The following is a 112,927-nucleotide window of genomic DNA, read 5'->3' on the forward strand; positions in this document are numbered from 1 at the left end:
CCCGGCACGCCGCCCGATGATCCGCACGGTGAACTCGCTCGGGGTCTCGTTGACGCCACGCCCGGCCCCGGCATCCGCGGCGGACTCCTCCAGTCCCACCCATGCCGCGACGATGCTGTCACCCGGAACGGGCCTCTCGTCGATCGTCTGCAGCGCCGCGGCGATGCCGCGTCGGATCGTCGCCTCGTCCGGCTCGACCTCGACGGGCGCGCCCGCGACGGCCACGGCGTCGATCTGCGCCGCGTCCCGCCGGGCGAGCGGACGATCGCGCCAGCGCTCCAGGAGGTACCTGATCAGCATCCGCAGACCGAAGTACACCAGCGTGAGCACGAACGCCGCGACGATGGCGGTGAGGATGATGCCGATGATCGCGAGCAGCGGGGAATCGTCGGGGGGTTCGAGCGGCGGCGCGGTCTCTCCGGGAGTCTGCGTCGGCAGCTCGTCGATCGGTACGGCCGGGAGCTCGAACGCCCAGTCGCCGAACTGCGGGAGTCCCTGCGCGGCAGCGGCGAGCATGATCGTCGCGAACAGCCCCGTGATCGCGATCAGCGGCAGCAGCAGCCGCCGGGGCCGCGTTCTCGCCGCACGCTCCCCCTCCGGGGCCGAGGTCTCGGAGCGCGACATGCCTCCACCATAGGGGCTGTCTTCCACGCGACCGCGTGAGCGACGCGGCGGGAGGACGACGCAGCGACGGTTCAGCCGAGGTCGGGGCGTCTTCCGGCGAACGGACCGAGACCGTCGCGGAGGGCGGCGATCTCGTCGATGCCCATGCCGACCGCCGACATGACCTGGTGCGGGACGTCGACGGCACGCTCGCGGAGTGCTGCCCCGGCGTCGGTCAGCGTGATCTCCAGGCGCCGCTCGTCCTCGCTGCTCCGCTGTCGAGCCACGAGCCCTTCGGCTTCCAGTCTCTTCACGAGGGGTGATGCCGTGGCCGGCTCCAGGGCGAGATCGACGGCGAGGTCGTTCAGCGTGCGGGGCGCGCGCTCCCAGAGGGCCAGCATCACGAGGTACTGCGGGTGGGTGAGGCCGAGCGGCTCGAGGATCGGGCGATAGAGCGCGACGACGTTGCGTGCCGCGGTCACCAGGGCGAAGCAGAGCTGGTTCTCCAGCTTGAGCAGGTCATCGGTTGCCGTCACACGGGAGACTATACATCTGCGCTAATAGTTAGTACACTAATGAACATGGCACAGGACTCCGACCGCCCACCCCTCCGCACCCGCATCCGCGAGGCAGGAGGCCTCTACGCCTGGGTGAACACGAACCTGATCCGCTTCGCCGGTCCGGCCTCGGTGGGTCCCTACGAGAAGACCCCGCCGCCCAGCGCCTCCGAACGTGCGGAGCGCGCCTGCCCGCTGTGCGGCGCCCCCATGACGCAGCACGAGATCGATCGTTCCGGACCGAAGACCCTGGTGCACTGCCCCTGACTCCGGCCCCTAGCGGTCGTCCTGCCCGGGGGCCTCAACAGCCGCCCCGGTCGACTCCCGCGCGACGTCGAGCCAGAACATGAGTTCGGCGTCGTCTTCGATGACCGCGGGCACGATATCCAGCCACCCCGAGCCCATCGTGCGGGACCCCATCACGGCGCGCGCCACCCCCGGGCGGGTCAGCAGCGCCGCGCCGCTCTCGTCGTCCACGCGCACCAGGAGGACGCCACCGGAGCGGGCTCCGAGGAGGATGCGACCGTCGTCGAGGAACGCGCGCGTGCCGAACATGCGTCGCTCTTCGATCTCGTCGTCGGCGCTCAGGAGCGCCCGGATCCGATCCGCGAGCTCGTTCCCTGCGGCATCCATCGGCGCCTCGCTTACGCGTGCCCTGCGCGTTCCATCGCGCGGAGCTCCTTCTTGAGGTCCTGCACCTCGTCACGCAGGCGCCCGGCGAGCTCGAACTTCAGCTCGCTCGCGGCGGCGAGCATCTGATCCGTCAGATCCTGGATCGTCGCCTCGAGCTGCTGCGCGCCCTCCGCGGCGATACCGGTGCGACGCAGGTTCGGGGTCGGCGACTTGCCCTTCCCCGATGCGCGACCACGACTCGACATCAGGTCCGCGGTGTCGGCGCCCTCTCGTGCCAGCACCTCGGTGATGTCCGCGATGCGCTTGCGCAGCGGCTGCGGGTCGATCCCGTGCTCCTTGTTGTACGCGACCTGCTTCTCCCGGCGACGGTCCGTCTCGTCGATCGCCTTCTTCATGGAGTCGGTCATGTTGTCGGCGTACATGTGCACTTCACCGGACACGTTTCGGGCTGCGCGACCGATCGTCTGGATGAGCGAGGTCCCCGAACGCAGGAACCCTTCCTTGTCCGCGTCGAGGATGGCGACCAGCGAGACCTCCGGAAGGTCGAGGCCCTCTCGGAGCAGGTTGATGCCGACGAGAACGTCGTAGACGCCGGCGCGCAGCTCGCTGAGGAGCTCGACCCGGCGCAGCGTGTCGACGTCGGAGTGCAGGTAGCGGACGCGGACCCCGTGCTCGCCGAGGAAGTCGGTGAGCTCCTCCGACATCTTCTTCGTCAGGGTGGTCACGAGGACGCGCTCGTCACGCTCGACGCGCAGGCGGATCTCCTCGAGCAGGTCGTCGATCTGTCCCTTCGACGGCTTGACCACGATGTGCGGGTCGACCAGGCCGGTCGGACGGATGATCTGCTCGACGATGCCGTCGGCGATCCCCATCTCGTACTTGCCGGGGGTCGCCGAGAGGTACACGGTCTGCCCGATCCGGTTCTTGAACTCGTCCCAGCGCAACGGACGGTTGTCCATCGCGCTCGGCAGGCGGAACCCGTGATCGACGAGCGTCCGCTTGCGCGACGCGTCGCCCTCGTACATCGCGCCGATCTGCGGCACCGTGACGTGCGATTCGTCGATCACGAGCAGGAAGTCGTCGGGGAAGAAGTCGAGCAGGGTGTGCGGCGGCTCGCCCGGCTCACGTCCGTCCATGTGGCGCGAGTAGTTCTCGATGCCGGAGCAGAAGCCCAGCTGCTGCAGCATCTCGAGGTCGAACGTCGTGCGCATGCGCAGACGCTGAGCCTCCAGGAGCTTGCCCTGCCGCTCGAACTCGGCGAGGCGCTCTTCGAGCTCGGCCTCGATCGTGCCGATGGAGCGCTGGATGACGTCGGTGCCGGCCACGTAGTGGGATGCCGGGAAGATCGGCACCGAGTCGAGCTTCTCGATGACCTCGCCCGTGAGCGGGTGGAGCGAGTACAGCGCCTCGATCTCGTCGCCGAAGAGCTCGATGCGGATGGCGTGCTCCTCGTAGACCGGGATGATCTCGATGGTGTCGCCGCGCACGCGGAAGTTCCCGCGGGAGAAGTCGACGTCGTTGCGGTTGTACTGCATGGCGATGAACTGGCGGATGAGGGCGTCGCGGTCGTACCGCTCCCCCACCTGCAGCGCGACCATCGCACGGAGGTACTCCTCCGGCGCGCCGAGTCCGTAGATGCACGACACGGTGGAGACCACCACCACGTCACGACGGCTCAGCAGCGAGTTGGTGGTGGAGTGCCGCAGCCGCTCGACCTCGGAGTTGATCGAGGAGTCCTTCTCGATGAAGGTGTCCGTCTGAGGGACGTAGGCCTCGGGCTGGTAGTAGTCGTAGTACGAGACGAAGTACTCGACGGCGTTGTTCGGCATCAGCTCGCGGAACTCGTTCGCCAGCTGGGCGGCCAGGGTCTTGTTGTGCGCGAGCACCAGCGTCGGGCGCTGCACCTGCTCGACGAGCCACGCCGTGGTCGCCGACTTGCCGGTACCGGTCGCACCGAGCAGCACGACGTCGGTCTCTCCCGCGTTGATCCGCGCCGCCAGCTCGGCGATGGCCTTCGGCTGGTCGCCGGCCGGCGCGTACTCGCTGATGACCTCGAAGGGGCGGACACTGCGCGTGGGTTGCATACCTCCAGCGTATGCCGCCCCTCCGACATCGAGGCCGTCAGGCGACGAGCACAGCCGTCTTGGACGAGGGCTCCGAGGCCCAGGTCGTCGAGCCGCCGTTGAGCACGGCCATGCTGGCCCTCGACTCGAGTTCCCCGGGCGCGGATCCGATCACATTGAAGGTCAGCGCGTCGCCGAAGCTCGCCGGCGTCCGGGTGAACGTGAACGTCGTCGCCGACGACCCGCTCGGGGGCGACGGCACCCATGCGTCCAGGCGCGTGCCGGGATCGAGTGTGACCGGCGTGCTGAACTGCACGACGACCACGAGCGACGCTCCGGCGGGCGGACTCACCCACGGCGTGGAACGGTAGCCGATCTGCGTGCTGAACGTGGCTTTCAGCCCGCCGGCCGCAGCCGCCAGCGCCGTGAACCCACCCTGCGCCTCGGCAGCCCAGTAGTAGTTCGCCTCACGGTTCGTGAGGTTGTTCCCGCTGGCCGCTGCCATCGGCAGGGCCACCGCCGCTGCGATCACGGGCACCGACCACGCAGCACTCGCGACGAGACTCCGACGAGAGATCCCCTGATTCTCCTGTTGCATTTTCCGCTCCCCAGCGCGCGGAAAAGCAATCCCCCAGCAGACCATCCCCTGGTGCGTCCCCACGCCCACGACCAGCCTATCAACGGTGCTCTCCGCCGACCCTGGGGCCGGCTGAGAGCCGCCCTCCCCGACGAGACGGCTCAGACCAGGCCGCTCCGCGCTCCGCGCAGCGCCGACACGGCGGCGAGGGCGGCCGCTGCGCACATCGCCAGGATCACGGCGACGAACCAGCTCCAGCTCGCCGCCCCGAACACGAGTCCGAGCGCCCACCCGAACAGGCTCGAGCCCGCATAGTAGGCGAAGTAGTACAGCGATGACGCCTGCGCCCTGCTGGCCGCACCGGCGGCGACCGGAGTCCATCCCGACGCCACCGCATGGGCCCCGAAGAAGCCGGCGGTGAAGAGAACGAGCCCCAGCAACACGATGGCGGCGAGGGGCACCAGCAGCAGGACCGCACCGATCGCCATCACGCCGATCGAGGCGAGGAGCACCGGGAAGCGGCCGACTCTGGAGGCGAGCGTCCCTGCCCCTGGTGAGGAGACCGTGCCGGCCAGGTACGCCAGGAAGAGCAGCGTCACCACCCACGCCGGCAGCGCGAACGGAGGTGCCGAGAGATGGAACCCCAGGTAGTTGTATACCGCGACGAACGCGCCCATCAGTAGGAAGCCCTGCGCATACAGAGCCCACTGCACCCGGGAGCGCAGAGGTCCGCGGAGCCGCTCGAGAATGCCGGGGCCGCGGTCGACCCGCAGACGTCCGGGGACGAATCCGCGTGCCCGGGGCGTGAGCGACAGGAAGAGGATCGCGGCCGCGAGGCAGACGACCGCGACGGACAGGATGCCGACGCGCCAGCCGCCGACCTCCCCGACGATGCCGGAGACGATGCGCCCGAGCAGGCCGCCGACGGTGGTCCCGGCGATGTAGCTTCCCGCCGCCGTGGCCGCGTACCGTGCCGCCACCTCCTCGCTGAGGTAGGCGAGAGCCACCGCCGGTACGGCTCCCAGCGCCACGCCCTCCGCGAAACGGAGCAGGAGCAGCACCGCCATCTCCCCGCTCAGCGGCGCCGCGAGTCCGAACAGTGTCGCGAGGAGCACCCCCGTCGCCATAGCGGGCACCCGGCCGATGCGGTCCGCGACGATCGACCACGGGATCACCGCGAGCGCCAGCCCGAGCGTTGCGGCCGAGACGCTCAGGGCCGCCGTTGCGGGTCCGACGGCGAGGTCGCTCGCGATCTGCGGCAGCACGGCCTGTGCGGAGTAGAGCTGTGCGAACGTGGCGATCCCGGCGAAGAACAGACCGACGATGAGGCGACGGTACTCGCGCGATCCCGGCGCGTGGCCGGAGAAGGTCACGGGCGGCGGATCCGCTCCCACAGCGCATCCGTCTGCTCGAGCGTGTGCTCCAGGGTGCCCGCGGTGTCGATCACGACGTCGGCGATCGCGAGCCGGCGTTCGTCGGAGACCTGCGCGTCGATCCGGCCCTGCGCGGCGGGGGCGTCCATGCCGCGCAGCTCGACCAGACGACGAAGCCGTTCCGCGGCCGGGGCGTGAGCGACCACGATCAGGTCCCAGGGGTCGTCGACGCGCGCCTCGACCAGGAGGGGCACGTCGTAGACGACCACGGCGGCCGGGTCCGCAGCAGTCGCCGCATCGAACCGTCGTTGCGACTCTTCCCGCACGGCGGGGTGGACGATCGCGTTCAGCTGTGCGAGGCGTTCGGGGTTTCCGAAGACCTCAGCACCCAGTGCCGGACGGTCGAGCGCTCCGTCGACGGCGATGACGGACGGACCGAAAGTCTCCGCGATCCGCTCCAGCACCGGCGATCCGGGAGCCTGCACGTCGCGCACGATCTGATCGGCATCCACGATGACGGCACCGTGCTCCGCGAGACGCCTGGCGATGGTCGACTTCCCGGAGGCGATGCCGCCGGTGAGCGCGATGAGAGGCATGTGGCCAGTCTATGGTCCGCCCGGCGACGACGCTCAGCGCGCGAGCAGCTGACGCCGCGAGCTGATCACACCCGTGTCGAAGCCCGCCAGATGCAGTCCACCGTGGAAGCGCGCATGCTCGATCTTGATGCACCGGTCCATCACGACCGACACTCCGGCGGCCTCGGCGGTCGCCGCCGCCTCCTCGTTCCACGACCCGAGCTGCAGCCACAGCGTCTGCGCGCCGACATCGATGGCCTCCTGCGCCACGCCGGGGAGGTCGTCGTGACGACGGAACACGTCGACGATGTCGGGCACGACCGGCAGGTCCTTCAGGGACGCGTACACGGGCTGTCCGAGGATCTCGGTCTCGCGCGGGTTCACCAGGTACACGTCGTAGGCCGTACTGGACAGCAGGTACGTGGCGACGAAGAACGACGCGCGCGCCGGGTTGTTCGAGGCCCCGACGATCGCGATCGACTTCGCGCGCCGGAGCAGCGCGAACCGCTCCTGCTGGGTCGGTCCCACCCGGGTCCGGCCGGGCACGGCGGGGGCGCTCCCCGGCAGCGCGCAGGCCGCGGCATCCGTCGGCGTGGGCAGGGCGCAGGCGTCACCGGTGTTCGTCGTCGCAGTCATCGGGTCGCTCCCGTCGCGGTCGTCAGTGCCTGGTCGAGGTCCCAGATGATGTCCTCGGCGTCCTCGAGCCCTACCGAGATGCGGATCAGGTCGGCACGCACACCGGCCGCGACCAGCTGTTCCGCGGTGAGCTGTCGGTGGGTGGTGGAGGCGGGGTGGATGACGAGCGTGCGGGCGTCGCCGATGTTCGCGAGGTGCGAGGCGAGCTGCAGGTTCTCGATGAGCGTCTCCCCCGCGGCCCGGCCGTCCTCCGCGGCGACGCCGAACGCGAAGACCGAGCCGGGTCCGAGCGGCAGGTACTTCGCCGCGCGCTCGTGGTGCGGGTGCCCCTCGAGTCCGGCCCAGGTGACATAGGCTACACGCGGATCCGACTCCAACCAGTCGGCGACGACACGCGCGTTCGCGAGGTGCGCGTCGATGCGCTGCGGGAGCGTCTCGATGCCCTGGAGCAGGTTGAACGCCGACTGCGGGCTGAGCGCCGGGCCGATGTCGCGCAGCTGCTCGGAGCGGAGCTTGGTGAGGAAGCCGTACTCGCCGAAGTTGTCCCACCACTTGATGCCGCCGTAGGACTCGACGGGCTCGGTCATCTGCGGGAACTTGCCGTTGCCCCAGTCGAAGGTCCCCTTCTCGATCACCACGCCGCCGAGGGTCGTGCCGTGTCCGCCGAGGAACTTGGTCACGGAGTGGATCACGATGTCCGCGCCGTGCTCCAGCGGGCGTGCGAGGTACGGGGTCGCGAGGGTCGCGTCCACGACGAGCGGGACTCCCGCATCGTGCGCGACGGCGGCGAGGCCCTCGATGTCGGCGATCTCCCCCGAGGGATTGCCGATCATCTCCACGTAGACCACCTTCGTCTCCGGACGGATCGCGGCCGCGAAGTCGGCCGGGTCCGTCGAGGCGACGAACGTCGTCTCGACCCCGAAGCGGCGCAGGGTGACGTCGAGCTGCGTGACCGTGCCGCCGTACAGCTGCGCGGCGGCGACGACGTGATCTCCGGCGCCGACGAGCGCGGCGAACGTGATGAACTCCGCGCTCATGCCCGAGGCGGTCGCGACGGCGCCGATGCCGCCCTCCAGGGAGGCCAGTCGCTCCTCCAGGGCGGCGACCGTCGGGTTGCCGATCCGGGAGTAGATGTTGCCGTACTTCTGGAGCGCGAAGAGGTTGCCCGCGTCCGCGGCATCGTCGAACACGAAGGACGTGGTCTGGTAGATCGGCACCGCCCTCGCGCCGGTCGCCGCGTCGGGAGTGCCTCCGGCGTGCAGAGCTCTGGTGCGGAATCCGAAGCGGTGTTCTTCCGTCATGCTGTCCTCAGTTCGGCGTCGGCGAGCACGTCGGCGATGTCGTCGACGGCCCAGGGGTTCTGCAGCGATGTGGTGTCGCCGAGCGGCTGCGGCTCGCGGCCGGCTCGGCGATCCTGCTCGGCCTCCCACAACTGTGCCAGGAGTCGGCGCATGATCTTGCCGGACCGCGTCTTCGGCAGGTCGGGGACGATCACGATGTGCTTCGGCTTGGCGACGGGCCCGATCGCCTGCGCCACCTGTGCCCGCAGCGCGGAAGGGGTCACCTCGGCGCGACCGGACGGTGTGACGAAGGCCACGACCGCCTGCCCAGTGACCGGATCGGAGACACCGGCCGAGCCGGCCTCCCCCACGGTCTCGTGGGCGACCAGGGCCGACTCGATCTCGATCGTCGACAGCCGGTGCCCCGACACGTTCACGACGTCGTCGAGGCGTCCCAGGATCCAGATGTACCCGTCGGCATCGCGGGTGGCCCCGTCGCCGGCGACGTAGAAGCCGCCGTGATCGCCTCGACGCGCGTGGGCGGACCAGTACGCGTCGCGGTAACGCGTCGGGTCGCCCCAGACCGTGCGCGCCATCCCCGGCCAGGGACGACGTACCACCAGCGTTCCCGATCGTCCCGGTGCGACCTCATCGCCGTGCTCGTCGACCACCGCGACATCGATGCCCGGCAGCGGGACCGACGCCGAACCCGGCTTGAGGCTCGTCACGCCGGGAAGGGGCGCGATCATCGCCGCTCCGGTCTCCGACTGCCACCAGGTGTCGATCACGGGCAGCTCGTCACGACCGAAGTTCCGCCGGAACCACACCCAGGCCTCGGGGTTGATCGCCTCGCCGACGGTGCCCAGCAGTCGCAGGGTGGAGAGGTCGTGGCCGGATGGCAGCTCGGCACCGAACCAGGTCATGAAGGTGCGGATCAACGTGGGCGCCGTGTAGTACACGGTCACTCCATAGCGCTCGATGATCTCGAGGTGTCTCTCGCGGTGTGGGGCGTCGGGTGTGCCCTCGTAGATGACCTGGGTCAGTCCGTTCGATAGCGGTCCGTAGATCTCGTAGGTGTGCGCGGTGACCCAGGCGAGATCGGCGGTGCACCAGTGCACGTCGTCGGGTTTCGCGTCGAAATGCGCCCAGTGCGCCCAGCTCGCCTGCGCCAGGTAGCCGCCGGACGTATGGACGAGGCCCTTCGGCTTCCCGGTCGTGCCGGAGGTGTAGATGAGGAAGAGCGGATGCTCGGCGTCGAAGGGCTCGGCCTCGTGCACGGGCGAGGCGGTGTCGACGACGTCATGCCACCAGACGTCACGGCCGTCGGTCCATGGCACATCCTGCCCGGTGCGCTGCAGCACGAGCACGTGCTCGAGGTCGGGAAGGTCTGCCGCGGCGACGTCGGCCGTGGATTTCACCTCGGTGGCGGTCCCCCGGCGATACTGGCCGTCACTCGTCACGAGCAGCTTCGCGCCCGTGTCCTCCAGGCGGAACCGCACGGCCTCGGCCGAGAAGCCACCGAAGACGAGGGAGTGCACGGCGCCGATCCGCGCGCAGGCGAGCGTGATGACGACCGTCTCGACGAGGACCGGGAGGTAGATCACGACGCGGTCCCCCGGTCGGATGCCCAGGGCGACGAGTGCGTTGGCGGCGCGGGAGACCCGCTCCTGCAGGTCTGTGTACGTCACCGAGAGCCGATCGCCCGGCTCACCTTCGAAGTGCAGCGCGACCTTGTCTCCGCGGCCTTCCGCGACATGGCGATCCACGCAGTTCACGGCGACGTTGAGCTTCCCGCCGAGGAACCAGCGCGCCGCGGGGACCGCATCTCCCAGCGGCGGATCCCATTCGTGGGCGGTGTGCCACGGCTCCGACCACACCAGTCGGCGCGCGGCCTCCTCCCAGAACGCGACCGGGTCCGCCGCGGCGCGTGCATACGCTTCCGCGGTGACGTTCGCGTCGCTGAACCCGGCGGCGGGCGCGTACACACGCGACTCCTGAAGCCGTGCCTCGGTCATGCTCACACCCACCGGCGCAGCAGGTACTTCTCGAGCAGCGCGAGGATGCCGCTGGTGATCGTGCCGAGCAGGGCGAGCAGCACGATGGAGAGGAGGATGCGGTCGATGCGGCCGGTACTCTGCGAGTCGGTCAGCAGGAAGCCGAGGCCCATGGAGGACGCGATCAGCTCCGCCGCGACGAGGAACAGCCAGGCCTGCGCGAGCGCGAGACGGAGTCCGGCCACGACCGAGGGCACGACGGCGGGAAGCTGCACCGTGCGGAACAGGGACCAGCCGCGCAGGCTGAACGATCGGCCGGCCTCGACGAGGTGCGGGTCGACGTGCCGGAGGGCCGACGCCACCGTCGTGTAGACGGGGAAGAACGCGCCGATCGCGATGAGCGTGACCTTCGACTCCTCGCCGATCTGCATCCAGAGGATGAGGAGCGGCACCCAGGCGAGCGACGGGACGGCCCGGACCGCCGCGAGCGTCGGGCTGAGAAGCACGTCGCCCCAGCGGGACAGCCCCACGATCCCGGCAGCCGCGAGCCCGATGACGGAGCCGATCGCGAAGCCGAGCAGCACGCGCTGGACGGAGATCGCGATGTGGGTCCAGAGCTGCCCGCTCTCGGCCAGTTCGACGCCGGCCTGATAGACGGACGCAGGTGTGGGGAGGCGATACGGCTCGACGAGGCCCGACGTCGTCACGAGCTGCCAGACGAGGAGGATGACGGCCGGCAGCAGGAGTCCGCCGAGGATCCGCACCGCAGGACGATCCCACACGTGACGGGTCACCGCCCCGGTGCTCCGAGACTTCCCCTGGGCGAAGTCGAGCGCGTCCCGCGAGTCCGCGGGGACGATCAGCCGGTCGGGAATCGTCACTCGCCGCCGACCGCCTTCTTCGCGAACGTGTCGTTGACGATGGAGGACAGCGCCTTGTCGACCGAGTCCTGCCCGCCCTGCACGTCGCCGGATTCGACGAGCACCGGGGCGATCTTCTCGAGCACGGCGACCTGGTCCGCGCCGGGGATGCCGCTGACGTCGAGGTTCGAGCGCTCCTGGATCACCGTGGTGGCGACCGCGGGGTCGATGCCGGCGACCTCGGCGAGCAGGGCCGCGGTCTCGTCGGGGTTCGCGAGTGCCCACTCCCGCGCCTGCTCGTAGGCGTCGACGACGGCCTGAGCGAGGTCGGGGTGGTTCGTCACGAAGTCCTCGGTGGCGTTGAGGAACCCGTACGTGTTGAAGTCCACGTTGCGGTAGATGAGCTTGTCGCCCGACTCGACCTCGGCTGCGGCCATGATCGGGTCGAGGCCGGCCCAGGCGTCGACCGAGCCGCCGTCGAGCGCGGCACGGCCGTCGGCGTGCTGCAGGTTCTGCACCTCCACGTCGGAGAGGGACAGGCCACCCTCCTCCAGCGCCTGGAGCAGGAAGAAGTAGGGGTCCGTGCCCTTGGTCGCCGCGATCGACGCACCCTTGAGGTCTTCGACCGACGTGATGTCGCTGTCCGGGCCGACGGCGATGGCCGCCCACTCGGGCTGCGAGAAGATGTCGATCACCTGGATGGGCGAGCCGTTCGCGCGGGCGAGCAGCGCCGCCGATCCCGCGGTCGATCCGACGTCGACCGAACCGGAGCGGAGGAGCTCGTTGGCCTTGTTGGAGCCGGCGGACTGCACCCACTCGACCGTGACGTCGTCACCGAGGATGTCCTCGAGGATGCCCTGGTCGCGGATCACGAGGCTCAGGGGGTTGTACGTCGCGAAGTCGATCGAGAGCGTGTCCGACGACCACTCGGTCGCGCCGGAGGTGGGCTTCGTGTCGGTCGCGCCGGCATTCTCCCCCGCGAGGCATCCGGTCGCGACGAGCATCATCGTCCCGGCGATCGCGATCGCGGGGATGATTCGGCGGGTGATGGTGCTCATCGGGTCTCCTCGGTGATGCTGTGGTGGGTGTCGACGCCGAGACCTTCGAGAAGATCGGCGCGCAGGTCGGCGAGACCGCGGTCGGCGCGGTCTCGGGGGCGGATGCCCGGCACGGAGATCGTGCGGGCGATCGAGGTCTCCGTACCCTCGGTAAGGGTGCGCAGCAGCAGGACCCGGTCGGCGAGGTACAGGGCCTCTTCGACGTCGTGCGTGACGAGCAGGACCGTGGTCGGCTCGGCCGCATGGATCTTCAGGAGCAGGTCGTGCATGCGCAAGCGTGTGAGCGCGTCGAGGGCGCCGAAGGGTTCGTCGAGGAGCAGCACGCCGGGGTTGCGGGCGAGCGCTCGGGCGAGGGACGCGCGCTGCGCCATGCCGCCGGACACCTCGCGCGGACGCTGGTCGGCGGCGTGATCCAGTCCGACCAGGTGCAGCAGCTCGCGCACGCGCTCCCGGCCCGCACGGCGAGGAGTGCCGCGCCGCAGGCCGAGCTCCACGTTCTGGGCGATCGTGCGCCACGGCAGCAGTCGTGGTTCCTGGAATGCGATCGCGGTGCGCTCGTCCACGTCGGCGACGCCGATGCCGTCGAGGCGGATGCCGCCGCGCGTAGGCACGTCGAGCCCGCCGATGAGGCGCAGCAGCGTCGACTTCCCGCATCCGGAGGGCCCGACGACCGCGACGATCTCGCCGGCCGCGATGTCGAGGTCGATCCCCCGGAGGACATCGCGCCTTCCATGCGGCAGCGGGAAGGAGCGGTCGATACCGTCGAGACGCACGGCCTGCGCGGTCCCCGCCGTCGTCGAGACGTCGGCGTTGCGCGACGCGGGCAGCAGGGCGGTCATTCCCTCATGCTGTCGGAGGGCATCGAATGTTACGAATGCGGTCGTAATGTTCCGTCACGCAACGGAATCCGCACTTCCGGACATGCGAAACGGGCCGCCACACCCGCCCGAAGGCGGGGTGACGACCCGTTTCAGAGTGCTGCTTAAGCGTTGCCGCCCGAGAGCTTCTCGCGCAGAGCCGCGAGTGCCTCGTCGTCCGCGAGGGTGCCGGCGCCGGCAGCCTCGCTGGTGAAGGACTGGCCGCCGAAGTCTTCGCCGGCCGCAGCCTCGGCCTCGGCCGCCTTGACGACCTGAGCCTTGTGCGCCTCCCAGCGAGCCTGGGCTGCAGCGTACTCCTGCTCCCATGCCTCGCGCTGGGCGTCGAAGCCTTCCTTCCACGCACCGGTCTCGGCGTCGAAGCCCTCCGGGTACTTGTACTCGCCGTTCTCGTCGTACTCGGCGAGCATGCCGTACAGGGCCGGGTCGAACTCGGTGCCGTTGGGGTCGACCGACTCGTTGGCCTGCTTCAGCGACAGCGAGATGCGACGACGCTCGAGGTCGATGTCGATGACCTTGACGAAGACCTCTTCGCCGACCGACACGACCTGCTCAGCCAGCTCAACGTGCTTGCTGGAGAGCTCGGAGATGTGGACGAGGCCCTCGATGCCGTCTGCGACGCGAACGAACGCACCGAACGGAACGAGCTTGGTGACCTTACCCGGCGTGACCTGACCGATCGCGTGGGTACGGGCGAAGACCTGCCACGGGTCCTCCTGCGTCGCCTTCAGCGACAGGGAGACGCGCTCGCGGTCGAGGTCGACCTCGAGGATCTCGACGGTGACCTCCTGGCCCACCTCGACGACCTCGGAGGCGTGCTCGATGTGCTTCCAGGACAGCTCGGAGACGTGCACGAGGCCGTCCACGCCGCCCAGGTCGACGAACGCACCGAAGTTGACGATCGACGACACGACACCCTTGCGGACCTGACCCTTGTGCAGGTTGTTCAGGAACGTGGTGCGCGACTCCGACTGCGTCTGCTCGAGCAGCGCGCGGCGGCTGAGGACGACGTTGTTGCGGTTCTTGTCGAGCTCGAGGATCTTGGCCTCGATCTCCTGGCCCAGGTACGGCGTGAGGTCGCGGACGCGACGCAGCTCGATGAGCGAAGCCGGGAGGAAGCCACGGAGTCCGATGTCGACGATGAGTCCACCCTTGACGACCTCGATGACCGTACCGGTGACGACGCCGTCGTTCTCCTTGATCTTCTCGACGTCTCCCCAGGCACGCTCGTACTGAGCACGCTTCTTGGAGAGGATCAGACGGCCTTCCTTGTCCTCCTTCTGGAGAACGAGGGCCTCGACCTGGTCGCCGACAGCGACGACCTCGTTGGGGTCGACGTCGTGCTTGATCGAGAGCTCGCGCGAGGGGATGACACCCTCGGTCTTGTAGCCGACATCGAGGAGGACCTCATCGCGGTCGATCTTGACGATCGTGCCCTCGATGATGTCGCCGTCGTTGAAGAACTTCAGGGTCTTCTCGACCGCGGCCAGGAAGTCCTCAGCAGATCCGATGTCGTTGATGGCGACCTGCTTGGTGGCCGGGGCGGTCGTTGCGGTAGTCATGTAGTGGGTTGTCCTTGTGAATGGAGACTCAGGCTGGGAGGCAAAGACCGCGCACGGCCGACTGCATGCTTCACAGCAGTTGGATTTTGGTTTTCTTGTCACGAGGGCACGCGAAGCACGCCACGAGTGACAATTCAGGCTATCAGAAGTTGGGATGCCGCAGGAAGAGCGCGTCCGTCCCTCACCTGTGGATAACTCCCGCGGGGCCTCGGGCATTCCGCCTACCGTGACCCGGGTGACTCCCGCTCCTCCCCGACTCTCGTCCACACGGGTCGTCTGCGCCGGCATGCTCGTCGTCGCAGCGATGCTGACCGCCTGCTCCCCGACGCCGACCCCCACGCCCACGCCGACTCCGCTGTTCGCCTCCGAAGCCGAAGCCTTCGCCGCAGCCGAGGCGACGTATAGCGCGTACAACGACGCGCTGAACCAAGTGGACTTCTCAGAAACGACGACGTTCGAAGCCGTCTTCGCGCTTCTCTCCGGCACCGCAGCGAGTTCGACGCGAGAGGCCTTTAGCCGCTTGCACGCCGAGAAGACGCGAGTGGTTGGCCAGACGCACTATTACTCATTTTCAGGCGCCACTGTCGACTGGATTGCCGGGCTGGTACATGCCAACGTTTGCGTGGACGTAAGCGACGTGGATGTTCTCGATGCGTCCGGCGCATCAATCGTGTCTGCCGACCGGCCGCCTCATCAGCCGATGACCATCACGTTCTCCAAGAACTCCGTCGCCACGCCGCTCACGATCTCCGATCTCGAAGGCACGGGTGAGTACGAGTGCGCGGGCTGATCTTGGTGGGGGTGTTCCTCGCCTTCCTACTACCCGCCCCTCCACTCTCACCCAGCGCCTGCAACGCTGCAGTTTCTGTGACTACGGGGTGCGTCACAAACAGCGGGAGCCAACTCTCGGTCACTGGGGAAAAAACTCAGACGTCTGACGGCGGTCCACCTTCCGCGCCTCCCGCCCAGGCTGAAGAGGAGGTATCCCTCTGCGATCCCGACGCCGTCCGCATCATGGGCTGCGGGATCGACGCGGTCAAGGTGACCACCGACGAGGGCCGGCCGATCACGATCACCGACGTCGCGCAGTTCGCGCCGGATCCGGTGCGGACGATCGCCGAGCCGGAAGACGTCGGCATCGCCGGCTTGCCCACCAACATCGTCGCCTCGGCATCTGCGCAGACGCGCACCGGGGAGCTCTTCGGCAAGCCGGTCACGGTGCGCTTCACCCCCGTCGGCGTCGACTTCGACTACGGCGACGGCGCGAAGAGCACGTCCACGAACGGCGGGCTGACCTGGGCGGCCCTCGATCAGGCTCCGTTCACGCCCACCTCCACGAGCCATACGTATCGCGACCGCGGCACCTACGACGCGCGCGCCTCCGTCCGGTATTCGGCCGAGGTCGACATCGGCGGCGGATGGTTCTCAGTGGCGGGTGAGCTCACGGTGAACGGCACGACGCAGCAGGTCCGCATCTTCGAGGCGCGCACCGCCCTCGTCGCACGCACCTGCGCCGAGCAGCCCCAGGCCCCGGGGTGCTGACCGCGGGGGCGAGCGCGCTCTACGCTGAGTCCATGACCCGCGCCGATCGCCTCATGCTGCTCGACACCGCCAGCCTCTACTTCCGCGCCTTCTACGGCGTCCCCGACAAGGTGACGGCCCCGGACGGTTCGCCGATCAACGCCGCGCGCGGTCTGCTCGACATCATCGCGAAGCTCGTCACCCTCTACGAGCCCACGCACGTGATCGCCTGCTGGGACGACGACTGGCGCCCGCAGTGGCGCGTCGATCTCATCCCGAGCTACAAGACCCACCGCGTGGTGGAGGTCGTGGCGAGCGGACCGGATGTCGAGGAGATCCCCGACCCGCTCGAGGCACAGATCCCCCTGATCCGCGAGACGCTCGCCGCGATCGGCATCCCCATCATCGGGGTGGCCGAGCACGAGGCGGACGACGTCATCGGAACCCTCGCCACGAACGCCACGATGCCGGTCGACATCGTCACCGGCGACCGGGACCTGTTCCAGCTCGTCGACGACGCGCGCGACGTCAGGGTCATCTACACGGCGAAGGGCATGAGCAACCTGGAGATCGTGACCGACGCCACCGTCGTCGCGAAGTACAGCGTCCTCCCCTCGCAGTATGCGGACTTCGCCACCATGCGCGGCGATGCATCCGACGGGCTGCCCGGCGTCGCCGGAGTCGGCGAGAAGACGGCGGCCACTCTCCTGCAGACGCACAGCGACCTGGACGGTATCCGCGCTGCGGCCGAAGCCGGCGAAGGGATGAGCGCCGGGGTCCGCGCGAAGCTGCTGGCGGCGACCGCCTATCTCGACGTCGCACCGACCGTCGTCGCGGTCGCCACCTCGCTTCCGATCAGCGCGCCCGATGTGCCCCTGCACGTGCTCGATCCCGCCGAGGCGGACGCGGCGACCGCCCTCGCCGAGAAGTGGAACCTCGGCGGTTCGATGGCCCGGGCGGTCGCGGCCGTCTCGAACGCCGCCCTGCCCGCGAGCTGACCGCATTCAGCGGCGGATCACTCTGCCCAGGCCAGCAGACGCGAGAGACCCCAGGTCGTCACGATGCGCGCTGCGGGGATCCCGGCCCGCTCGGCGCGCTCGGCGCCATGATCCAGCAGCGAGAGCTGTCCCGGCGCATGGGCGTCCGAGTCGATCGAGAACAGGCATCCGGCCTCGAGGGCGATGGCGATCAGCTCGTCCGGCGGGTCCTGCCGTTCCGGCCGCGAGTTGATCTCGACCGCGACGCCGTTCTCGGCACACGCCGCGAACACCGCGGCGGCGTCGAACTCCGACGGCGACCGGGTGCCGCGATCCCCCTGAACGAGACGCCCCGTGCAGTGTCCGAGGACGTTCACCCGCGGATGCGACACCGCGGCGATCATCCGGGCCGTCATCGGACGGGCATCCATGCGCAGCTGGGAATGCACGGACGCCACGACGATGTCGAGTTCACCGAGGAGGTCGTCCTCCTGGTCGAGTCGGCCGTCCTCCAGGATGTCGACCTCGATCCCCGCGAGGAGCGTGAAACCGTCACCGGACTCCGCGCGCACCAACGGGATCTGCTCGCGGAGCCGCTCGGCGGACAGCCCCCGCGCGACGCGGAGACGAGGAGAGTGGTCCGTGATCGCCTGGTACTCATGGCCCTGTGCCCGCGCGGCGGCGGCCATGACCGCGATCGGCGTCGTGCCGTCCGACCAGTCGGTGTGGGCATGCAGATCGCCGCGCAGCTTGGCTCGGAGTGCCGACACCCGCTCGGGTTCGACGTCGCCGCGCAACTCCACCAGGTAGTCGGGGACCTCCCCGGCCTGCGCCTGACGGATCACCGCGAACGTGGATTCGCCGATCCCCTTGGCCGCGCGCAGCCGCGTGGGATCGGCCCGGACGTCGTCCGGGAGATCCTGCAGCGTCGCTGCGGCCTGGCGGAACGCCTTCGCCCGATACCGCGACGCCCGCTCCCGCTCCAGGAGGGAGGCGATCTCCAGCAGGGCGTCGACGGGGTCCATGGTCACTCCTGCGGCGTCGACAGCTCGCGACTCACGCCGATCCACTGATCGAGCTTCGCCAGCGCACGGCCGTCGTCGACGGCTGCGGCGGCCTTGTCGTAGCCATCGCGCAGACGCTCGAGGATCGGCCGCTGCACCTGGCCGGCGTCCTGCGACAGCTCGAACGCGACGATGCCCGCTGCGGCGTTGAGCAGCACGATGTCCCGCACGGCGCCCGTCTCGCCCGCCAGCGTCCGCCGGAGCACGTCCGCGTTGTGCTGCGGCGAACCGCCGATGAGGTCCGCGAGGTCCGCGACCGGGATGCCGAGGTCGCGCGGGTCGAGGTCGTGCTCGTGGATGTCTCCGCGCGTGACCTCCCAGATCCGGCTGTGCCCGGTCGTGGTCAGCTCATCGAGTCCGTCATCGCCGCGGAAGACGAGGGCCGTCGCGCCGCGGGTCCGGAAGACGCCGGTGATCAGCGGGACGCGCTCGATCTGCGCCACGCCGACCGCGTTGGCCTCGGCGCGCGCAGGATTGCACAGCGGGCCGAGCATGTTGAAGACCGTGGGCACACCGAGCTCCGCGCGGACGGACCCCGCGTGCTTGAACCCGGGATGGAACGCGCCGGCCCAGGCGAACGTGATGCCGGTGCGATCGAGGATGGATGCGACGGCAGCGGGGTCGAGCGACAGCTCGAGGCCGAGCGCGCCGAGCACGTCGGACGAACCGGAGGCGGAGCTGGCCGCGCGGTTGCCGTGCTTGACGACCGGGACGCCTGTGGCGCCGATGATGATCGCCGCGGTGGTGGAGACGTTCACGGTTCCGACGCGATCGCCGCCGGTCCCGACGATGTCGAGCACGTCGGGCGAGACGGGCAGCGGCACGGCGGCCTCGAGGATCGCGTCGCGGAAGCCGACGATCTCATCGATCGTCTCGCCCTTGGCGCGGAGCGCGACGAGGAAGCCCGCGAGCTGAGCCTCGCTCACACTCCCCTGCATGATCTGACGCATCGCCCACGTGGACTCCCAGACGCTGAGGTCACGACGCTCCAGCAACGAGGTGAGCAGGTCGGACCAGGTCAGGGAATCAGCCATGTGTGCGATCCTATCGGCGCGGAGAAAACATGCAGATGCTTCCGAGCGCATGTGCACTCCACGCCCATCCCTTGTTTCCCGCGGATTCACCGGGTATTCGCAGTGTTTTCTTAGGGTCCCCTAAGTCATCGACGGGCGAATCGAAGGCCGTCGGTGCAAGAATCACGCCCGAGGATCGGCCATAATGGAGGGGTGACGACCTCAGCGACGTATGCCCCGGCGGCGAGAACGATTAAGCGGCCCAACCCGGTAGCTGTCGGCACCATTGTGTGGCTCGGCAGTGAGGTGATGTTCTTCGCGGGACTCTTCGCGATCTACTTCACCCTCCGCAGCACCTCCCCGGAGCTGTGGGCCGACCGGACCGAGCTGCTGAACGTCCCGTTCGCCGCAGTCAACACAGCCATCCTGGTGCTCTCCTCGTTCACGTGCCAGATGGGCGTGTTCGCGGCGGAAGACCTGCAGCCGTACAAGATCGGCAAGGGCCAGAAGAACGGCGCCGGACGCCGTCGCCTCTTCGGCTGGGGCATGGTGGAGTGGTTCTTCCTCACCTTCGCCCTCGGCGCGATCTTCGTCTCCGGCCAGGTCTGGGAGTACGCCCAGCTCGTCGCTGAAGGCATGCCGATCAACGCCGACTCGTACGCCTCCGCGTTCTACCTGACGACCGGCTTCCACGCCCTGCACGTCACCGGTGGCCTGGTCGCGTTCCTGCTCGTCATCGGCCGCGCGTACGCCGTCAAGAACTTCCGGCACAAAGAGGCGACCTCCTCGATCGTGGTGTCCTACTACTGGCACTTCGTCGACGTCGTCTGGATCGTGCTGTTCCTCGTTATCTACTTCCTGAAATAAGAGCGGAGCTGATCCCCGAGATGGCACGAGAGAAGAAGCGCCGTTCCAGCGGTCGTCGCAGCCCTTTGGCGGCGGCCGCGCTCATCGGAGCAGGCCTCATGATCACCGGCGCTGTGTACGCCGGTGCGTCCGCGGCGTTCGCTGCGACCGACACGCAGACCGCATCGACCCAGCTGACCGTCGAAGACGGCAAGAAGCTATTCCAGGCGAACTGCGCCACCTGCCACGGCCTCGACCTGCAGGGAACCGCCAACGGACCGAGCCTCTACGGCGTCGGCGAGCTGGCGACCGAGTTCCAGCTGTCGACCGGACGCATGCCCCTGCAGATGCAGGGACCGCAGGCGCCCCAGAAGGCACCGCAGTTCACCGAGGACCAGATCCTCGCGATCTCGTCCTTCGTGCAGTCGGAGGCCCCCGGCCCGACCTTCCCCGCTGACCGCATCCTCGACGGAGAGGGCGACGTCGCACACGGCGCCGAGCTCTTCCGTGTGAACTGCGCCATGTGCCACAACGTGGCCGCGGCCGGCGGTGCGCTCACCGAGGGCAAGTACGCCCCGGCCCTGACCGAGACCAGCGCGCTGCACATCTACGCGGCCATGGTCACCGGCCCGCAGAACATGCCGGTCTTCGGCGACATGAACCTGTCCGACGAGGACAAGCGCGACATCATCTCGGCTCTGCTCTTCCAGCAGCAGTCCGTGCAGATCGGCGGATTCTCGCTCGGTTCGCTCGGACCGGTCTCCGAGGGCCTGTTCGTCTGGATCTTCGGAATCGGCGCACTCGTCGCCGTCACCGTGTGGATCACGGCGAAGTCCAACTGACGCTTATTCATCGAAGAGGAACGTACGAGGAGCACCATGGCACACGACGACGACTCGCAGGCTCTTGACAGGGCCTACCAGCCCTCTCCGGGGCTGGGTGTCGCAGTCAGCGATCCCGTGCAGAACCCCGGCCTTCCGCCGCACCGCGAGCGGATGACCGACAAGGACCCGCGCGCTGAGAAGGCCGCTGTCCGCACCGTCTACACGCTGTTCTACCTCTCGCTCGCGGGAAGCATCTGGGCGGTCGCCGCCTACATGCTGTTCCCGATCGAGAGCGGCGCGCTCATCGACATCCGGCAGAACAACCTCTTCATCGGTCTCGGTATCGCTCTCGCGCTGCTGGCCCTCGGCATCGGTGCGATCCACTGGTCCAAGGCGCTCATGTCCGACAAGGAGTTCATCGAGCACCGCCACCCCACCCGTGGCAAGGACGCGACCCGCGAGGCGGCCATCCAGGCCTTCGCCGACGCGAACGAGGAGTCCGGTTTCGGCCGTCGCACGGTCATCCGCAACTCGTTGTTCGCCGCCATCGTCGCCTCGATCATCCCGGGCGTCGCGCTGTTCCGCGGTCTCGCCCCTCACTCCACGCCGGAGGACCCCACCGCGGGTGACCCGGTCGTGCTGCTCAAGCACACGATGTGGGAGAAGGGCGCCCGCCTGGTCCGCGACCCCGACGGCACGCCCATCCGTGCCGCGGACGTCACGATCGGCTCCGCGTTCCACGTGATCCCCGAAGAGCTCGCGACCCTCAGCCACCACGACGGCTACCTCGAGGAGAAGGCCAAGGCCATCGTGCTGATGATGCGCCTGCGCCCCGAGCAGCTGATCGAGGCCGAGGACCGCAAGGACTGGTCCTACGACGGCATCGTCGCGTACTCCAAGGTCTGCACGCACGTCGGTTGCCCCGTGGCACTGTACGAGCAGCAGACTCACCACCTGCTGTGCCCGTGCCACCAGTCGCAGTTCGACGTCACGGACCACGCAAAGGTCATCTTCGGCCCGGCGGCTCGTCCGCTGCCGCAGCTGCCCATCACCGTCGATGACGAGGGCTACCTGGTCGCACGCAGCGACTTCAAGGAACCCGTCGGCCCGAGCTTCTGGGAGCGCCATTGAGCACCGCAACGCTGTCCAAAGAGGACAAGGACACCAAGGCGCCGCTCGGCGGACGCTTCGTGGGTGCCGCGTCGAACTACATCGATGAGCGCACCAGCCTCTCCGGCTTCGTCAAGGAGCTCGGACGCAAGATCTTCCCCGACCACTGGTCGTTCATGCTCGGCGAGATCGCGCTGTGGAGCTTCGTCGTCGTGTTCCTCTCCGGAACCTTCCTGACGTTCTTCTTCCAGGCGTCCATGGTCGAGACGCACTACACCGGCGCCTACGCTCCGATGCGCGGCATCGAGATGTCCGCCGCGCTGGAGTCGTCGCTGCACATCTCGTTCGACCTGCGCGGTGGTCTCCTGGTCCGCCAGATCCACCACTGGGCCGCGCTCGTGTTCATCGCCGGCATCGGCGTGCACATGCTTCGCGTGTTCTTCACGGGTGCCTTCCGCAAGCCGCGCGAGCTGAACTGGGTGATCGGCTTCATCCTGTTCATCCTCGCGATGGCCGAGGGCTTCACGGGCTACTCGCTCCCCGACGACCTGCTCTCGGGTAACGGCCTCCGCATCATCGACGGCATGATCAAGGGTCTCCCGCTGATCGGCACCTGGACCTCGTTCCTCCTCTTCGGCGGCGAGTTCCCCGGTACCGACATCGTCGGACGCCTGTACACGCTGCACATCCTGCTCCTGCCGATGCTCGTCATCGCGCTGATCGTCGTGCACCTGATGCTCATGATCATCAACAAGCACACGCAGTTCGCCGGCCCCGGCCGCACGAACGACAACGTCGTGGGCTACCCGATGATGCCGGTGTACATGTCCAAGATGGGCGGCTACCTGTTCATCGTCTTCGGCACCATCGTGCTGATCGCGACGTTCTTCCAGATCAACCCGATCTGGAACTACGGCCCGTACGACCCCTCCCCTGTTTCCGCCGGTACCCAGCCCGACTGGTACATCGGATTCGCCGACGGTGCGCTGCGACTGGCTCCGTCGAACTGGGACATCGTGTTCCTGAACCACACCTGGTCGTTCGGAATCATCGCCCCGGTCCTGGTCCTCGGTCTGTTCATCGTCGCCGTCGCGATCTACCCCTTCATCGAGGCATGGGTCACGGGCGACAAGCGCGAGCACCACATCGCCCAGCGTCCGCGCAACGCGGCGACGCGTACCGCGATCGGTGTCGCCGGTGTCATCTTCTACGCAGTCCTGTGGGCCGCGGCCTCCTCCGACCTCATCGCGACGCACTTCATGCTCACGATGGAGGGCGTCATCCACACGCTCCAGGCTCTGCTCTTCCTGGGCCCGATCCTCGGCTACTTCGTCACGAAGCGCATCTGCATCGCGCTGCAGAAGAAGGACCGCGAGATCGTGCTGCACGGCTTCGAGTCCGGCCGCATCGTCCGCCTCCCCGGCGGCGAGTTCATCGAGGTGCACCAGCCGGTCGACAAGTACGACCGGTGGAAGCTCATCGACGTCGACGGCTACGAGCCCCTCGTGGTGCGTCCGAACGCCAAGGGTCGTATCCCGTGGACGGAGAACCTCCGTTCCTCGATCTCCCGCTGGTTCTTCGAAGACCGTCTCGCGCCGCTCACGCAGGCCGAGGTCGAGGCCGCCGATGCACACCAGCACCACGTCACGGCTCACAACGACGAGACCGAGGTCGCCGAGATCCAGGGTGCTCACGAGCGCGCCGGTTTCCCGGACGCCCCGCTCACGGTCGATGAGACCCACGTGGACGAGACGCCGAACACCCCGAGCACCGTGATCGCCACGGAGCCGGTGAAGAAGCCTCGTAACAAGAAGTCGGAGGATGGCGAGTAGTCGCCACTCCCCCTCTTGAAGAAGGCCTCGTCCCTGCGGACGGGGCCTTCTTCGTCACCCCTCAATGAAAGGATCGAACCATGTCTTCCGTCGTCCAGCTGATCCGTTCCGAAAGCCTCGCCGACACCCCCTACGCCTATGCTGCGACGGCGCCCGCCGGATCCCGGCTGATCTTCCTCGCAGGCGCCTGCCCCCTCAACGACGATGGCACCACGGCCGCGCCCGGTGACTACGCGGCCCAGGCAGCACGCTGCGTCGAGACGCTGAAGGGCGCCCTGGAGGTCTCCGGAGCGACTCTCACGGACGTGATCAGCACGCGCGTCCTCGTGGCCTCCTCCGCGCAGGCAGACCTCGTGACGGCGTGGGACGTCATCCATGCCGCGTTCGGCGATCACGATGTGCCGAGCACCCTCCTGGGCGTCACCGTCCTCGGATACGACGACCAGCTCGTCGAGATCGAGGCGATCGCCGCCGTCGCCGCGGAGTCATGACGGACATCGAGGTCCGCCCGGCGGGCCCCGCCGATGAGGCTGCGACCGAGCAGATCGAGATCGAAGCGGATGCCCTGCTCGTGGAACGCTTCGGAGCCGAGGACTGGCCTCCGCCCACTCCCCCGCACGAGCGCACGATCACGCCCGGATTCGTCCTCGTCGCAGCGACGCAGGACACGGAGACGCGGGACACGGAGACGCGAGACGCGGGCACAGAAGGCACGGAGGCGCGAGACGACGGAGCCGCTCCTCACCTGGTCGTCGGATTCGTGCACGTTCTGGAGCTCGACGGGCACGCCCACCTCGAGCAGCTCTCCGTCCTCCCGGCGTTCGGTCGACGGGGAATCGGCCGGCGACTCGTCGAAGCCGCACTCGCCGAAGCTCGGGAACGCGGGCACACGGAGATCACGCTCCGCACCTATGCCGAGGTTCCGTGGAACGCGCCGTTCTACGCCTCCTGCGGGTTCGTCGTGACGGAGCCGGACACCCCGCTGCACCAGGAACTCGTTCGCACCGAGGCGGCGCTCGGCCTCTTCGCCTACGGTCCGCGCGTGCAGATGACCGCCGCCCTCTGAGTCCGCATCCTGACCGCATTCGAACGCACGTCGACGGGAATCCGCTGCGTCGCCCTCGCGGCGTGACTCTAGGCTGAGTGGATGATCGACCGCATCGACTACTACCAGGCCAAGCTCGCCTACGAGACGGACGCCAGCGACGTGTATGCCGCGCGGAAGGCCGGCGAGAACGTCGTCGTCGTCGATGTCCGCTCCGAGGAGGCCTGGGCGCAGGGCCGCGTCGCCGGTGCCGTGCATATGCACTACAGCGAGATCGCCGCACGCGCGGCGGCCGAGGTCCCCACGGATGCCGACGTCGTCGTCTACTGCTGGAGCCCCGGATGCAACGCCGGCGCGAAGGGCGCGCTCGAGTTCGCGCGACTCGGCTATCGCGTCCGGGAGATGATCGGCGGTTTCGAGTACTGGGTGCGTGAGGGCTACCCCGTGGAGGACGCGGACGGTGTCCACCATCGTCCTGTGGATCCCCTCACCGGCATCGCTCGCGTCCGGACGCGGGCCTGAGCGTCCTCACTTCCTGAGCCTGCGCACACGAAGAAGGCCCCCGGACGGATCCGGGGGCCTTCTTCGTTGCGTGGACTCAGCGGGCGAAGTTGCCGCGGTAGTACTCGTACACCCAGCCGACGATCGCGACGACGAAGATCGCGAGACCGATCGGGAGCAGGAAGTGTCCGACGGCGAGACCGACGACGAAGATTCCGGCCGAGGCGGCGAGGACGATGGGCCACCAGGACCACGGGCTGAACTCGCCGAGCTCCGGGTCACCGTCATCGATGTCCGACGTCAGGATGTCTTCCGGAAGCTCGCCCTGCTGGGCCTTGTGCGTGCGATCGAGGTAGAACGCGATCATGGCCGCCATGAAGGCCGCGAAGAACAGCGCCACGGTTCCGACCCACTCGACCCGCATCGCGAACTCGGGGCTCGGCGTGGCCAGGATGTGCCAACCGGTGTAGATCACACCGACGAGGGCGAAGAACGCCGTCAGAATCCACCAGAGAATGACATTGTCGCGCATGACTTAGTGGGCCTCTCGCTCGCCGGGAGCCGTGGTCGCGAACTCGGCAGCCTCCGGGTGGTTCAGGTCGAACGCGGGACGCTCGCTGCGGATACGCGGGATCGACGTGAAGTTGTGTCGCGGCGGCGGGCAGGACGTCGCCCACTCCAGCGAGGCGCCGTAGCCCCACGGGTCGTTGACGGTGACCTTGGGAGCCTTGCGAGCCGTGATCCAGACGTTCAGGAAGAACGGCAGCATCGAGGCGCCGAGGATCATCGCACCGATCGTGGAGACCTGGTTCTGCCAGGTCCACCCGTCAGCCGCCGAGTAGTCCGCGTAACGACGGACCATGCCGTCGACCCCCAGCCAGTGCTGGATGAGGAACGTCATGTGGAAGCCGATGAACAGCATCCAGAAGTGCACATAGCCGAGACGCTCGTTCAGCATGCGACCCGTCCACTTCGGCCACCAGAAGTAGAAGCCGGCGAACATCGCGAACACGACGGTTCCGAACACCACGTAGTGGAAGTGGGCGACGACGAAGTACGAGTCGGACAGGGCGAAGTCCAGCGGCGGGGCCGCGAGGATGACACCGGTCAGACCACCGAACACGAAGGACACCAGGAAGCCGAGGGCGAAGACCATCGGCGTCTCGAACGTCACGGACCCTCGCCAGAGCGTGCCGATCCAGTTGAAGATCTTCACACCCGTCGGCACCGCGATGAGCATGGTCATCAGGGCGAAGAACGGCAGCAGCACCGAGCCGGTCACGTACATGTGGTGAGCCCACACTGCCACGGAGAGCGCCGCGATGGCGATCGTCGCGTAGACGAGGGTCTTGTACCCGAAGATCGGCTTGCGGCTGAACACCGGGAAGATCTCCGACACGATGCCGAAGAACGGCAGCGCGATGATGTAGACCTCGGGGTGACCGAAGAACCAGAACAGGTGCTGCCAGAGCAGGACGCCACCGTTGGCCGGGTCGTAGATGTGCGCACCGAGGATGCGGTCGGCAGCAGCGGCGAAGATAGCCGCGGCGAGCACGGGGAACGCCATCAGGATCAGCAGGCTCGTGATGAGCGTGTTCCAGGAGAAGATCGGCATGCGCCACATCGTCATACCCGGTGCACGCATCGTGATGATCGTGGTGATGAAGTTCACCGCACCGAGGATGGTTCCGAATCCGGAGATACCCAGACCCACCATCCAGAGGTTTCCACCCGCACCGGGCGAGAACGATGCCCCTGCCAGCGGCTGATAGGCGAACCACCCGAACGAGGCCGCACCCTGCGGGGTGAGGAAGCCGGCGACCGCGATGGTCGAACCGAACAGGAAGAGCCAGAAGGCGAAGGCGTTCAGACGCGGGAACGCGACGTCAGGCGCACCGATCTGCAGCGGAAGGATGGCGTTCGCGAAACCGGCGAACAGCGGCGTCGCGAACATCAGCAGCATGATCGTGCCGTGCATCGTGAACAGCTGGTTGTACTGCTCCTTCGTCGGGATGATCTGCATTCCCGGCGCGAAGAGCTCGGCACGGATGACGAGGGCCATCACACCGCCGAGGAGGAAGAACATCACCGACGCGATCAGGTACATGTACCCGATGGTCTTGTGGTCCGTGGAGGTGATCCACTTGACGACGATGTTGCCCTTCTGCTCGACACGCGAGGAGCTCATGAGAGCAGCCTGGCGGGCCGGAAGAGTGGTGGGACGCGACTTGGGAGTCTCGTCTGTACGGGGAGCTTCGGTGGTCGACATGACTTACTCCCCTCCTTCCTCGGTGTCGGTCTTCGGGGTCGTCCCCGGGAAGTTCGAGAGGCGGTCGTAGGCGTCGGTGATGTCGCCCGTGTTGCCCTTTTCCTCCAGGGACTCGAGGTACGAGTCGTAGTCGTCCTGAGAGACGACCTTGACGTTGAAGAGCATCATCGAGTGGTACTCACCGCAGAGCTCGGCGCACTTGCCGGCGTACTCGCCCTCACGGGTCGGGATGAACGACCAGGAGTTGTCCTTCCCGATGAACATGTCCTTCTTGTAGAGGAAGTCGATGATCCAGAACGAGTGGATGACGTCACGCGACTGCAGGTGGATCGTGACCTTCTGGTCGACGGGCAGCACCAGCGTCGGCAGCTGCGCCTGGTCGATGTTGCCGTCCTTGTCGGGCTGAGCCTGGATGCCCATCGTCCACACGGCGTCGGAGTTGTCCTCCTTGTCGCCGTCGTATTGGAAGTCCCACGCCCACTGCTTGGCGATCGCGGTGATCTCCACGTCGGGCTGGTCCCACTTGGCCTCGATCTCCGTCTGGTCACGGGCCGTGAAGAAGAACATGCCCAGCACGAGGATGAGCGGCACGATCGTGTAGAAGATCTCGATCGGCATGTTGTAGCGCATCTGCACCGGCAGGCCGGTCTGGCCCTTGCGGCGACGGTACGCGATCGCCGCCCAGGCCATGAGGCCCCAGGTGATGATGCCGACGGCGAGGAGCACGATCCAGGAGTTCACCCAGAGCGACGAGACGCGCTCGGTCTGATTGGTGGCTGCGGGGCCACCCTCCACGAAGCCCGGAAGAAAGCCGTTGAGCTCGGTGGGAGTACATCCCGCCAGGGCCAAGGCTGCCGCAACTCCCACAGGGAGGGCGGCCCAACGAAGGCTGCGTTTCGAGGGCACGATGCACCTTTCAGATCGCGAACAGAGCACACCCAAGTCTAGAGCAACCTCACACCTGATTCATGCCAACCACGCAGGTTGGGGAAGCGGAACGGCCGCCGTCACCTATGGTGACGACGGCCGTTCAGCGGAGCGACGATCAGTGGAAGCTGTCTCCACAGGCGCAGCTGCCCGCCGCATTGGGGTTGTCGATCGTGAACCCCTGCTCGGAGATCGTGTCCTTGAAGTCGATCGCCGCACCGTCGAGGTACGGGACGCTCATGTTGTCGATGATGACCTCGACGCCGTCGAAGTCGACGGTCTCGTCGCCCTCGAGATAGCGCTCGTCGAAGTAGAGCTGGTAGATCAGGCCAGAGCATCCGCCGGGCTGCACGGCGACGCGCAGACGGAGATCGTCGCGGCCTTCCTGCTCGAGGAGGTTCTTGACCTTCGTGGCCGCAGCGTCGGTCAGGGTGACGCCGTGTGCGCGGGTGGTCTCAGGGGAGAGTGTGGTGTCGCTCATGTCGCTCCTTGTGACGGGCCGCAGGTGCACGGCTTCTCGGTCGATTCTACCGCCGCAGATCCTGAGAGGCTCAGAGTTCCGCGGCATTCATGCGCGCGAGCAGCAGCGCCTCGGTCGCGACCGCATGGCGGAAGGTGTCGAGGTGCAGCGACTCGTTCGGGCTGTGGGCACGCGAGTGGGGGTCCTCGACGCCGGTGACCAGGATCTGCGCGTCGGGGAACTCCCGGACGAGGTCGGCGATGAAGGGGATCGAGCCGCCGACGCCGAGGTCGACGGGCGGAACGCCGTAGCCGTCGCGCATCGCGTCGCGCGTCAGGGATACCGCCCAGCCGCTGGCGTCGACGAGGAAGCCGTCGCCGAGATCGACATCCGTGAAGGTGAGCTCCGCGCCGAACGGCGCGTGCGCGCGGAGGTGGCTCTCCAGCGCCTCGTAGGCGTCCTGCCCGCTCTGGCCGGGTGCGACGCGGGCGCTGATGACCACGGTGACCTCCGGCAGGAGCGTGTTGGACGCGGCGGCCACGCTCGTGGCGTCGATACCGATGACGGTCACGGCGGGCTTGTTCCAGATCCGGCTCAGGATCGTGCCGTCACCGATCGGGGTCGTGCCGGGCAGGAGACCCGCCTCGTCGCGGAGAGTCGCCTCGGTGTAGTCCGGTGTCGCGGCATCACGAGCGGTCATGCCCTCGACCGCCACCGAGCCGTCGGCGTTCCAGAGCGTGGAGAGCAGGGTGACCGTGGCCATCATCGCGTCGGGCACGGCGCCGCCGTACATACCGGAATGGGATGCGTGGTCCAGCGTGCGCACGCGCATCGTGAAGCGCGCGTTGCCGCGAAGGGAGACCGTCAGCCCGGGCGTGACGGAGTCCCAGTTCCCGGAATCGGCGACGACGATCGCATCGGCCCTCAGTGCTTCCTTGTTGTCGGAGAGGAACTGCGCGAAGGAGCGCGAACCGTACTCCTCCTCCCCCTCGATGAACATCGCGATGCCGAGGTCGAGGTCGTCGCCGAGCACCTCGCTCACGGCGCGGATGGACGCGATGTGCGCCATGATGCCGGCCTTGTCGTCTGCAGCACCGCGTCCGTACAGACGCCCGTCGCGGACGGTCGGCTCGAAGGGCGGCGTCTCCCACAGCGCGTCGTCCCCCGGAGGCTGCACGTCGTGGTGGGCGTAGAGGAGGATGGTCGGCTTGCCGTTGCGGGCCGCGCGCGTCGCCAGGACGGCGGGCTGCCCGTGCTCGTCGGTTCCCGGGATCGCCGCCCGGAGCACACGGACCTCGTCGAAGACGCCGGTGGCCGAAGCCAAGGACGCGACGGCCTCGGCGCTGCGCTCCAGCTGGGTCTGATCGAACGCCGGCCAGGCCATGCCGGGGATGCGCACGAGGTGGCCGAGGTCGGACAGCGCAGAGGGGATGCCGGTGGCCACGGCGTCGAGGACAGCGGCGTCGGACTCGCTGGGAAGCACAGGAGAGGTCATGCGAGTAATCTTAAGGCGAACCCCCGTCAGCAAACCGAGGAACTCCGTGGCCATTACCCCTGCCTCCCCTTCGACGAACGACGACGCCCCCGAGACGCCTGCCGTCGGCAAGGGGCGCGCGACGCCGACCCGCGCGGAGCAGGAGGCGGCGCGTCGCCGCCCCCTGGTCGCCAACACCAAGGAGGCGAAGGCGGCTGCCAAGGCCGACCTCAACGAGCGCCGCGCCCGCGCGCAGGCCGGCATGGCCGCCGGCGAGGAGAAGTACCTCCCCGTCCGCGACAAGGGTCCGCAGCGCCGTTGGGTGCGCGACTACGTCGATGCCGGCTGGCACCCCGCCGAGTTCGTGATGGGGATGATGGTCCTGGTCATCCTCGCCTCGCTCGTGCCCGCCAGCCCGATCATCTCGTTCTACGCCTACATCGTGATGATGGCGTACCTGGTGATCGCGATCAGTGGCCTGGTCCTGCTCAGCATGCGGATCAAGCGCAAGGCCGCGGCGAAGTTCGGCAAGGAGCGCCTCGAGCGCGGCCTCGGCTGGTACGCCGCGATGCGCGCCCTGCAGATGCGGTTCATGCGCCTGCCGAAGCCGCAGGTCAAGCGCGGCCAGTACCCCGACTGACCAGTCCCCTGTTGATCTCGCGGCCCCAGAACGGTCCGCGGTACAGGAACGCCGTGTACCCCTGCACCAGCGTGGCGCCCGCATCCAGACGCTCCTGAACGTCTGCGGGAGTCTCGACACCGCCGACCGCGATCACGCAGAAGTCGGCGGGCACGGCCTCGCGAACGACGCGGAGCACCTCGAGCGACCGCTTCTTCAGCGGTGCGCCGGACAGACCACCCGCTCCCGCGGCCTCGACCGTCGCGTCATCGGTGAGCAGACCGTCTCGACTGATGGTCGTGTTGTGCGCGATGATCCCGGCGAGCCCTTCATCGACCGCCATCCGCGCGATGGCGGCGATCTCCTCATCGGGCAGGTCGGGTGCGATCTTGACGAGCAGCGGAGTGGCGCCGGAGGCCTCGCGGACCGCGCGCAGCAGTGGCGCGAGTGTCTCGACGGCCTGGAGCCCGCGCAGTCCCGGGGTGTTCGGAGACGACACGTTCACGGCCAGGTAGTCGGCCAGCGGGGCGAGCCTGGTCGCGGAGGCCACGTAGTCCGCGGTGGCGTTCTCGACCTCGACCACGCGGCTCTTTCCGATGTTGACGCCGATCACCGTGTCGGGCGCACCACGGCGCAGGCGGGCGAGACGACGCGCGGCCGCGTCCGCTCCCGCGTTGTTGAAGCCCATCCGGTTGATGACGGCGCGATCGGCGATCAGGCGGAACAGCCGGGGCTTGGGGTTCCCGTCCTGCGGGATCGCCGTGACGGTGCCGACCTCCACGTGGCCGAAGCCCAGGGCGGCGAGCCCGCGCACGCCGACCGCGTTCTTGTCGAAGCCCGCGGCGACGCCGAACGGCGAGGGGAACGTGAGCCCGAGTGCCTCGACACGCAGCGACGGATCGGGGCGGGTCAGGGTACGGGTCGCCCAGGAGAAGGGCGGCGCACCGAGCACGCGGATCACCGCCATGCCGGCGTGGTGGGCGAACTCGGGATCGAAGCGCGAGAGGACAGCGCGGAAGAGCAGCGGATACATCCCTGCCAGATTACCGGTCCGCGGACTCCTGCTTCGTGTGGTCCGCGCGCAGATCGGTGATCGCGGCCTCGAAGTCCTCCAGGGAGTCGAACGCCTGGTAGACGCTGGCGAATCGCAGGAACGCGACCTCATCGAGCTCACGGAGGGGCCCGAGGATCGCCAGACCGATCTCGTTCGTGTCGAGCTGCGAGACGCCGGTCTGACGGACCGCCTCCTCGACGCGCTGCGCGAGGATGGCGAGATCGGCCTCGGTCACGGGGCGTCCCTGGCAGGCCTTCCGCACGCCGGAGATGACCTTCTCACGACTGAACGGCTCCATCACGCCGGAGCGCTTGATGACGTTGAGGCTCGCGGTCTCGGTGGTGGTGAAGCGTCCGCCGCACTCGGGGCACTGGCGGCGCCGTCTGATCGAGAGCCCGTCGTCGCTGGTACGCGAATCGATGACACGAGAGTCGGGATGACGGCAGAAGGGGCAGTGCATCTGACCGATCCTACGCCGTGAACCGCGCCTCGATCGCCTCGCCGTGCGCCGGGAGCACCTCGGAGTCGGCGAGAGCGACGACGCCCGCGCGAACGGCGGACAACGCGGCCCGGTCGTAGGAGATCACCTGCTGAGGACGCAGGAACGTGTAGGCACCGAGACCGGGAGCGTAGCGCGCCTGACCGCCGGTGGGGAGGACGTGGTTGCTTCCGGCCATGTAGTCGCCGAGGCTCACCGGCGTCTGATCCCCGACGAAGACGGCTCCCGCGCTGGTGAACGCGGCGGCGGCCTCCTCGGCATCGACGAGGTGCAGCTCGAGGTGCTCGGGCGCATAGGCGTTGCTGAATGCGGTGGCCATGGCCCGGTCGTCGACCAGGACGATCGCGGACTGCGGACCGGCCAGCGCCGCTCCGACACGCTCGCTGTGGCGCGTGGCGGCGGCGATCCGCTCCACCTCGACGGCGACCTGCCCGGCGAGCTCCTCCGCATCGGTGACCAGGACCGCGGAGGCCTGCTCGTCGTGCTCGGCCTGGCTGACCAGGTCGGCCGCGATCAGACGCGGATCGGCGGCGGCGTCGGCCACGACGAGGATCTCGGTCGCGCCCGCTTCCGAGTCGGTCCCGACCACGCCGGCGACCGCGCGCTTCGCGGACGCGACGTAGTTGTTCCCGGGCCCCGAGACGACGTCGACCGGGTCGAGGCCGAGCGAGGGTACACCGTGCGCGAACGCTCCGATGGCTCCGGCGCCGCCCATCGCGTACACCTCGGTCACACCCAGCAGCGCGGCGGCCGCGAGGATGGTCGGGTGGATGCGTCCGCCCTGATCCGCCTGCGGCGGCGACGCCAACGCGATCTGCGTGACACCGGCGACCTGCGCCGGGACGACATTCATGATCACGCTGGACGGGTAGACGGCCTTGCCGCCGGGGATGTACACGCCCACGCGGTGCACGGGCTGCCAGCGCTGAGTGATCACCGCACCCTCGCCGATCCGGGTGACCCGGCTCTCGGGGACCTGGGCGGCCGAGGCGAGACGGACCCGCCGGATCGCCTCCTCGAGGGCATCGCGCACCTCGGGAGCCAGCTCCGCCAGCGCCTCGGTGATGTGCGCCTCGGGAACGCGCACCTCGTGCGCGGTCACCGCGTCGAACCTCTCGGCCTGCTCGCGGAGAGCGGCCTCGCCCCGCACACGCACGTCCTCGACGATGCGTGCAGCGGTGTCCAGCGCCTCGGCCCGCGCCTGTGCGGCTCGGGGGACGGCGGCGAGCATGTCGGCGGGCGAGAGCTCGCGCCCCCGCAGATCGATCGTGCGCATTTCAGCCCTTCGTGATGTCGGAGATGTCGTGGAGATAGCCGATCCGTCCGTCGTCATGTCGGACGACGTACGCACCCCCACGGTCCTCGATCACGAGAGCCCAGGCGTTCGGGCCGATGCGGAAGAGCGGTTCGCCGCGCTCGTCGTGGACGTCGCGCTCGGACGGCGCGAGGATCCAGAACGGCTGGGCAGCAGGAGCAGCCTCGCGCGGGTTCGTGGCGTCGAGATCGGCGTCCGTGACGCCCTCCAGCACCAGCGGGGCCGACTCTTCCGGGATGACGTCCGTCTCGTAGGTGGCCGCGGTCTCCAGCAGAGATTCGATGCTTCCGGTGTCCGAGACGATCTCCGGCTCCTGCCCCCGGGAGCGGCGCGAGTAGGTGGGCACGTACTCCTCGTCGGCGGTCGCCTGCTCGGTGCCGATGTCCCCACCCGACGCGTGCGCCGTGAGCGGCACCTGGTCGGCCAGGTCGAAGCGGGCGATCTCATCGGTGGCCTGCCGGCCGTCGGTCTCGATGTCGCCGACGACGAGCGGAAGGGCCGAGTCGTCCACGATGACGTCGGTCAGATCGGCTTCCGAGGCCGAAGACGTGTCGGGGGCCCCGGCGACCGGCACCGGTTCCGGGCGCGGACGCGCGATGACGGGACGCACCGGATTCGCGTTGCGGTGAGCGAGCGTGACCAGCCGACCGTGGAAGTCCTCCTTCAGCCCGGGCACGATCGGGGCGAACACCGTGAGCACGACCAGCGCGAGCGAGGTGATGACCATCGCGACGCCGTTCCACGGGAGCCCCCAGTGGCCGCTGGAGATCAGGGCGGAGACCGCGAGCCAGAGGTTACCCACCCAGATGACCGCGGAGACGGAGAACGCCACGGAGGCGAACTGGTCGATACCCAGCGACCCGACCCGGCGGATTCCGTCCGGAGAGAACCGGCGCAGCACGATCAGGAAGACGGCGACCGTCGGGATCGCGACGGGCAGGATCCACTGGATGCCGACGCCCCACAGCGAGAGCCCGCCACCGAGCGGGAAGAAGGACAGGACGAACGACACCAGCCACACGCCGACGATGAGAAGCTCACGCAGGGTGAATCCGAGGATTCCGAACTCCGGCGTCACCTCGTCGTCGTAGAGGACACCGTCGTCGTCGCTGAAGACCGTGTCCTCAGGGTCCGGTTCGGGAAGATCCGTGCTCATGGGTGGTCCTTTCGTCACAATGCTCGACGGGGGCGTTCGTCGTGCTGCCGACGGCTCACGATCCTACCTGCTCACCCCAGACAGGAGGGGCCGAGCAGTGACTTGAGGTCACCGAACAGGTCGGCCGAGACCTTCACGGGCATCGGGACCTCGAAGACCTTCGCCGTGCCGCCGCGGTGCACTCGGAGCAGCACCTCGGTGTCGCCGTTGTGTCGGCGCAGCACCTCGGCGAGCTCCATCATCACCCGCTCCGTGGCACGCTGCTCGGCGAGGACCAGCGCCAGCGGACCGGCGGCGTCGAAGGACCCCACATCGGGAGCGAACGCCGACTGCGCATGGAGGTTGAGCCCGTCGTCGCGGCGGGACACGCGACCGCGCACGGCGAGGATCGCGTCCTGCTGCAGGGTGTGCTGGAACTCGGTGTAGGTCTTGCCCATGAACATCACGGTGACCTCACCGTTGAAGTCCTCGACCGTGATCATGCCGTACGGGTTTCCGCTGGCTTTGGCGACACGGTGCTGGACGCTGGTGACGAGTCCCGCCACCGTGACCTGGTCGCCGTCCTGCAGATCCTCGGAGTTGTTGAGGTCGTGAATGGAGATCGACGCGTGCTTCGCGAGCGGAACCTCCAGACCGGCGAGCGGGTGGTCGGACACGTACAGACCGAGCATCTCGCGCTCGAACGCCAGCTTGTCCTTCTTGATCCACTCCGGACGTGCGGGCACCTTGGCCGGGGCGACCTCCTCCGTGCCGTCGTAGAGACTGTCGAAGTCGAACCCGATGGCCCCCTGGGCCTCGTTGCGCTTTCGATCGACGGCGGCCTCGACCGCGTCCTCATGCACCTCCATGAGCGCCCGGCGGGTGTCCCCCATCGAGTCGAAGGCGCCGGCCTTGATCAGCGACTCGACGGTGCGCTTGTTCGAGACGTGCAGCGGCACCTTGTCGAGGAAGTGGTGGAACGAGGTGAATCGCTCGTCCTTGCGGGCCTGCACGATGCCCTCGACGACGTTGCTGCCGACGTTGCGCACGGCGCCGAGGCCGAAGCGGATGTCGTCGCCGACGGCCGCGAAGAAGTTGATCGAGTCGGACACATCGGGCGGGAGCACCTTGATGCCCATGCGACGGCACTCGTTCAGGTACAGCGCCATCTTGTCCTTGGAGTCGCCGACGCTGGTGAGCAGCGCCGCCATGTACTCGGCGGGATAGTGCGCCTTGAGGTAGGCCGTCCAGTACGACACGAGTCCGTAAGCCGCGGAGTGGGCTTTGTTGAAGGCATAGTCCGAGAAGGGCAGCAGGATGTCCCACAGCGCCTTGATCGCGGCCTCGCCGAAGCCGCGCTCCTTCATGCCGCCCGCGAAGCCCTCGTACTGCTTGTCGAGCTCGGACTTCTTCTTCTTTCCCATCGCTCGACGCAGGATGTCGGCCTGTCCGAGGCTGAACCCGGCGACAGCCTGGGCGATCGCCATGACCTGCTCCTGGTAGATGATGAGCCCGTAGGACTCCTCCAGGATCTCGGCGAGCGGTGCCTCCAGCTCCGGGTGGATCGGCGTGATCTCCTGGATGCCGTTCTTCCGCAGCGCGTAGTTGGTGTGCGAGTTCGCGCCCATCGGGCCCGGTCGGTACAGCGCGATGAGTGCCGAGATGTCACCGAAGTTGTCCGGCTTCATCAGGCGCATAAGGGAGCGCAGCGGCGGGCTGTCGAGCTGGAACACGCCGAGGGTGTCGCCGCGCGCGAGCAGCTGATACACCCCGGGGTCATCCAGGCCGAGGTGCTCGAGGTCGAGCTCCTCGCCACGGTTCGTCCGGATGTTGTCGAGCGCATCCGAGATGATCGTGAGGTTGCGGAGCCCCAGGAAGTCCATCTTGATCAGGCCGAGCGACTCGCACGACGGGTAGTCGAACTGCGTGACGATCTGGCCGTCCTGCTCGCGCTTCATGATCGGGATGATGTCGAGCAGCGGGTCCGACGACATGATCACACCGGCGGCGTGCACGCCCCACTGGCGCTTCAGCCCTTCGAGTCCGAGTGCGCGGTCGAAGACCGTCTTCGCCTCGGGGTCGGTCTCGATCAGCGCGCGGAACTCGCTCGCCTCCTTGTACCGCGGGTGCGCCGAGTCGAACATGCCGTCCAGCGGCATGTCCTTGCCCATCACAGGCGGCGGCATCGCCTTCGTCAGCCGCTCCCCCATGCTGAACGGGAAGCCGAGCACGCGACCGGCATCCTTCAGCGCCTGCTTGGACTTGATGGTGCCGTAGGTGACGATCTGGGCGACGCGCTCCGAGCCGTACTTCTCCGTGACGTAGTCGATGACCTCGCCACGACGCCGATCATCGAAGTCGACGTCGAAGTCGGGCATCGAGACGCGGTCCGGGTTGAGGAAGCGCTCGAAGATGAGGCCGTGCTCGAGCGGGTCGAGGTCGGTGATCTTCATCGCGTACGCGACCATGGATCCGGCACCGGAGCCACGGCCGGGACCGACGCGGATGCCGTTGTCCTTCGCCCAGTTGATGAAGTCGGCGACGACGAGGAAGTAGCCGGGGAAGCCCATCTGCAGGATGATGCCGGTCTCGTACTCGGCCTGCTTGCGCACCTTGTCGGGGATGCCTCCCGGGTACCGGTAGTGCAGGCCGGTTTCGACCTCTTTGATGAGCCAGCTGTCCTCGGTCTCGCCGTCCGGCACGGGGAACCGGGGCATGTAGTTGGCCGAGGTGTCGAACTCGACCTCGCAGCGCTCGGCGATCAGCAGCGTGTTGTCGCATGCCTCGGGGTGATCGCGGAACAGCTGCCGCATCTCGGCGGCGGTCTTGATGTAGTAGCCGTCGCCGTCGAACTTGAACCGGTTCGGGTCGTCCATGGTGGAGCCCGACTGCACGCACAGCAGAGCCTCGTGAGCGTCGGCCTCATGCTGGTGCGTGTAGTGCGAGTCGTTGGTCGCGACGAGCGGGATGTTGAGGTCCTTCGCGAGCCGGAGCAGGTCGGTCATCACCCGTCGCTCGATGGAGAGACCGTGGTCCATGATCTCGGCGAAGTAGTTCTCCTTGCCGAAGATGTCCTGGAACTCCGCGGCCGCCGCCCGTGCCGCGTCGTACTGCCCCAGCCGCAGCCGCGTCTGCACCTCACCCGACGGGCACCCCGTCGTCGCGATGATGCCCTTGCCGTAGGTCTGGAGCAGCTCGCGGTCCATGCGGGGCTTGAAGTAGTAGCCCTCCATGCTCGACCGGGAGCTGATCCGGAAGAGGTTGTGCATGCCCTGGGTGCTCTGGCTCCACATGGTCATGTGGGTGTAGGCGCCCGAGCCGGAGACGTCGTCGCTCTTCTGGTCGGGCGAGCCCCACTGCACGCGCGTCTTGTCGCTGCGGTGCGTGCCCGGGGTCATGTACGCCTCGAGCCCGATGATGGGTTTGATGCCCGCGTTCCGCGCCGCGTTGTAGAACTCGAACGCCGCGAACGTGTTGCCGTGGTCGGTCACCGCGATGGCCGGCATGCCGTATTCGGCGGCCGCCTGGGTCATCGCATTGATCTTCGCCGCACCGTCCAGCATGGAGTACTCGCTGTGCACATGCAGGTGGACGAAGGAGTCGGATGCCATGCCTTCGAGTCTACGGCGGAGCCCCGACACCGGAGGTCGGCGCCGGGGCTCCGTCGACGACTCGCTACCCCTGGGGCGCGGAGTCCACGACCGACGTGTGCACCGTGGTGGTGGAGTCGGCCATGTCGCCTGCCGGTCCCCCGCTTCCGTACTTCTCCGAGATCGAGGAGACCAGGCCCTCCTCGGTGTCGATCACGATCGTCGTCGTGCGGTGACCCGGTACCACGTACTGCAGCGTCGCGCTGGAACCGTCATCCGCGAGCACCTCGAATCCGGGGATCAGCGCGATCGCGAGGAAGAACGCCGAGCGCAGGTCGGCCGGCATCAGGTTGATCGCCGACGGGTCGCTGAGACTCGCCACGAGCCACCGGTCGCCCTCCTCCCCCGTCATCCCCGACTGCGCGCGGAGCCAGTCGAGCAGGTCCCGCGGCTCCCGCGGCATCTCGGAGTAGTACGGACGGTATCGATCCGCCAGGTACGGCGTCGGCGGTTCGTCACCTCCCACGGCGAGGTACTCGCCCGCCGGGAGTGTCTCGATCGTGCCACGTTCACGAATCGCGGAGTCGGGCGAGGACGACCATTCCCGTGCCGCCTCCGCGCCACGGGACCCGAAGGAGTCCACGACCTCGGAGAAGCCCCAGTCGTAGAACCAGTCGCCGGCTCGGTCGGCCGGGACGTAGAGCACGCGCGTGTCGCGCTCCAGCACGGCGGCGTCGCCGCCGTCGCGCGAGGCGTTGAACGCGAACGTGTTCTCGTCATCGTCATCGGCCCAATCGGCCTTCCAGAAATGGAGGTGCTCGCCGACGGTCTCGATCCGCAGGTACTGCCCGGGGAGGAGTGTCGTGTCCTGCGCGTCGAACGTCACCGCGGACGCCCGCTCCAGCACCTCCGCCGCCGCGGCATCGGGCGCGGCGGGCGGCGCGAGCACCGAACCGGCCACGATCGCGGTCACCGCCGCCCCGGCGACGAGACCACCGATGCCGATCCCGGCCCAGGTCCGTCGTCGCGAAAGACGCGCTCGCTCCGGGCGCGCACTCCCCGCCATCTCCCTCGTCAGCACCCGCCGCGCCGCGAGCACGGTGTCGTCATCCACACGGGACTCGTCGATCCCGATCTCACGAACTTGTTCCATAAGCTGCATCGCTCTCCTCCTTCGCCATCCATGTCAGTCGGGCCGCTCCGTGCGAGCCGGGCGGTGCGAGCTTGCGACGAACGCGATTCAGCCGGGATCGAACGGTTCCGACCGGCACACCCAGCGCGGTGGCGATCTGCTCGTACGTGAGATCACCCCATGCATGCAGCAGCAGCGTGTCCCGATCTCTCGCCGCGAGGGCCGCGATCCGCGGAGCCAGAGCCCGTATGGCGGCGTCGGCGTCGAGTCGCGAATCGGAAGCGACCTGAGGAGCCTCTCCCGCGACCTCCTCCGCCGATGCCGAGGCCTCGAACGCCCGCCACTGTCGCGCTTCCGCGGCTCGATGGCTCTTCACCACCCTGGTCGCGATGCCGAGCAGCCAGGGCCGCGCCGACTCCGTCTCGAGGTCGAAGGACGCGCGCCGCCGGAAGGCGACGAGGAACGTCTCGCTCAGGACGTCGTCGACGGCGTCCGCGCCGACACGTCGCCGGATGTAGCCGCCGACGGGTCGGACGTGCCGCTCGAAGATCTCGGAGAAGACTCCGGGCTCGTCGAGCGACCGCTGGATGATCTCGCTGTCCGTGCTCACACTGAGTATTGAGTCGAATCGTGAAAACGGTTCACGCTTTCTTCGGCGCCGTCCGCGACGGGCTCAGATCGAGCCGCATCAGCACGCGCGGGAAGCCGTCGAGCACCGACCCGGTGTCGGCCGCCTTCACGAAACCGGCGCTCTCGAACAGCGACCGCGTGCCGACGTAGGCCATGGTCAGGTTCACCCTCTCCCCGCCGTTGTCGACCGGGTAGCCCTCGATCGCCGGGGCACCTCTCTCCCGCGCGTAGGCCACCGCTCCCTCGATCAGCGCGTGGGAGATGCCCTGCTTGCGGTGTCCGGGACGCACCCGGAAGCACCACAGCGACCACACATCGAGGTCGTCGACGGCGGGGATCAGCAGATTGCGCGCGAAACTCGTGTCGCTCCGCGGGTGCAGAGCCGCCCAGCCGACCGGTTCGTCGTCGAGATACGCGATGACGCCGGGCGGAGGATCCTGATGGCACAGCTCACGCACACGGTCGGCACGCTCCTGCCCCTTCAGCGCCACGTTCTCCTTGCTGCCGATGCGATAGCTCAGGCAGAAGCACACGTTCGACGTCGGCTTCTTCGGCCCGACGAGCGTCGCGACGTCGTCGAACACGGTCGCAGGACGAACCTCGATGGTCATGCGCCCAGTGTCGCGCACATGTCCGACATCGTGCGGGAGAAGCGCGAGCTACTCGCCGCGCAGCACGTCGAGGGCGTGACGGAAGTCCTCGGGATACGGGGACTCGAACTGCACCCAGTCCCCCGTGGTCGGGTGGGCGAACGCCAGCTGGTGCGCGTGCAGCCACTGCCGGGTGAGGCCGAGCCGGGCCGACATGGTCGGATCGGCTCCGTAGAGCGGGTCGCCGACGCAGGGATGCCGGTGCGCCGCCATGTGCACGCGGATCTGGTGCGTGCGGCCGGTCTCGAGATGGATCTCGAGCAGCGACGCCCCCGGGAATGCCTCGAGCGTCTCGTAGTGCGTGACCGACGGCTTTCCGTCCGGGACGACGGCGAACTTCCAGGAGTGGTTCGGGTGGCGCCCGATCGGCGCGTCGATCGTCCCCGCCAGGGGGTCGGGGTGCCCCTGCACGACCGCGTGGTAGATCTTCTCGACCGTACGGTCCTTGAAAGCCTGCTTCAACACCGTGTAGGCGTGTTCGGACTTCGCGACCACCATCAGCCCACTGGTGCCGACGTCGAGCCGATGCACGACGCCCTGACGCTCCGGGGCACCGCTGGTGGCGACGCGGAAACCCGCTGCGGCGAGGGCGCCGACGACCGTGGGGCCCTCCCAGCCGACCGAGGGATGTGCGGCGACGCCCGTCGGCTTGTCTACCACGACGATGTCGTCGTCGTCGTACACGATGCCGAGCTCCGGCACCGCGATCGGGACGATCTTCGGCGCCTCCTTCGGCTGCCATTCCACGTCGAGCCATCCACCGCCGCGCAGGCGGTCGGACTTGTCGAGCGTCACACCGTCCAGTCGCACCCCGCCGGCCGCGGCGACATCGGCCGCGAACGTGCGGGAGAAGCCCATGAGCTTCGCCAGGGCTGCGTCGACGCGGGTGCCGTCCAAGCCGTCAGGGACGGGGAGGGAACGCGACTCCACGGTCAGCGACCCTCCGATGCGGGGGCCGCATCCTCCGAAGGCGCGTCGTCATCGTGAGCGGCGTCAACGGAAGACACGTCTTCCGCGTCCACCTCATCCGCATCCGTCTCCGTCGCGACCACGGCCGCCTCCGCGGCAGCCTCGGCTTCTTCGTCGGTCTCGACGACGGCGTGGTCACGCTCGCGGGTGCCGTCGAAGCGCAGTCCGAAGACCACGAGCAGCGCGACCGAGATCATGCCGGTCACGATGAAGATGTCCGCGACGTTGAAGATCGCCGGCATCATCCACGGCATGGAGATCATGTCGACCACGTGACCGACCGGGAATCCGGGCTCGCGGAAGAGGCGATCGCTGAGGTTGCCCAGCACACCGCCGAGCAGCAGACCGAGCACCGCGGCCCAGAGGCGCGACTTGAGGCCGAACGCCTTCCAGATGATCACGCAGGCGACCACACCGAGGGCGATCGTGAAGATCCACGTCACCTCGGAGCCGAGCGAGAACGCCGCTCCGGGATTGCGGACGTAGTACAGCTGAAGGAACTCACCGAGGACCGGGACCGGCTTCTGCAACGGCAGATTCTCGATCGTGAGGTACTTCACAAACTGATCGGCGGCCAGCACGATCGCTGCGAGAATCGCAACGATCGCACCGGCCGCCGACCGACGAAGGGGACGGCGTCCTGACAAGAGGGCGCCTTACAGACCGATCGCGGAGACGGGCGTGGAGTCCGTGGACGCCGACTTCTCGTCGAGCTCGCGGAGCTGGCCCTCGATGTAGCCTCGCAGCTGCGTGCGGTAGTCGCGCTCGAAGTTGCGGAGTTCGGTGATACGGGCCTCGAGCGTGTTGCGCTCGCGCTCCAGACGGGCCGATTCCTCGCGCTGCTTGGCCTCGGCCTCGGTGCGGATGCGGGCGACCTCGGTCTCGGCCTCGGCGATGAGCGCGTTGCGCTTCGCCTCACCCTCGGCGACGTGCTCGTCGTGCAGACGCTGCGCGAGCTCGATGATGCCGGCGGTCGCGGTGGCGGAGCCGGTCGGCGCGGGCTCGGCGGGAACCTCGGCGACGGGCGCGGGAGCCTCCGGCGCGGGAGCGGCGACGGGCTCGGCGGCGGCGGGAGTCGCACCGGACTCGTACGCGGCCAGCTTGGCCTTCAGCTCGACGTTCTCCTCGAGAGCCTTGCGCCACTCGATGACGATCTCGTCGAGGAAGTCGTCCACCTCGTCCGGGTCGAAGCCGTCCTTGAAGCGGACGTGCTGGAACTGCTTGGTGACGACGTCATCCGGGGTAAGTGCCATGAGTGGCTCCTCTTTCGATGAGTTCGAATGCCAGTATCGATGTATGGCGTGGTCGTGATGTGGCGCGAACCCGGGGCGCGCACCTGGGTGCCAGCATAGCCCCCGCGCATTGGCGCCGCGATGTCACGACACCCAGAGTCAGCGAAGTCGGTGCTGCCGTCACCGCCGATTCCCGCGGAGTTCAGCGCACGAAGAGTCGCACGATGTTCATCAGGATCAGGACGACCAGCAGAGTCAGCGTGAACCCGAAGTCGAGGGACAGCGAACCGATCCGCAGCGGCGGGATGAGCCGCCGGAAGAACCGGATCGGCGGATCGGTGACGACGTAGACCGCCTCAGCGGCGACCAGACCGAAGCCCTTCGGACGCCACTCCCGATTGAACATCGGGATGTAGTCCAGGATGAGGCGCGCGAACAGCACGAAGATGTAGAGCAGCAGCACCAGGTGAACGATGCTGGCGATGACCGAGACCAGCTGCACGGGTTACGACTGGTCGAAGCCCGCAGACTCGGCGTCTGCGTGTGCGATGCCCCCGTGCCCCGAGACGGCGATGTTCTCCGGAGAGAGCAGGAACACCTTGGAGGTCACCCGCTCGATACGGCCGTAGAGGCCGAGGGAGAGTCCGCTCGCGAAGTCGATGAGACGGCGCGCGTCGGCGTCGCTCATCTGGGAGAGGTTGATGATGACCGGGATGCCCTCGCGGAAGCTCTCCGCGATCAGCTGCGCGTCGCGGTACTGCTTCGGGTGGACGGTGAGGATCTCGTTCACGGCTCCTGCAGACGGCTGGCGGACGGCGACGGGGCGGCGGAGAGGCGTGACGGGAGCCGGAGCCGGCTCCTCGCGCTCACGGTCGCGCTCGCGGTGGGCGCGGACCGGAGCCTGCGTCTCCTCCTCGTAGACCTCTTCCTCGTCGGCGAGGCCGAGATACACCATGGTCTTCTTCAGCGGGTTACCCATCGTGTCCTCCGGTTCGAACGTTTGGGGCTGGTCTTTTCACAGGTTAACCCCGGTCGGGCCGGGGTCCGGTGATTGCGGAGCCGATCCGCAGGTGTGTCGCGCCGGCGGCGATCGCCTCGACGAAGTCGCCGGTCATCCCGGCGGAGATCCACGAGGCCGACGGCTCGACGGCGCGGACGGCGTCGGCCACGGTCCTCAGACGCGCGAACGCGGCGGCGGGCTCCTCATCGAGTGGAGCCACCGCCATCACGCCCCGCAGCCGGAGCGACGGCAGCGTGAGCACGTGCTCCGCCAGTGCGGCGGCCTCGACGGGAGCGACTCCCCCGCGGCCGGGGTCGTCGGTGAGGTTGATCTGCACGAGGACGTCGAGGACGTCGTCACCGTCGGCTGCGCGGTGCAGCGCATCCGCGAAGCGGGAGCGGTCGACCGAGTGCACGACGTCGGCGCTGCGACGGATCGCGGCGGCCTTGTTCGTCTGCCCCTGCCCGATGAAGTGCCAGCGGAGGTCGAGGGCCGAGAGCTCCGACTCCTTCGCCGACAGCTCCTGCTGTCGGTTCTCGCCGACGTCCTGCACACCGAGCGCATGCAGATCGCGCACGAGGGACGCCGGGTGGAACTTCGTCACCACGATCCGGGTGATCTCCCCCGGGTCCCTCGCCACGGCACGAGCGGCGGCCGCGATGCGCTCATCGATCGCGGTCAACCGCTCGGCCAGGCCGGATGGCGCCTGGCCGTCGACCGTCGAGGTCACTTCAGGAATTCGGGGATGTCGATGTCGTCGTCCGCGAAGGCCGGCTCGATGCTGGTGGTCGGAACGCGCTGCTGCACGGGCTCGGCCTGCACCGACTCGGTCTTCGACTCCGTCTCGTCGGGCAGCGCGACCTCGGGAAGCGTCGCCGCCGACGGCCGCGACACGACCATGGGGTCCAGTCGCAGCGAGGGCTCTCCGCCATCGAAGCCTGCCGCGATCACGGTCACGCGCACCTCGTCGCCGAGGGTGTCGTCGATGACCGTACCGAAGATGATGTTGGCCTCGGGGTGCGCCGCCTCCTTGACGAGGTCGGCCGCGTCGTGGATCTCGAAGATGCCGAGGTTCGATCCACCCTGGATCGAGAGCAGCACACCGTGCGCACCCTCGATGGATGCTTCGAGGAGCGGCGACTCGACGGCCAGCTCCGCGGCCTTGATGGCACGGTCGGCGCCCCGGGCGGAGCCGATGCCCATGAGCGCGGAACCCGCGCCCTGCATGACCGACTTCACGTCGGCGAAGTCGAGGTTGATGAGACCCGGGGTCGTGATGAGGTCCGTGATGCCCTGGACACCGGCGAGGAGGACCTGGTCGGCGGTCGCGAAGGCCTCGATCATCGAGATGCCGCGGTCGCTGATCTCGAGGAGACGGTCGTTCGGCACCACGATGAGGGTGTCGACCTCTTCCTTCAGCTTGGCGACGCCCGCCTCGGCCTGGCTCTGGCGGCGACGACCCTCGAAGGAGAACGGCTTGGTGACGACGCCGATCGTGAGGGCGCCGATGGACTTGGCGATGCGGGCGACGACGGGAGCGCCACCGGTACCGGTTCCACCGCCCTCGCCGGCCGTCACGAAGACCATGTCGGCACCGGTCAGGGCCTGCTCGATCTCCTCGGCGTGGTCCTCCGCGGCGCGGCGACCCACCTCGGGGTCGGCACCGGCACCGAGGCCGCGCGTGAGCTCACGGCCCACGTCGAGCTTGACGTCGGCGTCGCTCATCAGCAGCGCCTGCGCGTCGGTGTTGACGGCGATGAACTCGACTCCGCGGAGACCGAGATCGATCATGCGGTTGACGGCGTTGACGCCGCCACCGCCGACGCCGACGACCTTGATCACGGCGAGGTAGTTCTGGTTCTGGCTCATGGCCGGCCTCCGATTATTCGAGCCTGGAAAAAGGATGAACCTTAAACCTCAACTAGAGGTGTAAAGTATTTCCCGGTATTGCGTTCTCTGTGATCGACGGTAAGCGCCGCCTGGCCTGGCGCGCGCCAGGACGCGGGCGTGTCGCGCCATTCCCCCGCGAAAGCGGTCAGCCGACGACGGCGACGTGCGGAGACGTGACGTCGATCGATGCCGCGTTCGGATTCTTCACCATCGCCGCGGACAGGACGATCGCCTTGAGCGCCGACTGCTCCGCGCTCCCCCACACCACGGTCATGCCGCTGCGGAGGGTCAGGGTCACGTCATCGGGCGTGGTCGCGCGCACACCCGTCAGCACCGTGCGGACCTCGGCCGGCAGCGAGCGGACCACGAGACCGGCTCCTCGGAACGCGGCCGAATCGACGCCGCCGGTGACCTCGATCACCGGCTGGCCCGCGGGCGGTTCCGCGGTGGTCGAGAGCGCGACGCCGGCGGCGTCCACGAGCGTGTAGCCGGCATCCGATCGGATCACGCCGACCGGGGTGCGCTCGACGATCCGCACCGTGAGATCGTGCGGCGGGCGCGCTTCCAGCGAGTACGTCTCGATGAGCGGGAACTTGAGCAGCGCGGCCTTCACCTCGCTGGTGTCGACGAGGGCGAGAGGGGTGCCCATCTGCGCGTCCAGCGCGGCCTCGATCGCGGAGGCGTCGAGGCTCGTCGCGCCGACCACGGTGATCTTCTGGACGGCGAACAGCGGACTGTACGCCGCGACCACGCTTCCGCCGATCAGCAGGACCACGGCCCCGATGGCGCTGAGCCAGACGATCCGGCGACGCCGGGAGCGCTGCGTGAAGCGACGGATCTCGGCGCGAAGAGCCTTGCGCCGGGCGCGCGCGGCACGCCACACGTCCATCGTGGACGTCGACTGCGGTTCCTCCCCGGCGTCCGCCACCGATCCATCGGGTGCGGCGCCACCCGGTGTCGGGTCATCCGGCGCCGGGAGGGTCTCCTCGGAACGGACGTCCCGTCGCCGCGGACGTGCGGGAGGCTCCGGCGCGGCGTCCTTCTCCCCCGGCCTGTCCGGGGTGGTCGGAAGCGGTGCGGGCCGGCGCATCGGCTACGCCTCGTCGGTCCGGCGCAGCGACTCCAGGACCTGCGGGATGATCTGGTACACGTTGCCGCAGCCGAGCGTGACGACGAAGTCGCCGTCGCGGGCGACCGAGGCCGTGTAGTCGGCGGCCTGCTGCCAGTCCGCGACGTAGTGCACGTGCGAGGGATCGCGGAACGCGCCGCTGACCAGCTCGCCCGTGACACCGGGGACCGGGTCTTCACGCGCACCGTAGACGTCGAGCATCACGGTGTGATCCGCGAACTCCTCGAGCACGTCGGCGAACTCCTGATACATGTGCTGCGTGCGGGAGTAGGTGTGCGGCTGCTGGATCGCGATGAGACGCCCCGATCCGGCGATGCTGCGCATGGCCTCGAGCGCCGCCCGCACCTCGGTCGGGTGGTGCGAGTAGTCGTCGTACACCGTGACACCGCGCTCGACACCGTGCTGCTCCAGGCGGCGGACGGTCCCAGCGAAACCCTCGACCGCGCGCACGGCGTCGACGAGCGAGTAGCCCAGCGCGCGCAGCACCGTGACGACACCCGCCGCGTTGATGGCGTTGTGCACACCGGGGACGGCGAGCTGCATCCGCGCGCTCTCGTCGCCGTGGGTGACGGTCGCGGCGACCGGGCCGGCGGCGACGATGTCGGTGACCCGCACGTCGGCATCGTCGGCCTGACCGAAGGTGAGCACGTGGGGGTGCGAGAGACCGGCACCGACGCGGAGGGCGCCCGCGTCGTCGCTCGAGATGACGACCGCCTCGGTCGCGGCGTCGGCGAAACGCACGAACGCGTCGTGGAAGGCCTCGTCCGAGCCGTAGTGGTCCAGGTGATCCGGGTCGACGTTGGTGATCAGCGCGACCGCCGTGTCGTAGAGGAGGAACGTGCCGTCGGACTCGTCCGCCTCGACCACGAACAGATCGCCGGAGCCCGTGGCGCTGGACGTGCCGAGCTGCTCGATCACGCCGCCGTTGACGAAGTGGGGGTCGGCTCCGAGCTCGCGCAGCGCGGTGACGATCATGCCCGTCGAGGTGGTCTTGCCATGGGCGCCGGCGACCGACACCAGACGACGGGAACCGATGAGCCAGTGCAGCGCCTGCGAGCGATGGATCACGTGGAGCCCCCGCGCCTTCGCCGTGACGAACTCGGGGTTCTCCGGCCAGATCGCTCCGGTGTGCACGACGGTGTCGGCATCACCGAGGTAGGCGGCGTCGTGGCCGACGTGCACCGTCGCCCCCGCCGCGGCCAGCGCGCGCAGGTTGTCGCTGTCGGCGCGGTCGCTGCCGGAGACGCGGATGCCGGCGTCGAGGAACATCTTCGCGAGTCCGCTCATCCCGGAGCCGCCGATGCCGATGAAGTGCGCGGAGGTGATCGTCTCGGGGATGGGGAGGGAGAGGTCGGGTCTGATCATGTCCGCTTCAGTCTACTTTTCGTTCGTCGGATCGACCGTGTCACGCCGCGCGCAGGGCGCGGTCGATCAGGGTGATCACGTTCTCGGTTCCGGTGCGGGTGCCGGCCGTCTCGGCGGCGGCGGCCATCCGCGCGATCCGCTCGCGATCTCCCAGCAGCGGAACGACGATGCGGCGCACGGCGTCGCCGTCGAAGGTCGCGTCGTCGAGGAGTTCCGCCGCGCCCGCCCTCACGGCCGACGCCGCGTTCAGCCGCTGTTCGCCGTTGCCGACCGAGTACGGCACGTAGAGGGCCGGGATGCCGAGCGCGCTGATCTCGCTCACCGTCGCCGAGCCGGAACGGGAGACGATCAGGTCGGCCAGGGCGAAGGCGAGATCCATGCGATCGATGTAGCGGTGCAGGGAGTAGCCCTCGACACCCGGGTCCGCGAGGTCGCTGCGCTCCCCCGTCACGTGCAGGAGCTGCCATCCGGCGTCGAGGATGTCGCGCCAGGAATCGGCGAGAGCCTCGTTGAGACGCTGCGCGCCGAGCGATCCGCCGAAGACGAGCAGCACGGGCCGCTCGGCATCCAGTCCGAAGTACTCCGCCGCTTCCGCCCGCGTCGCGACGCGATCGAGCGCGATGACCTCCTGGCGCAGGGGCATGCCGACGACCTCGCTGCCACGCAGCGGCGTGCCCTCGAAGGCCACGCCCACGGCGGCGGCTCGGCGGGCGCCGAGCACGTTGGCGAGACCCGGCTTGGCGTTGGCCTCGTGCACCACGAACGGGACCCCCTCGCGACGGGCTGCCACGTAGGCGGGTGCCGAGGCGTATCCCCCGAAGCCGACGACCACGTCGACCCCGTTCCGGCGGATGTGCTCGCGCACCTGGGCGATGGCCCGACGGAACTTCATCGGGAACGCGGCGGCCTGCCGGTTCGGCCGCCGCGGGAACGGGACCTTGTCGACGACGAGCAGCTCGTACCCGCGGGCGGGGACGAGACGCGACTCCAGTCCCTCGGCCGTGCCGAGCACGAGGACGGAGGCGTCGGCATCGCGTTCGCGGAGGGCATCCGCGACGGCGAGCAGGGGGTTCACATGACCGGCGGTGCCACCGCCGGCGAGGAGATACGAGGTCACCTGGCGACCCTACCCCGCTCGGCTGACTGCTTCTCGACGACCGGAATCGTGCGGGCGAAGGCGAGGAGGACACCGCACGCGATGAGCACGGCCAACAGCGCTGTGCCACCCTGCGACATGAACGGGAGGGGGACGCCCATCACCGGGAAGATGCCGATCACCACGCCGATGTTCATCACGGCCTGGCCGACGATCCACACCGTGATGCCGCCGGCGGCGACGCGGATGAAGGGATCCGGCGTCTTGCGGATGATGTGGAAGGCGCCGATCGTGAAGAACGTGAACAGGGCGAGCACGACGATGCAGCCGATCAGCCCCAGTTCCTCACCCACGATCGCGAAGATGAAGTCGTTGCCCGCCGCGGGCAGCCAGCCGTACTTCTCCTGCGAGTTGCCGAGGCCGAGGCCGAAGATGCCGCCGGATGCCATGCCCCAGATGCCGTGGATCGACTGGTAGCAGTCCGTGTCGTAGAGCGCCATGTTGTCGCAGGTCGCCGTGATGCGCCGCATCCGGTCCTGACTCGACAGCGCGTAGGCGAGCACGGCGACGATGCCGATCACGAGCGGGAGGATGAACAGCCGGAGCTTGACCCCGGAGAAGAACAGGCAGCCCAGCAGGATCAGGACCAGTACCATCGCCGTGCCGAGGTCATGCCCGGCGAGCACCGTGCCGATCGCCAGCGCGCCGACCGGGATCACGGGGATGAACACGTGGTGCCAGGTGCCGAGCATGGCCTGCTTGCGCAGCAGCACGGCGGCGATCCACAGGGCGAGCGCGAGCTTGAGGAACTCGGAGGGCTGCAGGGTGAATCCGGCGATCAGGATCCAGTTCCGGTTGCCGCCGTCGGCGATTCCCAGGGGTGTGAACACGAGCAGCTGGAGGGCGACGGCGCCGAAGAGGGCCGGCCACGCCATCTTCTTCAGGAACGCCACCGGCATGCGGCTGATCAGGAACATCAACGGGATGCCGACCAGCGCGAACATCCCCTGACGGAGCACTCCGCCCATCGGGTCCTGTCCGCTCGCGACGGCGGTCGCGCTCGTGGCGGACAGCACCATGACCAGACCGAAGAGGGTCAGCAGCAGAGCGGTCGAGGCGATGAGGAGGAACTCCATCGACACCGGTGTGAACCGGCGCCCGAGGGAGACCCGGGCCGCGAGACCGCCCGACTCAGACCGCGGAGGGCGGGATACCTGCGTCATCGGCGCTCCCCCGGTCGATCCAGTCCCGCACCGCCTCGGCGAAGCGGTGTCCTCGATCCGCGTAACTCGAGAACTGGTCGAAGGAAGCCGCCGCGGGGGCCAGCAGGACTGTGCCCTCGCCGTCGACGATCCCCGACGCGATCTCCACGACACGGTTCATGACCTGTCCAGTCTCGCCAGCATCCACCTCGAACACCGGTACCGCCGGCGCGTGTCGCCGGAATGCCGCGACGACGGCCGTGCGATCGATCCCGATCACGACGGCGGCCGTGGCCGTCGCGCCCACGTCGGCGACGAGATCGGCGATGTCGACGCCCTTGAGATCTCCACCGACGACCCAGACGGCGCCCGGGTAGGCGCGCAGCGAGGAGGCGGCGGCGTGCGGGTTCGTGGCCTTCGAGTCGTCGACCCAGGTGATGCCGGCGTGCCGGGCGATCACCTGGATGCGGTGCGCGTCCAGCTGGAAGGACTGCAGCGCGGAGTGGATGGCCTCCGGCTCGACGCCGAGCGAGCGAGCGAGGGCGCTCGCGGCGAGGATGTTCTGCACGATGTGCGGGGCGGCGAGCCCGGCGGCGTCCAGATCGGCGACCGTGGTCAGTTCGAGGGCGCTGCGGGCACGATCGTCGAGGAAGGCGCGGTCGACGAGCAGCCCCTCCACGATGCCGAGGTCGCTGGGCCCGGGGATGCCGAGGTCGAAGCCGATGGCGCGGGCGCCCTCGACGACCTCCGCTTCCTCGACCATCTGCCGCGTGGCCTCGTCGTCCTTGTTGTAGACGCAGGCGACACGCGTGTTCCGGTAGACCAGGGCCTTCGCGTCGCGGTACGCCTGCGCGCTGCCGTGCCACACGAGGTGATCGTCGGCGAGGTTGAGGCACACGGACGCGTAGGGGAACAGCTCGCCCTCCGGACGGGACTGGCCCAGGTACCAGAGCTGATGGCTGGAGAGCTCCACCACCAGGACGTCGAACCCTGCGGGATCGCGCACCGCGTCGAGCACGGGCACGCCGATGTTGCCGCACGGAGCCGCCCGCAGCCCACCCGCCACGAGCAGCGAGGCCGTGAGCTGGGTGGTGGTCGTCTTCCCGTTGGTCCCGGTGATGAGCACCCAGTCCGCCGGCGTGCCGTCGGACCGCAGGACCTTGTCGCGGACGCGCCAGGCGAGCTCGATGTCTCCCCAGATCGCGACCCCGTTCTCCTGCGCCCACCGGATGAGCGGGTGCGACGGGGAGAAGCCCGGGGAGGCGATGACGACCTCGGGGTCGAAGTCGACCAGCGCGGCGGGGACCTCGGAGAGACCCCCCAGCTCGAGGCGGGCACCGATCACCGGGAGCAGCCGCTCGTACTCCTCTTCGGCGGACTCGCTGAGCACGAGCACGTCGGCTCCGAGCTCGGTGAGCGTGTCCGCCACCGAGAAGCCGGTCATGGAGAGTCCGAGCACCGCGACCCGCAGGCCGCGCCAGTCGGCGTTCCAGCTGGTCAGCCCGGTGAGGCGGTCAGTCGACACGGGTGAGCCACTCGACGTAGAAGAGTCCGACGGCCGAGACGGCGAGCAGTCCGGCGATGATCCACATGCGCACCACGATCGTGACCTCGGACCACCCGCGCATCTCGAGGTGATGGTGGAACGGGCTCATCAGGAACAGACGCTTGCCGCGGGTGATCTTGAAGTACCCGCGCTGCAGGATGACCGAGCCGGACGAGAGCACGAACACACCGGCGATCACGAGGAGCAGGAGCTCGGTGCGGGTGAGGATCGCCATCGCGGTGATGACGCCGCCGATCGCCATGGAGCCGACGTCGCCCATGAAGACCTTCGCCTTCGGGGCGTTCCACCACAGGAAGCCGATGAGGCTCGCGGCGAACGAGGCCGCGATGATCGCCAGGTTGAACGGATCTCGCACCTCGTAGCATCCGCCCAGGGCGTCGGGATCACCGCCGATGCAGGGCTGCTTGAACTGCCAGAACGCGATCACGCTGTACGCGCCGACGACGATGACACCGGCGCCGGCGGCGAGTCCGTCGAGACCGTCCGTCAGGTTGACGCTGTTGGAGGTCGCGACGCCGATGATCGAGATCCACACCAGGTACAGGATCCAGCCGAGGATCGTGCCGAATGCGAACAGGTTGAGCCAGGTGATGTCGCGGAACAGCGAGATCGCCGGGCTCGCCGGGAACTGACCCCACTTGTTCGGGAAGTTGAGGGCGACGATGCCGAACGGGATGATGACCAGCAGCTGGCCGATCACCTTCCGCCATCCGGAGAGTCCGAGGCTGCGCTGGCTGCGGACCTTCATGTAGTCGTCGATGAAGCCCACGGCGCCGAAGCCGACCATCAGCCAGATCACGAGGATCGCCGAGAGCGCGGGGACCTCTCCGCTGACGAGGACGCCGGTGAAGTATCCGACGATGGAGCCGACGATGAAGATGACGCCGCCCATCGTGGGCGTCCCGCGCTTCGCCTCGTGGCTCGGGTTGTGGACGGACTCGGGGGTGCGGATGACCTGCCCCCAGCCCCACTTCCGGAAGAGTCGGAGGAAGACGGGAGTCAGGAACAGGGTGAAGGCGAGCGAGATCGCCGCCGACATGATGAGAGACCTCACGAGAACAATTCTCCCAGACGATCGCCGAGATGCCGGAGGCCCACGGAATTGGATGACTTCACGAGCACGCGGTCGCCGTCGCGGAGCTCGGTGCGCAGGTATTCGAATGCCGCGTCCTGGTCGGGCAGATGCACGGCCTCACTGTCCCAGGAGCCCTCGCCCACCGCGGAGAGGTAGAGCCGTCGCGCCTCCGGTCCGACCACGACGATGCGCTGGATGTTGAGGCGCACCGCGAGCAGCCCGATGCGATCGTGCTCCTCCCCCGCGCTCTCGCCGAGTTCGGTCATGGCGCCCAGCACCGCCACGGTCCGCTCGTCGGGGCCGGTGATCTGCGCGAGAGTGCGCAGCGCGGCCGCCATCGAGTCCGGGCTGGCGTTGTAGGCGTCGTTGATGATGCGCACGCGGTCGCTGCCCAGCGGCTGCATCCGCCAGCGCTCCGCGATCTCCACGGTCTCCAGACGGGCGACCGCGTCGGCGGGCGCGACGCCGAGGGCGAGTGCGGCGGCGATCGCTGCGAGGGCGTTGGACACGTGATGCGCGCCGAGGACGCGGAGGCGCAGGGGCAGCTGCTCGCCCGCGATCTCGATGATGCAGGAGGTGCCGGATGCCGAGACCTCGATGTCGCGTGCCCGCACGTCGGCGCTCGCGCTCTGGCCGAAGCCGACCACGCGGAGGCCGCGGGAGGTCGCGAGCTCCTGCATCCCGGCGACCCGGGGGTCGTCGAGGTTGAGGACCGCGGTGCCGGGGACCCGGGCCGCCGAGACGAGCTCGGCCTTCGCCTTCGCGGTCTCCTCGATGCCGCCGAATCCTCCGGCGTGAGCCATGCCGACCATCAGGACGACCGCGATGTCGGGCTCGACCAGGCCGGCGAGGTGCGCGATGCTCCCCGGGGCGGCCGCACCGAACTCGCTCACGAGGAAGCGCGTGCTCTCGGTGACCCGGAGCATGGTGACGGGCGCGCCGACTTCGTTGTTGAAGGACTTCACGGGGGCGACGGTCTCGCCCTCGTCCTCCAGGATGCGGGCGAGGAAGTTCTTGGTGGTGGTCTTGCCGTTCGACCCCGTGATGCCGACGATCCGGAGTCCGCCGCCGGCGCGGACGCGGGCGACCACCTCGCGGGCGAGCTCGCCGAGCGCCTTCACCGCATCCGGGACGACGATCTGGCTGACCGCGACGTCGACGACGTGCTCGACGATCGCGACTGCGGCTCCGGCCTCGACCGCGGCTCCCACGAAACGGTGGCCGTCGGTCTCGGCTCCGGGCTTCGCCACGAAGACGGATCCGGGCACCATCGTGCGGGAATCGGTGTCGACGATCCCGTCGACGACGGTCTCGGCCGAATCCTCTCCGGCCACACGCAGATCACCACCGACAGCGGCGGCGATCTCAGCGAGCGTCAGGGCGATCATGTCATCTCCATGCGCGGCTCTCGCCGACTATCCGAACTTGGGAAGGAGCGCGTCCATCGGGACAGTGGACGGCATCACGCGATAGGTCTTCATCACCTGCGTCATCGCCTTCTGGAAGGCGGATGCGGTGGCCGCGGACGATACAACCTTAGTCGGCTCGTCCAGGGTGACCACGACGACGTACTGGGGATCATCCACCGGCGCGAAGCCCACCATGCTGGTGAAGTACACCCCGGCCTTGTAGCCGCCTTTGCCGTCCGAGACCTGCGCGGTTCCGGTCTTGCTGGTCACGCGGTAGCCCGGGACCTTGATCCGTTCGGCGTTGCCGCCCTGCACCGCGACGTTCTCCAGCATCCGCGTCAGCTCGGCCGCGGTCTGCTCCTTGATGATCTGCTCGTGCTTCGGTGCGTCCGCCTTCACGACCGTGCCGTCGGCGGACGTGCACGACTCCACCAGCGAGAGGTCGATCTTCTCGCCGCCGTTCGCGATCGCCTGGTACGCGCCGGCGAGCTGTGCCGCGGTGACCGAGTAGTACTGGCCGAACGTCGTCGTGTACAGCGACTGGTTGTCCCACTCCTTCACCGGGTGGAGCAGACCGCCCACCTCGGAGGGGAAGTCGAGCGTCTTCTGCCCGACGCCGAAACGCTGCAGATAGTCGTAGCGGACCTCGGGACTCACCATGGTGCCGAACTTCGACAGCGCGACGTTCGAGGAGTCGATGAGGCCGCCGGCCAGGGTGTAGTTGTATGCCGGGTGGCTGAAGGCGTCGTTGATCACGGCGCCGTTCGGGAACGTCTCCCGGGACGCGGCGCTGACGGTGCTCAACGGCGTGATCCCCGCGCCCTCGATCGCGGCGGCCGCGGTGATGGCCTTGAAGGTGGACCCGGGCTCGAAGTCGTGGTGGAAGATCTGGCTGGCCCGGGTGTCGGGCGTCGACGCGTCCAGGTTGTTCGGATCCAGGGACGGCCATTCCGCCGCGGCCCGGATCTTCCCGGTCTTCGCCTCGACGACCGTGACGCTTCCGGCCTTGGCGCCCTGCTTCTGCGCCTCCTCGCCGATCATCTGCTGGAGGTACCACTGCAGGTCGCTGTTGATGGTCAGCTCGACCGAGCCTCCGTCGATGGCGGGGACGGTGCGTTCGCTGCCCGGGATCACCACACCGTTCGCACCGGTGCGGTACGACTCCTCGCCGTCCGTCGGTGCAAGACACTTCTCGCCGGTCTGCTCGATGCCCGCCTGGGCCGTGCCCGATCCGTCGAGGAAGCCGAGCAGGTTGCCGGCGACGGCGCCGTTCGGGTAGACCCGCGTCTCCCGGGGCTCGAAGTGGAGGTAGGCGAGGTTGTTCTCGCGCTTCAGGTCGCGAAGCTCGATGTACTGCTCCGTGGTCAGGGATCGCTTGAGCGGCGCGTACTGGCTCTGCGCGTCCTTCGCGAGCGCTTCGGACACCAGCGCGCGGACCTCGTCCCCGGTCTGACCGGTGACGGCCGCGATCTCGTCCGCCGCCTGCGCCCAGGGCAGTTTGGGATCCTTGTCCTCGAGCTGCGTGATGACCTTCGGGCTGAGCTGGGCGTCGTAGACCAGGACGCTGGTGGCGAGGACCGTGCCCCCGGCATCGACGATCGATCCGCGCTGCCCGGCGATCTTCTCGCCGGCGCCGATCTTCGTGAGCGACTGCGAGACGTGCTCGTCCGCGCTCACCACCTGGATGTCGATCAGTCGCACGACGAACGCGCCCAGCAGGGAGAGGATGACCGCGAGGGCGACGACGGTGCGTCGCCGCGGTCCGCGCGTGGCTCGTGTCGTCATGAGATCTCTCCGTCGGTGGCGTGCGGTCAGCGGGTGGTGGGGCTGGGGAGTCCGTCGGTGATCGCCGGCGGAAGATCCTGCGTCGTCGATTCCGTGGCGCCGTCGTCCGTGGTGGTCGCGGGCGGCGTGGGTTCGACGATGAGGGAGTTGCTCACGGCGGCGGATCCCTCGGGATTGACCGTCGACGTCCAGTCGGCGCCGGAGCCGGTGCCGAACACGGCGCCGTCGCTGAGACGGAGGTAAGACGGCGAGCCGGCCACCACCATCCCCAGGTCGGCGGCGCTGCTCGCGAGGACCTGGGGCGAGCTGACGCCGGTGAGTTCCTCCTGCAGTGCGTGGGTGCGCAGGTCCAGCTCACGCTGCTGGGACGAGAGCCCCGCCAGTGTGAACGAGTCCTGCGTGATCGCGAGGGAGAAGGCCACCTGCGCCGCGCCGATCGCGAGTGCTCCGCCGAGGGCGACGAGCGCATAGGCGAGCTTGGGCTTGCGGCGGACGGCCGGTCGGCTGACGGGCTGCAGACGTCGTTGCGGCTCGCGGACCGGGGCGACCGGCTGGATCGGTTTGCGGACGACGGCGTTGATGCTCATGCGCTCTCCCGCAGCTTCTCGGCGGCGCGGAGTCGCACCGGGATGGCACGCGGATTGCGCGCACGTTCTGCTTCGTCGGCGAGCTCCGCGCCCTTGGTGAGGATGCGGAACCGCGGCGCGTGCTCGGGGAGCTCGACGGGAAGTCCGGCCGGAGCGGTCGACGCCGCTGCCGCCGCGAAGGCCTGCTTGACGAGCCGATCCTCGAGCGACTGGTACGACATCACCACGATGCGCCCGCCCACGTTCAAGGCCTCCATCGCGGAGGGGATCGCGTCGGCGAGCACGTTCAGTTCGGTGTTGACCTCGATGCGCAGCGCCTGGAACACGCGCTTCGCCGGGTGTCCGGCACGCTGAGCCGCCGCGGGCGTGGCCGCGATCAGGATCTCGACCAGTTCGCCGGAGCGGGTGATCGGCTGCTTCTGCCGGGCCTCGATGATGAAACGGGCATACCGACCCGCGAGCTTCTCCTCGCCGTAGCGCTCGAAGATGCGGCGAAGATTCCCTTCGCTGTACGTGGCGATGACGTCGGCAGCCGTGACGCCCTTGGTCTGGTCCATACGCATGTCCAGCGGGGCATCCTTCGAGTACGCGAAGCCGCGCTCCGCCTCGTCCAGCTGCAGCGAGGACACTCCGAGGTCGAACAGGATCCCGGCGGCGCCCTGTGCGTGCAGGCCGATCTCGTCGTACACCGTGTGCACGAGGGTGACGCGGTCCTTGAAGCGGGCGAGCCGCTCCCCCGCGATGCGCAGCGCGTCGGTGTCGCGGTCGAGTCCGATCAGTCGGATGTTCGGGAAGCGCTCGAGCAGGGCCTCCGAGTGGCCGCCCATGCCGAGCGTGGCATCGACGAGCACCGCTCCGTCCGCCTGGAGGGCGGGAGCGAGCAACTCGACGCAGCGGTCGAGCAGTACCGGGGTGTGTATGTCTCGGAGGTTCATGATCTTTCTCGGGGTGACCATCGGCTCTGATCCCCCTCCGCTTCTCGACCCGGCACCGGGGAAGTGTGTCGGGGTGGGAGCGGCGGGGCATCACAGCCGTGGTCAGAAGAGTCCCGGAATCACCTCCTGCTCGAGGTCGGAGTAGGTCTCCTCGCCGGCGGCGAGGTAGGCGTTCCAGCTCTCGGCATCCCAGATCTCGGCGTGGGCGCCGACTCCGGTGACGATGAGCTCCTTCTGCAGTCCCGCGTACTGACGCAGGTGCGCGGGGATGGTGATGCGGTTCTGGCTGTCGGGCATCTCCGCACTCGCGCCGGAGAGGAACAGACGCATGAAGTCACGCGCCTGCTTGTTGGCGAGCGGCGCCTGACGGATCCGCTCGTGCATCGCCTCGAACTCGGCCGTGCTGAACACGTAGAGGCAGCGCTCCTGGCCTCGGGTGACGACGATGCCGCCGCCGAGGTCCTCGCGGAACTTCGCAGGAAGGATGACCCGTCCTTTGTCGTCCAGCTTCGGTGAGTGCGTACCCAGCAACATCGGCCATCACCCCCTCTGCGTCCGGCCAACTCGAGGTGCGCCCCACTTTACTCCACATTCCTCCACATACCTACGACCAATCCGCGGGAATCGCTGGCGACGGCCGATGGGCGCGCCGAAGTTCCGCGGAATTCCGCGGTGGAGGAAGGTGGAGGCTCAGTGGAGGACGGTGGGGAGCCTCACCGGTTAACGACGGAAGCCCGGATGCTCAGCATCCGGGCTTCCGTCGTGAAGTCGTAAAGGTCAGTGACCGTCCTGGCGGCGGTCCCAGCGGTCGTTCATGCGATCCATGAACGAGGCGGAATCCTGACGCTTGGGAGCGGAGCGCTCGCGCGGCTCGGCGGGAGTCGCTCGACGAACCGGAGTGACGGCGACCATGACGCCGGCCAGCATCGCGACGAATCCGATGACTCCGACCACGATGCCCCACACGTCGCCGAGGATGACCCCGACCACCAGACCGCCGACACCGGCGAGCAGGAGAAGCGCACCGTAGACCAGATTGCGGTAGCTCAAAGCGCGATCGCCGGACGGCGCGGTCACGACGTCGGCATCGTTGTGAAGGAGATGGCGTTCCATCTCGTCGAGCAGACGCTGCTCCTGTTCGGAGAGTGGCATTTCGTCCCCCTCGGGTATCGTGCCTTCCATTCTACGCGCGCCGAGGCGTCCGGGGCTAGCAGTTCGATGCCCCCTTGCTTTACGTATGCTGGGAGTCGTGCCGTCTTCCTCCCCCGTCCCCGGCGCCGTCGCCGCCCACCTCGACCGCTTCCTCACCCGGATGCGCGCGGAATCCACGGAGTACGGCCCCGATGCGGCGGCCTTCCTCGATGCCGCCGCCGGCACGCTCGAGGGCGGGAAGCGACTCCGTGCCCGGTTCTGCCACGCCGGCTGGCGTGCCGTCGCCCGCTTCGCCGACCGTGAGGCGAGCGAGACCGATGCCCTCTGGGATGTCTGCACCGCGCTGGAGATCTTCCAGTCGGCCGCACTCGTCCACGACGATCTGATCGACAACTCGGACACGCGCCGCGGTCGCCCCGCCGCTCACCGCGCGCTCGAGGCATCCCACCGCACCGCGGGATGGTCGGGAGACGCGGAGTCCTTCGGCCGCGCATCCGCGATCCTCCTCGGCGATCTCCTCGTCGCGTGGAGCGACGACCTCCTGGAGGCCGCACTCGACGGTCATCCGCACGCCCGGGCCGTGCGCTCCGAGTACGCCAGGATGCGCCGCGACGTGACCACCGGCCAGTTCCTCGACATCGCCGAGGAATCCGCGTGGAGCGTCAATGCCGGCGACCTGCACGCCGACCGCGCTCTACGAGTGGCCTCGCTCAAGTCCGCCAGGTACAGCATCGAACAGCCGCTGATCCTCGGGGCCGCTCTCAGCGGTGCCGACGCGGACCAGGTCTCGGCGCTGCGACGGTTCGGACATCCGATCGGCATGGCCTTCCAGCTGCGCGACGACGTGCTCGGCGTGTTCGGCGACGCATCGCTCACGGGCAAGCCGGCAGGAGATGACCTGCGGGAGGGCAAGCGCACGGTGCTCGTGGCGCTCACTAGGCAGTCGCTGGATCCCTCGGCCAGGAGGCTCCTGGACGAGATGCTCGGCGATCCGGAGCTGACGACCGAGCAGGTGTCGTTCCTGCAGGCCACCATCTCCGGCTCCGGCGCACTCGATCGCGTCGAGCAGATGATCTCCGACTACGCACACGAAGCGGATCGGGCGCTCTCCGGCGCGCGCCTCGACAACGCCGCGGTCGGCGAGCTGCGGGAACTCGCCCGCGCGGCCACGGTCCGCTCCGCCTGACGCGGAGAGCGGCTCAGGCGAGGGTGCGGGCGACGCGGCGGACCGCGCTCTTGTGTCCCGCGAGCAGGGCGTCGATCGGCGAGCGGCCGAGCGACTCCTCCTCGGTGAGCAGCCAGTCGATCAGCTCGTCGTCCGAGAAACCCGCGTCCTGCAGCACGATGACGGTTCCGCGCAGCGAGCTCAGCGGCTGCCCGTCGACGATGAACACCGCGGGCACCCCGAAGACGCCGCTGCGGCGGGACCCGACCAGGTAGTGCTCGTCGATCAGGCGGCGCACGCGGCCGAGGGGCTCGTCGAGCACCTCGACGAGGTCGGGCATCGTCAGCCACTCGATGGCAGCGGCGGCAGGGGTTCCAGCAACGTTCTCAGACACGTTGCCCACTATCTCACCTCCGCTCGGGTGTCGCATGTCGACCCTCCAGTCACATCCTTCACTTGCGTCACTTCTGTTGACTTCTGTTTACATCCGTGTCAGCGTGAAGTGCTCGAAAAAGGGGGCAAGCCTTGAGACTCAAGACCGCCACACGACGAACACGAAACCTGCAGCTCGGCGTGCCCGCCGCTGTGCTGGGCGCTCTCGCCGCCACGCTCACCGCTGCTCCGGCCGGTGCCGCTTCGACCCCCGATGTCACACCGATGGAGAGGCAGCGCAGCGCCCCGGTGCGCATCGCACCCCTGCAGACCGCTCCGTCGAGCTACGTCGTCCGAGCCGGCGACACCGTCTCGGCGATCGCCGCACGCTTCGGCCTGCGCACCGTGGACGTGCTCACCTGGAACAACCTCTCCTGGCGCTCGGTGATCTATCCCGGGCAGAAGCTGACCCTCCGATCGACCGCCGCCGCGCCCGCGGCCGCCCCTGCCGCCACGCCGGCGCCGGCATCGACGTCGCACAAGGTCGTCGCCGGTGACACCGTCTTCGCGATCGCGAAGAAGTACGGCACGACGGTCGACGCCGTGCTGTCCGCGAACGGTCTCACCCGCGCATCGGTCATCTACCCCGGGCAGAACCTGCGCGTCTCAGGGGGCGCCGCGCCGCAGGCGGCCGCCCCGGCTCCCGCTGCCACGCCGGCCCCCGCTTCCGCCGCCGCGAAGCACACCGTCGTCGCCGGGGACACGCTCTTCGGCATCGCACGGAAGTACGGCACCACGACGCAGAACCTGTTCGCCCTGAACGGCTTGGGCCCGTCGTCGATCATCTATCCGGGACAGAAGCTCGCCGTTCACGCGGCCCCTGCCCCGGCGAAGGCGGCCACGACCACCGGCGGTCAGCGGACGGCGGCGCTCACCTCCGAGCAGGCGTCGAACGCCGCCCTCATCATCCGCATCGGTCGCGAGCTCGGCGTTTCGGATCGCGCACTGGCCCTCGCTCTCGCCACCGGGATGGTGGAGTCGGGCCTGCGCAACCTCGACTGGGGAGACCGCGATTCGCTCGGCCTCTTCCAGCAGCGCCCCAGCACCGGGTGGGGAACGCCCGCGCAGATCCTGGATGCGGAACGGAGTACCCGCGCGTTCTTCGGCGGATCGAGCGACCCCAACGGACACACCACCCGCGGCCTGCTGGACATCCCCGGCTGGGAGCGCATGCCGTTCACCGCGGCCGCCCAAGCCGTGCAGATCTCCGCGTATCCGGACCGTTATGGCCAGTGGGAGACCCAGGCGTATGACTGGCTCGCGCTCTACGGCTGAGCAGTTCCTCGAAACCCGCACCCCTCCAGGGGTGAGCCGCTCCCCTGTCTTTCAGGCAGTTCTCAATAGAATTCTGACGTGACGACCAATCAGCAGGCCGACCCCCTCATCGGGCGGCTTGTCGACGGCCGCTATCGCGTGCGCGCTCGGATCGCCCGCGGCGGGATGGCCACGGTCTATGTGGCCACCGATCTCCGCCTCGAGCGGCGCATCGCGCTCAAGGTGATGCACGCGCACCTCAGCGATGACTCCGCCTTCCAGAGCCGGTTCATCCAGGAGGCTCGCGCGGCCGCCCGCCTCGCCGACCCGCACGTCGTCAACGTCTTCGACCAGGGGCAGGACGGCGAGCTCGCCTACCTCGTGATGGAGTACCTGCCCGGCATCACTCTGCGCGAGCTGCTGCGCGAGCAGAAGCGCCTCACGATCCCGCAGACGATCACGATCATGGACGCGATCCTCGCCGGCCTCTCGGCCGCGCACCGCGCCGGGATCGTGCACCGCGACGTCAAGCCGGAGAACGTGCTCCTCGCCGAGGACGGACGCATCAAGATCGGCGACTTCGGCCTGGCCCGGGCGACGACAGCGAACACCGCGACCGGTCAGCAGCTGCTCGGCACCATCGCCTACCTCGCCCCGGAACTCGTCACCCGCGGCACGGCCGATGCCCGCAGCGACATCTACGCACTCGGCATCATGCTCTACGAGATGCTCGTCGGCGAGCAGCCCTACAAGGGCGAGCAGCCCATGCAGATCGCGTTCCAGCACGCCACCGAGTCGGTGCCGCGCCCGAGCGTGCGCAACCCCGCGGTCCCGGAGCAGCTCGACGAGCTCGTGCTATGGGCCACCGAGAAGTCGCCGGACGAGCGTCCCGACGACGCGCAGCAGATGCTCGAGCGCCTCCGCGAGATCGAGCGCGACCTCGGCATCGCTCCGACCGCCGCCCGGGCGACCGCTCCGCAGCACAGCCAGGCGGACTCCGGCGACCTCACCAAGGTGATGCCGGGGACCATGGTCATCGCGGATCCCGCCGCCCCGGCCCCCGCCGCCGTCGACAATGCGACCCTCCTTCGCCGGCGCGCCTCGAAGCGTCGGGCGCGCGGTGCGTTCCTGCTCACTCTCGTGCTGCTGCTGGCGGTGCTCGCCGGCGGAGTCGGCTGGTGGTTCGGCTCGGGCCCCGGCTCGCTCATCGCCGTGCCCGCTGTCGCCGGCGGGACCTACGACGAAGCATCGGCCACGTTGACCGATGCCGGCTTCGTGCCGACGCAGAGGGACGAGTTCTCGATCGACGTCGAGAAGGGGAAGGTCATCGAGACCGACCCCGTCGAGGGCACTCGACTCGACAAGGGCACCTCCGTCGCGGTCATCGTCTCGGCCGGGCCCGCCTCGCACGACCTCGCCCCCGTCGCGGGCGTCGACGTCGAAGAAGTACGCGCCGCCCTCGAGGCCGCGAACCTCGAGATCACCGATGACGAGGAGTACTTCGGCGACCTGGAGGCCGGCAAGGTCATCAACGTCCGCATCACGCCGCGCTCGGGAGAAGACGCTTTCGGCTGCGACGAGGGCTGCAAGGTCTTCGAGACCGACACCGCGACCATCCAGGTGTCCCGCGGCCCCGTGCCCGACGTCAGCGACCTGACCGTCGCGCAGGCGACGGACGCCCTCACGAGCAAGGGCCTCAAGGTCAACGGAGAGAGCCAGTACCAGACCAGCGACAGCATCGGGAAGGACCGCGTCATCGGCATCGCCGACCGGTCCGAGCGCGGCTCCTGGCGTCCGGGCGACACCGTCCAGCTCATCATCTCGCAGGGCCCGCCGCTGTTCGACGTTCCCGATGTCTCGGGCATGACGCGCGACGAGGCGACCGGCGCTCTGAACGACGCCGGCTTCAAGTGGGCCTACACCAGCAGCACGGGCCTCCCCGACTCGGTGTGGGACCTCCTCGCGAACGAGAACACGAAGGTCGAGTCGTACACGCCCTCGGATCGTCAGCGCAAGGGAACGACCATCACCCTCACGATGAGCTTCTCCGGCTGAGCCCCGAGCGGCGGGCCACGACCAGAGGCCGCACAGATACGAAGAGAGGGCCGGAATCGGATTCCGGCCCTCTCTTCGTATCTCTCGGCGTCAGCGCTTCTCGAGCTCCTCAGCCACGAGGAACGCCAGCTCGAGCGACTGCATGTGGTTCAGACGCGGGTCGCACAGGCTCTCGTACCGCGTGGCCAGTGCGGCCTCGTCGATCTGCTCGGACCCGCCGAGGCACTCGGTCACGTCGTCGCCGGTGAGCTCGACGTGGATGCCGCCGGGGAAGGTGCCGACCGCACGGTGCGCCTCGAAGAAGCCGCGCACCTCGTCGACCACGTCGTCGAAGCGACGCGTCTTGTAGCCGGTCGGTGTCGTGATGCCGTTGCCGTGCATCGGGTCGGTGACCCACAGCGGCTGCGCGCCCGAGTCACGGACGGCCTCGAGCAGCGGCGGCAGAGCGTCGCGGATCTTGCCCGCACCCATGCGCGTGATGAAGGTCAGACGGCCGGGCTCGCGCTCGGGGTCGAGCTTGTCGATCAGCTGCAGCGCGGTCTCGGGCGACGTCGTGGGTCCGAGCTTCACCCCGATGGGGTTGCGGATCTTGGAGAAGTAGTCGACGTGCGCGCCGTCGAGCTCGCGCGTGCGCTCCCCGATCCACAGGAAGTGCGCCGAGGTGTTGTACGGCGTGTCCGTGCGCGAGTCGATGCGCGTCATCGGACGCTCGTAGTCCATCAGCAGACCCTCGTGGCCCGTGAAGAACTCGACGCGCTTGAGCTCGTCGAAGTCGGCGCCGGCGGCCTCCATGAACTTGATCGCGCGGTCGATCTCCGCGGCCATGCGCTCGTAGCGCTGGTTGGCCGGGTTCTGCGCGAAGCCCTTGTTCCACGAGTGCACCTCGCGGAGGTCGGCGAATCCCCCCTGCGTGAACGCGCGGATGAGGTTCAGCGTCGATGCCGCCGTGTGGTAGCCCTGGAGCAGACGACCGGGGTCGGCGGTGCGCGAGCCCTCGGTGAAGTCGTAGCCGTTGACGATGTCGCCGCGGTACGCCGGCAGCGTGACGTCGCCGCGGGTCTCGCTGTCGCTCGAGCGCGGCTTCGCGAACTGACCGGCCATGCGGCCCATCTTCACGATGGGCATCGAGGCGCCATAGGTCAGCACGACGGCCATCTGCAGCACCGTCTTGATGCGGTTGCGGATCTGCTCGGCGGTCGCCCCGGCGAAGGTCTCGGCGCAGTCCCCGCCCTGGAGCAGGAAAGCCTGCCCCGAGGCCGCACGGGCGAGACGGTCACGGAGGTTGTCGACCTCACCGGCGAAGACGAGGGGCGGAAGGGTCGCGATCTGACGGGAGACGTCGGCGACGCGGTCCGCGTCGGGCCACTGCGGCTGCTGCTTGATGGGAAGCGAACGCCATGCATCAAGGGCTTCGATGTGGTGCGGGAGCATGCGTTCCAGCCTAGTGGTCGCGGGAGCCCCGCAGACGCGCGCGCGAGGCTATGTGACGCGGGTGGGGAGCCGGTCCTTGACCGTCGACGCGTAGACGTCCTCGTACCTCTGCTCCCCCAGTCGCTGCAGGGCCACCATGATCTCGTCGGTGACCGAGCGCAGGATGTAGCGGTCGTTCTCCATGCCGGCGTAGCGGGAGAAGTCGAGGGGCTCTCCGATCACGATCCCGACCCGCACGATCCGCGGCAGTCGCCGGCCGATCGGCATCGCCGTGTCGGTGTCGACCATGATCACGGGAACCACCGGGACCTTCGCCTCCAGGGCCATCCGGGCGATGCCGGTGCGCCCTCGGTACAGCGTGCCGTCGGGGCTCCGCGTGCCCTCGGGGTAGATGCCGAGCAGGTCTCCGCCGCCGAGCACCTGCAGCCCCGTGTTCAGCGACGCCTCCGAGGCCTTGCCGCCCGACCGGTCGATCGGGATCTGGCCCGTGGCCTTCATGAAGAACTTCGTGGCCCAGCCCTTCAGACCGCGACCGGTGAAGTAGTCGCTCTTCGCCAGGAAGGACATCGGGCGATCGATCACCAGGGGAAGGAAGATGGAGTCGGCGAACGAGAGGTGGTTGCTCGCGAGGATCGCGGCGCCGCTCGCGGGCACGTTCTTCCGGCCCACGATCCACGGACGGAACACCGCCTTGACCACGGGGCCGATCACCACGTACTTCATCAGCCAGTAGAACATCGTGCTGAAGTCTAGCGCCGCCATCGGCATCCGCCGGGCCTTCTCGTCATCACGACCAGGTTCGCGACCGAGTCTCACCTCGGGCGCGACCCGGTCCCATGCCCTAGACTCGGAACCAAGTCCGTGCCCGACCGGTACCGAAGGAGCTGCCGTGGTCCAGTTTGAAGTCCCCGCGATCGTCCCAGCCGACCCCGACGCGAACGTCGCCGACCTCCTGGTGAAGCGGGTCGAAGCCACCCCCGACCGTGCGCTCTTCTCCGTGCCGGAGGGAGACGGGTGGCGCGACATCTCCGCCGCCGACTTCCAGACCGCCGTGGTCGCGCTCGCGAAGGGCTTCGCCGCCGCGGGCATCCAGCCCGGCGAGAAGGTCGGCTTCCTCGCGCGCACCACGTACGAGTGGACGCTCGTCGACTTCGCCCTCTTCTACGCCGGCATCGTGATGGTGCCCATCTACGAGACCAGCTCGCCCTCGCAGATCCAGTGGATCCTCGAGGACTCCGGCGCGATCGCCCTGATCGTGGAATCCCCCGAGCACTTCGCCCGCGTCGACGAGGTCCGCGGCGATCTGCCCCTGATCCGCGAGGTATGGCAGCTGCACCTCGGCGCCATCGACACCCTCACCGCGCAGGGCGCATCCGTCGAGGACGCCGAGATCGAGCGCCGCCGCAACCTCGCCGTCGGCTCCGACATCGCGACGCTCATCTACACGTCCGGCTCCACGGGCCGCCCGAAGGGGTGCGTGCTCACCCACAGCAACTTCGTCGAGCTTTCCCGCAACTCCGCCAAGGCCCTCGACGAGGTCGTGCAGACGCCCGGCGCCTCCACGCTGCTCTTCATCACCACGGCGCACGTGTTCGCCCGCTTCATCTCGATCCTCGACGTGCACGCCGGCGTCCGCACCGGTCACCAGCCCGACACGCGTCAGCTCCTCCCGGCTCTCGGCTCCTTCAAGCCGACCTTCCTCCTCGCGGTCCCCCGCGTGTTCGAGAAGGTCTACAACTCCGCCGAGCAGAAGGCGGAAGCCGGCGGCAAGGGCAAGATCTTCCGCGCCGCGGCCGATGTCGCCATCGAGCACTCGAAGCTGGTCGAACAGGGCACGAAGATCCCGTTCGGCATGAAGCTCAAGTTCGCGCTGTTCAACAAGCTCGTCTACGGCAAGCTCCGCGAGGCCATGGGCGGCAACGTCGTCTACGCCGTCTCCGGCTCCGCACCGCTGGGCTCTCGACTGGGCCACTTCTTCCACAGCCTCGGCGTGGTCATCCTCGAGGGCTACGGCCTCACCGAGACGACCGCTCCCGCCACGGTGAACCTCGCGGACAAGTCGAAGATCGGCACGGTCGGTCCGGCACTCCCCGGCGTCGGCGTCCGTCTGGCGGATGACGGCGAGATCGAGGTCCGCGGCATCAACGTGTTCAAGGAGTACTGGAACAACCCCGAGGCGACGGCCGAGGCCTTCAGCGAAGGCGGCTGGTTCCACACCGGCGACATCGGCAGCTTCGACTCCGAGGGCTTCCTGACGATCACCGGCCGCAAGAAGGAGATCATCGTGACGGCCGGCGGTAAGAACGTCGCTCCCGCCGCGCTCGAGGACCCGATCCGCGCGAACCCGATCATCGGTCAGGTCGTCGTGGTGGGCGACCAGCGTCCGTTCATCTCGGCCCTCGTGACGCTCGACCCCGAGATGCTCCCGACCTGGCTCGCGAACAACGGCCTCGACGCCAAGATGGCTCTCGCGGAGGCCTCCACGAACGAGGCCGTCCGCGCCGAGGTGCAGCGGGCGGTGGACGGCGCGAACGCCCGGGTGTCTCGCGCCGAGTCGATCCGCAAGTTCACGATCCTCGACTCCGAGTGGACGGAGGCGTCCGGTCACCTGACACCGAAGCTCTCCATCAAGCGCAACGTCATCATGAACGACTTCGCCGACGAGATCTCCGCGATCTACGACGAGCCGGTCGCCACGACGAACGTCCCGATCGGCGGCTGACCCCGTCGGAGACGAAGAAGGGCCCCGCCTGCGCGGGGCCCTTCTTCTTGTTCTCCGGATCCTCCTGCGGTCAGAACCAGGAGCTCTCGCGCACCTCGCGCATCGCGATCTTGCGCGTCTCCGGGTCCAACCGGGTCAGGAAGAGCTTGCCGTCGAGGTGATCGGTCTCGTGCTGCAGCGCCTGGGCGAGCAGGCCTTCGCCCTCGAGGACCACGGGTGCGCCGTCGAGGTCGATGCCCTCGACCCGGGCCCACGGATACCGCTGCGCGTCGTGCCACAGGCCGGGCACCGAGAGGCAGCCCTCCCCCGTCGGCACCGGCTCGCCGCGCACCTCGGTGAGCACGGGATTGAGCACGTAGCCGATATCGCCGTTGATGTTGTAGCTGAACGCGCGCAGGGCCACACCGATCTGCGGTGCGGCGACGCCCGCACGACCGGGCAGCTCGACCGTGTCCACGAGGTCGGCGACCAGCGCGCGCACCCCGTCGTCGATCTCCTCGATCGGTGCGCACACGGTGCGCAGGACGGGGTCGCCGAAGATGCGGATCTCACGCACTGCCATCAGGCGGCCCTGGCCCGCAGTCCCTCGACCAGGAGCGCCGCCAGCTCACGCGCGGCGATCCGGGTCTCCGGGAGCAGATTCGCGAAGACGATCGTCCCGCCGCCCGCGATCTGCGGGTCGTACGGGACACGGACCACGCTCCGCGCGCGCGTCGCGAAATGCGCCTGCAGTTCGTTCAGGCGCACCAGCGGTGTGCCGGGCGTGGACTGGTTGAGCACGACGATCGCCTCTCGCGCCTGGTCTGCATAGCCGTTCGTCTCGAGCCAGGTGAGCGTCTCGGACGCCAGCCGGGCCTCGTCGACGCTGAGGCCGGAGACGATGACGATCTGGTCGGCCAGATCGAGGGTCGCCGACATCACCGAGTGGACGATCCCGGTCCCGGTGTCGGTCAGGACGAGAGAGTAGTAATGCGCGGCCACACCGGCGACGTCCCGGTAGTCGCTGTCGCTGAAAGCCTCGGCGATGCGCGGATCCGCGTCGGAGGCGAGGACGTCGAGCCGGGTCGCGTCCCGCGCGACGATGGCGGAGATGTCGTGGTAGCCCTTGACGTCGTCGTGGATGCGGACCAGGTCGCGCACCGACTTGTTGTGGTGCGGGCGCACGATGCGCTCGGCGAGCGTGCCCCGATCGGGGTTGGCGTCCACAGCGATCACCCGATCCTCGCGGGCGTCCGCGAGAGCCATGCCGAGCAGAGCCGTGATCGTCGTCTTCCCCACGCCGCCCTTGCGCGAGAGGACGGGAACGAACCGCGCTCCCCCCGCGAGCGGAGCCGCGATCCTCGCCGACAGGGCCTTGCGCTCGCGCGCACGCCGACCGTCGCCGATGTTGATGCGCCGCCCGGAGACGGCGTAGAGGAAGTGACTCCACGCACCCTCGGGCTCCGGCTTGGCGACCCGGTGCGGGTCGAGCAGTCGGTCGGCAGTGAGGAGATCGGCGGACTCGCGCGAAGACTCGCCCAGATCATCCAGCCGCTTCGAGGTCAGCGTCACGTCCGTCCGCGCCGTGGCGCGGGCCGGCTGGGGAACGACGGGCTTCTCCTCGGGAATGGACACGGATCTGCTCTCCTTCTCGACGGGTCTGCGCACCGAGGCGGCGGACGCGGCCGGCGCCTTCTCGACGTCGGCCGTCGCGCGGGCGAGGAAACGCGCCGCGACGGCAGCCTCCTCATCCTGCTGCTCCGGCTCCGTGTCCGGACGGGGGTCGGCGACCGCGACCGGCTCGTCGATGACCACCGCGTCGACGACCTTCTCTGCGCGCGGTCGGACGAGCGGCGGCACGACGAGCGTGAGCTCGTCGTCGATCACCGTCGCGTCGATCACCGGCTCCTCGTCGACCGGCTCCTCGTCGACCGGCTCCTCGATGACGGGCTTCTGCTCGACCGACTGCTCGACCGGCTCGTCGATCACGGGTGCTTCGACCGCGGTCGGCTTCGGCTTCGCGGTGTCGACCGGCGTCGGGGCCGACGTCTTCGCAGCCGCCGAGTCCGTCACCGATGCCTCGCCGATCGGCCCACCGGTCGGCGCACCGGTCGGCGCACCGGTCGGCAGCGGCTTCGCCTTCGATGCGGACTTCGCCTTCTCGACGACGACGGGTGGGTCGACGACGAGATCGCCGATGACCTCACCCTCCACCACCCCGTCGTCGGCGAGGTCGTCGTCCTCGTCCTTGGGCAGGGTCACGCTGACCTGGGCGGTTCCGCCGAGGATGCCGATGCCGGCCGTGTCGAGAGACGCGGCTTCGTCGAGCACCCCCAGCGGGTTCTCCTCGGGGTCAGTGGTGTTCTTCGGTGTCACGATGTCGCTCCAAGCCTGCGCGGGCCTCGGGTGCGCACACGGTGCGCGGCCCTCGCCCGCACAAGATTAGTGCGCCGGACGGATCACGACCAAAAGATCTCCCGCGTCCACCTGCTGGGTCTCGGCGATCGCGTGACGTTCGACGACGCCGTCGACGGGTGCGGTGATGGCCGCTTCCATCTTCATGGCCTCGATCGATGCGACCGGCTCTCCGGCCCGGACGGCGGCCCCGACCTCGGCCTTCAGGGTGACGACGCCCGAGAACGGAGCGGCGACCTGACCGGGCACCGAGGTGTCGGCCTTCTCGACCTCATGCACGTCGACGGCGATCGAGCGGTCGCGCACGAACACCGGTCGGAGCTGCCCGTTGAGGGTCGTCATCACGGTGCGCATGCCCTTGTCATCCGCTTCGCCGATGGCTTCGAGGCCGACGTAGAGCTGCACACCGCGATCGATCTCGATCAGGTGCTCCTGCCCGGGGACCAACCCGTACAGGTAGTCGCCGGTGTCGAGCACGGAGAGGTCGCCGTACAGCTCGCGACGCTGCGCGAACTCGGCGGTGGGCCCGGGGAAGAGCAGGGTGTTGAGTCGGGTGCGACGCTCGGCACTGGTGCCGGCGAGGGCCGCCTCGTCCTCCGCGGTGATCTCGGTGAGGCCCGCGCGCACCGTCCGCCCGGCGAGCACCTTGGTCCGGAAGGGCTCCGGCCATCCACCGGGAAGGTCTCCCAGCTCCCCCGCCATGAAGCCGACGACCGAGTCCGGCACGTCGTACTTCTCGGGGTTGGCCTCGAAGTCGGCCGGATCGGCCTTGACCGCCGCGAGGTGGAGTGCGAGATCACCGACGACCTTCGACGACGGCGTCACCTTCGGCACCCGGCCGAGGATGCGGTCGGCCGCGGCGTACATGTCCTCGATGAGCTCGAAGTCGTCGGCGAGGCCGAGCGCCTTGGCCTGCTGGCGGAGGTTCGACAGCTGACCGCCGGGGATCTCGTGGTGGTACACCCGCCCCGTGGGTCCCGGGAGTCCGGACTCGAACGGCGCGTACTGCCGACGCACCGCCTCCCAGTACGGCTCGAGGTCGGACACGCCGTCCAGCGAGATGCCGCTGTCGCGCTCGGTGTGCGCGAGCGCCGCGACGAGGGACGACAGGGAAGGCTGGCTCGTGGTCCCGGAGAGCGGAGCCGATGCGGCATCCACCGCATCGACGCCGACCGCACTGGCCGCGAGGAGCGTCGCCAACTGCCCACCCGGGGTGTCGTGCGTGTGCAGGTGGACCGGGAGATCGAAGCGCTCGCGCAGCGCCGCCACCAGCTTGGCGGCCGCGGCGGGACGCAGCAGCCCGGCCATGTCCTTGATCGCGATGATGTGCGCGCCGGCCTCGACGATCTGATCCGCGAGGTGCAGGTAGTAGTCGAGGGTGTAGAGATCCTCCGCCGGGTCCAGCAGATCTCCCGTGTAGCAGAGGGCGACCTCGGCGACGGCGGTGCCGGTCTTGCGGACCGCCTCGATCGCGGGGCGCATCTGCTCCACGTCGTTGAGCGCGTCGAAGATGCGGAAGATGTCGACGCCGCTGGCGGCCGCCTCGGCGACGAACGCCTCGGTCACCGCCGTCGGGTAGGGGGTGTAGCCGACCGTGTTGCGCCCGCGCAGGAGCATCTGGATCGCGACGTTGGGCAGTGCGGCGCGCAGTTTGTCGAGTCGCTCCCAGGGGTCTTCGCCGAGGAACCGCAGGGCGACGTCGTAGGTCGCCCCTCCCCAGGCCTCGACCGAGAGCAGGTCGGGGGTGAGCCGCGCGATGTACGGAGCCGCGGCGACGAGGTCCTTCGTGCGCACGCGGGTGGCCAGCAGGGACTGGTGCGCATCGCGGAAGGTCGTGTCGGTGATGGCCAGCGCCGTCTGCTCGCGAAGACTCCGCGCGAAGCCCTCCGGTCCCAGCTCGAGGAGACGCTGACGGGAACCGGGAGCCGGATCCGTGCTCAGGTCGACGGTCGGCAGCTTGGCGGCGGGGTCGATGACACCGGGGTGCGCGCCGTGCGGCTTGTTGACCGTGACGTCGACCAGCCAGTTCAGGAACTTCGTGCCGCGGTCCTTCGAGACGCGGCCGCGCAGCAGCTCGGGGCGCTCGTCGATGAACGACGTGCTCACGTCACCCGCGATGAAGGCGTCGTCCTCGAGGAGGGCCTGGAGGAAGGGGATGTTGGTGGAGACGCCGCGGATGCGGAACTCCGCGAGTGCACGGCGCGCGCGGGCGACGGCCGCGGGGAAGTCACGTCCGCGGCAGGTGAGCTTCGCCAGCATGGAGTCGAAGTGCGGGCTGATCTGCGCGCCCTGGTGCACCGTGCCGCCGTCGAGACGGATGCCGGCGCCGCCGGGCGAGCGGTAGGTGGTGATCTTCCCGGTGTCGGGGCGGAAGCCCTGCGTCGGGTCCTCCGTCGTGATCCGGCACTGCAGGGCCGCGCCGCGCAGGTGCAGGTTCTCCTGCTGCAGACCGAGGTCGGCCAGGGACTGACCGGAGGCGATGCGCATCTGGCTCTGCACCAGGTCGACGTCGGTGACCTCTTCGGTCACGGTGTGCTCGACCTGGATGCGCGGGTTCATCTCGATGAAGACGACCTCGCCGGTGCGCTCCCCCGCGGTCTCCAGGAGGAACTCGACGGTGCCGGCGTTCTCGTAGCCGATGGAGCGCGCGAAGGCCACGGCGTACCCGTGCAGCGCGGTGCGCACGCTGTCGTCGAGGTTCGGCGCCGGCGCGATCTCGACGACCTTCTGATGCCGGCGCTGCACCGAGCAGTCGCGCTCGAAGAGGTGCACCGTCTCACCGGTCTTGTCCGCGAGGATCTGCACCTCGATGTGCCGGGGCCGGACGACCGCCTGCTCCAGGAACATGCGCGCGTCGCCGAAGGCGCTGGCGGCTTCGCGCATGGCCTCGGCCAGCGCGGGAGCGAGATCGCCGGGGGTCTCGACGCGACGCATCCCGCGCCCGCCTCCGCCGGCGACGGCCTTGGCGAACAGCGGGAAGCCGATCTCCTCGGCCTGGGCCACGAGCACATCGACGTCGTCGGACGCCTCCGTGGAGCGGAGGACCGGCACGCCGGCCTCGATCGCGTGACGCTTCGCCTCGACCTTGTTCCCCGCCATCTCGAGCACGTTCGAGGGCGGTCCGATGAAGACGATGCCGTTCGCGGCGGCCTTCTCCGCGAGCTCGGGGTTCTCCGAGAGGAAGCCGTACCCCGGGTAGATCGCATCCGCCCCGGACTCGAGCGCCACGCGGATGATCTCGTCGACGTTCAGGTAGGCGCGCACGGGATGCCCGCGCTCACCGATCTCGTACGCCTCGTCGGCCTTCAGCCGATGCACGGATCCGCGGTCTTCATGGGGGAAGACCGCGACGGTGCGCGCTCCCACCTCGACTGCCGCACGGAAGGCACGGATCGCGATCTCGCCGCGGTTCGCCACAAGGATCTTCTGGAACATGCACACCTCTGGGAGCTCGATGCGCAGCGTTTTCGATGCACATGGGGCGGGGCTGAGTGTTCCCCCAGCCTAGGGGAAGGTAACGTGGTGTCCGTGCACGTACTCAGCGTCAGCTCTCTCAAGGGGGGCGTCGGCAAGACGACCGTGACACTCGGGCTGGCCTCAGCGGCTTTCGCCCGAGGAGTCCGGACTCTCGTCGTCGACCTCGACCCGCAGTCCGACGTCTCCACCGGGATGGACATCCAGGTGGCCGGACGACTCAACATCGCCGACGTCCTGGCGAACCCGAAGGAGAAGGTCGTCCGTCAGGCGATCACCTCCAGCGGCTGGGCGAAGGTGCACCCCGGGACCATCGATGTCCTCATCGGCAGCCCCTCGGCCATCAACTTCGACGGCCCGCACCCGAGCGTCCGCGACGTGTGGAAGCTCGAGGAGGCACTCGCGTCCGTCGAGGCCGACTACGACCTCGTGCTGGTCGACTGCGCGCCGTCGCTGAACGCGCTGACCCGCACGGCATGGGCGGCGAGCGACCGCGTCATGGTCGTCACCGAGCCGGGCCTCTTCTCCGTGGCCGCCGCCGACCGCGCCCTCCGCGCGATCGAGGAGATCCGCCGCGGGCTCTCGCCGCGACTGCAGCCGCTCGGCATCGTCGTGAACCGCGTGCGCCCGCAGTCCATCGAGCACCAGTTCCGCATCAAGGAGCTGCGCGACATGTTCGGCCCCCTCGTCCTCTCCCCGCAGCTGCCCGAGCGCACCTCGCTGCAGCAGGCTCAGGGCGCGGCCAAGCCGCTGCACATCTGGCCCGGCGACTCCGCTCAGGAGCTCGCGGCCGACTTCGACCAGCTGCTCGACCGGATCATCCGCACCGGGCGCATCGCCGTTCCGGAGAGCGGCCCGCAGAGCTGACCACCGACGCACACAGCGAAACGGCCATCCTCATCGAGGGTGGCCGTTATGCGTGTGCCGGGTGACCGGGCGGAGTGCGGACTCGGGCGGAGTGCGGACTCAGGCGGAGCGCTGGGCCCGGCGGGCGGAGAGCTCGTCCACGGGGTCGGGGGCGGTCGCGTCGAAGGCGACCAGCGTCGACTCGACCTCGCGGAGGACCTTGCCGACGGCGATGCCGAACACGCCCTGGCCGCGGCTGACGAGGTCGATGACCTCGTCGTTCGAGGTGCAGAGGTAGACCGAGGCTCCGTCGCTCATCAGCGTGGTGCCCGCGAGATCGCGGATGCCGGCGCGACGCAGCTCCTCGACCGCCGTGCGGATCTGCTGCAGCGAGATCCCGGTGTCGAGCAGGCTCTTGACGAGCTTGAGGACGAGGATGTCGCGGAAGCCGTAGAGGCGCTGCGACCCGGAGCCACTGGCGCCGCGGACCGTGGGCTCCACCAGCTCGGTGCGTGCCCAGTAGTCCAGCTGACGGTAGGTGATGCCGGCGGCCCGAGCGGCGACCGCGCCGCGGTAGCCGACCTCGTCATCCATGGCCGGGAGACCGTCCGTGAAGAGGAGTTCGGGTACGAACCGCGGGTCGCCTGTGAGCTCATCCGCATTCATCTGAAATCCTCCCTGGAACGGTTATCTTCCACGGTAGAGCAGTGCCCCGGCACCGGCAATCACATCCGTGCGACCGCGAAGGTGTGTCGCAATCAGTTCGTTACGAAAGCACTCGCGACAGGGCGTCCTTGACGAAGAGCGAGCGCACCTCGTCGATCCGCGAGGCGAGTTCCGGAGCCAGCTCGCTGGCCTTCGCACGCGACGCGGCATCGGTCCGGCGCAGCAGCGCGGACATCGCGGACTCGATGAGGGCGACCTCGCGCTCGGCGCCCTGGCGCAGCGATCGGAGGTGGCGGGGCTCGATGCCGTGACGGTCGAGCGCGACCAGGCCGCGCAGCAGCGTGACGGTCGTCTCGGGGTAGCTCTCCTGCGCCGTGATGACGCCGGTGCTGATCGCATCGTTGAGGAGCTGCGGTCCTGCACCGGCGGCGGCGAGGAGCTCGTCTCGGCGGTACCGGCGCGGTGCGGGGGCGATCGACGGCGGCGGCGCGAGAGAGGTGGTCTCCCCGCCCGCGTCGGCTTCGTCGAGCTGCTCGCGGATGACGCTCAGCGGAAGATAGTGATCCCGCTGCAGGGTCAACCCGAGGCGCAGACGCTCGATGTCGGCCGCGGAGAACTTGCGGTAGCCGGAATCCGTGCGAGAGGGGCTGACGATGCCCTGGACCTCGAGGAAACGCAGCTTGCTGGAGGTGAGGTCGGGGAACTCCGGTGTCAGCCGAGCAAGCACCTGACCGATACTCAGCAAGCCCGCGGACGCGGAACGTTCGCGGGCGGGAGTGGCCGCCATCAGTCGGTCGCCGCCGCGCGATCGCGAGGAGAGGAGAAGAAGTTCAGACGGAACTTCCCGACGCGGAGCTCGGAGCCGTCGACCAGCGCGCTGCGGTCGACCCGCTCGCCGTTGACGTACGTGCCGTTGAGCGAGCGCTGATCGATGATCTCGAAGGTCGACCCGGTACGGGTGATCTCCGCGTGCCGACGGGAGACGGTCACATCGTCGAAGAAGATGTCGGCCTCGGGATGACGACCGACGGTGGTGACGTCGGTGTCGAGGAGGTAGCGGGCACCGGCGAGGGCGCCCGAGCGGACCAGCAGCAGGGCCGATCCCGCGGGCAGCGCCGAGATCGCCTGCTGCTCCACGTCGGTGAGTTCCACCCCGAACGGCACGAACGACAGGTCGGAATCGTGTCCGAACGTCTGCGTCACGTCATGTTTCTGCTCACCGGAACGGTGGATCGCGGCTTCTCCGGCCGGTCGGCTGTCGCTGTCAGTCACTGTGCCCTCCTGGTTGTCCAGACTAACGGATGCCGGGCCGCCCGCGGGAGGCCGGTTCACACTCAGCCGCCACATACCGGGTATTCATAGGGTGGACTCGTGAAGACCAAAGCTCTGCGCCACCCGGCCGCCCCGATCGCCCTCGCCGCGGCACTGCTCGCCGCGTTCCTCGTGCTCTTCTCCCCGCTCTCCGCGTCGGCGCACGACGCGCTCGTGTCGTCGTCCCCGGCGGCAGACGAGTCGGTCGAGACCGTTCCTGCCGAGCTGACGCTCACGTTCAGCGCGAAGCTCATCGACGGCGACGGGGCGACCGAGGTGGTCGTGACGGACCCGTCCGGCGCTTCGGTCACCGACGGCGACGCCACGGTGGACGGCGCGATCGTCACGCAGCCGCTGCGCGCATCGGGCCCGGCCGGCGAGTACCACGTGGTCTGGAAGGTCGTCTCCAGCGACGGACACCCCACCTCCGGCGAGTACTCTTTCACCGTGACCGTCGGCGACGACGGCGCCGCGACCGGATCGCCCAGCGCCGCGCCGACGACCGCGGCTCCGACGGCCGAGCAGACCGTGGCGCCCGAGCCGACCGCCACGCCGACGGAGTCCGAGGGCTCCAGCAGCGCGTCCGCGTGGATCTGGGGGCTCTCGATCGGCGGGATCCTCGTCATCGTGGCCCTGATGCTCTGGTACAGCATGCGCACCCGGAAGAACGGTCAGGCGCCCGATTCCGACACCCCCTCGGAGCGATAGGCTTAAGGCATGCCACATTACGACGTCGTCATCCTTGGTGCAGGTCCTGGCGGATACGTCGCTGCGGTTCGCAGCGCGCAGCTCGGCCTGTCCACCGCGATCATCGAGGAGAAGTACTGGGGCGGTGTCTGCCTCAACGTCGGCTGCATCCCCTCCAAGGCGCTCCTGAAGAACGCGGAACTCGCCCACACGCTGAACCACAAGGCGGACTTCTTCGGAATCTCCGGCGAGTTCACGATCGACTTCGGCAAGGCGTTCGACCGCAGCCGCGAGGTCGCCGAGGGCCGCGTCAAGGGCATCCACTTCCTGATGAAGAAGAACAAGGTGACCGAGTACAACGGTCGCGGCACCTTCACCGGCCCCAAGGCCATCTCGGTCGCCAAGGCCGACGGCACGACCGAAGAGGTCACCTTCGACAACGTCATCATCGCCACCGGCTCCAAGGTCCGCCTGCTCCCGGGCGTGACGCTCAGCGAGAACGTCGTGACCTACGAAGAGCAGATCATGACCCGCGAGCTGCCCGAGTCGATCGTCATCGTCGGTGCCGGCGCGATCGGCATGGAGTTCGCCTACGTCCTGACGAACTACGGCGTCAAGGTCACGATCATCGAGTTCCTCGACCGCGCGCTCCCCAATGAGGACGCCGACGTGTCGAAGGAGATCACGAAGCAGTACAAGAACTACGGCGTCGACATCCTCACCTCCACCAAGGTCGAGTCGGTCGTCGACAACGGCTCCTCCGTCACCGTCACCTACACCGGCAAGGACGGGCAGCAGAGCTCGATCGAGGCCGGCAAGGTCCTCATGTCGGTCGGCTTCGCCCCGAACATCGAGGGCTTCGGTCTCGAGAACACCGGCGTGAAGCTCACCGAGCGCGGCGCGATCGACATCGACGACCACATGCGCACCAACGTCGAGGGCATCTACGCCATCGGCGATGTGACCGCCAAGCTGCAGCTCGCCCACGTGGCAGAGGCGCAGGGCGTCGTCGCCGCCGAGACCATCGGTGGCGCCGAGACCCAGACGCTGGGCGACTACCGCATGATGCCGCGCGCGACATTCTGCTCCCCGCAGGTCGCCTCGTTCGGCCTCACCGAGCAGCAGGCCAAGGACGAGGGGCGCGAGATCAAGGTCTCGACCTTCCCGTTCATGGCCAACGGCAAGGCGCACGGCCTCGGCGAGCCCGTCGGCTTCGTCAAGCTGATCGCCGACGCCGAGCACCTCGAGCTCATCGGCGCGCACATGATCGGCCCGGACGTGTCCGAGCTCCTCCCCGAGCTGACCCTGGCGCAGAAGTGGGACCTCACGGCTCTCGAGCTGGCCCGCAACGTGCACACGCACCCGACGCTGTCGGAGGCGCTGCAGGAGGGCTTCCACGGCCTCGCCGGCCACATGATCAACTTCTGATACAGACGGGCTCAATGCGACGAAGGAGCGTTGTGCCCGTCTGTATCAGGGTTGAGCGAGCACAGCGAGCCGAAACCCACGCCCCCCTTCACGAAGGCCCGGTCCCCCGCACATCGCGGACCGGGCCTTCCGTGCATCTCGGCCCTTCCGTGCATCTCGGCTTGTCGTCAGAGACCGCGCATCGTGAGCAGTCCGGCCGTCCACCCGCGCAGCGGCGGCGCCCCGAGCCCGCGCATCAGCAGCTCCCTGCCGCGCACGACCGGGATCGCCGCCGGAGCACCCATCGACATGTAGAACGCCGAGCGTCCCTGAGCGCGGGCCGCAGAGCGACGCACCCGGCGCTCGAATCCCGTCAGATCCGGCATCCGCTCCGGCAGTGCCCGTGCCAGCTCTGCGGCGAGGCGAGCCGCATCCATCCAGCCGAGGTTCATCCCCTGACCGCCGATCGGGCTGATCTCATGCGCGGCGTCACCGAGGAGCACCACCCGCCCCCGGTGGAACCGGGTCGCACGGTGCTGTTCGGCGACGAACGAGGTCGGCACCACGCCGGGCTCGACCGCGACGCCGATCCCCGTGCGCTTCTCGATCGCCGCGCGGAAGGCGGCGGCGGTGCGCAGACCGCCGCCGGCCTCGCGCACGACCCAGCGGCGACGCCCGCCAGGGAGGGGGAACGACTCGACGAGGCCGTCCGGCTCGCAGTGCAGCACGGCCTGCTCTCTCGGTGCCGCATCCACGACATCGAGCATCGCGTACGAGGCACGGCCCGGACGACGGCGCCATCCGGCATCGAGGTCGGGGCGGAGCCGACCCCGCACGCCGTCCGCGACGACCACCACGGCGGCCGAGAGCTCACGCGGCCCGTCGGGGGTCTCGGCCGTCACGTGCACGGCGTCCGCGGTCTGCCGGAGGCCCCGCACGGCGTATCCGAGACGGAGCGAGTCCGCGGAGAGCGCCTGCAGCCGGTCGCGCAGGAGCGCGCCGGTGCGCGGCTGCGGGAGGATCAGGACCGGGCGATCCGGCGCGAACGTCAGCGTCGCGAGAGTCCGACGCCGGCTGCGCACCTCGCCGCCTTCCAGCCGCAGCGCCTCCGCCCGGATCGCGGCGCCCACACCTGCCGCATCCAGAGCGTCCAGCCCCGGCCGGTGGATGCCGATCGCCCGGGTCCGGGTGTCCGCCTCCACCCGGCGCTCGCAGACGACGACATGCAGCCCCTCCTGCACCAGCACGCACGCCAGCAGCAAGCCGACCGGCCCGGCGCCGACGATCAGCACGTCATGGTCGGGCATGATGGCCCTCCCACCGCAGTTCCAGGCGAGAGGGCACACCCCCGCGCACGGTCCAGCCGTTCGGGGCGATCGTCCGGAGCTCCGCGACCGTGTAGGAGCGTCGGATGCTGATGAGCCCGTCCTCGCGGATGAAGGAGTCGGCGAGGACCGTGCCGGACAGCGGCCAGGTCGCGGCGGCGAACAGCGCGTGGGCGCCGCGGCTCCTGGCGATGTCGCGATGCGTCACCAGACCACCGGGGGCGAGCAGACGCAGGGAGTCGTCGAGCACGACCCGCAGCTCGGCGTCGTCGAGGTGGTGCAGCACGTGGTTGGAGAGCACGACGTCGTAGGTCTCGCCCTCCGCCACCAGCTCGGTGGTCAGGGCGCGGCGGTAGCGGATGCCGGCACCGCGGTCGTGCGCCGATGCCCAGCGGATCGCCCGCTCGTCGACGTCGAGGGCCGTGATCTCCGCCTCGAGGCCGTCGCGCCGCAGCCGCCCGGCGAGCATCCGGCAGAGGTCTCCCCCGCCCGCACCGACGTCCAGGATCCGCAGCGGTCGGGAACGCGCCACCCGCGGTCGGATGTCGCGCCGATAGAGCGTGCCCGGCCGCGAGACCAGCGCGTTCACGAGACCGAACCGGCCGTAGGTCCTCGCCAGCATCCGCGCATCGGCGTGCGGGTCGTCCATCAGCTCGCGGGTGTCGACGTCCCGCTCCCTGAGCGCCGGACTCATGAACCGGTCGGTGCGACGACGGTCATCAGCGCGCTCTCCGCGGTCAGCCCGGGACCGAACGCCATCGCGGAGACCCGGTCGCCCACTTCTGCGCCCTCCTCGTCCAGGATGCGCTTGAGCACGAACAGCACCGTCGCGCTGGACATGTTGCCGTTCTCCCGCAGCACCTCCCGGGCGGGGTGCAGCTGCACGTCGCTGAGCTGCATCCGCTCCTGCACCTTGTCCAGGATGCTGCGTCCGCCGGGGTGGATCGCCCAGTGCCGGACCGCGTCGCCCACACCGCCGGCGTCGAAGGCGGCGGACAGCTCGTCCTCCGCGGCGTACAGCGGTCGGAGCGCGCCGATGATCGTCTCGCCGATGATCTGCGGCACGGCGGTCGAGAGGATCATCTCGAACCCGGAGTCGCCGATGGTCCAGGCCATGTCCTTCTCGCCCTCGGGAGCGATGGCGGTGTGGAACCGGTCCAGACGCAGCGCGGGCGTCGTCGAGGGGAGGTCGCGCGCGGTGACGATGCCGGCGGCCGCGCCGTCGGCGAACAGGGAGGAGGCGACGATCGTGTCGGGGTTCTCCGAGGAGCGCAGGTGCAGCGTGCACAGCTCGACGCTCACGACCAGGACGACGGCGTTCTCGTCCGCGGCGCAGAACTGACTCGCCGCACGGAGCGCAGGCATGGACGCGTAGCAGCCCATGAAGCCGAGATGGAAGCGCTGCACCGCATCGGACAGCCCGAGCGCGCGCACGATCTCGTACTCCGGGCCCGGGGCGTGGAAGCCGGTGCAGGAGACCGTGATGACGTGCGTCACATCGGCGGGTCCGAGGTCGGGGTCGGCCTCGAGCGCTTTGCGCGCCACATCGACGAAGAGCTTCGCGGCCTCGCGGGTGTAGATGTCGTTGCGCGCCTTCGTCCCCGGCGCGAGGAGCGCACCGGAGGCGCGGTCGAAGAACACCGGGTCGGCGACGTCGGATTCCAGCGACAGCTCGTCGATCACGGTGTGCCGCGTGTCGATGCCCGAGACGTTGAACGAGGTCGTGACGATGCGCTGCGCCAGCCGTCCGAGGTCGGGCTGCTGCGCGAAGACATCGCGCACCTGCTCCTGCACGAGGACGGTTTCGGGGACGATCGTCTGCAGCGATCGAAGCACAGGCGGTCGGCTCATGCTGTCACTCAAGCACTCCGCGCCGCCCCGGGGAAAGGGGTTGCGTGCGACCGCCGCCTCCGACTAGAACCCCAGAGCGCGGGCGAGCTTGGAACCGGATGCCGATTCGTGCCCTCCGGCAGCCTGCACGGCCCGCTCCACCGCATCGAAGAAGGCGGCGCGTCCCTCATCGTCGGCCGGGGCGGCAGGACCGAGCTCCATCTCCCACTCCCGCCATTCGCGCTGCACGCCCTGGCGCACGTCGGTGGCCCGCACCCGGTCGTCGACGAATTCCGCCACGACCCCGTCGGGTCCGGTGAGCAGGTACGCGGTGCGGTCGTTCTCGATCCGGGCGAGCGGGGTGAGCGGCGCGGTCGTCCATTCGGACACGGTCTCGGCGACGGCGGCCGGGAGCTCATCGCCCTCGGTGAGCGGCCAGCCGAGTTCCAGCCGGCCGTCCCCCTGCCGCGGCCCCTTCACGTGCCAGCCCTCATCGGGACCGCCGGTCCGGCGACGCAGCGCCACGCCGGCGCGGGAGAGCGCACCGTCGGCGGTGTCGAAGTACCGGGCGTCCAGCGCCCGGACCTCGCCCGTGCTCACGGTGTCGACGCCGGGGAGGGCGTCCCACCGCGGCAGCGGAGTCTCGGACTCCGCGTCGTACTTGCGCTCGACCTCGACGGTGCGGGAGGGCTCAGTCATCGTCGAGCGTGAGGTCCTCGAGCGACTCCTCGAACCAGTAGTCGACCTCGGTGGGACCGTCGGACGGACCGGTGTTCTGCGGTCCGCCGCGGCGGTTGTACACCACCTGCGTCTCGCTGTAGGGGACGATCAGCTTGTCGTCCGCGTCGCCGAGGGGGATGATCTGCCCGTCCAGCGGGCCGCCGTGAAGTCGCGCGAGTGCCATGTGCTTCAGGGTAGCGCCGTCCCTGCGGTATCGGCGCGAGGCGAGCGGAATCATCCGAGGACGATGCCGAGGAGCGCACCGGCGATCATCCACGGACCGAAGGCGATGCGCGTGGCCCCGTCCGCCCGCCGCAGCAGGATGAGCCCGAGCGCGTAGAGCGCGCCCAGCACGAAGGCCGAGGCGGCGCCGATCGCGAGCGACGTCCAGCCGTGCCACCCCAGCACGAGGCCGATGACGGCGGCGAGCTTCACGTCTCCCCCGCCCATCCCCGCACGGCTGATCCCCCGCAGGACCGCGTAGAACCCGCCGAGGATCAGCATGCCGAGCACGGCTCGGACGAGGTCCCTGCTCTGCCCTGTGCCCAGCGCGTCGATCCCGGCGAGCACGACCAGGCAGGCGAGCGTCGGCAGCACGATCCGGTTCGGCAGGCGGTGGGTGCGGGCGTCGACGACGACCAGCCATCCGCCGACGCCGACCAGCGCGACGTGCACGAGGGCGAGGAGAGCGAGCCGGATGTCCATCCCCGCAGGTTAGGAGATCTGCGACCCTCGCACGGGACCCCTGTGGACAACCCCACCGATGTCCGATGTACGAACTATCGTCATTCCCACGACTTGGTATATTAGAATATATATTCGAGAAAGGATGCAGGGTGATCGGTCTCGATGCGGTGGCCTCGCTCTCTCCGGCCGGGGACTCCCGAGCAGGTGAGGTACTGCGACTGCGCCGCGAGATCAGTCGGATGCAGCGGCGACGCAGCGAGCATACGCTGCTCCCCCTCGACCCCGCCCTCACCGCGCTCCTGCCGGAGGAGGGGCTGCAGACCGGCACCTCCTACACCGTCTCCCCCTCGCCCAGCCTCGTGCTCGCACTGCTCAGTGCCGCATCGCAGAAGGGGCACTGGTGCGCCGTGGTGGGCATGCCGACGCTCGGCGTCGAGGCGGCGGCCGCGTTCGGGATCGACCTCGCCCGCCTGATCCTGGTCCCCGAGCCCGGAGAGCGCTGGCTCGCGGCGACCTCCGCCCTGGCCGAGGTCGTGCCCCTGATCGTGGTGGCCCCCGGCTCACGGGCACGCGACGCCGACGTCTCCCGCCTGAGCGCACGCCTCCGCGACCGCGGATGCACCCTGCTCGTCACCGAAACGCCCGGCACCGGACGCTGGCCCCAGAGCGAAGGGACGATCCGTCTCCACGACCCGCACTGGCACGGCCTCGGCGCCGGCTGGGGGCTGCTCTCCGACTGCACGGTGACCGTCACGGCGCAGATCCGGCACAGCCCCCGTCCGTCGAGCGTGCGGGTGCAGCTGCCCGGAGGCCATGGCGCCGTCGAGGCCGTCGGGGCGGAGCTCACCGCGCTGCCCGCGCTCTCCCCGGAGACCGCCCCCGTCGAGGCGGCTCCCCCCGAGCTCCTGCGCTGGGCGGAGGCCGGATGAACAGCCCGCTCCGCGTCCTCGTGCTGTGGTTCCCCGATTGGCCGATGCGGGCGACACTCGGCGCACCCCCGCATCCGCCCACCGCCCTGGTGCAGGCGAACACGATCGTCGCCTGCACCGCCTCCGCCCGGGAGCACGGCGTGCGCACCGGCCAGCGCCGCCGAGTCGCCCAGGGGCACCTCTCGTCCCTGCGGGTGCTCCCCCACGACCCCGACCGGGACGAGCGTGCCTTCCTCCCCGTGCTGCACCTGATCGAGAAGCACGCCCCCGGGGTCACGCTGCTGCGCCCCGGGCTCGCGATCCTCCGGGCCAGGGGCATCTCCCGGTACCACGGCGGAGAGGCGGAGGCGGCCGAGGCGCTCACCGCCGTCCTCGCGGAGGCGGGCTTCCCCGAGGTGCGGATCGGCGTCGCCGACGGTCCGTTCACCGCGGAGATCGCCGCGCGGGGTCCCGTGCCCTGCACGGTCGTGCCCCCCGGCGGATCTCGGGAGTTCCTGGCCCCGTACCCCGTGCAGGTGCTGCGGGACGAGCAGATCGCCGGTCTCCTCCTCCGGCTCGGAGTGCGCACCCTCGGCGAGTTCACCGCCCTCGCCCCGCTCGATGTGCGCGACCGCTTCGGCGAGCACGGCGCCCGGCTGTACGCGCTCGCCGCCGGCGCCGACTCCCGTCCGCTGACGCCTCGTCCCCCCGATCCCGAGCTCGTGCGGAACATCGAGTTCGACTCGCCGCTGGGCGGTGCGGATCAGGTGGCGTTCGCGGTGCGGCAGACGGCCGACGCGGTGATGCTCGCGCTCGGCGATGCCTCGGTCGTCTGCACCGAGGTGCGGATCGATCTGACCGACGACAACGGCGTGGTCTTCTCCCGGTCCTGGCTGCATCCGACCTGCTTCGACGCCTCCGACCTCGTCGACCGTGTGCGCTGGCAGCTGGAGGCACTCGCGGCGCAGAGCGCGAAGGATCCGGTCGACGAGGCGCGGGCGTTCGGCGGGATCGTCGCGGTGCGCGTCATCCCGGTGGCCGTGGACGATGCAGCCCATCACCAGCCGGGGCTCTTCGGCTCGGGTACCGATGAGCGCCTGCACCATGCGGTCTCGCGCGTGCAGACCATGCTGGGGCATCAGGGCGTGGTCACCGCCGCGGTCACGGGTGGTCGCTGGCTGGCCGACCGTCAGGTGCTCACCCCCTGGGGAGAGCGCACGGTCACCCCGCGGGACCCGGGGTCGCCCTGGCCGGGGAGCCTCCCGGATCCGCTGCCCGCAGAGGTGTTCCTGCCCCCGCGTCCGATCGGGGTGCTCGCCGCGGACGAGACCACGGTCGGCGTGGACGAGCGCGGGGCGCTCTCGGACGACCCCGCCCGCATCGACGGAGCCGCCGTGCAGGCCTGGGCCGGCCCCTGGCCCGTCCACGAGCGACGGTGGACGGCCGGCGGCGGGAAGAGAGGTCATCGGCTGCAGATCGTCGACGACCTCGACCGCGCCTGGCTGGTGTTCCACACCGGCGAGCGCTGGTGGGCCGAGGGGCGGTACCGCTGATGGGCTGGCACAACCCGCCGCTGTCCTGGGACGAGCTGGAGCGCACCCTCAGCGGGGAGGAGTCGGCGCCGCACCCCCCGGGTGCCGAGCCGCGGGGGCAACGGACCGATCCCGGACCGGTGAGCCGTCGCCGCAAGCGCACCCCTCCCACCGCCGTCGCCCGCCCCGAGGACGCGGTCCCCTACGCCGAGCTGCACGCGCATTCGTCGTACTCGTTCCTCGACGGGGCGTCCTCTCCCGAGGACCTCCTCGCCGAGGCCGAGCGCCTGGGCCTGACCGCACTCGCCCTCACCGACCACGACGGCTTCTACGGTGCCGCGCGCTTCGCCGAATCGGCCGACCTCATGGAGAGCCCCCTGCAGACGGTGTTCGGCGCCGAGCTGTCGCTCGACCTTCCCGCACCGCAGCGGGGCTCCGCGGATCCGACCGGCGAGCACCTGCTGGTCCTCGCCCGCGGCATGGAGGGGTATCACCGGCTCTCCGGCGCGATCACGGCGGCGCAGCTGCGCGGCGGCGAGAAGGGGCGCCCGGTGTACGACCTCGATGACCTGGCCGCACGTGCGGGCGGCCACTGGACGATCCTGACCGGATGCCGCAAGGGCGCCGTGCGCCGCGGGCTCGAGGCCGGAGACGCGGCCTCCCCGCTGCGCTCCCTCGTCGACCGGTTCGGGAGCGACCACGTCGCGGTCGAGCTGTTCGATCACGGCGACCCCCTCGACACGCGTCGCAACGACACCCTCGCCGCGCTCGCCCGGCGGATGCGGCTGCCGCTGGTGGCGACGAACAACGTGCACTACGCCACCCCCGCCCAGGCACCGCTCGCCGAGGCCGTGGCCGCGGTCCGCGCGGTGCGCAGCATGGACGAGCTCGACGGCTGGCTGCCCGCGCACGGCGGGGCGCATCTGCGCAGCGGAGCCGAGATGTCGGCCCGCTTCCAGCGCTACCCCGGAGCGATCTCGTACGGGCTCGAGCTGGCGGCGGCCTCCGCCTTCCCGCTGCGCCTCGCCCGGCCGGCGCTGCCGCAACAGAAGGTGCCGGAGGGGCACACGCCCATGAGCTGGCTGCGTCATCTGGTCTGGGAGGCCGTGCCGTCGAAGTATCCGCGGCTGGACGACGACGGCCGGCACCGGATCGCGCGCGAGCTCGACGTGATCGAGGAGAAGGACTTCCCCGGGTACTTCCTGATCGTGCACGGCATCGTGACCGAGGCGCGCAGGCTCGGCATCCTCTGTCAGGGCCGAGGCTCGGCCGCGGCGAGCGCGGTCTGCTACCTGCTGGGCATCACCGCGGTCGATCCGATCCTCTACCGCCTCCCCTTCGAGCGGTTCCTGGCGACCACGCGCACGGAGGAGCCCGACATCGACGTGGACTTCGACTCCGACCGCCGCGAGGAGATCATCCAGTGGGTCTATCGGGAGTACGGCAGGGAGCGGGCGGCCCAGGTGGCGAACGTCATCCAGTACCGTCCGAAGAACGCGGTGCGCGACATGGCGAGGGCGCTCGGCCATTCCCCCGGTCAGCAGGATGCCTGGTCCCGCCAGGTCGACGGCTGGGGTGCGGGGCTGGAGGCCGTCGAGGGGCATGACATCCCCGCGAACGTGCTCGCCTATGCGGGTGAGCTGCTGAAGGCGCCTCGGCATCTCGGCATCCACTCCGGCGGCATGGTGCTCACCGCGCGCCCGGTCGGCGAGGTCGTGCCCGTGGAGCACGCCCGCATGGAGAATCGCACCGTCATCCAGTGGGACAAGGACGACTCCGCCTTCATGGGACTGGTGAAGTTCGATCTGCTGGGGCTCGGGATGCTCGCCGCCCTCCAGCACTGCTTCGACCTGATCCGCGAGACCACCGGGGAGGAGTGGCGACTCGAGACCATTCCCAAGGAGGAGGCGGCGGTCTACGACATGCTCTGCCGCGCGGATTCGATCGGGGTCTTCCAGGTGGAGTCGCGCGCGCAGATCGGCCTGCTCCCCCGTCTGCAGCCCCGGTGCTTCTACGACCTCGCCATCCAGATCGCGCTCATCCGCCCCGGACCCATCCAGGGCGGGGCGGTGCATCCGTTCGTGCGGCGCAAGATGGCGAAGGACCGTGTGGACGAGGAGAACCGGGAGCGGGCGACTCGCGGTCAGGCGCCGGTGGAGTTCACGATCCCGTACCCGCACGGCGATCTGGAGGACATCCTGAAGCGCACGCTGGGCATCCCCATCTTCCAGGAGCAGCTCATCCAGATGGCGACGGCGATCGGCGACTGCACGGCCGACGAGGCCGATCTGCTGCGCCGGGCCATGGGCTCCAAGCGCGGGCTGGAGAAGATCGAGAAGGTGAGGGACAAGCTCTACGCCGGGATGGCGCGGCGCGGACTCGTCGACGAGGCCGCCGACCGCATCTACGCGCAGATCCAGGCGTTCTCGAACTTCGGATTCGCCGAGTCGCACTCCCTGTCGTTCGCCCTGCTCGTCTACGCCAGCTCCTGGCTGAAGCTGCACTACCCCGCCGCGTTCCTCGCCGGCCTGCTGCGCTCGCAGCCGATGGGCTTCTACTCCGCGGCGACCCTCACCGCGGACGCCCGGCGGCACGGGGTCGAGGTCCACCGCCCCGATCTGCATGTCTCCGGCGCGACGGAGACCCTGGAGCCGCTCGCCGACTTTCCGGGGAACGGGCCGACCGGCCGGGACACGTGCCTCGCCGACCCCCAGCCCCCCGTCCTCCGCTTCGACCGGGAGGCTCCGGATGAGTCAACCGCGCATCGCCGGGACGGGAGGTTCGCGGTGCGACTGGGGCTGAGCGGCATCCGCGGCATCGGCGTCCCGATGGCGGAGCGGATCGTCGCCGAGCGCGAGGCGCACGGCCGCTACCGGGACCTGAACGATCTGGTGCGACGGACGGATGCCACCGCCGCGCAGCTGGAGGCTCTCGCGACCGCCGGCGCGTTCGCCTGCCTCGGGCTGGAGCGACGGGAGGCCATCTGGCTCGCGGGTGCCGCGGCGGACGACCGGTCGCGGTTCCTTCCCGGGACCACGGTCGCCGTGCAGCCGCCCCTGTTCGCCGACCAGACCAGCTACGAACGTCTCTCCGCCGATCTCTGGGCGACCGGGGTGTCGACCGACGACCATCCGATGGCGCACTTCCGTGAGGCGCTGCGTACCCGCGGGGTGCTGACCGCCGCCGATCTGCAGGGGCACGAGATCGGACGACGCATCGAGGTCGCCGGGCTCGTCACCCACCGCCAGCGACCGGCGACGGCGGCCGGGATCACGTTCGTGAACCTCGAGGACGAGAGCGGCCTGGTGAACGTCGTCTGCTCGGCGGGGGTCTGGAACCGCTACCGCCGTGTCGCCCGGGAGTCACCGGCGCTCATCATCCGCGGCATCCTGGAGCGGTCGGCCGAGGGCGTGGTCAATGTGCTCGCCGACGGGTTCGAGGATCTGCGCACCGGTCTGACGCATCGATCCCGGGACTTCCGCTGAGGGACGCGGAAAAATCACCAGAAGCGTTCGGGCTCTTCCTCGAGCGGTCGGTCCACACCGCCCCAGCGGTCCGCCTCGGCCTTCGCGGCATCCGCGGCGGCGTCCGCCCCGCGCAGCGCGACCTTCGCTCCCGTCGCGCCCGGACCGATCGGATCGACGAGCAGAGCGGTGCGCGCACCGGCACCGCCGATGGTCACCGTGCACTTCAGGACTCGACCGATCCACCGGGAGACGTCGCGGCCGGGCTCCTCCGGACGCCGGTAGCGGATGCCCGTGTCGAGGTCGACGAGGGCGAGCACGACAGGCTCCTCCGTGAGCGGATCGACCTGCTCGGTCACCTCGACCCGATGGCCGTGAGGGATGGCGACCTGCGCGTCGAAAACCAGCAATCTGTCCATGGATCCACCCTAGGCACACGCCACCGGAAGACAACAGGGACCACGCGTCGGATACATTCGGATACTTCTTTGTCCCCCAAATGGCGGACAAGCCGATTAAGAGGTACTCTTCTCTCGTAGCAGGGGCTACGAGGCTGATGGACTGGGGAATCAGCCGTGAGCGCAGCGAGATCTTCGCCGCCTCCCCAACCGTCCGGGAAGGACGGTGAGCCCTCTCGGCGACACCGTCTGGGGCGGGTCGTTCGGGAGGGCATACCTCCCCGAACGCGCCGCCCGGAGCGCGGCCTCAGTCGACGGGGATGACCTCGAGAGTGTTCGAACGCACCGGCTCCTGGCCCATCTCGGGCGCATACGGGCTCGGGGTGTACTTGTCGAGATACGCCGCGTCGATCGCCGCGTTCGTGGCCTCGTCGGTGACGCTCTCGAAGCGAACGTCCTTCGTCACGCCGCCGGCCGATACCCGACCGCGGAGACTCGCGAGGGCCGGGGCGTACCACTTGCCCTCCAGGCCCGTGTACGAGCGCACGAACAGACGACCATCCACGGCGACCGCCCAGATCCCGACCGTCTTCGGCGTCGTCCCGTCTTCGAGCTGCGCGGACAGATCGAACATCTCCGGCGCCGCGATCGCCGCGAGCTCTTCGGCATTCCACTTCGTCATCTGAGAACTCTAACTCTGGTCGCCGACGTGCCCCGGAGCCGTGAGCGACAGCACCCGCTCGACGAAGGCCGCGTACTCGTGCATGTAGTGCCGCAGGAACTCCTCCGTCGCCTCATCCTTCACCTCGCCGTCCGCGCCGAAGACCTCGGGACGGAAGGTGATGTAGGCCTCAGGGGCGTTCAGCTGCGGGGCGTTCAGGAAGCTCAGCACGCTGCGCATCGACGACTGCATCACCGCGGTGCCGATGGCGCCGGTGGAGGCTCCGATGATGCCGGTGGGCTTGCGGGCGAACGAGTTGTGCCCCCAGGGCCGCGAGCCCCAGTCGATCGCGTTCTTCAGCGCGCCCGGGATGGAGCGGTTGTACTCGGGCGAGATGAGGAGCAGCCCCTCGGCCCCCTCGACCGCACGCTTGAACACGGTGACGGCCTCGACCGGATCGAGCTCGTCGTCGCGGTTGTAGAGCGGGAGGTCGCGGATCGGGATCTCCACGAGCTCCAGGTCGGACGGCGCCAGCCGCACGAGGGTCTTCGAGAGGACGCGGTTGATCGAGTTCGTGGCGAGGCTTCCGATGATGTAGCCGATGCGGTGGGTCATGTCCGTTCCGCGGGGAGGCCGGTCGAATCTCGTCAGCGTGATCCCCGCGTCCTTCCATCTCCAGGATATCTCCGCGATGGGGGCTTGCCGCAAGGCCCCCTCCGTGGGGCAGAATCGACCCTCGCTCGTGCGATCTGCGCGCGTGCGTGAAGGAGACTCATGCCCACCGATCCCTTCCACCTCCCCGACAACCTCGAGGCGAAGTCCTCACCCGCACTCCTCGACGCCGACCGCGCGCACCTCCGGCGCATCGCGGATGCCCTGGACGAACAGCGCGCCGACGTCGCGCTGCGGCTCGAACAGGCGCGCCGCCAGCACGCCGCATACGGAGACGCCGCTGTGGACCGCGACCTGCAGATCCGTCGGCTCAGCGGACGACTGCGGGTGCTGGAGCGCTTCGGGATCGACATCTGCCTCGGCCGGATGACGCCGGCCGACGGCGAACCGGTCTACATCGGCCGCACCGGGCTGGCGGCGGCCGACGGCACGCGACTCCTGATCGACTGGCGGACACCCGCGGCCGAGCCGTACTTCGCCGCGACCATGGAGGATCCGCGCGGGATCATCTCGCGGCGCCGCTACCGCTGGACCGATGGCCGGGTCAGCGACTACTGGGACGAGGCGCTCACTCCGGCCGGCTTCGACGGCGCGGCGTCGCTCGACGACCAGTCGGCGTTCATCGCGAGTCTCGGAACGCACCGGACATCACGGATGCGCGATGTGCTCGCCACGATCCAGGCCGATCAGGATGCCATCATCCGCACGCCCTCCGCCGGAGCCCTCGTCGTGGACGGCGGACCGGGCACCGGGAAGACGGTGGTCGCGCTGCATCGCGCCGCGCATCTCCTCTACGCGGAGCCGCACCTCACGCAGAGCGCGGGCGGCATGCTGCTCGTCGGCCCCAACGCCCACTACCTCGCCTATGTTGGGGACGTGCTGCCCAGCCTCGGCGAGGACACGGTGCGCCTGAGCACGCTGCGCGACCTCGTGCCGGAGGGAGCCGCCGCCGGCGACGAGAGCGATCCGCGGGTCTCCCGGCTCAAGGCCGCCCTCGATCCGGGCGCCGTCCTCGACGCCGCCGCCCGGGCGTTCGAACGTCCGCCCCGGCACGCGATGCGCCTCGAGTCGCCCTGGGCCGACCTCTGGATCAGCCGGACCGAGTGGACGGAGCTGTTCTCCGGTGCGGATCCCGCCGCCTCGCACAACGAGGCGCGGGACGAGGTCTGGGAGGAGGTGCTGGAACTGCTCGCGGACCAGGTCGACGACGACGAGGTCCCCCCGCACGCCGTCCGCCGATGGCTCCGTCAGGACGATGACCTCACCGGGACGTTCGTGCGCGCGTGGCCGATGCTGTCTCCGACGTCCGTGGTCTCCCGACTGTGGAGCTCGCCCGAGTTCCTGCGGCAGTGCGCTCCGGAGCTGTCGGCGACCGATGCCGCACTCCTCCGGCGCGACGGCTCCGCGCCGTGGACGACCGCGGACCTTCCCTTCCTCGACGCCGCCCGCCGCCGCATCGGCGACCCGGACGCGGTGCGCGAGGAGCATCGCCGTCAGGCCGTCATCGCCTCGGCGCAGGAGCAGATGTCGCACGTCGTCGACCACCTGATCGAAGACGACGACAGCGAGATGAAGGTCATGTCGATCCTCCGCGGACAGGACGCACGGAACGTCCTGATCGGCGTCGACGCCCCGCCGCCGCCCCGCCCGGACGAACTCGCCGGACCGTTCGGACACATCGTCGTCGACGAGGCGCAGGAGCTCACGGACGCCGAGTGGAGGATGCTCCTCGCACGGTGCCCGTCCCGCAGCTTCACGATCGTGGGCGACCGCGCCCAGGCCCGACACGGCTTCACCGAGAGCTGGGAGGTGCGGCTCGCTCGCGTGGGTCTGCGGGACGTGCGGATCGCGCATCTCGGCGTGAACTATCGGACCCCGGCCGAGGTGATGACAGAGGCCGCGCCCGCCATCCTCGCCGCGATCCCGGATGCGAACGTCCCGACCTCGGTGCGCGAGAGCGGGGTGCCCGTCCGGTTCGACGCGGTCGCGTCGCTGGCGTCGGTGCTGGAGACCTGGCTCGACGCGCATCCGGAGGGCGTGGCCTGCGTGATCGGCGACTCCGGGTTCCGACCGACGGCCCGCGTGCGGTCGCTGACCCCCACCGGGGCCAAGGGGCTCGAGTTCGATCTCGTCGTGCTGGTCCGCCCCGAGCAGTTCGGCGACGACGTGACCGGGGCGGTGGATCGCTACGTCGCGATGACCCGCACGACGAGGGAGCTCGTGGTGCTGAGCTGAGCCCCGAGGCCGTCGCGTCCAGCCCCTGTACCCGACCCGCGGACCGTCCTACTCTGGACGGATGGAGATCCTCGATCAGACTCCACCGCACTGCCCCGAGGATGACGTCGTGATGCGGGAAGTGGCCGGTGGGTGGCGGTGTCCGGAATGCGGGCACCTGCGACAGCGCCAGGATGTCGAAGCGCGGTGGTCGGCGGACCGGAGGCCGGGTGCCTGACGCCGGGCTCAGCCCACGAGGACGCGCCCGGGGCGGGCCTGCCAGCGCTGATCGCGGCGCTCGATCCGGATCGGATACTCGAAGCTCTCCGTCACCAGCTCCGTGGTGAGCACGTCGTCGGCGGCGCCTCGGGCGACGATCCTCCCCTTCGCGATCAGCGCGGCGTGCGTGGTCGTGGTGGGCAGCTCCTCCAGGTGGTGCGTGACGAGGACGGTCGCCAGCCCCGGCTGCGACTCGTGCAGCAGGTCGAGCGTCTCCAGGAACTGCTCGCGGGCGGCGACGTCCAGTCCCGTCGAGGGCTCGTCGAGAAGCAGCAGGGCGGGATCCGGGAGGAGGGCCCGCGCGATGAGGGCACGGCCGCGCTCTCCCTGCGACATGGTCGGCCACGTCGTGCCCTCGAGCGCTCCCAGGCCGAGCATCGCTATGAGACGGTCGGCCCGGTCGAGGATCGTCGGATCGGGAGCCCACCTGTTCATGAGCTCGGTCGTCCCGGTGGCACCGGTGAGCACGACCTCGCGGACGGTCAACGGCGAGCGCAGCGGGTGACGCGGGTTCACGTGTCCGATCGACTCGCGGAGGAGACGGATCTCGACGCGACCGAGCTGCCGCCCCAGCACATGCACCTCACCGCGTGTCGGGTGGGCCTGCGCGCCGCACATGCTCAGGACCGTGCTCTTCCCGGCGCCGTTGGGGCCGATCAGCGCCCAGTGCTCCCCCGCCCGGACCGTGAGGTCGATGGCGGCGAGGATCCGCCGGCCGCCACGGACCACGTCGACCCCGCTCAGCCGCAGCACCTCGGCGGCTGCAGACGACTCTCCCGTCATGCGCTCCCCGGTCACGTGCTCCCCGGTTACGTGCTCCCCCGCCATCACGCGAGCCCGTCCCGCAGGGCGCGCAGGTGCGCACGGCTGCGCTCCGACGCGGCGACCGCATCCCGGTCGGCGATCGCGGCGGCCTGGTCGGCGTGCGCCTCGTGATCCTCGTCTCCGCCGAACTCCCTGCGCATGCGGAGCATCTCGATCATGGCCTCCCGCAGTCGGGGGGTGAAGGTGTCGAAGAGGTCGAGCAGCACGGGATTGTGCGCGGCGGCGACGACCGCTCGGTGGAAGGCCGTGTCGGCGTCGACATGGCCCTCGAGGTCGGAGCGCTGCGCCTCGCGCTGGTCGAGAGCTCGGCGGATGGCGCGGAGGTCGGCCGGGGTGCGGCGTTCGGCGGCGAGCGCGGCGGCTTCGGCCTCGATCGCGATGCGCGCCTCGATCACCGCGACGACTCCCGCTTTGCGGAGCACCGCGTCCCAGTCCTCCGGCGCGTCGAGTGCGGTCACGAACACACCGGCGCCCTGCCGCGACGCCAGCACGCCGCGGCCGGCCAGCTGGCGGATGGCCTCACGCACCGTCGAGCGGCCGACGCCGAGCTGGGGCGCGAGCGTGGTCTCGCCCGGGAGCTTCTCACCCAGCGCCCATTCGCCGGATCGGATCCGCTCCAGAAGCAGTTCCGCCGCCTGATCCGCGAGCGGTGCGCGTCTCACCTGAGCCATCTGCGCTCTTTCCCATCTCGTCTACTTGGCTGAGGAGTTGTGTTACAGTCTAGCCATGTTCTCGGGCGAGTTCCTCCTTCTTCACCGCCACGACGGGGCCTAGCCGGACCGGCTCCCCGTCGTGGAGTCGAACGTGTGCCGGTCGCCGACTCGTTGAAGGAAGCAGCACCGACATGACCACGACCCCGTTCACCCGCATCTCCACGCCGGCGGGTCCCATCCCCGACCAGGCACCCTCCTGGAACCGTCAGCGCCGGTCCCAGATGCCCTCGCATCGCTACCGGGACGTCCACTCCCGCGTGGAACTCCCCCTGACGCGACGCGACTGGCCCAGCCGGCGCCTGACCGAAGCGCCGCTGTGGGTGCCGGTCGACCTGCGCGACGGCAACCAGGCGCTCGCGGAGCCGATGGACCCGGCACGCAAGCGGCGCTTCTTCGAGCTGATGGTGTCGATGGGGTACAAGGAGATCGAGGTCGGATACCCCTCGGCCTCGCAGACCGACTACGACTTCGTGCGCCTGATCGCGGAGGGCGGCATCGCCCCGTCGGACGTCACGATCGTGGTGTTCACCCCCGCGCGGCGGGACCTCATCGAACGCACGGTCGCGTCGATCCAGGGCATCTCCCAACCGGTCGTGATCCATATGTACACCGCGACCGCTCCGGCCTGGCGGGACCTCGTGCTCGGGCACTCGCGCGAGGGCCTCAAGGAGCTCATCCTCGCCGGCGGCCGCGACGTCCTCGAATTCGCCGGGGACATGCCGAACGTCCGGTTCGAGTTCTCGCCCGAGGTGTTCAACCTGACCGAGCCCGACTACGTGCTCGACATCTGCGATGCGATGACCGAGCTCTGGCAGGCCACGCCCGAGCGACCCGTGATCCTCAACCTCCCCGCCACGGTCGAGGTCGCCACTCCGAACGTGTACGCGGACCAGATCGAGTACATGCACCGGAACCTCGCACGCCGCGACGCCGTGATCCTGTCGGTCCACCCGCACAACGACCGCGGCACGGGGATCGCCTGCGCCGAGCTGGCCGTGCTCGCGGGCGCCCAGCGGGTGGAGGGCTGCATCTTCGGCAACGGCGAGCGCACCGGCAACGTCGACATCGCGACTCTGGCGCTCAACCTGCACGCGCAGGGCATCGATCCCATGATCGACTTCTCCGACATTGACGAGATCCGCCGGACGGTGGAGTACTGCAACCGGATCGACATCCCCGAGCGCCACCCCTACGTCGGCGACCTCGTGCACACGGCCTTCAGCGGCACCCATCAGGACGCGATCAAGAAAGGCTTCGCCGAGCATCGTGCCCGCGCGATCGCCGAGGGCCGTCCGGAGCGCGACATCGAGTGGCGGGTGCCGTACCTGCCCATCGATCCTGCCGACATCGGCCGCGACTACGACGCCGTGATCCGGGTGAACTCCCAGTCCGGCAAGGGCGGGATCGCGTACCTCCTGGAGAGCGGATACGGCATCGAGCTGCCCCGACGGCTGCAGATCGACTTCGCCCGGCACGTGCAGCGGCACACGGATGCCACCGGGACGGAGGTCACGGCCGCCGAGCTGTGGGACGTGTTCGACCGCGTGTACCTCGGAGCCCCGGACGACGCGGCCCCGGCCCCGGTCTCACTGCGGGCCTACGACACGGCGGAGAGCGAGGACGGCTCGCGCACCCGGATCACCCTGGACGTCGAGGGGCGCGAGCACACGAGCACGCACGAGGAGGGCGGGCCGGTGGAGGCTCTGACCGCGGCGCTCGCCGCCGAGGGGTTCCCGGTCGACGTGGTGAGCCTGCACCAGACGAGCGTGGGCACGGGCGACGACAGCGACGCGCTCACGTTGCTCGAGCACCGCACCGCCGACGGCATCGAATGGGTCGCCGGCCAGGGACGGTCCGTCCTCACCGCGAGCCTGTCCGCGGTGATGGCCGCGGCCCGGAGCGTCGCGCGGATCCTGCCGGAGGCGCTTCCGCAGCGGTAGCGGTGATCAGCCGGCGGCGCGCAGGGGGACCTTCACGTCGCCGCCGGCTTCCTCCGTGATCCGCTCCCCCATCTGCACGAACGTCGGGGCGGAGATGAAGCCGCCGGCGAACAGCGCCTGCCCCTGCAGGAACTCCGCGGACCGCCGGATGGCGCCCTCCGACGCGAAGCCGAACACGTCGGCCAGCTCGGCGAGGTCGCGGGGCGCGTTCACCCGCATGAGTGCGAGGTTGTCGCACTGCGAGAGGACGTTGGGGTGGATCTTCGTGGGGCGCTGCGTGGAGAGCAGCAGCCACAGGCCGAATTTGCGTCCTTCGGCGGCGATCTGCACGAGCTGCTCGGTGAGGGCGCGCTCGACCGCGGTCTCCGGATGCGGCGAGCACAGGTTGTGGGCCTCGTCGATCACGATCAGCACCGGACGCCGCTCCTCCCGACGCGCCCACAGGTGCTCGAGCACGGCGAGCGCGGCGACCTTCGGCTCCGCACGGTGCTCGAAGCCGCCCAGGTCGAGGACCGTGGCGCGGGGGCGCTCCTCGATCACGTCGACGACGGATGCCGCACCCCGGGACCAGAGCGCCCACTCCAGCACCTGGAGGTTCTCCATCCGGTTGGCGAGCCGCACCCGCGCCGGGTCGCCCGAGCCGCGCAGCGAGGGGAGCATGTCCCGGGCGTCGAAGGACTCGGCCTCCCGTTCCTCGTGCAGCAGGGCGTTGTACTCCTCGGCATCCGCGATGGGGTCCATCTGCAGCACGGCCGCCTTCGACGCCGCCGCCAGGTCGACGTAGCGCACGTGCAGCGGCTCGCCTTCACCGGCACCGGAGCGGAACACCCGGATGTCCATGTCCGCGATGCGGGCGGCGTCCGCATCGTCTGCCGTCGGACGGGTCTCCCGCAGCCGCGTGTAGTCGCCGTTCGGGTCGAGGATCAGCAGCGGCAGCTCGGTGTGGAGCAGCAGCTGCTCCAGCACCACGCCCAGCGCATAGGTCTTGCCGCTGCCGCTCTGACCGACCCAGAACGTGTGCCGGTTGAAGCGTCGCGCATCGAGCGCGACATCGGTGTCGGGCTCTCCGGGAACAGTCCCGATCGTGAGGTTCGTCATCGCCTGGGTACGCCTTTCATCCCCGGTGCCGTCGTGGTGATCGACATCATCCTCGCTCGCGCGGGTACGCGCCAGTGCGGGGACGAGCGCGAATCGCAGACCGTCAGCGATCGACGGTGAACCAGGCCGTCGGGCCGTTGGCGAGCGACGGGGCCTCCTTCGCCCCGAAACGGGATGCGGCGCCCGGCCACGCGACGAAGCTCCTCTCGGCGCGCCGCGCGGTGTCACCCGTCAGCGGATCGACGGCGAACACGCCCGTCCCGCCGGTGCGCACCACACGCATCAGTTCACTGACGTACTCGGCGGTGCGGGTGTCACCGAGTGGCACGGATGCCCGCAACTCGCCGTTCCGCAAGCCGCCCTCCTCGGACCGTGACCGCACGAGGCTCGCGAGGCCGGCGCCGACGATCGCGTACACCCACCCCTGACCGGACGGGTGACGCACCACATAGTCACGATGGAACATGCTCTCGGAGATGATGCTCGTGTCCACGAGGGTGACGTGCGGGCCTGCGCACTCGCTCAGCGAGGGGCGGAACGTCGGGGTGCGCGTCTCGGGCTGTTGGAATGCGTCGACGAACCTCACCGCGGGGAGGCTGGTTCGCACCGCGTCGCTGAACTGATCTTCGTCCGCGGGCGTCATGAAGACGCAGAGCCGGTGGAGCTTCGACGGTGTACTCATGAAACCAGTGGCGACGTGATCTTGGTCGCCCGGTAGGACTGCCCATCCTTCGTGGCACGCCACCGCCGCCAGTGCTTCGTCGACATCCGGATAGGCAGGTGCTCCTGAACGTGAGCGGCAGCATCGTGCAACCGGTCGTCGGCGGGGAACCCGAGCCACAGCGAGAGGGACGAGGCCGTCGTGCCGAACGTCGCTCGCACCCCGGACGCGCCGAGGAGGCGCCCATAGCCGTCCACCGCGAACCGACCGAACGCATCGGGGTCGATCCCGTCGTACGGCGCGCGTGTCGCCGGGTCGACCAGCGCGATCTGCGCGGTCCAGACCAGCGAGGCCAGCGGATGCCCGTGGCCGGTCACCGCTCCCGCGTCAGCACCGCTCAGGGCGTCGAGCGTGGCATCGACGTCATCGGAGCGAACCCGCCACCGGGTGTGCGTGCGCTGTCGACTCTGCGGTCCGCCGAGGTGCGCTGCCGCGAAGGCCTCGAAGCGCCCTGCGACGTCGGGCGCGCCTCCGGCCCAGAGCTGGAAGGACGTCTCCGGGTCGCCGATGGTCACGCCGGCGGCATCCAGGAACGCCTGCACGCTCTCGTGGGCCGTGCGGGGCTTCTTGGTGCGAAGCGAGTGCGCACCTCCCGCCGAGGTCGGCAATCCGTCGTAGGTCACGACCTCCTGAGTCCACGTCACCCCTCCATTATCCCGACGACCAAGACACGCGCGAAGCGCTGCGGTCGGGCCCGGCACGCGGGAACGACGACAGCACGCGCCGATACTCTGGGTCCTGGCGTGGAGGACAGCCAGCAATCAAAGGGGTGGGCATGAGCAAGCGGACCATGGTGCTGCACAGCGCCCACCGGCATCAGTTCGATGCATCGGACCGAGACCTCATCTTCTACGACCAGCCCTCCTCCGCCGAGCAGCTGTCGCGCGTCACCGATGTGCACCTGTGGGCTCCCCCGGACGGGCCCATCGACCGTCTCCCGGAGGTCGTCACGGCGATGACGAGCCTGAAAACCCTCAGCATCGGCCCGGGCAGGGTCCTCCCCACCGTCGTCACCGGGCTGCGGCAGGGCGATCTCCCCGAGAGCCTGGAAGAGCTCTCGGTGCACATCGGCGAGCGGACCCTGGTGTGGCCGGATGTGGTGGTGCCGAATCTGAAGACCCTCTACGTCGGCGAACCCTTCCGCTTCCAGAACGAGCACTTCCCCCGGCTCCGCGCGCTCTCCCTCTACCCGCAGCGCTCTCTGAACAACGTGCGGCAGGCGCTCGACCTGCCACTGGAGGAACTGAACCTGCTGAACGTGCCCACGGATGAGGAGATCTTCCGCCTCGTCGAACCGGTCGGGCTTCGCCGGCTCGGGCTGATCGGGGGACGCACGCTGACGAGCCTCACCGGGATCAGCGCGCTGTCCCGGTTGGAGTCGCTGCGGCTCAAGAACCTCACCTCCCTGGGCGACATCTCCGAGCTGGCCGCTCTCCCGCAACTCGAGATCGTGAACATCCAGTACTGCAAGAAGATCACCGGCATCGCCGCCGTCAACGACCTCCCGCGGCTGCGCAAGCTCACGCTGGTCGGATGCGGCCACGTCGGCCTCGAGACGATCGAGGCGAAGCTGTCGACGCTGGATTGGGCCAACACGGGCGCGACCACATGACCGCCGGCCGGGAGACACCGCTCGGCGAGGAGGAGAGCTTCCGACGTGCCATCGAGCGCTTGCGCGAAGCCGGCTGGACGTGTGAGCCGCCTACCTCCGCGGAAGGCGATGTTCCGTCCGCGCTGCGCACGGCATCCGAAACGGCGATCCGCTGGGTGTCCTCGTTCTCGCTGCTGTCGAGTTCCGATGAGACCGTGTGGTTCCTGTCTCGCGACGACTACTCCACCGGAGCGGTGAGCACCTTCGCGTGGAACGAGTGGGAGCAGCTGAGCATCCAGGCCGCGACGACGGATGATGAGGCGCTCGCCGTCTCGCGTTTCTGGGAGCGCCACCTCCCCATCCTGCTCTCCGTTCGCAACGGATATGAGTACCTCGCTGTGCGAGACGACGGCGCAGTCGTGCACGGAACGGAGCCGGAGTTCGAAGAGGCGGTTGTCGTGTTCCCTCACTTCGCGGATCTGCTGAGGTACATCGACGCGCGGCCGGCGCGACGCGACGACATCGTCGACGGGTTGCTGTTCGATGGCGACAGCGCCCCTGACACGACGCCGGGCCTCTAACTCTCGGCCTCCGGGTCCAAGGGCAGATCGTCCGCACGCCCCGCAGCCGCGGCACGCGCATAGCGCTGCGCGTATGCGGCACGCGCGGCATCGGCCCGCTCCTCGCCGTCCCATTGGTCGGGCAGCGGCTCGCCCTCACGGCGCGAGCGTGTCACGCGTGCGGGACCGAACGCGATGGACGTGTTCACGAAGGTGCACCGGGTGAAGGTCGTGCTCGCCGAGAACGTCGCATCGACGAACGTGCAGTCCGTGAAGGTGGTGTCCGAGAAATCTGCGCCGCTGAGGTCCGCACCGTCGAACAGGCAGCGTTCGAATCGAGTATTCGGCAACGACCGCAAGGTGCGCAGATCCGCCCCGGTGAAGTCGCAGTCGGTGACCTGCGGTCCGATCGCCAGTCCCTTCAGTGACGCGGCACGGAAACTGCACCGCACGAAGCTGCGATCGAAACGGGGCTGCCCGGTGAGCGATGCGGAATCGAACAGGCAGTCGGAGAGCTCGGACTCGAAGAACATCAGGCGGCCGCGGGCATGACGGAAATCGGCGCGGGACAGCGTGAGGAACCGGAACTGCAGCCCTTCACGCCCCGCTTTCACGCCGCGCAGGTCGAGCCGACCCTCGTCCGTTTCCGGCCACTCGGTGTCGAACCGATGCGGACCCTTCACGATGCGCGCCTGCTGCAGTATCTGTTCCTGCAGCGCAGCCAGCCGATCAGGTGTCCACCGGCGTGACAGCGCGGCGTTGCCCGGCGCTTTCACCGGCTCATCCTGTCGGCAGCGGCTGGATCTTCGTCGATGAGGAACGCGATCCTCCCAAGCACCGCGTCCGCGTCGAAGGCCGCGTCACGAGCGGCGATGCGTCCGATGAGATCATCGACTGCTCCGTGGATGGTCTGCCGCAGGAAGGCGACCGGATCAGAGGCGGCGCCGACGTCGTCGTTGCTGATCCGGATCTCTCCGGTGACGGTGCGCCGCGCCAGAAACACTCGCGGGTTCCGCAACCCGGACGGCCTGGGCACCGGAGTGATCTCGCCACCGACGGTCAGGAAGAGGTCGAGTTGATACGAGAAGTCCATGGTGCGCAGGTGCTGCTTGATCCGCCCGACCTCCTCGATGAACCCCGCCTGCGGCGACGGACCACCCCACACCGTGCGAAACGTGAGCCGTCCATTCGGCACGCTGTCGCGTGCCGTTGTGACCGGCTCTCGCGGGGCTTCGCTTCCGGAGGGATCAGTCATCGTGAGGCCCCACCGGGATCGGGTCGGTGGCACCGTCCGGCGTCACGACTTCCCACCGCAGAACGGGCGTTCCCTTCGGGATGAGCGGGTCGATCCATTGGGCCACGGCTTCGACGATGGCATCTTCCAGTTGTTCTCGCGACCAACCAGCGGGTCGGGGCGGAACCGGGGGCTCCCAGCCTTCCTCGCCCCAGATCACGCTGAACAGCTCCCGTCCATCGCCGAGTTGCCGGTCGAGGCTGAACGAGTCGGCGCCCTCGAGGCGCGCCCAGACACCGAACGGACCCTCGGCGTCCTGATCGAGGAACACGTCGATCAGCACGCCGTCCGCACCCGCAGTTGCCGCGCGATGGAGCACGGAGAGCCGTACGGCCGTGGACGGTGACACCGAGTCGAGCACGGCTCTCAGCGCATCACGGTATTCGACAGTTCCCACCGGATCACCCTATCGACAGCGCTTCGAGGGCTGCGCGCGGCATGCTCCGTATTCGCATCCGGTTAGAAGTCGATAAAGCCCGCGACGACGTCGCGCACGGTCCCGTCCGCGCCCGGTGTGCCGTAGAAGTAAACCGAGCCGTATCCCCACAGATACTCCGCGATGACGTCCTCGAGCTCTCCCTCCACAGGCCACCCCTCCTCATCGATCTGGAAGAGGAATCGATGCCCATCGGCGCGCACCGCATCAGCGAACGCAGGTTCGCCCTGGATCAGGACGGGTTCGTCATCGATCCGCACCAGGGCCGGCATGGACTCGGCATATGGCGTCTCGGTCAGCGCTGTCGCACGCAGGCCAGGCCACCGACGGACACTGACCCTGACTTAGCCCAACTGACCAGGGGAACCCCGGGGCGAGGCTCTCCGCCTACCGCGACATGCAATCACAGGCACGCTCGGTCCTCGAGGCCGCCAAGCACGGCCCACTGCAGTCGCTCACGGAGCGCGAGATGGACGTGCACGAGCAGCCAATGGCTATCTACCCACGGCCGAAGCGCGTCCGCGCATGGGTGCGCTTTAGCCCCGAAGCCGTGCGCATCGATGCGAAGCTCGTGCGGTCCACTCCCCTCCGCCGCCGGCATCGAGTTTCGCGCGGAAGATCAGACGTTCCGCTGCTGGACGCTTCTCTATCTGTCAAGTGAACCTCGTTGCGCTGTCGCTCAGTTCCGACAGCGCAACGAGGGACGGATCGTTGTTGAAACAGATGACGCTAGATGCAGGTGCTCTGATCGGGCGCCATCAACGTGAGTTTCCGGGGTGGTAACGGAACGGTGCCGAGTGCCCCGATCTTGAAGTGGAGCGATGCTGCAACAAGCTCAAGCAGTGCCGCGAATTGCGACGCGCTCAGACAACACCGCCAGCAACTACCCGCTGGACTCCGCCTCGCCGCAACTCTCCACTGGCTCACCAACAAATCTGTGCGAGAGTCGCAGGATGTCGTTGGAGAGTGAGAAGGAAGAGGAGTTCCTCAGGGCGCTGCCCCCTTTAGTGCGCGCAGCCGCTGTAGGTGACCTCGAGCGGGTATGTGTGCTTCTGGCCGCCGGCGCGTCGGCCAGTGAGACCGACGATGTCGGATGGACTGCTCTGCATGCAGCAGCTGTCCGCAGATACCCTCAGATCGTCGAGGCACTACTCGCGGCTGGCGCTGATCCGAATGTTGCCGACTCGTACGGTTTCACACCGCTTCTCAACGCGTCCGGCCCCGGGGACGCTGCAAGCGTCGAGGCGCTGCTACATGCTGGCGCCGACGTCGAAGTGTCGGACGCCCACTTAGGATGGCGCCCACTGAGTCGTGCCGCGGAGTGGGACAACTTCGAGGTGCTCGTCCTCCTTCTGAGCGCTGGTGCGGACCCGAACCAAGATTCGCCACTGATCGCCGCCGCTGAAGCGGGAAGCCTACGTTGCGTCCGCGCGCTCGTGGCCCACGGCGCCGATCCGGCCATGCGGATCGAGGGCCACACCGCGAGCCATTACGCGCGGCGTCGAAACCACCACGACATCGCCGCGTACCTGGACAACCTTGCCGCAGGCCAATCCTGATGCACAGCCTGGGACGACACCATCAGCAACGCACTCTAGCCCGTTGCTCCGATGAGCCAGAACTGTGAGGGGTCACAATCCTCGGGCTGGAGAAGCCTCTAATCATGCCATTGAGGCGGGCCAGAGCGCCATCAGCCGCCAGCTCCAACACGGACAAGTCGATGAATCGGTCGCAATCCACTCGCGAAGGTCGAGTTCCCGCGCGACGAGGGAGACATCGAGAACGATCTCCCCTCACTCTCGTACGTGCAACTCGTCGGCTGTGACCGCGGTCGCGCGCCGGCCGATCGACGGCGTTCTGTTCGACACGCTCGCGCACAGCGGACCCCGCATCGGCGAAGCCACCGCGCTGAAGATCAAAGACCTCGATCTCGATCAGAAGCGTGCCCGCATCCACCGCACATGTACGACTGATCGCGCGGGGCTGCGCAAGCCTTGGCCGGTGCACACCTGCGAGAAGCGCTGGTTGCCACTCGCAGACTTCGTCGTCGAGGGCATCCGGGAGATCGTCACCGGTCGCGACCCCGAGGAATGTGAGACGGACGCCAAGTCGCCCTGATCCGGACACAGAAAAAGCCCCGGAGATCCGCATGATTCTGCGGTTCTCCGGGGCTTTGTGGTCGGGCTGACAGGATTTGAACCTGCGACCCCTTGACCCCCAGTCAAGTGCGCTACCAAGCTGCGCCACAGCCCGTTGTTCTGCACTCTCGCGCAGGCAACTCCCCTATCTTAGCCGCATCCCGGCCCCCTCCGCGAACCGGCGGCGTTGCGGGTGTCGGATGCCGGGCGTAGCGTCGCGGGCATGGTGACGATCACGACCGAGGTAGCCACGGCGGCGCGTTGGGATGATGTCCAGCACGCGCTCACCGGTGGCGGCGACGGCGCCAGCTGCCAGTGCATCTGGCCAGTGCTGACCAACAACGATTGGAACACGACGACGACGACGCAGCGCACCGAGATGCTCCGCGCCGAGATCGACGAGGGCCCACCACCCGGGCTCATCGCGTACGTCGACGGTGGGGCCGCCGGCTGGATCCGGATCGGCCCGCGCACGAGACAGGCCCGGATTCCCCGCACGAGGATCATCGCGGCGGCGACCACCGAGCCCTTCGACGACGAGTCCGTGTGGGCAGTGACCTGCTTCGTCGTGCGCCGAGAACACCGCGGTTCGGGACTCAACCTCGAACTGCTCACCGCCGCGGTCGACTTCGCGCGGGAATCCGGCGCGCGGCTGATCGAGGGATACCCCGTCGACACCGGCGGCGAGAAGCAGCGCACCAACGACCTCTTCCACGGCACGCTCAGCACGTTCCTCGCGGCCGGCTTCACCGAGAAGACCGCGCTCAAGCCCGGGCGGACGCTCGTCGCGCTCGACCTCGCCGCATGAACGAGCGACACGACTGAGCCGCTAGCGTGAAGGCATGAGCGACGAGAACCCGACCATCGACGATCCCGAACTCGGCACCTTCACCCGCGCCCGCTCCGAGCTGACCGACGGCACCGTGCTGACGCATGACTGGTTCGTCGGCACCGTCTCCGTCGAGGGCACCGAGATCGAGCTCATGCTGGAGGGCACGACGGCGGACGAGGTCACCCCTCTCCTCCCCCGCCTGCGAGACACCGTGAAGCGCCTGCACACGCTGCGCCGGATCGCGACGGATGCCGTGGTCGCGAAGTTCAGCACGGGCGACCCCGAACCCGACGACCTCGACGATGCCGCCACCGACCTCACGATCGAAGCCCTCGAGGCCGCCGCCGACGGCACCGTCATCCTCCACCTGATCGACACCTGCGCCGAGCACTTCCCCGAGGGGTACTGGCCCGCCGTGCACCTCGCCGTCGACGACAGCGTCGCGCAGGTCACCGTCGAGTCGTGAGCAGCCGACGCGCGGCGAGCACGACGTCGGAGACACCGACGTCGCGACCATACGATGAGAGGATGCAGCGTCGCGCCCCGCTCACCGCATTCGTGTGGGCGTTCCTCCCCTTCGCCGTGGTGTCGATCTTGCACGTCGTCCTGCTGGCCACGGGGAGCCCGCTCGCCGGGCCGACCAAACTCCTGCTGATGCCGATGCTGGCGGTGCCCGTCCTGCTTTCCGCCCGACGGTTGACGCCCCGCTCGACGTTCGTTCTGCTGCTCGCGGCCCTGCTCTTCTCCTGGCTCGGCGACGGTGCGGGGGCCTTCTTCCCCGCCGCCCCCGAGCTGCCCCTGATGCTCCTGTTCTTCGGCATCGCCCACATCGCGTACATCATCCTGTTCGCCCGCCATCTCGCCGTGCGCCGGATGCCGTGGTGGGCACTCGTCTATGCCGCCTGGTGGATCGCGATGATCGTGTTCCTCGGCCCGCACACCGGCGGCCTGCTGGTCGGCGTCGCGATCTACGGACTCGTGCTCGGCGGCACCGCCGCGTTCTCGGCGCGATGCCATCCGCTCGTCGCGGTCGGCGGCGCGTTCTTCCTCGCGAGCGACACTCTGCTCGCCTTCCGGCTCTTCCTGCCGGACGGCCTCCCCGCGTGGAGCAGCCCGGCTGTCATGCTCACGTACACGCTCGGCCAGGGATTCATCGTCGCCGGGGCCCTCATCACGCTGCGGAAGCGGAGCGCCTGATGGACGCGGCACGCGTCGACAGCTGGCTCTGGGCCATCCGGGTCTACAAGACCCGATCGGCCGCGACGACTGCATGCCGCGCAGGGCATGTACGTGTCAACGGCGACAAGGTGAAGGCGGCGCAGCAGGTGCGCGTGGGCGATGAACTGCGCATCCGCATCGCGGGATTCGATCGGATCCTCATCGTCCGTCAGCTTCTCGTCAAGCGTGTGGGCGCCCCCGTGGCCGCCCTCGCCTACGAAGACCGGACACCGGAGCGGGAACCTCAGGCAGCCCTCGGACTGCGCGATCGAGGAGCCGGCCGCCCGACCAAGCGGGAGCGTCGCGACATCGACAAGCTGCGTGGCCGGAACGACGAGTGGCCGGGTTGATATCCCGGTATGGACCGCTGGCCCTCTTCGAACGTATCTTCTAAAATGGAGGTATGGCAGACACGACCGATCTCGACCTCGAACTCGAGGAACGACGACGCGTCCTGGATGCCTGGGTCGATACGAGACGCCGGATAGCCGTCCTCGAGGCGGAAGCGGCAGAGCTGCTCGTGGAGCAGATCGCCCTTCACGACGCCGACGTCTCGACCAGCCCCCACCACCGTGACGCGATCTACCGGTCGATGATCGCGGAGTTCTCGGCTGCCGCACACGTGTCGAAGGGCTCCGTCGAGTTCGCCTTTGCGGATGCGCGAGCCCTCGACGCGCACCTCCCCGCTGTCCGCGCCGCGTTCACACGCGGGTCGATCAGCGCCGGACACGTTCGGGAGATCGCGAGGGCGAGCGCGCTCGTCGACGAAGCGGTCCGCAACCGGCAGGCCGACCCCGCGGTCATGGACCTGTTCGAGACCGCGGTGCTCGTCGTCGCCGAACAGGACACGGCTGCGCGCACGAGAGCCCACGCGCGGCAGGTCGCGGCCGCCCTCGTCGGCGACAGTCTCCTCGAACGGCATCGACGCGCGGCAGACGAACGATGCGTGACGGTGAAGTCACTCGACGACGGGCTCGCACTGCTCACCGCGGTTCTCCCCGAGTGGATCGCGAACGCGATCTCCGACCGTCTGAGCCGGATGACCCGCGAGGTCCTGCGCGCCCGGAACGATCGAGAGATCCTGCCCCTCATGCGGTGGTTCGAAGCGGATGCCGACAGCCTCCGTCCTGAGGACTTCGCCCTCGACGACCCCTCTTTCGACCCCGCCGGGGACGGCGTCATCCGCAGCACCGAGGGCGACACCTTCGCGACGGACCCGGAGATCGAGCACTTCCCGCCCGACACCCGGACCTGGGCGCAGACCCAGGCCGACCTCTTCACCGACCTGCTGCTCACCGCCGACCCCAGCACCGCGAACGGCGACGGACTCGACGGCATTCAGGCCCGCATCCAGGTCACCGTCGCCGCGACCACGCTGCTCGGCGCCGACGACCAACCCGCCGAGCTCGACGGTCATGGCGCGATCCATCCCGACATCGCCCGCGACCTCGCCGGACGCCACGCCGGGTGGACTCGCCTGTTCCTCGATGGGGCGGGAATGGTCGTCGAGACCGACACCTACACTCCGACCGAGGGGATGCGCCGATTCCTCCGCGCCCGCGATCGGCACTGCCGGTTCCCAGGGTGTCGCATGCCGGTGCACCGCTGCGAGATCGACCACAACCACGATCATGCGAAAGGCGGGAGAACCCGCCTCGACAACCTCGGGCACTTCTGCCGCAGCCACCACACCCTCAAGCATCCGGACGTTCCCGACCTGCATCGATGGACCGCCCGGCAGGAGAGGGACGGCAGCGTCACGTGGCACAGTCCGCTCGGACGCGACTATTCCGACCCGCCTCCCCGGCGAGTGATGTTCGTCTGACCCGCGCTGCACGTCGGCACCGCGTCGCCTGCCCGCCCGCCTGCCTGCCTTGCCTGGATGGATGTCGCGGGGTCAGCCGCGCCCGTCGAGCAGGTCGCGCAGCCACCCTGCCGACCGGACCTGGGCGGCCCCGGCGCGCTCGACGCGTTCGCGGAGCCCTCGGTCGCTGGTGACCGCCACGACGGTCTGCGCGGATGCGACCCGGCGCTCGACCTCGGCGACGATCGCGTCATCCCCCGCTGCCTGCGCGCGAAGGACCGACACCTCGCTGGACTCGTGATCGATGTCGCGCGCCTGTCCCTCGACGACCATCGACACCTCGGGGAACCAGACGTCGCCCTCGAGATCCAAGGCCCCCGCGGGCACGGTCAGACCCTCCAAGCGAGCGCGCAGCCGCGATGCCGCACCTGCACGATCCTTCCACCAGCCGTCCGGTACGGAGCCCACGACATTGGCTGCATCGACCACGACGGCCGGCCGCACCTCGAGCAGTGCGCGCAGCGCCGGCCAGGCGGCCCCGAATCCCGGGTGCAGCGGACGATCCGCGACCTCATCGAGCGGAACCCACTCCAGCGCGACGCTCTCCGGGTCGCTGATCACCGGATCGAACGGGACCCGCACATCCGCGACCACGGTCGTGTACGACCAGATGCCGAGATCGAGGACGCTGGTGAACCGCGGCCGCACCGCCCCATCGGGCACCCCGGCCTCTTCCTGCGCCTCGCGGATGGCGCCGACGATCGCGCTCTCGCCCTCGTGCAGCGCCCCACCGGGCAGGCCCCACGTGCCGCCGAAGTGACTCCACGAGACGCGATGCTGCAGCAGGATCCCCCGCACCGGGTCGGAGGCGAGAAGACCGGCGGCGCCGAAGCGCCCCCAGTACTTCTCCCCCGACTCTGCGATCACCCAGGCATCACCCGGGTTCCGCGGCCCCTCGGGGCGGCGCGGCTCACCTGCGGCAGGAGGTACGACGGTCACCCTCACAGCCTTTCACAGCATCGGGGTACGAGCACCACGGCGCGACATGCGCCGGAACAGGTCAGCGCTGGCGCTTCTCGCGCACGCGCATGTTGATCACGATCGGCGTGCCCTCGAACGAGTACAGCTCGCGCAGGCGGCGCTGGATGAACCGGCGGTACCCGGGGTCGAGGAACCCGGTCGTGAACAGGACGAACGTCGGCGGGCGCGTCGAAGCCTGCGTGCCGAACAGGATGCGCGGCTGCTTGCCGCCGCGCAGCGGGTGCGGGTGCTCGGCCACGAGCTCTGCGAGGAACGCGTTGAACTTGCCCGTCGGGATGCGACGGTCCCAGTTCTCCAGCGAGGTCTCCAGCGCGGGCACGAGCTTGTCGAGGTGGCGTCCGGTCTTCGCGGAGATGTTCACGCGCGGAGCCCAGGCGACGTGCGCCAGGTCCTGCTCGATCTCGCGCTCCAGGTAACGACGGCGGTCGGCGTTCTCGAGGTCGTCGTCGTTCAGACGGTCCCACTTGTTGAACGCCAGCACGAGCGCGCGGCCCGACTCCAGCACGAGGTCGATGATGCGCACGTCCTGCTCGCTGATGGTCTCCGACACATCCAGCACGACGACGGCCACTTCGGCCTTCTCCAGAGCCGCGGAAGTGCGCAGCGAAGCGTAGAAGTCCGCGCCCTGCGCCATGTGCACGCGACGACGGATGCCGGCCGTGTCGACGAGGCGCCACATCTTCCCGCCGAGCTCCACGACCTCGTCGACCGGGTCACGAGTGGTGCCGGCCAGGTCGTTGACGACCACGCGCTCCTCACCGGCTGCCTTGTTCAGCAGCGACGACTTGCCCACGTTCGGGCGGCCGAGAATGGCCACGCGCCGCGGTCCGCCGATCTCCTGCTTCGCGACGGCCGAGACCTCGGGGAGCTTCTTGAGCACGGCGTCCAGCAGGTCGGCGACGCCGCGTCCGTGGATGGCCGAGACGGGGTACGGCTCGCCGAGCCCCAGGCTCCACAGAGCTGCGGTCTCGGGCTCCTGGCGGGCGTCGTCGATCTTGTTGGCCACGAGGAACACGGGCTTGCCGCTCTTGCGGAGCAGCTTCACGACGTGCTCGTCGGTCGAGGTGGCACCCACCATCGCGTCGACGACGAACAGCACCATGTCGGCGAGGTCGATCGCGACCTCGGCCTGCATCGCGACCGAGCGGTCGATGCCGCGGGCGTCGGGCTCCCACCCACCGGTGTCGACGAGCGAGAAGCGGCGGTCGGCCCACTCGGCCTTGTACGTCACGCGGTCGCGGGTCACGCCGGGGGTGTCCTCCACGACGGCTTCGCGGCGGCCGAGGATGCGGTTCACGAGGGCGGACTTGCCGACGTTCGGGCGTCCGACGATCGCCACCACGGGAAGCGCGGGGCTGTAGTGGATGCCGTCCTCGCCGAGCGTGATGCCCGCGAGGAGCGCGGCGTCCTCATCGTCCAGCTCGTAGTCGGAGAGGCCGGCGCGCAGGGTCTCCGCGCGCTGCTCGGCGAGATGCTCGTCGAGCTGGTCCATCTTCTCGGCGAGCTGGTCGGGGCCGCCTTCGTATTCTTCGTCAGCCACGGTGTGCTCCTTGGATTCGTTCGATCACCGTGAGGACGGCGTCGATGGTCTGGGGGAAATCGAGCTCCGTCGAATCGACGACCTCGACGCCTTCTGCGGCGTTCAGGAAGTCGACGACGGCGCTGTCGGAGGCGTCGCGCTTGTGCAGTGCTGCGGCGACGGCCTCCGCGTTCTCGCCGGCGAGTTCGCCGGCACGGCGGGCGGCCCGTACCTCGGGGGCCGCGGTGAGCAGGATGCGCACGGGGGCATCCGGTGCGACGACGGTCGTGATGTCACGGCCCTCGACGACAACGGCGGGGTACGACGACTCGGACACGAGACGTCGGAAGAGTTCGTTCACCTGCACGCGCACCTCGGGCACGCGCGCCACGCCGCTCACGGCGCCCGAGACCCGCGGTTCGCGGATCGCCTCGGTGATCTCGGTGTCGCCGACGAGGACGGTCCGGTCGTCGGGGTCGAGCCCCAGACGCACCGGGAAGTCGGATGCAGCGGCGAGGACGGCGTCGGCGTCGTCCGTGTCGGTGCCGCGGTCGAGCACGTGCCACGCGAGAGCGCGGTACGCGGATCCGGTGTCGAGGTAGCCGAAGCCGAGCTTGCGGGCGACGGCCTTCGAGACGCTGGACTTGCCGGAACCGGCAGGCCCGTCGATCGCGATGAACTTCGTGGCGTCGGCGACGTGCTCCGGCGCCGTGGAGGAGGTCGAGGTGTCAGTCATTGGTGTTCCCTGCAATCCGCCAGCCGCGTTCCTGAAGTCCGGTGATCGCACCGTGCAGCGCGGCCGGGTCGACGCTGATCTCCGCCAGACCGAACTGCGCCCCCGGAGAGTGCTCGAGACGGAGGTCTTCGACGTTGACGCCGAGTTCGCCGAGCTCGCCGAACAGACGACCCAGCTGGCCCGCCGTGTCGTCGACCATGACGATGAGCGACTCGAAGCGACGGTTCTGCCCGTGCTTGCCCGGCAGGCGTTCGACGCCGTCGTTGCCCTGGCGGATGGTCTCGGCGACGATGCGCCGGGCTCCGGGCGCCGCCGGCTCGCGCAGCGCGTCGGAGATCTCTCCGAGGTCGGAGGCGAGGGCGTCGAGGATCTCGACGACGGGTCCCGCGTTCGCACCGAGG

The 112,927-nt window shown here is 69.1% G+C and carries 112 protein-coding genes and 1 tRNA gene (2 of these 113 only partly in view); 33 read left to right on the top strand and 80 right to left on the bottom strand.

Features of this window, described 5'->3' with window-relative positions; genetic code table 11:
* Both MME74_RS10865 and MME74_RS10870 read right to left on the bottom strand, forming a co-directional pair.
* Positions 1-624: the 5' portion of a DUF4129 domain-containing protein gene (locus tag MME74_RS10865; protein WP_267415030.1), read on the bottom strand. Its footprint begins 129 nt before the window's first position; only the first 624 of its 753 coding nucleotides appear in the window; its start codon is at positions 622-624; the stop codon falls past the left edge of the window.
* A gap of 71 nt (positions 625-695) precedes the next feature.
* Positions 696-1,139: a MarR family winged helix-turn-helix transcriptional regulator gene (locus MME74_RS10870; protein ID WP_267415031.1), complete on the bottom strand. Its 444-nt coding sequence runs from the start codon at positions 1,137-1,139 to the stop codon at positions 696-698.
* 45 nt (positions 1,140-1,184) lie between these two features.
* Here MME74_RS10870 and MME74_RS10875 point away from each other — a divergent pair, with 45 nt between their 5' ends.
* A complete protein-coding gene (locus tag MME74_RS10875) occupies positions 1,185-1,427 on the top strand; it encodes a hypothetical protein (RefSeq protein ID WP_267415032.1) in 243 nt (80 codons plus the stop codon).
* Between the two features lie 9 nt (positions 1,428-1,436).
* Here the strand turns inward: MME74_RS10875 and MME74_RS10880 are convergent, their stop codons facing one another.
* The 12 genes from MME74_RS10880 to rpsA form a co-directional block, all read right to left on the bottom strand.
* Positions 1,437-1,793 (bottom strand): TfoX/Sxy family protein, encoded by a 357-nt coding sequence (locus MME74_RS10880; RefSeq protein ID WP_267415033.1) that lies wholly within the window; start codon positions 1,791-1,793, stop codon positions 1,437-1,439.
* An 11-nt stretch (positions 1,794-1,804) separates the two neighbouring features.
* Positions 1,805-3,877: an excinuclease ABC subunit UvrB gene (gene uvrB / locus MME74_RS10885; RefSeq protein WP_267415034.1), complete on the bottom strand. Its 2,073-nt coding sequence runs from the start codon at positions 3,875-3,877 to the stop codon at positions 1,805-1,807.
* A gap of 37 nt (positions 3,878-3,914) precedes the next feature.
* Complete coding sequence (locus MME74_RS10890; RefSeq protein WP_267415035.1) at positions 3,915-4,454, bottom strand: hypothetical protein; 540 nt, start codon at positions 4,452-4,454, stop codon at positions 3,915-3,917.
* 140 nt (positions 4,455-4,594) lie between these two features.
* Positions 4,595-5,806: an MFS transporter gene (locus MME74_RS10895; protein ID WP_267415036.1), complete on the bottom strand. Its 1,212-nt coding sequence runs from the start codon at positions 5,804-5,806 to the stop codon at positions 4,595-4,597.
* The gene (gene coaE / locus MME74_RS10900; RefSeq protein WP_267415037.1) at positions 5,803-6,402 is read right to left on the bottom strand and encodes a dephospho-CoA kinase; all 600 of its coding nucleotides are present in this window, start codon (positions 6,400-6,402) and stop codon (positions 5,803-5,805) included. Before coaE ends, MME74_RS10895 begins: the two co-directional genes overlap by 4 nt.
* A gap of 33 nt (positions 6,403-6,435) precedes the next feature.
* A complete protein-coding gene (locus MME74_RS10905; RefSeq protein ID WP_267415038.1) occupies positions 6,436-7,017 on the bottom strand; it encodes a CoA-binding protein in 582 nt (193 codons plus the stop codon).
* Complete coding sequence (locus MME74_RS10910; RefSeq protein WP_267415039.1) at positions 7,014-8,318, bottom strand: O-acetylhomoserine aminocarboxypropyltransferase/cysteine synthase family protein; 1,305 nt, start codon at positions 8,316-8,318, stop codon at positions 7,014-7,016. The genes MME74_RS10905 and MME74_RS10910 overlap by 4 nt, the downstream gene beginning before the upstream one ends.
* On the bottom strand, positions 8,315-10,312 hold the full coding sequence (gene acs / locus MME74_RS10915) for an acetate--CoA ligase (protein ID WP_267415040.1): 1,998 nt from the start codon (positions 10,310-10,312) through the stop codon (positions 8,315-8,317). The genes MME74_RS10910 and acs overlap by 4 nt, the downstream gene beginning before the upstream one ends.
* A 2-nt stretch (positions 10,313-10,314) precedes the next feature.
* Entirely contained in the window at positions 10,315-11,154 is an 840-nt protein-coding gene (locus tag MME74_RS10920) for an ABC transporter permease (RefSeq protein WP_416383343.1), read from the bottom strand.
* 14 nt (positions 11,155-11,168) lie between these two features.
* Complete coding sequence (locus MME74_RS10925) at positions 11,169-12,209, bottom strand: aliphatic sulfonate ABC transporter substrate-binding protein (protein ID WP_267415041.1); 1,041 nt, start codon at positions 12,207-12,209, stop codon at positions 11,169-11,171.
* Complete coding sequence (locus tag MME74_RS10930; protein WP_267415042.1) at positions 12,206-13,048, bottom strand: ABC transporter ATP-binding protein; 843 nt, start codon at positions 13,046-13,048, stop codon at positions 12,206-12,208. Before MME74_RS10930 ends, MME74_RS10925 begins: the two co-directional genes overlap by 4 nt.
* A gap of 143 nt (positions 13,049-13,191) precedes the next feature.
* Entirely contained in the window at positions 13,192-14,646 is a 1,455-nt protein-coding gene (gene rpsA / locus MME74_RS10935; RefSeq protein ID WP_267415044.1) for a 30S ribosomal protein S1, read from the bottom strand.
* A gap of 286 nt (positions 14,647-14,932) precedes the next feature.
* On the opposite strand from rpsA, the gene MME74_RS10940 reads away from it, so the two are divergent.
* From MME74_RS10940 to MME74_RS10950, 3 genes are all read left to right on the top strand, one after another.
* Positions 14,933-15,436 (top strand): hypothetical protein, encoded by a 504-nt coding sequence (locus MME74_RS10940; protein WP_267415045.1) that lies wholly within the window; start codon positions 14,933-14,935, stop codon positions 15,434-15,436.
* Between the two features lie 251 nt (positions 15,437-15,687).
* Positions 15,688-16,188: a hypothetical protein gene (locus MME74_RS10945; protein WP_267415046.1), complete on the top strand. Its 501-nt coding sequence runs from the start codon at positions 15,688-15,690 to the stop codon at positions 16,186-16,188.
* 32 nt (positions 16,189-16,220) lie between these two features.
* Entirely contained in the window at positions 16,221-17,165 is a 945-nt protein-coding gene (locus tag MME74_RS10950; protein ID WP_267415047.1) for a 5'-3' exonuclease, read from the top strand.
* A 17-nt stretch (positions 17,166-17,182) separates the two neighbouring features.
* On the opposite strand, the gene MME74_RS10955 is transcribed toward MME74_RS10950, so the two are convergent.
* Complete coding sequence (locus tag MME74_RS10955; RefSeq protein WP_267415048.1) at positions 17,183-18,169, bottom strand: PHP domain-containing protein; 987 nt, start codon at positions 18,167-18,169, stop codon at positions 17,183-17,185.
* Positions 18,170-18,171: 2 nt separating this feature from the next.
* Positions 18,172-19,242, bottom strand: coding sequence for an anthranilate phosphoribosyltransferase (trpD, locus tag MME74_RS10960; protein ID WP_267415049.1), 1,071 nt, complete (start codon positions 19,240-19,242; stop codon positions 18,172-18,174).
* 288 nt (positions 19,243-19,530) lie between these two features.
* On the opposite strand from trpD, the gene MME74_RS10965 reads away from it, so the two are divergent.
* The 7 genes from MME74_RS10965 to MME74_RS10995 all read left to right on the top strand — a co-directional run bounded on the left by MME74_RS10965 (position 19,531) and on the right by MME74_RS10995 (position 25,400).
* Complete coding sequence (locus MME74_RS10965; RefSeq protein WP_205828862.1) at positions 19,531-20,088, top strand: cytochrome c oxidase subunit 3; 558 nt, start codon at positions 19,531-19,533, stop codon at positions 20,086-20,088.
* Positions 20,089-20,108: 20 nt separating this feature from the next.
* A complete protein-coding gene (locus MME74_RS10970) occupies positions 20,109-20,909 on the top strand; it encodes a c-type cytochrome (RefSeq protein WP_267415050.1) in 801 nt (266 codons plus the stop codon).
* Between the two features lie 36 nt (positions 20,910-20,945).
* Complete coding sequence (locus MME74_RS10975; RefSeq protein WP_267415051.1) at positions 20,946-22,022, top strand: ubiquinol-cytochrome c reductase iron-sulfur subunit; 1,077 nt, start codon at positions 20,946-20,948, stop codon at positions 22,020-22,022.
* A complete protein-coding gene (locus tag MME74_RS10980; protein WP_267415052.1) occupies positions 22,019-23,833 on the top strand; it encodes a cytochrome b in 1,815 nt (604 codons plus the stop codon). The genes MME74_RS10975 and MME74_RS10980 overlap by 4 nt, the downstream gene beginning before the upstream one ends.
* A gap of 80 nt (positions 23,834-23,913) precedes the next feature.
* The gene (locus MME74_RS10985; protein ID WP_267415053.1) at positions 23,914-24,324 is read left to right on the top strand and encodes a RidA family protein; all 411 of its coding nucleotides are present in this window, start codon (positions 23,914-23,916) and stop codon (positions 24,322-24,324) included.
* Positions 24,321-24,899: a GNAT family N-acetyltransferase gene (locus MME74_RS10990; protein WP_267415054.1), complete on the top strand. Its 579-nt coding sequence runs from the start codon at positions 24,321-24,323 to the stop codon at positions 24,897-24,899. The genes MME74_RS10985 and MME74_RS10990 overlap by 4 nt, the downstream gene beginning before the upstream one ends.
* An 81-nt stretch (positions 24,900-24,980) precedes the next feature.
* Positions 24,981-25,400 carry a rhodanese-like domain-containing protein gene (locus MME74_RS10995; protein WP_267415055.1) on the top strand — a complete coding sequence of 140 codons (420 nt, stop codon included), beginning with the start codon at positions 24,981-24,983 and terminating at the stop codon, positions 25,398-25,400.
* A gap of 76 nt (positions 25,401-25,476) precedes the next feature.
* Here the strand turns inward: MME74_RS10995 and MME74_RS11000 are convergent, their stop codons facing one another.
* The 5 genes from MME74_RS11000 to MME74_RS11020 form a co-directional block, all read right to left on the bottom strand.
* The gene (locus tag MME74_RS11000) at positions 25,477-25,911 is read right to left on the bottom strand and encodes a cytochrome c oxidase subunit 4 (protein WP_267415056.1); all 435 of its coding nucleotides are present in this window, start codon (positions 25,909-25,911) and stop codon (positions 25,477-25,479) included.
* Between the two features lie 3 nt (positions 25,912-25,914).
* Positions 25,915-27,567 carry a cytochrome c oxidase subunit I gene (gene ctaD / locus MME74_RS11005; protein ID WP_267415057.1) on the bottom strand — a complete coding sequence of 551 codons (1,653 nt, stop codon included), beginning with the start codon at positions 27,565-27,567 and terminating at the stop codon, positions 25,915-25,917.
* Between the two features lie 84 nt (positions 27,568-27,651).
* Positions 27,652-28,554, bottom strand: coding sequence for a cytochrome c oxidase subunit II (gene coxB, locus MME74_RS11010; RefSeq protein ID WP_267415058.1), 903 nt, complete (start codon positions 28,552-28,554; stop codon positions 27,652-27,654).
* Positions 28,555-28,693: 139 nt separating this feature from the next.
* Positions 28,694-29,056 (bottom strand): iron-sulfur cluster insertion protein ErpA, encoded by a 363-nt coding sequence (gene erpA / locus MME74_RS11015; RefSeq protein WP_017830247.1) that lies wholly within the window; start codon positions 29,054-29,056, stop codon positions 28,694-28,696.
* Positions 29,057-29,126: 70 nt separating this feature from the next.
* A complete protein-coding gene (locus MME74_RS11020; protein ID WP_267415059.1) occupies positions 29,127-30,530 on the bottom strand; it encodes a dipeptidase in 1,404 nt (467 codons plus the stop codon).
* A gap of 46 nt (positions 30,531-30,576) precedes the next feature.
* On the opposite strand from MME74_RS11020, the gene MME74_RS11025 reads away from it, so the two are divergent.
* Positions 30,577-31,149, top strand: coding sequence for a DUF3043 domain-containing protein (locus tag MME74_RS11025; RefSeq protein WP_267415060.1), 573 nt, complete (start codon positions 30,577-30,579; stop codon positions 31,147-31,149).
* Here MME74_RS11025 and MME74_RS11030 read toward each other — a convergent pair.
* The 27 genes from MME74_RS11030 to MME74_RS11160 form a co-directional block, all read right to left on the bottom strand.
* Complete coding sequence (locus MME74_RS11030; RefSeq protein ID WP_267415061.1) at positions 31,124-32,161, bottom strand: quinone-dependent dihydroorotate dehydrogenase; 1,038 nt, start codon at positions 32,159-32,161, stop codon at positions 31,124-31,126. The two genes, MME74_RS11025 and MME74_RS11030, sit on opposite strands and share 26 nt — an antisense overlap.
* A gap of 10 nt (positions 32,162-32,171) precedes the next feature.
* On the bottom strand, positions 32,172-32,642 hold the full coding sequence (gene nrdR, locus MME74_RS11035) for a transcriptional regulator NrdR (protein WP_267415062.1): 471 nt from the start codon (positions 32,640-32,642) through the stop codon (positions 32,172-32,174).
* Positions 32,643-32,652: 10 nt separating this feature from the next.
* Positions 32,653-33,957, bottom strand: a complete 1,305-nt coding sequence (hisD, locus tag MME74_RS11040) for a histidinol dehydrogenase (protein ID WP_267415063.1) — start codon at positions 33,955-33,957, stop codon at positions 32,653-32,655.
* A gap of 1 nt (position 33,958) precedes the next feature.
* Positions 33,959-35,152: a hypothetical protein gene (locus tag MME74_RS11045; RefSeq protein ID WP_267415064.1), complete on the bottom strand. Its 1,194-nt coding sequence runs from the start codon at positions 35,150-35,152 to the stop codon at positions 33,959-33,961.
* Positions 35,153-35,223: 71 nt separating this feature from the next.
* Complete coding sequence (gene dnaE, locus MME74_RS11050) at positions 35,224-38,742, bottom strand: DNA polymerase III subunit alpha (protein WP_267415065.1); 3,519 nt, start codon at positions 38,740-38,742, stop codon at positions 35,224-35,226.
* A gap of 64 nt (positions 38,743-38,806) precedes the next feature.
* The gene (locus MME74_RS11055) at positions 38,807-39,835 is read right to left on the bottom strand and encodes a hypothetical protein (RefSeq protein ID WP_267415066.1); all 1,029 of its coding nucleotides are present in this window, start codon (positions 39,833-39,835) and stop codon (positions 38,807-38,809) included.
* A 22-nt stretch (positions 39,836-39,857) separates the two neighbouring features.
* The gene (locus MME74_RS11060) at positions 39,858-40,463 is read right to left on the bottom strand and encodes an RNA polymerase sigma factor (RefSeq protein WP_267415067.1); all 606 of its coding nucleotides are present in this window, start codon (positions 40,461-40,463) and stop codon (positions 39,858-39,860) included.
* A 31-nt stretch (positions 40,464-40,494) separates the two neighbouring features.
* Complete coding sequence (locus MME74_RS11065; RefSeq protein WP_267415068.1) at positions 40,495-41,094, bottom strand: GNAT family N-acetyltransferase; 600 nt, start codon at positions 41,092-41,094, stop codon at positions 40,495-40,497.
* A 48-nt stretch (positions 41,095-41,142) separates the two neighbouring features.
* The gene (locus tag MME74_RS11070) at positions 41,143-42,063 is read right to left on the bottom strand and encodes an RluA family pseudouridine synthase (protein WP_267415069.1); all 921 of its coding nucleotides are present in this window, start codon (positions 42,061-42,063) and stop codon (positions 41,143-41,145) included.
* A gap of 2 nt (positions 42,064-42,065) precedes the next feature.
* A complete protein-coding gene (gene lspA / locus MME74_RS11075; RefSeq protein WP_267415070.1) occupies positions 42,066-42,749 on the bottom strand; it encodes a signal peptidase II in 684 nt (227 codons plus the stop codon).
* A gap of 9 nt (positions 42,750-42,758) precedes the next feature.
* Positions 42,759-43,355 carry a DivIVA domain-containing protein gene (locus MME74_RS11080; protein WP_267415071.1) on the bottom strand — a complete coding sequence of 199 codons (597 nt, stop codon included), beginning with the start codon at positions 43,353-43,355 and terminating at the stop codon, positions 42,759-42,761.
* 181 nt (positions 43,356-43,536) lie between these two features.
* On the bottom strand, positions 43,537-43,836 hold the full coding sequence (locus MME74_RS11085) for a YggT family protein (protein ID WP_267415072.1): 300 nt from the start codon (positions 43,834-43,836) through the stop codon (positions 43,537-43,539).
* Between the two features lie 3 nt (positions 43,837-43,839).
* Positions 43,840-44,313 (bottom strand): cell division protein SepF, encoded by a 474-nt coding sequence (locus tag MME74_RS11090; protein ID WP_267415073.1) that lies wholly within the window; start codon positions 44,311-44,313, stop codon positions 43,840-43,842.
* A 43-nt stretch (positions 44,314-44,356) separates the two neighbouring features.
* Positions 44,357-45,064 carry a YggS family pyridoxal phosphate-dependent enzyme gene (locus MME74_RS11095; protein ID WP_267415074.1) on the bottom strand — a complete coding sequence of 236 codons (708 nt, stop codon included), beginning with the start codon at positions 45,062-45,064 and terminating at the stop codon, positions 44,357-44,359.
* Positions 45,061-46,203 carry a cell division protein FtsZ gene (gene ftsZ / locus MME74_RS11100; RefSeq protein WP_267415075.1) on the bottom strand — a complete coding sequence of 381 codons (1,143 nt, stop codon included), beginning with the start codon at positions 46,201-46,203 and terminating at the stop codon, positions 45,061-45,063. Before ftsZ ends, MME74_RS11095 begins: the two co-directional genes overlap by 4 nt.
* 166 nt (positions 46,204-46,369) lie before the next feature.
* Positions 46,370-47,314, bottom strand: coding sequence for an FtsQ-type POTRA domain-containing protein (locus MME74_RS11105; protein ID WP_267415076.1), 945 nt, complete (start codon positions 47,312-47,314; stop codon positions 46,370-46,372).
* A gap of 3 nt (positions 47,315-47,317) precedes the next feature.
* Positions 47,318-48,718 (bottom strand): UDP-N-acetylmuramate--L-alanine ligase, encoded by a 1,401-nt coding sequence (murC, locus tag MME74_RS11110; RefSeq protein ID WP_267415077.1) that lies wholly within the window; start codon positions 48,716-48,718, stop codon positions 47,318-47,320.
* Between the two features lie 40 nt (positions 48,719-48,758).
* The gene (locus MME74_RS11115; RefSeq protein ID WP_267415078.1) at positions 48,759-49,835 is read right to left on the bottom strand and encodes a UDP-N-acetylglucosamine--N-acetylmuramyl-(pentapeptide) pyrophosphoryl-undecaprenol N-acetylglucosamine transferase; all 1,077 of its coding nucleotides are present in this window, start codon (positions 49,833-49,835) and stop codon (positions 48,759-48,761) included.
* The gene (gene ftsW / locus MME74_RS11120) at positions 49,832-51,037 is read right to left on the bottom strand and encodes a putative lipid II flippase FtsW (RefSeq protein ID WP_267415079.1); all 1,206 of its coding nucleotides are present in this window, start codon (positions 51,035-51,037) and stop codon (positions 49,832-49,834) included. The genes MME74_RS11115 and ftsW overlap by 4 nt, the downstream gene beginning before the upstream one ends.
* A complete protein-coding gene (gene murD, locus MME74_RS11125; protein ID WP_267415080.1) occupies positions 51,006-52,541 on the bottom strand; it encodes a UDP-N-acetylmuramoyl-L-alanine--D-glutamate ligase in 1,536 nt (511 codons plus the stop codon). Before murD ends, ftsW begins: the two co-directional genes overlap by 32 nt.
* A complete protein-coding gene (gene mraY / locus MME74_RS11130) occupies positions 52,531-53,637 on the bottom strand; it encodes a phospho-N-acetylmuramoyl-pentapeptide-transferase (RefSeq protein WP_267415081.1) in 1,107 nt (368 codons plus the stop codon). The genes murD and mraY overlap by 11 nt, the downstream gene beginning before the upstream one ends.
* Complete coding sequence (locus tag MME74_RS11135) at positions 53,634-55,046, bottom strand: UDP-N-acetylmuramoyl-tripeptide--D-alanyl-D-alanine ligase (RefSeq protein ID WP_267415082.1); 1,413 nt, start codon at positions 55,044-55,046, stop codon at positions 53,634-53,636. Before MME74_RS11135 ends, mraY begins: the two co-directional genes overlap by 4 nt.
* A gap of 27 nt (positions 55,047-55,073) precedes the next feature.
* The gene (locus tag MME74_RS11140) at positions 55,074-56,852 is read right to left on the bottom strand and encodes a peptidoglycan D,D-transpeptidase FtsI family protein (protein ID WP_267415083.1); all 1,779 of its coding nucleotides are present in this window, start codon (positions 56,850-56,852) and stop codon (positions 55,074-55,076) included.
* Between the two features lie 26 nt (positions 56,853-56,878).
* Positions 56,879-57,439, bottom strand: coding sequence for a hypothetical protein (locus MME74_RS11145; protein WP_267415084.1), 561 nt, complete (start codon positions 57,437-57,439; stop codon positions 56,879-56,881).
* A complete protein-coding gene (rsmH, locus tag MME74_RS11150; protein ID WP_267415085.1) occupies positions 57,436-58,374 on the bottom strand; it encodes a 16S rRNA (cytosine(1402)-N(4))-methyltransferase RsmH in 939 nt (312 codons plus the stop codon). Before rsmH ends, MME74_RS11145 begins: the two co-directional genes overlap by 4 nt.
* A gap of 102 nt (positions 58,375-58,476) precedes the next feature.
* Positions 58,477-58,908 (bottom strand): division/cell wall cluster transcriptional repressor MraZ, encoded by a 432-nt coding sequence (gene mraZ / locus MME74_RS11155; RefSeq protein WP_017830220.1) that lies wholly within the window; start codon positions 58,906-58,908, stop codon positions 58,477-58,479.
* A 243-nt stretch (positions 58,909-59,151) separates the two neighbouring features.
* The gene (locus MME74_RS11160) at positions 59,152-59,526 is read right to left on the bottom strand and encodes a DUF3040 domain-containing protein (RefSeq protein WP_267415086.1); all 375 of its coding nucleotides are present in this window, start codon (positions 59,524-59,526) and stop codon (positions 59,152-59,154) included.
* A gap of 97 nt (positions 59,527-59,623) precedes the next feature.
* Here MME74_RS11160 and MME74_RS11165 point away from each other — a divergent pair, with 97 nt between their 5' ends.
* Positions 59,624-60,712, top strand: a complete 1,089-nt coding sequence (locus tag MME74_RS11165; RefSeq protein WP_267415087.1) for a polyprenyl synthetase family protein — start codon at positions 59,624-59,626, stop codon at positions 60,710-60,712.
* Between the two features lie 13 nt (positions 60,713-60,725).
* On the opposite strand, the gene MME74_RS11170 is transcribed toward MME74_RS11165, so the two are convergent.
* Positions 60,726-61,094: an Rv2175c family DNA-binding protein gene (locus MME74_RS11170; RefSeq protein ID WP_324170109.1), complete on the bottom strand. Its 369-nt coding sequence runs from the start codon at positions 61,092-61,094 to the stop codon at positions 60,726-60,728.
* A 122-nt stretch (positions 61,095-61,216) separates the two neighbouring features.
* Here MME74_RS11170 and MME74_RS11175 point away from each other — a divergent pair, with 122 nt between their 5' ends.
* Positions 61,217-62,398, top strand: a complete 1,182-nt coding sequence (locus MME74_RS11175) for a LysM peptidoglycan-binding domain-containing protein (protein ID WP_267415088.1) — start codon at positions 61,217-61,219, stop codon at positions 62,396-62,398.
* A gap of 78 nt (positions 62,399-62,476) precedes the next feature.
* The gene (gene pknB, locus MME74_RS11180) at positions 62,477-64,432 is read left to right on the top strand and encodes a Stk1 family PASTA domain-containing Ser/Thr kinase (RefSeq protein WP_267415089.1); all 1,956 of its coding nucleotides are present in this window, start codon (positions 62,477-62,479) and stop codon (positions 64,430-64,432) included.
* Positions 64,433-64,522: 90 nt separating this feature from the next.
* Here the strand turns inward: pknB and MME74_RS11185 are convergent, their stop codons facing one another.
* Positions 64,523-65,863: a class II 3-deoxy-7-phosphoheptulonate synthase gene (locus MME74_RS11185; protein ID WP_267415090.1), complete on the bottom strand. Its 1,341-nt coding sequence runs from the start codon at positions 65,861-65,863 to the stop codon at positions 64,523-64,525.
* A 48-nt stretch (positions 65,864-65,911) separates the two neighbouring features.
* On the bottom strand, positions 65,912-66,601 hold the full coding sequence (locus MME74_RS11190) for a lysophospholipid acyltransferase family protein (RefSeq protein ID WP_267418561.1): 690 nt from the start codon (positions 66,599-66,601) through the stop codon (positions 65,912-65,914).
* Positions 66,602-66,752: 151 nt separating this feature from the next.
* Here MME74_RS11190 and MME74_RS11195 point away from each other — a divergent pair, with 151 nt between their 5' ends.
* Complete coding sequence (locus MME74_RS11195) at positions 66,753-68,585, top strand: AMP-dependent synthetase/ligase (protein WP_267415091.1); 1,833 nt, start codon at positions 66,753-66,755, stop codon at positions 68,583-68,585.
* Positions 68,586-68,655: 70 nt separating this feature from the next.
* On the opposite strand, the gene def is transcribed toward MME74_RS11195, so the two are convergent.
* The 3 genes from def to MME74_RS11210 form a co-directional block, all read right to left on the bottom strand.
* Positions 68,656-69,147, bottom strand: coding sequence for a peptide deformylase (def, locus tag MME74_RS11200; protein ID WP_267415092.1), 492 nt, complete (start codon positions 69,145-69,147; stop codon positions 68,656-68,658).
* Positions 69,147-70,940, bottom strand: coding sequence for a MinD/ParA family ATP-binding protein (locus tag MME74_RS11205; RefSeq protein ID WP_267415093.1), 1,794 nt, complete (start codon positions 70,938-70,940; stop codon positions 69,147-69,149). Before MME74_RS11205 ends, def begins: the two co-directional genes overlap by 1 nt.
* Positions 70,941-71,006: 66 nt before the next feature.
* Entirely contained in the window at positions 71,007-74,414 is a 3,408-nt protein-coding gene (locus MME74_RS11210) for a pyruvate carboxylase (RefSeq protein WP_267415094.1), read from the bottom strand.
* 93 nt (positions 74,415-74,507) lie between these two features.
* Here MME74_RS11210 and MME74_RS11215 point away from each other — a divergent pair, with 93 nt between their 5' ends.
* The gene (locus MME74_RS11215) at positions 74,508-75,320 is read left to right on the top strand and encodes a ParA family protein (protein ID WP_105671693.1); all 813 of its coding nucleotides are present in this window, start codon (positions 74,508-74,510) and stop codon (positions 75,318-75,320) included.
* Positions 75,321-75,419: 99 nt separating this feature from the next.
* On the opposite strand, the gene MME74_RS11220 is transcribed toward MME74_RS11215, so the two are convergent.
* The 3 genes from MME74_RS11220 to MME74_RS11230 form a co-directional block, all read right to left on the bottom strand.
* A complete protein-coding gene (locus MME74_RS11220) occupies positions 75,420-75,965 on the bottom strand; it encodes a MerR family transcriptional regulator (protein ID WP_324170110.1) in 546 nt (181 codons plus the stop codon).
* Between the two features lie 100 nt (positions 75,966-76,065).
* Positions 76,066-76,752, bottom strand: coding sequence for a MerR family transcriptional regulator (locus MME74_RS11225; RefSeq protein WP_267415096.1), 687 nt, complete (start codon positions 76,750-76,752; stop codon positions 76,066-76,068).
* Positions 76,752-77,237 (bottom strand): FHA domain-containing protein, encoded by a 486-nt coding sequence (locus MME74_RS11230; RefSeq protein ID WP_267415097.1) that lies wholly within the window; start codon positions 77,235-77,237, stop codon positions 76,752-76,754. Before MME74_RS11230 ends, MME74_RS11225 begins: the two co-directional genes overlap by 1 nt.
* Before the next feature lie 99 nt (positions 77,238-77,336).
* On the opposite strand from MME74_RS11230, the gene MME74_RS11235 reads away from it, so the two are divergent.
* Together MME74_RS11235 and lpdA are read left to right on the top strand one after the other, a co-directional pair.
* Complete coding sequence (locus MME74_RS11235) at positions 77,337-77,984, top strand: copper resistance CopC family protein (protein ID WP_267415098.1); 648 nt, start codon at positions 77,337-77,339, stop codon at positions 77,982-77,984.
* Between the two features lie 9 nt (positions 77,985-77,993).
* Positions 77,994-79,391 carry a dihydrolipoyl dehydrogenase gene (gene lpdA / locus MME74_RS11240; RefSeq protein WP_267415099.1) on the top strand — a complete coding sequence of 466 codons (1,398 nt, stop codon included), beginning with the start codon at positions 77,994-77,996 and terminating at the stop codon, positions 79,389-79,391.
* Positions 79,392-79,558: 167 nt separating this feature from the next.
* Here lpdA and MME74_RS11245 read toward each other — a convergent pair whose 3' ends face one another.
* The 6 genes from MME74_RS11245 to MME74_RS11270 all read right to left on the bottom strand — a co-directional run bounded on the left by MME74_RS11245 (position 79,559) and on the right by MME74_RS11270 (position 83,950).
* Positions 79,559-80,677: an FAD-dependent oxidoreductase gene (locus MME74_RS11245; protein ID WP_267415100.1), complete on the bottom strand. Its 1,119-nt coding sequence runs from the start codon at positions 80,675-80,677 to the stop codon at positions 79,559-79,561.
* On the bottom strand, positions 80,664-81,389 hold the full coding sequence (locus MME74_RS11250) for a methyltransferase domain-containing protein (RefSeq protein ID WP_267415101.1): 726 nt from the start codon (positions 81,387-81,389) through the stop codon (positions 80,664-80,666). Before MME74_RS11250 ends, MME74_RS11245 begins: the two co-directional genes overlap by 14 nt.
* The gene (locus MME74_RS11255) at positions 81,386-82,546 is read right to left on the bottom strand and encodes a type III polyketide synthase (RefSeq protein WP_267415103.1); all 1,161 of its coding nucleotides are present in this window, start codon (positions 82,544-82,546) and stop codon (positions 81,386-81,388) included. Before MME74_RS11255 ends, MME74_RS11250 begins: the two co-directional genes overlap by 4 nt.
* A 63-nt stretch (positions 82,547-82,609) precedes the next feature.
* The gene (locus MME74_RS11260) at positions 82,610-83,224 is read right to left on the bottom strand and encodes a CYTH domain-containing protein (protein WP_267415104.1); all 615 of its coding nucleotides are present in this window, start codon (positions 83,222-83,224) and stop codon (positions 82,610-82,612) included.
* The gene (locus MME74_RS11265) at positions 83,217-83,429 is read right to left on the bottom strand and encodes a response regulator (protein WP_267415105.1); all 213 of its coding nucleotides are present in this window, start codon (positions 83,427-83,429) and stop codon (positions 83,217-83,219) included. The genes MME74_RS11260 and MME74_RS11265 overlap by 8 nt, the downstream gene beginning before the upstream one ends.
* Before the next feature lie 50 nt (positions 83,430-83,479).
* On the bottom strand, positions 83,480-83,950 hold the full coding sequence (locus tag MME74_RS11270; protein ID WP_267415107.1) for a prepilin peptidase: 471 nt from the start codon (positions 83,948-83,950) through the stop codon (positions 83,480-83,482).
* Positions 83,951-84,081: 131 nt separating this feature from the next.
* Here MME74_RS11270 and MME74_RS11275 point away from each other — a divergent pair, with 131 nt between their 5' ends.
* Genes MME74_RS11275 through MME74_RS11285 form a run of 3 tightly spaced genes read left to right on the top strand, consistent with a single transcriptional unit; the run spans position 84,082 to position 89,857 of the window.
* Positions 84,082-84,861, top strand: coding sequence for a hypothetical protein (locus tag MME74_RS11275; RefSeq protein WP_267415108.1), 780 nt, complete (start codon positions 84,082-84,084; stop codon positions 84,859-84,861).
* On the top strand, positions 84,858-86,393 hold the full coding sequence (locus MME74_RS11280) for a DNA polymerase Y family protein (RefSeq protein ID WP_267415109.1): 1,536 nt from the start codon (positions 84,858-84,860) through the stop codon (positions 86,391-86,393). Before MME74_RS11275 ends, MME74_RS11280 begins: the two co-directional genes overlap by 4 nt.
* Positions 86,393-89,857 (top strand): error-prone DNA polymerase, encoded by a 3,465-nt coding sequence (locus MME74_RS11285; RefSeq protein WP_267415110.1) that lies wholly within the window; start codon positions 86,393-86,395, stop codon positions 89,855-89,857. The genes MME74_RS11280 and MME74_RS11285 overlap by 1 nt, the downstream gene beginning before the upstream one ends.
* Before the next feature lie 14 nt (positions 89,858-89,871).
* On the opposite strand, the gene MME74_RS11290 is transcribed toward MME74_RS11285, so the two are convergent.
* The 3 genes from MME74_RS11290 to MME74_RS11300 all read right to left on the bottom strand — a co-directional run bounded on the left by MME74_RS11290 (position 89,872) and on the right by MME74_RS11300 (position 91,510).
* Entirely contained in the window at positions 89,872-90,255 is a 384-nt protein-coding gene (locus MME74_RS11290) for a hypothetical protein (protein ID WP_267415111.1), read from the bottom strand.
* Between the two features lie 286 nt (positions 90,256-90,541).
* Positions 90,542-90,916, bottom strand: coding sequence for a DUF2255 family protein (locus tag MME74_RS11295; RefSeq protein ID WP_267415112.1), 375 nt, complete (start codon positions 90,914-90,916; stop codon positions 90,542-90,544).
* Positions 90,917-90,925: 9 nt separating this feature from the next.
* Positions 90,926-91,510, bottom strand: coding sequence for an NADPH-dependent FMN reductase (locus tag MME74_RS11300; protein WP_267415114.1), 585 nt, complete (start codon positions 91,508-91,510; stop codon positions 90,926-90,928).
* Between the two features lie 159 nt (positions 91,511-91,669).
* Between MME74_RS11300 and helR the strand changes: the two genes are divergently transcribed.
* A complete protein-coding gene (gene helR, locus MME74_RS11305; RefSeq protein WP_267415116.1) occupies positions 91,670-93,802 on the top strand; it encodes an RNA polymerase recycling motor ATPase HelR in 2,133 nt (710 codons plus the stop codon).
* A gap of 225 nt (positions 93,803-94,027) precedes the next feature.
* Here the strand turns inward: helR and MME74_RS11310 are convergent, their stop codons facing one another.
* Both MME74_RS11310 and MME74_RS11315 read right to left on the bottom strand, forming a co-directional pair.
* Positions 94,028-94,843 (bottom strand): ABC transporter ATP-binding protein, encoded by an 816-nt coding sequence (locus tag MME74_RS11310; RefSeq protein ID WP_267415117.1) that lies wholly within the window; start codon positions 94,841-94,843, stop codon positions 94,028-94,030.
* 44 nt (positions 94,844-94,887) lie between these two features.
* Complete coding sequence (locus MME74_RS11315; protein ID WP_267415118.1) at positions 94,888-95,556, bottom strand: FadR/GntR family transcriptional regulator; 669 nt, start codon at positions 95,554-95,556, stop codon at positions 94,888-94,890.
* A 173-nt stretch (positions 95,557-95,729) separates the two neighbouring features.
* On the opposite strand from MME74_RS11315, the gene MME74_RS11320 reads away from it, so the two are divergent.
* Entirely contained in the window at positions 95,730-97,538 is a 1,809-nt protein-coding gene (locus MME74_RS11320) for a 2-isopropylmalate synthase (protein ID WP_267415119.1), read from the top strand.
* A 6-nt stretch (positions 97,539-97,544) separates the two neighbouring features.
* On the opposite strand, the gene MME74_RS11325 is transcribed toward MME74_RS11320, so the two are convergent.
* From MME74_RS11325 to MME74_RS11335, 3 genes are all read right to left on the bottom strand, one after another.
* A complete protein-coding gene (locus MME74_RS11325) occupies positions 97,545-98,636 on the bottom strand; it encodes an ATP-binding protein (RefSeq protein ID WP_267415120.1) in 1,092 nt (363 codons plus the stop codon).
* Positions 98,637-98,739: 103 nt separating this feature from the next.
* On the bottom strand, positions 98,740-99,318 hold the full coding sequence (locus tag MME74_RS11330) for a hypothetical protein (protein ID WP_267415121.1): 579 nt from the start codon (positions 99,316-99,318) through the stop codon (positions 98,740-98,742).
* Positions 99,315-100,001 (bottom strand): hypothetical protein, encoded by a 687-nt coding sequence (locus tag MME74_RS11335; RefSeq protein WP_267415122.1) that lies wholly within the window; start codon positions 99,999-100,001, stop codon positions 99,315-99,317. The genes MME74_RS11330 and MME74_RS11335 overlap by 4 nt, the downstream gene beginning before the upstream one ends.
* Positions 100,002-100,132: 131 nt before the next feature.
* Between MME74_RS11335 and MME74_RS11340 the strand changes: the two genes are divergently transcribed.
* Positions 100,133-100,969 (top strand): hypothetical protein, encoded by an 837-nt coding sequence (locus tag MME74_RS11340; protein WP_267415123.1) that lies wholly within the window; start codon positions 100,133-100,135, stop codon positions 100,967-100,969.
* On the top strand, positions 100,966-101,529 hold the full coding sequence (locus MME74_RS11345; RefSeq protein WP_267415124.1) for a hypothetical protein: 564 nt from the start codon (positions 100,966-100,968) through the stop codon (positions 101,527-101,529). The genes MME74_RS11340 and MME74_RS11345 overlap by 4 nt, the downstream gene beginning before the upstream one ends.
* On the opposite strand, the gene MME74_RS11350 is transcribed toward MME74_RS11345, so the two are convergent.
* The 4 genes from MME74_RS11350 to MME74_RS11365 form a co-directional block, all read right to left on the bottom strand.
* Entirely contained in the window at positions 101,526-102,284 is a 759-nt protein-coding gene (locus MME74_RS11350) for a pentapeptide repeat-containing protein (RefSeq protein WP_267415125.1), read from the bottom strand. The two genes, MME74_RS11345 and MME74_RS11350, sit on opposite strands and share 4 nt — an antisense overlap.
* Positions 102,281-102,763, bottom strand: coding sequence for a hypothetical protein (locus MME74_RS11355; protein ID WP_267415127.1), 483 nt, complete (start codon positions 102,761-102,763; stop codon positions 102,281-102,283). The genes MME74_RS11350 and MME74_RS11355 overlap by 4 nt, the downstream gene beginning before the upstream one ends.
* Positions 102,756-103,199 (bottom strand): DUF6389 family protein, encoded by a 444-nt coding sequence (locus MME74_RS11360; RefSeq protein ID WP_267415129.1) that lies wholly within the window; start codon positions 103,197-103,199, stop codon positions 102,756-102,758. Before MME74_RS11360 ends, MME74_RS11355 begins: the two co-directional genes overlap by 8 nt.
* Before the next feature lie 62 nt (positions 103,200-103,261).
* The gene (locus MME74_RS11365; protein ID WP_267415130.1) at positions 103,262-103,510 is read right to left on the bottom strand and encodes a hypothetical protein; all 249 of its coding nucleotides are present in this window, start codon (positions 103,508-103,510) and stop codon (positions 103,262-103,264) included.
* Positions 103,511-104,191: 681 nt separating this feature from the next.
* On the opposite strand from MME74_RS11365, the gene MME74_RS11370 reads away from it, so the two are divergent.
* Entirely contained in the window at positions 104,192-104,797 is a 606-nt protein-coding gene (locus tag MME74_RS11370) for an ankyrin repeat domain-containing protein (RefSeq protein WP_267415131.1), read from the top strand.
* A 262-nt stretch (positions 104,798-105,059) separates the two neighbouring features.
* A complete protein-coding gene (locus MME74_RS11375; RefSeq protein WP_267415132.1) occupies positions 105,060-105,356 on the top strand; it encodes a tyrosine-type recombinase/integrase in 297 nt (98 codons plus the stop codon).
* Between the two features lie 58 nt (positions 105,357-105,414).
* Here the strand turns inward: MME74_RS11375 and MME74_RS11380 are convergent.
* Positions 105,415-105,491, bottom strand: a tRNA-Pro gene (locus tag MME74_RS11380).
* A 108-nt stretch (positions 105,492-105,599) separates the two neighbouring features.
* Here MME74_RS11380 and MME74_RS11385 point away from each other — a divergent pair.
* The 5 genes from MME74_RS11385 (at position 105,600) to MME74_RS11405 (ending at position 109,251) form a co-directional block, all read left to right on the top strand.
* Positions 105,600-106,184: a GNAT family N-acetyltransferase gene (locus MME74_RS11385; RefSeq protein WP_267415133.1), complete on the top strand. Its 585-nt coding sequence runs from the start codon at positions 105,600-105,602 to the stop codon at positions 106,182-106,184.
* Between the two features lie 34 nt (positions 106,185-106,218).
* A complete protein-coding gene (locus tag MME74_RS11390; protein ID WP_267415134.1) occupies positions 106,219-106,674 on the top strand; it encodes a hypothetical protein in 456 nt (151 codons plus the stop codon).
* Positions 106,675-106,736: 62 nt separating this feature from the next.
* Entirely contained in the window at positions 106,737-107,405 is a 669-nt protein-coding gene (locus tag MME74_RS11395; RefSeq protein WP_267415135.1) for a lysoplasmalogenase family protein, read from the top strand.
* Complete coding sequence (locus MME74_RS11400; protein WP_267415136.1) at positions 107,405-107,776, top strand: RNA-binding S4 domain-containing protein; 372 nt, start codon at positions 107,405-107,407, stop codon at positions 107,774-107,776. Before MME74_RS11395 ends, MME74_RS11400 begins: the two co-directional genes overlap by 1 nt.
* A 53-nt stretch (positions 107,777-107,829) precedes the next feature.
* The gene (locus MME74_RS11405; RefSeq protein ID WP_267415137.1) at positions 107,830-109,251 is read left to right on the top strand and encodes an HNH endonuclease signature motif containing protein; all 1,422 of its coding nucleotides are present in this window, start codon (positions 107,830-107,832) and stop codon (positions 109,249-109,251) included.
* A gap of 72 nt (positions 109,252-109,323) precedes the next feature.
* On the opposite strand, the gene MME74_RS11410 is transcribed toward MME74_RS11405, so the two are convergent.
* The 4 genes from MME74_RS11410 to MME74_RS11425 form a co-directional block, all read right to left on the bottom strand.
* Positions 109,324-110,229 (bottom strand): NUDIX domain-containing protein, encoded by a 906-nt coding sequence (locus tag MME74_RS11410; protein ID WP_267415138.1) that lies wholly within the window; start codon positions 110,227-110,229, stop codon positions 109,324-109,326.
* A gap of 61 nt (positions 110,230-110,290) precedes the next feature.
* Positions 110,291-111,763 (bottom strand): ribosome biogenesis GTPase Der, encoded by a 1,473-nt coding sequence (gene der, locus MME74_RS11415; RefSeq protein WP_267418563.1) that lies wholly within the window; start codon positions 111,761-111,763, stop codon positions 110,291-110,293.
* A 40-nt stretch (positions 111,764-111,803) separates the two neighbouring features.
* Positions 111,804-112,526 carry a (d)CMP kinase gene (gene cmk / locus MME74_RS11420; RefSeq protein ID WP_267415139.1) on the bottom strand — a complete coding sequence of 241 codons (723 nt, stop codon included), beginning with the start codon at positions 112,524-112,526 and terminating at the stop codon, positions 111,804-111,806.
* On the bottom strand, positions 112,519-112,927 hold the final stretch of the coding sequence (locus MME74_RS11425) for a prephenate dehydrogenase (protein ID WP_267415140.1). It continues 728 nt past the right edge of the window; the window shows 409 of its 1,137 coding nt (coding positions 729-1,137); its start codon lies beyond the right edge, outside the window; its stop codon occupies positions 112,519-112,521. The genes cmk and MME74_RS11425 overlap by 8 nt, the downstream gene beginning before the upstream one ends.

The organism is Microbacterium oxydans, from assembly GCF_026559675.1.
Taxonomy (GTDB): Bacteria; Actinomycetota; Actinomycetes; order Actinomycetales; family Microbacteriaceae; genus Microbacterium; species Microbacterium oxydans_D.

Excerpts from the sequence above, each read along its gene's own strand:
- MME74_RS10875 (WP_267415032.1), top strand. The coding sequence starts at position 1,185 with ATGGCACAGGACTCCGACCGCCCACCCCTCCGCACCCGCATCCGCGAG.
- MME74_RS10880 (WP_267415033.1), bottom strand. The coding sequence starts at position 1,793 with ATGGATGCCGCAGGGAACGAGCTCGCGGATCGGATCCGGGCGCTCCTG.
- uvrB (WP_267415034.1), bottom strand. The coding sequence starts at position 3,877 with ATGCAACCCACGCGCAGTGTCCGCCCCTTCGAGGTCATCAGCGAGTAC.
- MME74_RS10890 (WP_267415035.1), bottom strand. The coding sequence starts at position 4,454 with ATGCAACAGGAGAATCAGGGGATCTCTCGTCGGAGTCTCGTCGCGAGT.
- coaE (WP_267415037.1), bottom strand. The coding sequence starts at position 6,402 with ATGCCTCTCATCGCGCTCACCGGCGGCATCGCCTCCGGGAAGTCGACC.
- MME74_RS10905 (WP_267415038.1), bottom strand. The coding sequence starts at position 7,017 with ATGACTGCGACGACGAACACCGGTGACGCCTGCGCCCTGCCCACGCCG.
- MME74_RS10910 (WP_267415039.1), bottom strand. The coding sequence starts at position 8,318 with ATGACGGAAGAACACCGCTTCGGATTCCGCACCAGAGCTCTGCACGCC.
- acs (WP_267415040.1), bottom strand. The coding sequence starts at position 10,312 with ATGACCGAGGCACGGCTTCAGGAGTCGCGTGTGTACGCGCCCGCCGCC.
- MME74_RS10925 (WP_267415041.1), bottom strand. The coding sequence starts at position 12,209 with ATGAGCACCATCACCCGCCGAATCATCCCCGCGATCGCGATCGCCGGG.
- MME74_RS10930 (WP_267415042.1), bottom strand. The coding sequence starts at position 13,048 with ATGACCGCCCTGCTGCCCGCGTCGCGCAACGCCGACGTCTCGACGACG.
- rpsA (WP_267415044.1), bottom strand. The coding sequence starts at position 14,646 with ATGACTACCGCAACGACCGCCCCGGCCACCAAGCAGGTCGCCATCAAC.
- MME74_RS10940 (WP_267415045.1), top strand. The coding sequence starts at position 14,933 with ATGCTCGTCGTCGCAGCGATGCTGACCGCCTGCTCCCCGACGCCGACC.
- MME74_RS10950 (WP_267415047.1), top strand. The coding sequence starts at position 16,221 with ATGACCCGCGCCGATCGCCTCATGCTGCTCGACACCGCCAGCCTCTAC.
- MME74_RS10955 (WP_267415048.1), bottom strand. The coding sequence starts at position 18,169 with ATGGACCCCGTCGACGCCCTGCTGGAGATCGCCTCCCTCCTGGAGCGG.
- trpD (WP_267415049.1), bottom strand. The coding sequence starts at position 19,242 with ATGGCTGATTCCCTGACCTGGTCCGACCTGCTCACCTCGTTGCTGGAG.
- MME74_RS10965 (WP_205828862.1), top strand. The coding sequence starts at position 19,531 with ATGTTCTTCGCGGGACTCTTCGCGATCTACTTCACCCTCCGCAGCACC.
- MME74_RS10970 (WP_267415050.1), top strand. The coding sequence starts at position 20,109 with ATGGCACGAGAGAAGAAGCGCCGTTCCAGCGGTCGTCGCAGCCCTTTG.
- MME74_RS10975 (WP_267415051.1), top strand. The coding sequence starts at position 20,946 with ATGGCACACGACGACGACTCGCAGGCTCTTGACAGGGCCTACCAGCCC.
- MME74_RS10985 (WP_267415053.1), top strand. The coding sequence starts at position 23,914 with ATGTCTTCCGTCGTCCAGCTGATCCGTTCCGAAAGCCTCGCCGACACC.
- MME74_RS10990 (WP_267415054.1), top strand. The coding sequence starts at position 24,321 with ATGACGGACATCGAGGTCCGCCCGGCGGGCCCCGCCGATGAGGCTGCG.
- MME74_RS10995 (WP_267415055.1), top strand. The coding sequence starts at position 24,981 with ATGATCGACCGCATCGACTACTACCAGGCCAAGCTCGCCTACGAGACG.
- MME74_RS11000 (WP_267415056.1), bottom strand. The coding sequence starts at position 25,911 with ATGCGCGACAATGTCATTCTCTGGTGGATTCTGACGGCGTTCTTCGCC.
- ctaD (WP_267415057.1), bottom strand. The coding sequence starts at position 27,567 with ATGAGCTCCTCGCGTGTCGAGCAGAAGGGCAACATCGTCGTCAAGTGG.
- erpA (WP_017830247.1), bottom strand. The coding sequence starts at position 29,056 with ATGAGCGACACCACACTCTCCCCTGAGACCACCCGCGCACACGGCGTC.
- MME74_RS11020 (WP_267415059.1), bottom strand. The coding sequence starts at position 30,530 with ATGACCTCTCCTGTGCTTCCCAGCGAGTCCGACGCCGCTGTCCTCGAC.
- MME74_RS11030 (WP_267415061.1), bottom strand. The coding sequence starts at position 32,161 with ATGTATCCGCTGCTCTTCCGCGCTGTCCTCTCGCGCTTCGATCCCGAG.
- nrdR (WP_267415062.1), bottom strand. The coding sequence starts at position 32,642 with ATGCACTGCCCCTTCTGCCGTCATCCCGACTCTCGTGTCATCGATTCG.
- hisD (WP_267415063.1), bottom strand. The coding sequence starts at position 33,957 with ATGCGCACGATCGATCTGCGGGGGCGCGAGCTCTCGCCCGCCGACATG.
- MME74_RS11045 (WP_267415064.1), bottom strand. The coding sequence starts at position 35,152 with ATGAGCACGGATCTTCCCGAACCGGACCCTGAGGACACGGTCTTCAGC.
- dnaE (WP_267415065.1), bottom strand. The coding sequence starts at position 38,742 with ATGGCATCCGACTCCTTCGTCCACCTGCATGTGCACAGCGAGTACTCC.
- MME74_RS11065 (WP_267415068.1), bottom strand. The coding sequence starts at position 41,094 with ATGACCATCGAGGTTCGTCCTGCGACCGTGTTCGACGACGTCGCGACG.
- MME74_RS11080 (WP_267415071.1), bottom strand. The coding sequence starts at position 43,355 with ATGGCACTTACCCCGGATGACGTCGTCACCAAGCAGTTCCAGCACGTC.
- MME74_RS11090 (WP_267415073.1), bottom strand. The coding sequence starts at position 44,313 with ATGGGTAACCCGCTGAAGAAGACCATGGTGTATCTCGGCCTCGCCGAC.
- ftsZ (WP_267415075.1), bottom strand. The coding sequence starts at position 46,203 with ATGAGCCAGAACCAGAACTACCTCGCCGTGATCAAGGTCGTCGGCGTC.
- MME74_RS11105 (WP_267415076.1), bottom strand. The coding sequence starts at position 47,314 with ATGCGCCGGCCCGCACCGCTTCCGACCACCCCGGACAGGCCGGGGGAG.
- murC (WP_267415077.1), bottom strand. The coding sequence starts at position 48,718 with ATGATCAGACCCGACCTCTCCCTCCCCATCCCCGAGACGATCACCTCC.
- ftsW (WP_267415079.1), bottom strand. The coding sequence starts at position 51,037 with ATGACGCAGGTATCCCGCCCTCCGCGGTCTGAGTCGGGCGGTCTCGCG.
- MME74_RS11135 (WP_267415082.1), bottom strand. The coding sequence starts at position 55,046 with ATGATCGCCCTGACGCTCGCTGAGATCGCCGCCGCTGTCGGTGGTGAT.
- MME74_RS11140 (WP_267415083.1), bottom strand. The coding sequence starts at position 56,852 with ATGACGACACGAGCCACGCGCGGACCGCGGCGACGCACCGTCGTCGCC.
- MME74_RS11145 (WP_267415084.1), bottom strand. The coding sequence starts at position 57,439 with ATGAGCATCAACGCCGTCGTCCGCAAACCGATCCAGCCGGTCGCCCCG.
- rsmH (WP_267415085.1), bottom strand. The coding sequence starts at position 58,374 with ATGAACCTCCGAGACATACACACCCCGGTACTGCTCGACCGCTGCGTC.
- mraZ (WP_017830220.1), bottom strand. The coding sequence starts at position 58,908 with ATGTTGCTGGGTACGCACTCACCGAAGCTGGACGACAAAGGACGGGTC.
- MME74_RS11160 (WP_267415086.1), bottom strand. The coding sequence starts at position 59,526 with ATGCCACTCTCCGAACAGGAGCAGCGTCTGCTCGACGAGATGGAACGC.
- MME74_RS11185 (WP_267415090.1), bottom strand. The coding sequence starts at position 65,863 with ATGCTCCCGCACCACATCGAAGCCCTTGATGCATGGCGTTCGCTTCCC.
- MME74_RS11190 (WP_267418561.1), bottom strand. The coding sequence starts at position 66,601 with ATGTTCTACTGGCTGATGAAGTACGTGGTGATCGGCCCCGTGGTCAAG.
- def (WP_267415092.1), bottom strand. The coding sequence starts at position 69,147 with ATGGCAGTGCGTGAGATCCGCATCTTCGGCGACCCCGTCCTGCGCACC.
- MME74_RS11210 (WP_267415094.1), bottom strand. The coding sequence starts at position 74,414 with ATGTTCCAGAAGATCCTTGTGGCGAACCGCGGCGAGATCGCGATCCGT.
- MME74_RS11220 (WP_324170110.1), bottom strand. The coding sequence starts at position 75,965 with ATGAATGCGGATGAGCTCACAGGCGACCCGCGGTTCGTACCCGAACTC.
- MME74_RS11225 (WP_267415096.1), bottom strand. The coding sequence starts at position 76,752 with ATGGCGGCCACTCCCGCCCGCGAACGTTCCGCGTCCGCGGGCTTGCTG.
- lpdA (WP_267415099.1), top strand. The coding sequence starts at position 77,994 with ATGCCACATTACGACGTCGTCATCCTTGGTGCAGGTCCTGGCGGATAC.
- MME74_RS11245 (WP_267415100.1), bottom strand. The coding sequence starts at position 80,677 with ATGCCCGACCATGACGTGCTGATCGTCGGCGCCGGGCCGGTCGGCTTG.
- MME74_RS11250 (WP_267415101.1), bottom strand. The coding sequence starts at position 81,389 with ATGAGTCCGGCGCTCAGGGAGCGGGACGTCGACACCCGCGAGCTGATG.
- MME74_RS11255 (WP_267415103.1), bottom strand. The coding sequence starts at position 82,546 with ATGAGCCGACCGCCTGTGCTTCGATCGCTGCAGACGATCGTCCCCGAA.
- MME74_RS11260 (WP_267415104.1), bottom strand. The coding sequence starts at position 83,224 with ATGACTGAGCCCTCCCGCACCGTCGAGGTCGAGCGCAAGTACGACGCG.
- MME74_RS11265 (WP_267415105.1), bottom strand. The coding sequence starts at position 83,429 with ATGGCACTCGCGCGACTTCACGGCGGCCCGCTGGACGGGCAGATCATC.
- MME74_RS11270 (WP_267415107.1), bottom strand. The coding sequence starts at position 83,950 with ATGGACATCCGGCTCGCTCTCCTCGCCCTCGTGCACGTCGCGCTGGTC.
- MME74_RS11280 (WP_267415109.1), top strand. The coding sequence starts at position 84,858 with ATGAACAGCCCGCTCCGCGTCCTCGTGCTGTGGTTCCCCGATTGGCCG.
- MME74_RS11285 (WP_267415110.1), top strand. The coding sequence starts at position 86,393 with ATGGGCTGGCACAACCCGCCGCTGTCCTGGGACGAGCTGGAGCGCACC.
- MME74_RS11290 (WP_267415111.1), bottom strand. The coding sequence starts at position 90,255 with ATGGACAGATTGCTGGTTTTCGACGCGCAGGTCGCCATCCCTCACGGC.
- MME74_RS11295 (WP_267415112.1), bottom strand. The coding sequence starts at position 90,916 with ATGACGAAGTGGAATGCCGAAGAGCTCGCGGCGATCGCGGCGCCGGAG.
- MME74_RS11300 (WP_267415114.1), bottom strand. The coding sequence starts at position 91,510 with ATGACCCACCGCATCGGCTACATCATCGGAAGCCTCGCCACGAACTCG.
- helR (WP_267415116.1), top strand. The coding sequence starts at position 91,670 with ATGCCCACCGATCCCTTCCACCTCCCCGACAACCTCGAGGCGAAGTCC.
- MME74_RS11310 (WP_267415117.1), bottom strand. The coding sequence starts at position 94,843 with ATGACGGGAGAGTCGTCTGCAGCCGCCGAGGTGCTGCGGCTGAGCGGG.
- MME74_RS11315 (WP_267415118.1), bottom strand. The coding sequence starts at position 95,556 with ATGGCTCAGGTGAGACGCGCACCGCTCGCGGATCAGGCGGCGGAACTG.
- MME74_RS11320 (WP_267415119.1), top strand. The coding sequence starts at position 95,730 with ATGACCACGACCCCGTTCACCCGCATCTCCACGCCGGCGGGTCCCATC.
- MME74_RS11325 (WP_267415120.1), bottom strand. The coding sequence starts at position 98,636 with ATGACGAACCTCACGATCGGGACTGTTCCCGGAGAGCCCGACACCGAT.
- MME74_RS11330 (WP_267415121.1), bottom strand. The coding sequence starts at position 99,318 with ATGAGTACACCGTCGAAGCTCCACCGGCTCTGCGTCTTCATGACGCCC.
- MME74_RS11340 (WP_267415123.1), top strand. The coding sequence starts at position 100,133 with ATGAGCAAGCGGACCATGGTGCTGCACAGCGCCCACCGGCATCAGTTC.
- MME74_RS11345 (WP_267415124.1), top strand. The coding sequence starts at position 100,966 with ATGACCGCCGGCCGGGAGACACCGCTCGGCGAGGAGGAGAGCTTCCGA.
- MME74_RS11355 (WP_267415127.1), bottom strand. The coding sequence starts at position 102,763 with ATGACTGATCCCTCCGGAAGCGAAGCCCCGCGAGAGCCGGTCACAACG.
- MME74_RS11365 (WP_267415130.1), bottom strand. The coding sequence starts at position 103,510 with ATGCCGGCCCTGGTGCGGATCGATGACGAACCCGTCCTGATCCAGGGC.
- MME74_RS11370 (WP_267415131.1), top strand. The coding sequence starts at position 104,192 with ATGTCGTTGGAGAGTGAGAAGGAAGAGGAGTTCCTCAGGGCGCTGCCC.
- MME74_RS11385 (WP_267415133.1), top strand. The coding sequence starts at position 105,600 with ATGGTGACGATCACGACCGAGGTAGCCACGGCGGCGCGTTGGGATGAT.
- MME74_RS11390 (WP_267415134.1), top strand. The coding sequence starts at position 106,219 with ATGAGCGACGAGAACCCGACCATCGACGATCCCGAACTCGGCACCTTC.
- MME74_RS11395 (WP_267415135.1), top strand. The coding sequence starts at position 106,737 with ATGCAGCGTCGCGCCCCGCTCACCGCATTCGTGTGGGCGTTCCTCCCC.
- MME74_RS11400 (WP_267415136.1), top strand. The coding sequence starts at position 107,405 with ATGGACGCGGCACGCGTCGACAGCTGGCTCTGGGCCATCCGGGTCTAC.
- MME74_RS11405 (WP_267415137.1), top strand. The coding sequence starts at position 107,830 with ATGGCAGACACGACCGATCTCGACCTCGAACTCGAGGAACGACGACGC.
- der (WP_267418563.1), bottom strand. The coding sequence starts at position 111,763 with ATGGACCAGCTCGACGAGCATCTCGCCGAGCAGCGCGCGGAGACCCTG.
- cmk (WP_267415139.1), bottom strand. The coding sequence starts at position 112,526 with ATGACTGACACCTCGACCTCCTCCACGGCGCCGGAGCACGTCGCCGAC.